This is a genomic window from Paenibacillus sp. GM1FR, assembly GCF_002803315.1.
Classification (GTDB): domain Bacteria; phylum Bacillota; class Bacilli; order Paenibacillales; family Paenibacillaceae; genus Paenibacillus; species Paenibacillus amylolyticus.
Genome location: NZ_MKZL01000059.1, coordinates 230,687 through 346,029, shown reverse-complemented (window position 1 = coordinate 346,029; position 115,343 = coordinate 230,687). Strand labels below are relative to the sequence as shown.

Annotated in this window: 130 protein-coding genes and 1 riboswitch (1 of these 131 cut by a window edge); of the genes, 117 read left to right on the top strand and 13 right to left on the bottom strand. The window is 45.2% G+C overall.

The genetic code is table 11. From position 1 onward, the window contains the following. Positions 1 to 985 carry the 3' portion of a phosphotransferase gene (locus PAEAM_RS27740; protein WP_100529623.1) on the top strand. The gene continues 23 nt to the left of window position 1, outside the view, so the window shows 985 of its 1,008 coding nt (coding positions 24–1,008); the start codon falls outside the window, past its left edge; it ends in the stop codon at positions 983 to 985. 19 nt (positions 986 to 1,004) lie between these two features. Next, on the top strand, positions 1,005 to 1,298 hold the full coding sequence (locus tag PAEAM_RS27735; protein WP_100529622.1) for an RNA polymerase alpha subunit C-terminal domain-containing protein: 294 nt from the start codon (positions 1,005 to 1,007) through the stop codon (positions 1,296 to 1,298). Between the two features lie 19 nt (positions 1,299 to 1,317). Here the strand turns inward: PAEAM_RS27735 and PAEAM_RS27730 are convergent, their stop codons facing one another. Then, positions 1,318 to 2,262 (bottom strand): hypothetical protein, encoded by a 945-nt coding sequence (locus tag PAEAM_RS27730; RefSeq protein WP_100529621.1) that lies wholly within the window; start codon positions 2,260 to 2,262, stop codon positions 1,318 to 1,320. Between the two features lie 358 nt (positions 2,263 to 2,620). Here PAEAM_RS27730 and PAEAM_RS27725 point away from each other — a divergent pair, with 358 nt between their 5' ends. From PAEAM_RS27725 to PAEAM_RS27480, 50 genes are all read left to right on the top strand, one after another. Continuing rightward, positions 2,621 to 3,127, top strand: a complete 507-nt coding sequence (locus PAEAM_RS27725) for a DUF2569 domain-containing protein (RefSeq protein WP_100529620.1) — start codon at positions 2,621 to 2,623, stop codon at positions 3,125 to 3,127. 124 nt (positions 3,128 to 3,251) lie between these two features. Beyond that, entirely contained in the window at positions 3,252 to 3,866 is a 615-nt protein-coding gene (locus tag PAEAM_RS27720) for a histidine phosphatase family protein (RefSeq protein ID WP_100529619.1), read from the top strand. A 41-nt stretch (positions 3,867 to 3,907) separates the two neighbouring features. Next, positions 3,908 to 4,564 (top strand): pyridoxine/pyridoxamine 5'-phosphate oxidase, encoded by a 657-nt coding sequence (locus PAEAM_RS27715; protein WP_100529618.1) that lies wholly within the window; start codon positions 3,908 to 3,910, stop codon positions 4,562 to 4,564. Positions 4,565 to 4,646: 82 nt separating this feature from the next. Further along, positions 4,647 to 5,216: a GNAT family N-acetyltransferase gene (locus tag PAEAM_RS27710; protein ID WP_100529617.1), complete on the top strand. Its 570-nt coding sequence runs from the start codon at positions 4,647 to 4,649 to the stop codon at positions 5,214 to 5,216. A gap of 340 nt (positions 5,217 to 5,556) precedes the next feature. Next, positions 5,557 to 6,513: a radical SAM protein gene (locus PAEAM_RS27705; protein ID WP_100529616.1), complete on the top strand. Its 957-nt coding sequence runs from the start codon at positions 5,557 to 5,559 to the stop codon at positions 6,511 to 6,513. A 391-nt stretch (positions 6,514 to 6,904) separates the two neighbouring features. Further along, on the top strand, positions 6,905 to 7,918 hold the full coding sequence (locus PAEAM_RS27700; RefSeq protein ID WP_100529615.1) for a phosphodiester glycosidase family protein: 1,014 nt from the start codon (positions 6,905 to 6,907) through the stop codon (positions 7,916 to 7,918). After that, the gene (locus tag PAEAM_RS27695) at positions 7,915 to 8,928 is read left to right on the top strand and encodes a bifunctional glycosyltransferase family 2/GtrA family protein (protein ID WP_100529614.1); all 1,014 of its coding nucleotides are present in this window, start codon (positions 7,915 to 7,917) and stop codon (positions 8,926 to 8,928) included. Before PAEAM_RS27700 ends, PAEAM_RS27695 begins: the two co-directional genes overlap by 4 nt. A gap of 127 nt (positions 8,929 to 9,055) precedes the next feature. Then, positions 9,056 to 9,382 carry a DUF962 domain-containing protein gene (locus PAEAM_RS27690; protein WP_243391488.1) on the top strand — a complete coding sequence of 109 codons (327 nt, stop codon included), beginning with the start codon at positions 9,056 to 9,058 and terminating at the stop codon, positions 9,380 to 9,382. Positions 9,383 to 9,473: 91 nt separating this feature from the next. Next, positions 9,474 to 10,184, top strand: a complete 711-nt coding sequence (locus PAEAM_RS27685; RefSeq protein ID WP_100529612.1) for an AAA family ATPase — start codon at positions 9,474 to 9,476, stop codon at positions 10,182 to 10,184. Positions 10,185 to 10,251: 67 nt separating this feature from the next. Further along, positions 10,252 to 10,746 carry a cysteine hydrolase family protein gene (locus PAEAM_RS27680; RefSeq protein WP_100529611.1) on the top strand — a complete coding sequence of 165 codons (495 nt, stop codon included), beginning with the start codon at positions 10,252 to 10,254 and terminating at the stop codon, positions 10,744 to 10,746. Between the two features lie 479 nt (positions 10,747 to 11,225). Beyond that, positions 11,226 to 11,747, top strand: a complete 522-nt coding sequence (locus PAEAM_RS27675; protein ID WP_243391487.1) for a GNAT family N-acetyltransferase — start codon at positions 11,226 to 11,228, stop codon at positions 11,745 to 11,747. A 24-nt stretch (positions 11,748 to 11,771) separates the two neighbouring features. Next, entirely contained in the window at positions 11,772 to 12,182 is a 411-nt protein-coding gene (locus tag PAEAM_RS27670) for a hypothetical protein (RefSeq protein WP_100529610.1), read from the top strand. Positions 12,183 to 12,488: 306 nt separating this feature from the next. After that, a complete protein-coding gene (locus tag PAEAM_RS27660; protein ID WP_165790069.1) occupies positions 12,489 to 15,209 on the top strand; it encodes a YDG domain-containing protein in 2,721 nt (906 codons plus the stop codon). Positions 15,210 to 15,447: 238 nt separating this feature from the next. After that, on the top strand, positions 15,448 to 15,930 hold the full coding sequence (locus PAEAM_RS27655; RefSeq protein ID WP_100529607.1) for a hypothetical protein: 483 nt from the start codon (positions 15,448 to 15,450) through the stop codon (positions 15,928 to 15,930). Between the two features lie 70 nt (positions 15,931 to 16,000). Continuing rightward, positions 16,001 to 16,465 carry an NUDIX domain-containing protein gene (locus tag PAEAM_RS27650; RefSeq protein WP_100529606.1) on the top strand — a complete coding sequence of 155 codons (465 nt, stop codon included), beginning with the start codon at positions 16,001 to 16,003 and terminating at the stop codon, positions 16,463 to 16,465. Positions 16,466 to 16,506: 41 nt separating this feature from the next. After that, a complete protein-coding gene (locus PAEAM_RS27645) occupies positions 16,507 to 16,887 on the top strand; it encodes a hypothetical protein (RefSeq protein ID WP_100529605.1) in 381 nt (126 codons plus the stop codon). Positions 16,888 to 16,937: 50 nt separating this feature from the next. Continuing rightward, positions 16,938 to 17,594, top strand: a complete 657-nt coding sequence (locus PAEAM_RS27640) for a hypothetical protein (protein ID WP_100529604.1) — start codon at positions 16,938 to 16,940, stop codon at positions 17,592 to 17,594. 126 nt (positions 17,595 to 17,720) lie between these two features. Beyond that, on the top strand, positions 17,721 to 18,173 hold the full coding sequence (locus tag PAEAM_RS27635) for a hypothetical protein (protein WP_100529603.1): 453 nt from the start codon (positions 17,721 to 17,723) through the stop codon (positions 18,171 to 18,173). A gap of 33 nt (positions 18,174 to 18,206) precedes the next feature. Beyond that, positions 18,207 to 18,710, top strand: coding sequence for a DUF4188 domain-containing protein (locus tag PAEAM_RS27630; protein WP_076252614.1), 504 nt, complete (start codon positions 18,207 to 18,209; stop codon positions 18,708 to 18,710). Between the two features lie 25 nt (positions 18,711 to 18,735). Next, on the top strand, positions 18,736 to 19,236 hold the full coding sequence (locus PAEAM_RS27625) for a hypothetical protein (RefSeq protein ID WP_100529602.1): 501 nt from the start codon (positions 18,736 to 18,738) through the stop codon (positions 19,234 to 19,236). 176 nt (positions 19,237 to 19,412) lie between these two features. Continuing rightward, entirely contained in the window at positions 19,413 to 19,811 is a 399-nt protein-coding gene (locus PAEAM_RS27620; protein WP_100529601.1) for a hypothetical protein, read from the top strand. Between the two features lie 33 nt (positions 19,812 to 19,844). After that, the gene (locus tag PAEAM_RS27615) at positions 19,845 to 20,237 is read left to right on the top strand and encodes a hypothetical protein (protein WP_100529600.1); all 393 of its coding nucleotides are present in this window, start codon (positions 19,845 to 19,847) and stop codon (positions 20,235 to 20,237) included. Between the two features lie 5 nt (positions 20,238 to 20,242). Continuing rightward, positions 20,243 to 20,590 carry a hypothetical protein gene (locus PAEAM_RS27610; protein WP_100529599.1) on the top strand — a complete coding sequence of 116 codons (348 nt, stop codon included), beginning with the start codon at positions 20,243 to 20,245 and terminating at the stop codon, positions 20,588 to 20,590. A gap of 276 nt (positions 20,591 to 20,866) precedes the next feature. Beyond that, positions 20,867 to 21,376, top strand: a complete 510-nt coding sequence (locus PAEAM_RS27605) for a hypothetical protein (RefSeq protein WP_100529598.1) — start codon at positions 20,867 to 20,869, stop codon at positions 21,374 to 21,376. Between the two features lie 63 nt (positions 21,377 to 21,439). Continuing rightward, positions 21,440 to 22,282, top strand: a complete 843-nt coding sequence (locus PAEAM_RS27600) for a P-loop NTPase family protein (RefSeq protein ID WP_243391486.1) — start codon at positions 21,440 to 21,442, stop codon at positions 22,280 to 22,282. 135 nt (positions 22,283 to 22,417) lie between these two features. Beyond that, entirely contained in the window at positions 22,418 to 22,843 is a 426-nt protein-coding gene (locus PAEAM_RS27595) for a YcxB family protein (protein ID WP_100529596.1), read from the top strand. Between the two features lie 200 nt (positions 22,844 to 23,043). Further along, positions 23,044 to 23,649, top strand: a complete 606-nt coding sequence (locus PAEAM_RS27590; RefSeq protein ID WP_243391485.1) for a histidine phosphatase family protein — start codon at positions 23,044 to 23,046, stop codon at positions 23,647 to 23,649. Between the two features lie 22 nt (positions 23,650 to 23,671). Beyond that, complete coding sequence (locus PAEAM_RS27585) at positions 23,672 to 24,187, top strand: nucleoside deaminase (protein ID WP_100529595.1); 516 nt, start codon at positions 23,672 to 23,674, stop codon at positions 24,185 to 24,187. After that, positions 24,184 to 24,558: a hypothetical protein gene (locus tag PAEAM_RS27580; protein ID WP_100529594.1), complete on the top strand. Its 375-nt coding sequence runs from the start codon at positions 24,184 to 24,186 to the stop codon at positions 24,556 to 24,558. The genes PAEAM_RS27585 and PAEAM_RS27580 overlap by 4 nt, the downstream gene beginning before the upstream one ends. A gap of 41 nt (positions 24,559 to 24,599) precedes the next feature. Beyond that, positions 24,600 to 25,142 carry a GNAT family N-acetyltransferase gene (locus PAEAM_RS27575; RefSeq protein WP_100529593.1) on the top strand — a complete coding sequence of 181 codons (543 nt, stop codon included), beginning with the start codon at positions 24,600 to 24,602 and terminating at the stop codon, positions 25,140 to 25,142. A gap of 102 nt (positions 25,143 to 25,244) precedes the next feature. Next, positions 25,245 to 25,829, top strand: coding sequence for a Type 1 glutamine amidotransferase-like domain-containing protein (locus PAEAM_RS27570; RefSeq protein WP_243391484.1), 585 nt, complete (start codon positions 25,245 to 25,247; stop codon positions 25,827 to 25,829). Continuing rightward, entirely contained in the window at positions 25,822 to 26,715 is an 894-nt protein-coding gene (locus PAEAM_RS27565; protein ID WP_100529592.1) for a PhzF family phenazine biosynthesis protein, read from the top strand. The genes PAEAM_RS27570 and PAEAM_RS27565 overlap by 8 nt, the downstream gene beginning before the upstream one ends. Before the next feature lie 40 nt (positions 26,716 to 26,755). Next, positions 26,756 to 27,208 carry a GNAT family N-acetyltransferase gene (locus tag PAEAM_RS27560; RefSeq protein ID WP_243391483.1) on the top strand — a complete coding sequence of 151 codons (453 nt, stop codon included), beginning with the start codon at positions 26,756 to 26,758 and terminating at the stop codon, positions 27,206 to 27,208. Next, on the top strand, positions 27,171 to 28,190 hold the full coding sequence (locus tag PAEAM_RS27555; protein ID WP_165790068.1) for a phosphotransferase: 1,020 nt from the start codon (positions 27,171 to 27,173) through the stop codon (positions 28,188 to 28,190). Before PAEAM_RS27560 ends, PAEAM_RS27555 begins: the two co-directional genes overlap by 38 nt. A gap of 53 nt (positions 28,191 to 28,243) precedes the next feature. After that, a complete protein-coding gene (locus PAEAM_RS27550; RefSeq protein ID WP_100529589.1) occupies positions 28,244 to 29,083 on the top strand; it encodes a GNAT family N-acetyltransferase in 840 nt (279 codons plus the stop codon). Positions 29,084 to 29,114: 31 nt separating this feature from the next. Next, positions 29,115 to 29,705, top strand: a complete 591-nt coding sequence (locus PAEAM_RS27545; RefSeq protein WP_100529588.1) for an HD domain-containing protein — start codon at positions 29,115 to 29,117, stop codon at positions 29,703 to 29,705. Between the two features lie 58 nt (positions 29,706 to 29,763). Then, positions 29,764 to 30,207 carry an NUDIX hydrolase gene (locus tag PAEAM_RS27540; RefSeq protein ID WP_430207702.1) on the top strand — a complete coding sequence of 148 codons (444 nt, stop codon included), beginning with the start codon at positions 29,764 to 29,766 and terminating at the stop codon, positions 30,205 to 30,207. Between the two features lie 174 nt (positions 30,208 to 30,381). Continuing rightward, on the top strand, positions 30,382 to 30,525 hold the full coding sequence (locus PAEAM_RS32015; RefSeq protein WP_165790066.1) for a hypothetical protein: 144 nt from the start codon (positions 30,382 to 30,384) through the stop codon (positions 30,523 to 30,525). A gap of 108 nt (positions 30,526 to 30,633) precedes the next feature. Continuing rightward, positions 30,634 to 31,413, top strand: a complete 780-nt coding sequence (locus tag PAEAM_RS27535; RefSeq protein WP_100529586.1) for a hypothetical protein — start codon at positions 30,634 to 30,636, stop codon at positions 31,411 to 31,413. 135 nt (positions 31,414 to 31,548) lie between these two features. After that, positions 31,549 to 32,229, top strand: coding sequence for a zinc dependent phospholipase C family protein (locus PAEAM_RS27530; RefSeq protein WP_100529585.1), 681 nt, complete (start codon positions 31,549 to 31,551; stop codon positions 32,227 to 32,229). 103 nt (positions 32,230 to 32,332) lie between these two features. Further along, positions 32,333 to 32,755: a YhfM domain-containing protein gene (locus PAEAM_RS27525; protein ID WP_036669510.1), complete on the top strand. Its 423-nt coding sequence runs from the start codon at positions 32,333 to 32,335 to the stop codon at positions 32,753 to 32,755. Between the two features lie 27 nt (positions 32,756 to 32,782). Beyond that, a complete protein-coding gene (locus PAEAM_RS27520) occupies positions 32,783 to 33,229 on the top strand; it encodes a GNAT family N-acetyltransferase (protein ID WP_243391482.1) in 447 nt (148 codons plus the stop codon). Positions 33,230 to 33,474: 245 nt separating this feature from the next. Continuing rightward, positions 33,475 to 33,972, top strand: coding sequence for a PH domain-containing protein (locus PAEAM_RS27515; RefSeq protein WP_100529584.1), 498 nt, complete (start codon positions 33,475 to 33,477; stop codon positions 33,970 to 33,972). Positions 33,973 to 33,977: 5 nt separating this feature from the next. After that, positions 33,978 to 35,531, top strand: a complete 1,554-nt coding sequence (locus PAEAM_RS27510; RefSeq protein WP_243391481.1) for a PH domain-containing protein — start codon at positions 33,978 to 33,980, stop codon at positions 35,529 to 35,531. Positions 35,532 to 35,613: 82 nt separating this feature from the next. Continuing rightward, complete coding sequence (locus PAEAM_RS27505) at positions 35,614 to 36,390, top strand: Cof-type HAD-IIB family hydrolase (protein ID WP_100529582.1); 777 nt, start codon at positions 35,614 to 35,616, stop codon at positions 36,388 to 36,390. Positions 36,391 to 36,499: 109 nt separating this feature from the next. Then, positions 36,500 to 36,670 carry a YHYH domain-containing protein gene (locus PAEAM_RS27500; RefSeq protein WP_094030640.1) on the top strand — a complete coding sequence of 57 codons (171 nt, stop codon included), beginning with the start codon at positions 36,500 to 36,502 and terminating at the stop codon, positions 36,668 to 36,670. 94 nt (positions 36,671 to 36,764) lie between these two features. Beyond that, positions 36,765 to 37,226 carry a GNAT family N-acetyltransferase gene (locus PAEAM_RS27495; protein WP_100529581.1) on the top strand — a complete coding sequence of 154 codons (462 nt, stop codon included), beginning with the start codon at positions 36,765 to 36,767 and terminating at the stop codon, positions 37,224 to 37,226. Further along, entirely contained in the window at positions 37,213 to 37,875 is a 663-nt protein-coding gene (locus PAEAM_RS27490; protein WP_100529580.1) for an HAD family hydrolase, read from the top strand. The genes PAEAM_RS27495 and PAEAM_RS27490 overlap by 14 nt, the downstream gene beginning before the upstream one ends. Before the next feature lie 16 nt (positions 37,876 to 37,891). Next, positions 37,892 to 38,458, top strand: coding sequence for an NUDIX domain-containing protein (locus tag PAEAM_RS27485; protein ID WP_243391480.1), 567 nt, complete (start codon positions 37,892 to 37,894; stop codon positions 38,456 to 38,458). Continuing rightward, entirely contained in the window at positions 38,458 to 39,129 is a 672-nt protein-coding gene (locus tag PAEAM_RS27480; protein WP_100529578.1) for a DUF3298 and DUF4163 domain-containing protein, read from the top strand. The genes PAEAM_RS27485 and PAEAM_RS27480 overlap by 1 nt, the downstream gene beginning before the upstream one ends. Before the next feature lie 300 nt (positions 39,130 to 39,429). Here the strand turns inward: PAEAM_RS27480 and PAEAM_RS27475 are convergent, their stop codons facing one another. After that, positions 39,430 to 40,617: a glycosyltransferase family 4 protein gene (locus PAEAM_RS27475; RefSeq protein ID WP_243391479.1), complete on the bottom strand. Its 1,188-nt coding sequence runs from the start codon at positions 40,615 to 40,617 to the stop codon at positions 39,430 to 39,432. Between the two features lie 361 nt (positions 40,618 to 40,978). Between PAEAM_RS27475 and PAEAM_RS27470 the strand changes: the two genes are divergently transcribed. The 7 genes from PAEAM_RS27470 (at position 40,979) to PAEAM_RS27440 (ending at position 48,780) form a co-directional block, all read left to right on the top strand. Further along, on the top strand, positions 40,979 to 41,548 hold the full coding sequence (locus tag PAEAM_RS27470) for a DMP19 family protein (protein WP_100529576.1): 570 nt from the start codon (positions 40,979 to 40,981) through the stop codon (positions 41,546 to 41,548). Positions 41,549 to 41,575: 27 nt separating this feature from the next. After that, complete coding sequence (locus PAEAM_RS27465; protein ID WP_133120487.1) at positions 41,576 to 41,860, top strand: hypothetical protein; 285 nt, start codon at positions 41,576 to 41,578, stop codon at positions 41,858 to 41,860. A gap of 226 nt (positions 41,861 to 42,086) precedes the next feature. Then, positions 42,087 to 42,542: a PTS sugar transporter subunit IIA gene (locus PAEAM_RS27460; protein WP_100529574.1), complete on the top strand. Its 456-nt coding sequence runs from the start codon at positions 42,087 to 42,089 to the stop codon at positions 42,540 to 42,542. Beyond that, positions 42,542 to 42,859, top strand: a complete 318-nt coding sequence (locus PAEAM_RS27455; RefSeq protein ID WP_017689749.1) for a PTS fructose transporter subunit IIB — start codon at positions 42,542 to 42,544, stop codon at positions 42,857 to 42,859. Before PAEAM_RS27460 ends, PAEAM_RS27455 begins: the two co-directional genes overlap by 1 nt. 29 nt (positions 42,860 to 42,888) lie before the next feature. Next, positions 42,889 to 44,007, top strand: a complete 1,119-nt coding sequence (locus PAEAM_RS27450; protein ID WP_036610325.1) for a PTS fructose transporter subunit IIC — start codon at positions 42,889 to 42,891, stop codon at positions 44,005 to 44,007. 74 nt (positions 44,008 to 44,081) lie between these two features. After that, positions 44,082 to 46,760, top strand: a complete 2,679-nt coding sequence (mngB, locus tag PAEAM_RS27445; RefSeq protein ID WP_243391478.1) for a mannosylglycerate hydrolase — start codon at positions 44,082 to 44,084, stop codon at positions 46,758 to 46,760. A 52-nt stretch (positions 46,761 to 46,812) separates the two neighbouring features. Continuing rightward, entirely contained in the window at positions 46,813 to 48,780 is a 1,968-nt protein-coding gene (locus PAEAM_RS27440) for a BglG family transcription antiterminator (protein WP_100529572.1), read from the top strand. A gap of 166 nt (positions 48,781 to 48,946) precedes the next feature. On the opposite strand, the gene PAEAM_RS27435 is transcribed toward PAEAM_RS27440, so the two are convergent. Then, on the bottom strand, positions 48,947 to 49,720 hold the full coding sequence (locus tag PAEAM_RS27435) for a sporulation protein (RefSeq protein ID WP_100529571.1): 774 nt from the start codon (positions 49,718 to 49,720) through the stop codon (positions 48,947 to 48,949). A gap of 181 nt (positions 49,721 to 49,901) precedes the next feature. Between PAEAM_RS27435 and PAEAM_RS27430 the strand changes: the two genes are divergently transcribed. The 22 genes from PAEAM_RS27430 (at position 49,902) to PAEAM_RS27330 (ending at position 66,870) form a co-directional block, all read left to right on the top strand. Next, on the top strand, positions 49,902 to 50,579 hold the full coding sequence (locus PAEAM_RS27430) for a class I SAM-dependent methyltransferase (RefSeq protein ID WP_100529570.1): 678 nt from the start codon (positions 49,902 to 49,904) through the stop codon (positions 50,577 to 50,579). Positions 50,580 to 50,585: 6 nt separating this feature from the next. After that, complete coding sequence (locus PAEAM_RS32010; RefSeq protein ID WP_165790065.1) at positions 50,586 to 50,747, top strand: hypothetical protein; 162 nt, start codon at positions 50,586 to 50,588, stop codon at positions 50,745 to 50,747. A 97-nt stretch (positions 50,748 to 50,844) separates the two neighbouring features. Beyond that, on the top strand, positions 50,845 to 51,384 hold the full coding sequence (locus PAEAM_RS27425; protein WP_100529569.1) for a hypothetical protein: 540 nt from the start codon (positions 50,845 to 50,847) through the stop codon (positions 51,382 to 51,384). Positions 51,385 to 51,392: 8 nt separating this feature from the next. Next, positions 51,393 to 51,932, top strand: a complete 540-nt coding sequence (locus PAEAM_RS27420) for a GNAT family N-acetyltransferase (RefSeq protein ID WP_100529661.1) — start codon at positions 51,393 to 51,395, stop codon at positions 51,930 to 51,932. 47 nt (positions 51,933 to 51,979) lie between these two features. Beyond that, a complete protein-coding gene (locus PAEAM_RS27415) occupies positions 51,980 to 52,504 on the top strand; it encodes a YfiT family bacillithiol transferase (protein ID WP_036610311.1) in 525 nt (174 codons plus the stop codon). Positions 52,505 to 52,537: 33 nt separating this feature from the next. After that, a complete protein-coding gene (locus tag PAEAM_RS27410) occupies positions 52,538 to 53,053 on the top strand; it encodes a GNAT family N-acetyltransferase (protein WP_100529568.1) in 516 nt (171 codons plus the stop codon). A gap of 50 nt (positions 53,054 to 53,103) precedes the next feature. Beyond that, positions 53,104 to 53,185, top strand: a riboswitch (ZMP/ZTP riboswitch). Positions 53,186 to 53,245: 60 nt separating this feature from the next. Next, positions 53,246 to 53,854: a DJ-1/PfpI family protein gene (locus tag PAEAM_RS27405; protein WP_100529567.1), complete on the top strand. Its 609-nt coding sequence runs from the start codon at positions 53,246 to 53,248 to the stop codon at positions 53,852 to 53,854. Positions 53,855 to 53,858: 4 nt separating this feature from the next. Beyond that, positions 53,859 to 54,332, top strand: coding sequence for a GNAT family N-acetyltransferase (locus tag PAEAM_RS27400; RefSeq protein ID WP_165790064.1), 474 nt, complete (start codon positions 53,859 to 53,861; stop codon positions 54,330 to 54,332). A 175-nt stretch (positions 54,333 to 54,507) separates the two neighbouring features. Beyond that, a complete protein-coding gene (locus PAEAM_RS27395) occupies positions 54,508 to 54,891 on the top strand; it encodes a VOC family protein (RefSeq protein ID WP_047842200.1) in 384 nt (127 codons plus the stop codon). A 193-nt stretch (positions 54,892 to 55,084) separates the two neighbouring features. After that, the gene (locus tag PAEAM_RS27390; protein ID WP_165790074.1) at positions 55,085 to 55,831 is read left to right on the top strand and encodes a class I SAM-dependent methyltransferase; all 747 of its coding nucleotides are present in this window, start codon (positions 55,085 to 55,087) and stop codon (positions 55,829 to 55,831) included. Positions 55,832 to 55,880: 49 nt separating this feature from the next. Then, on the top strand, positions 55,881 to 56,645 hold the full coding sequence (locus tag PAEAM_RS27385) for an SDR family NAD(P)-dependent oxidoreductase (RefSeq protein ID WP_100529564.1): 765 nt from the start codon (positions 55,881 to 55,883) through the stop codon (positions 56,643 to 56,645). A 190-nt stretch (positions 56,646 to 56,835) separates the two neighbouring features. Then, positions 56,836 to 57,525, top strand: coding sequence for a response regulator transcription factor (locus PAEAM_RS27380; protein WP_100529660.1), 690 nt, complete (start codon positions 56,836 to 56,838; stop codon positions 57,523 to 57,525). After that, positions 57,522 to 58,526: a sensor histidine kinase gene (locus PAEAM_RS27375; RefSeq protein WP_100529563.1), complete on the top strand. Its 1,005-nt coding sequence runs from the start codon at positions 57,522 to 57,524 to the stop codon at positions 58,524 to 58,526. Before PAEAM_RS27380 ends, PAEAM_RS27375 begins: the two co-directional genes overlap by 4 nt. A gap of 116 nt (positions 58,527 to 58,642) precedes the next feature. Continuing rightward, positions 58,643 to 59,398, top strand: a complete 756-nt coding sequence (locus tag PAEAM_RS27370; protein WP_036669625.1) for an ABC transporter ATP-binding protein — start codon at positions 58,643 to 58,645, stop codon at positions 59,396 to 59,398. Next, entirely contained in the window at positions 59,395 to 61,320 is a 1,926-nt protein-coding gene (locus PAEAM_RS27365) for an ABC transporter permease (protein ID WP_100529562.1), read from the top strand. Before PAEAM_RS27370 ends, PAEAM_RS27365 begins: the two co-directional genes overlap by 4 nt. Before the next feature lie 199 nt (positions 61,321 to 61,519). Continuing rightward, positions 61,520 to 62,065 carry a ClbS/DfsB family four-helix bundle protein gene (locus tag PAEAM_RS27360; RefSeq protein ID WP_100529561.1) on the top strand — a complete coding sequence of 182 codons (546 nt, stop codon included), beginning with the start codon at positions 61,520 to 61,522 and terminating at the stop codon, positions 62,063 to 62,065. Then, complete coding sequence (pgsA, locus tag PAEAM_RS27355) at positions 62,065 to 62,595, top strand: CDP-diacylglycerol--glycerol-3-phosphate 3-phosphatidyltransferase (RefSeq protein WP_036610288.1); 531 nt, start codon at positions 62,065 to 62,067, stop codon at positions 62,593 to 62,595. The genes PAEAM_RS27360 and pgsA overlap by 1 nt, the downstream gene beginning before the upstream one ends. A 16-nt stretch (positions 62,596 to 62,611) precedes the next feature. Further along, positions 62,612 to 63,037, top strand: coding sequence for a GNAT family N-acetyltransferase (locus PAEAM_RS27350; protein WP_100529560.1), 426 nt, complete (start codon positions 62,612 to 62,614; stop codon positions 63,035 to 63,037). A 40-nt stretch (positions 63,038 to 63,077) separates the two neighbouring features. Then, positions 63,078 to 63,515, top strand: coding sequence for a GNAT family N-acetyltransferase (locus PAEAM_RS27345; protein WP_243391477.1), 438 nt, complete (start codon positions 63,078 to 63,080; stop codon positions 63,513 to 63,515). Positions 63,516 to 63,623: 108 nt separating this feature from the next. Next, complete coding sequence (locus PAEAM_RS27340) at positions 63,624 to 64,046, top strand: hypothetical protein (protein WP_243391476.1); 423 nt, start codon at positions 63,624 to 63,626, stop codon at positions 64,044 to 64,046. A gap of 176 nt (positions 64,047 to 64,222) precedes the next feature. Continuing rightward, positions 64,223 to 65,443 carry an RtcB family protein gene (locus PAEAM_RS27335; RefSeq protein WP_100529559.1) on the top strand — a complete coding sequence of 407 codons (1,221 nt, stop codon included), beginning with the start codon at positions 64,223 to 64,225 and terminating at the stop codon, positions 65,441 to 65,443. A gap of 248 nt (positions 65,444 to 65,691) precedes the next feature. Further along, complete coding sequence (locus PAEAM_RS27330) at positions 65,692 to 66,870, top strand: DUF4272 domain-containing protein (protein ID WP_100529558.1); 1,179 nt, start codon at positions 65,692 to 65,694, stop codon at positions 66,868 to 66,870. Between the two features lie 119 nt (positions 66,871 to 66,989). Here the strand turns inward: PAEAM_RS27330 and PAEAM_RS27325 are convergent, their stop codons facing one another. Beyond that, entirely contained in the window at positions 66,990 to 68,030 is a 1,041-nt protein-coding gene (locus PAEAM_RS27325) for a LacI family DNA-binding transcriptional regulator (RefSeq protein WP_235193769.1), read from the bottom strand. A gap of 527 nt (positions 68,031 to 68,557) precedes the next feature. Between PAEAM_RS27325 and PAEAM_RS27320 the strand changes: the two genes are divergently transcribed. The 10 genes from PAEAM_RS27320 (at position 68,558) to PAEAM_RS27275 (ending at position 82,448) form a co-directional block, all read left to right on the top strand. After that, entirely contained in the window at positions 68,558 to 69,937 is a 1,380-nt protein-coding gene (locus PAEAM_RS27320) for an ABC transporter substrate-binding protein (RefSeq protein ID WP_100529658.1), read from the top strand. A 125-nt stretch (positions 69,938 to 70,062) separates the two neighbouring features. Next, positions 70,063 to 72,990: an extracellular solute-binding protein gene (locus tag PAEAM_RS27315; RefSeq protein WP_100529557.1), complete on the top strand. Its 2,928-nt coding sequence runs from the start codon at positions 70,063 to 70,065 to the stop codon at positions 72,988 to 72,990. A gap of 75 nt (positions 72,991 to 73,065) precedes the next feature. After that, positions 73,066 to 73,977 (top strand): carbohydrate ABC transporter permease, encoded by a 912-nt coding sequence (locus tag PAEAM_RS27310; protein ID WP_047842211.1) that lies wholly within the window; start codon positions 73,066 to 73,068, stop codon positions 73,975 to 73,977. 2 nt (positions 73,978 to 73,979) lie between these two features. Then, positions 73,980 to 74,843 carry a carbohydrate ABC transporter permease gene (locus tag PAEAM_RS27305; protein ID WP_017689719.1) on the top strand — a complete coding sequence of 288 codons (864 nt, stop codon included), beginning with the start codon at positions 73,980 to 73,982 and terminating at the stop codon, positions 74,841 to 74,843. 11 nt (positions 74,844 to 74,854) lie between these two features. Next, the gene (locus PAEAM_RS27300; RefSeq protein ID WP_100529556.1) at positions 74,855 to 76,321 is read left to right on the top strand and encodes an NHL repeat-containing protein; all 1,467 of its coding nucleotides are present in this window, start codon (positions 74,855 to 74,857) and stop codon (positions 76,319 to 76,321) included. Further along, on the top strand, positions 76,302 to 76,922 hold the full coding sequence (locus tag PAEAM_RS27295) for a YIP1 family protein (RefSeq protein WP_100529555.1): 621 nt from the start codon (positions 76,302 to 76,304) through the stop codon (positions 76,920 to 76,922). The genes PAEAM_RS27300 and PAEAM_RS27295 overlap by 20 nt, the downstream gene beginning before the upstream one ends. A 14-nt stretch (positions 76,923 to 76,936) precedes the next feature. After that, positions 76,937 to 79,522 (top strand): DUF5696 domain-containing protein, encoded by a 2,586-nt coding sequence (locus PAEAM_RS27290; RefSeq protein WP_100529554.1) that lies wholly within the window; start codon positions 76,937 to 76,939, stop codon positions 79,520 to 79,522. Continuing rightward, positions 79,519 to 80,418 (top strand): carbohydrate ABC transporter permease, encoded by a 900-nt coding sequence (locus PAEAM_RS27285; RefSeq protein ID WP_100529553.1) that lies wholly within the window; start codon positions 79,519 to 79,521, stop codon positions 80,416 to 80,418. The genes PAEAM_RS27290 and PAEAM_RS27285 overlap by 4 nt, the downstream gene beginning before the upstream one ends. A gap of 28 nt (positions 80,419 to 80,446) precedes the next feature. Beyond that, positions 80,447 to 81,457 carry a carbohydrate ABC transporter permease gene (locus PAEAM_RS27280; RefSeq protein WP_207765606.1) on the top strand — a complete coding sequence of 337 codons (1,011 nt, stop codon included), beginning with the start codon at positions 80,447 to 80,449 and terminating at the stop codon, positions 81,455 to 81,457. Between the two features lie 28 nt (positions 81,458 to 81,485). Then, positions 81,486 to 82,448, top strand: a complete 963-nt coding sequence (locus PAEAM_RS27275) for a glycosyl hydrolase (protein ID WP_243391475.1) — start codon at positions 81,486 to 81,488, stop codon at positions 82,446 to 82,448. A gap of 146 nt (positions 82,449 to 82,594) precedes the next feature. Here PAEAM_RS27275 and PAEAM_RS27270 read toward each other — a convergent pair whose 3' ends face one another. Further along, complete coding sequence (locus tag PAEAM_RS27270) at positions 82,595 to 82,861, bottom strand: SunI/YnzG family protein (RefSeq protein WP_017689713.1); 267 nt, start codon at positions 82,859 to 82,861, stop codon at positions 82,595 to 82,597. 223 nt (positions 82,862 to 83,084) lie between these two features. Between PAEAM_RS27270 and PAEAM_RS27265 the strand changes: the two genes are divergently transcribed. After that, the gene (locus PAEAM_RS27265) at positions 83,085 to 83,693 is read left to right on the top strand and encodes a DUF1349 domain-containing protein (RefSeq protein ID WP_100529551.1); all 609 of its coding nucleotides are present in this window, start codon (positions 83,085 to 83,087) and stop codon (positions 83,691 to 83,693) included. A 26-nt stretch (positions 83,694 to 83,719) separates the two neighbouring features. Here the strand turns inward: PAEAM_RS27265 and PAEAM_RS27260 are convergent, their stop codons facing one another. Both PAEAM_RS27260 and PAEAM_RS27255 read right to left on the bottom strand, forming a co-directional pair. Continuing rightward, complete coding sequence (locus PAEAM_RS27260; RefSeq protein ID WP_100529550.1) at positions 83,720 to 84,826, bottom strand: MFS transporter; 1,107 nt, start codon at positions 84,824 to 84,826, stop codon at positions 83,720 to 83,722. 88 nt (positions 84,827 to 84,914) lie between these two features. Beyond that, complete coding sequence (locus PAEAM_RS27255; protein WP_036610260.1) at positions 84,915 to 85,445, bottom strand: TetR/AcrR family transcriptional regulator; 531 nt, start codon at positions 85,443 to 85,445, stop codon at positions 84,915 to 84,917. Between the two features lie 234 nt (positions 85,446 to 85,679). Between PAEAM_RS27255 and PAEAM_RS27250 the strand changes: the two genes are divergently transcribed. The 3 genes from PAEAM_RS27250 to PAEAM_RS27240 all read left to right on the top strand — a co-directional run bounded on the left by PAEAM_RS27250 (position 85,680) and on the right by PAEAM_RS27240 (position 88,076). Continuing rightward, positions 85,680 to 86,525: an AraC family transcriptional regulator gene (locus PAEAM_RS27250; protein ID WP_100529549.1), complete on the top strand. Its 846-nt coding sequence runs from the start codon at positions 85,680 to 85,682 to the stop codon at positions 86,523 to 86,525. A gap of 214 nt (positions 86,526 to 86,739) precedes the next feature. After that, positions 86,740 to 87,291 carry a nucleotidyltransferase family protein gene (locus PAEAM_RS27245; RefSeq protein ID WP_100529548.1) on the top strand — a complete coding sequence of 184 codons (552 nt, stop codon included), beginning with the start codon at positions 86,740 to 86,742 and terminating at the stop codon, positions 87,289 to 87,291. Positions 87,292 to 87,341: 50 nt separating this feature from the next. Next, positions 87,342 to 88,076 carry a YdcF family protein gene (locus PAEAM_RS27240; RefSeq protein ID WP_053061498.1) on the top strand — a complete coding sequence of 245 codons (735 nt, stop codon included), beginning with the start codon at positions 87,342 to 87,344 and terminating at the stop codon, positions 88,074 to 88,076. Between the two features lie 100 nt (positions 88,077 to 88,176). Here the strand turns inward: PAEAM_RS27240 and PAEAM_RS27235 are convergent, their stop codons facing one another. Further along, the gene (locus PAEAM_RS27235) at positions 88,177 to 89,508 is read right to left on the bottom strand and encodes a M56 family metallopeptidase (protein ID WP_243391474.1); all 1,332 of its coding nucleotides are present in this window, start codon (positions 89,506 to 89,508) and stop codon (positions 88,177 to 88,179) included. Positions 89,509 to 89,514: 6 nt separating this feature from the next. Next, the gene (locus PAEAM_RS27230) at positions 89,515 to 89,889 is read right to left on the bottom strand and encodes a BlaI/MecI/CopY family transcriptional regulator (RefSeq protein WP_017689706.1); all 375 of its coding nucleotides are present in this window, start codon (positions 89,887 to 89,889) and stop codon (positions 89,515 to 89,517) included. 167 nt (positions 89,890 to 90,056) lie between these two features. On the opposite strand from PAEAM_RS27230, the gene PAEAM_RS27225 reads away from it, so the two are divergent. From PAEAM_RS27225 to PAEAM_RS27145, 17 genes are all read left to right on the top strand, one after another. Continuing rightward, a complete protein-coding gene (locus PAEAM_RS27225) occupies positions 90,057 to 90,578 on the top strand; it encodes a hypothetical protein (RefSeq protein WP_100529546.1) in 522 nt (173 codons plus the stop codon). 116 nt (positions 90,579 to 90,694) lie between these two features. Then, the gene (locus tag PAEAM_RS27220; protein ID WP_100529545.1) at positions 90,695 to 91,585 is read left to right on the top strand and encodes a TIGR01777 family oxidoreductase; all 891 of its coding nucleotides are present in this window, start codon (positions 90,695 to 90,697) and stop codon (positions 91,583 to 91,585) included. Between the two features lie 500 nt (positions 91,586 to 92,085). Then, positions 92,086 to 93,087: a beta-ketoacyl-ACP synthase III gene (locus PAEAM_RS27215; RefSeq protein ID WP_100529544.1), complete on the top strand. Its 1,002-nt coding sequence runs from the start codon at positions 92,086 to 92,088 to the stop codon at positions 93,085 to 93,087. After that, positions 93,077 to 94,369, top strand: coding sequence for an ATP-grasp domain-containing protein (locus tag PAEAM_RS27210; RefSeq protein WP_100529543.1), 1,293 nt, complete (start codon positions 93,077 to 93,079; stop codon positions 94,367 to 94,369). Before PAEAM_RS27215 ends, PAEAM_RS27210 begins: the two co-directional genes overlap by 11 nt. Further along, on the top strand, positions 94,366 to 95,361 hold the full coding sequence (locus tag PAEAM_RS27205; protein ID WP_100529542.1) for an NAD-dependent epimerase/dehydratase family protein: 996 nt from the start codon (positions 94,366 to 94,368) through the stop codon (positions 95,359 to 95,361). The genes PAEAM_RS27210 and PAEAM_RS27205 overlap by 4 nt, the downstream gene beginning before the upstream one ends. Further along, complete coding sequence (locus tag PAEAM_RS27200) at positions 95,355 to 96,215, top strand: MBL fold metallo-hydrolase (protein WP_100529541.1); 861 nt, start codon at positions 95,355 to 95,357, stop codon at positions 96,213 to 96,215. Before PAEAM_RS27205 ends, PAEAM_RS27200 begins: the two co-directional genes overlap by 7 nt. Next, positions 96,212 to 97,540 carry a F390 synthetase-related protein gene (locus PAEAM_RS27195; RefSeq protein ID WP_100529540.1) on the top strand — a complete coding sequence of 443 codons (1,329 nt, stop codon included), beginning with the start codon at positions 96,212 to 96,214 and terminating at the stop codon, positions 97,538 to 97,540. Before PAEAM_RS27200 ends, PAEAM_RS27195 begins: the two co-directional genes overlap by 4 nt. Before the next feature lie 69 nt (positions 97,541 to 97,609). Further along, complete coding sequence (locus tag PAEAM_RS27190; protein WP_243391473.1) at positions 97,610 to 98,530, top strand: SDR family oxidoreductase; 921 nt, start codon at positions 97,610 to 97,612, stop codon at positions 98,528 to 98,530. Positions 98,531 to 98,744: 214 nt separating this feature from the next. Further along, positions 98,745 to 99,326 carry a DJ-1/PfpI family protein gene (locus tag PAEAM_RS27185; RefSeq protein WP_017689696.1) on the top strand — a complete coding sequence of 194 codons (582 nt, stop codon included), beginning with the start codon at positions 98,745 to 98,747 and terminating at the stop codon, positions 99,324 to 99,326. Then, on the top strand, positions 99,323 to 99,901 hold the full coding sequence (locus tag PAEAM_RS27180) for a GNAT family N-acetyltransferase (protein WP_100529539.1): 579 nt from the start codon (positions 99,323 to 99,325) through the stop codon (positions 99,899 to 99,901). Before PAEAM_RS27185 ends, PAEAM_RS27180 begins: the two co-directional genes overlap by 4 nt. Next, the gene (locus PAEAM_RS27175) at positions 99,898 to 100,773 is read left to right on the top strand and encodes a serine/threonine-protein kinase (RefSeq protein ID WP_100529538.1); all 876 of its coding nucleotides are present in this window, start codon (positions 99,898 to 99,900) and stop codon (positions 100,771 to 100,773) included. The genes PAEAM_RS27180 and PAEAM_RS27175 overlap by 4 nt, the downstream gene beginning before the upstream one ends. 97 nt (positions 100,774 to 100,870) lie before the next feature. Next, positions 100,871 to 101,242, top strand: coding sequence for a hypothetical protein (locus tag PAEAM_RS27170; RefSeq protein ID WP_347707920.1), 372 nt, complete (start codon positions 100,871 to 100,873; stop codon positions 101,240 to 101,242). Positions 101,243 to 101,271: 29 nt separating this feature from the next. Further along, positions 101,272 to 101,961 (top strand): GNAT family N-acetyltransferase, encoded by a 690-nt coding sequence (locus PAEAM_RS27165; protein ID WP_165790063.1) that lies wholly within the window; start codon positions 101,272 to 101,274, stop codon positions 101,959 to 101,961. Continuing rightward, positions 101,961 to 102,179 carry a hypothetical protein gene (locus PAEAM_RS27160; protein ID WP_100529535.1) on the top strand — a complete coding sequence of 73 codons (219 nt, stop codon included), beginning with the start codon at positions 101,961 to 101,963 and terminating at the stop codon, positions 102,177 to 102,179. The genes PAEAM_RS27165 and PAEAM_RS27160 overlap by 1 nt, the downstream gene beginning before the upstream one ends. 67 nt (positions 102,180 to 102,246) lie before the next feature. Further along, complete coding sequence (locus tag PAEAM_RS27155) at positions 102,247 to 102,633, top strand: hypothetical protein (RefSeq protein ID WP_100529534.1); 387 nt, start codon at positions 102,247 to 102,249, stop codon at positions 102,631 to 102,633. Positions 102,634 to 102,928: 295 nt separating this feature from the next. Further along, positions 102,929 to 103,711 carry a glutamate racemase gene (gene murI / locus PAEAM_RS27150; RefSeq protein ID WP_100529533.1) on the top strand — a complete coding sequence of 261 codons (783 nt, stop codon included), beginning with the start codon at positions 102,929 to 102,931 and terminating at the stop codon, positions 103,709 to 103,711. Between the two features lie 24 nt (positions 103,712 to 103,735). After that, entirely contained in the window at positions 103,736 to 104,287 is a 552-nt protein-coding gene (locus PAEAM_RS27145; protein WP_100529532.1) for a histidine phosphatase family protein, read from the top strand. 69 nt (positions 104,288 to 104,356) lie between these two features. On the opposite strand, the gene PAEAM_RS27140 is transcribed toward PAEAM_RS27145, so the two are convergent. Beyond that, positions 104,357 to 104,719 (bottom strand): DUF423 domain-containing protein, encoded by a 363-nt coding sequence (locus PAEAM_RS27140; RefSeq protein ID WP_076252477.1) that lies wholly within the window; start codon positions 104,717 to 104,719, stop codon positions 104,357 to 104,359. Positions 104,720 to 104,783: 64 nt separating this feature from the next. Beyond that, the gene (gene coaA, locus PAEAM_RS27135; protein WP_036610217.1) at positions 104,784 to 105,713 is read right to left on the bottom strand and encodes a type I pantothenate kinase; all 930 of its coding nucleotides are present in this window, start codon (positions 105,711 to 105,713) and stop codon (positions 104,784 to 104,786) included. Positions 105,714 to 105,908: 195 nt separating this feature from the next. Here coaA and PAEAM_RS27130 point away from each other — a divergent pair, with 195 nt between their 5' ends. The 5 genes from PAEAM_RS27130 (at position 105,909) to odhB (ending at position 113,066) form a co-directional block, all read left to right on the top strand. After that, positions 105,909 to 106,697, top strand: coding sequence for a DUF3891 family protein (locus PAEAM_RS27130; RefSeq protein WP_100529531.1), 789 nt, complete (start codon positions 105,909 to 105,911; stop codon positions 106,695 to 106,697). A gap of 238 nt (positions 106,698 to 106,935) precedes the next feature. Then, complete coding sequence (locus PAEAM_RS27125) at positions 106,936 to 107,445, top strand: 8-oxo-dGTP diphosphatase (RefSeq protein WP_100529530.1); 510 nt, start codon at positions 106,936 to 106,938, stop codon at positions 107,443 to 107,445. A 360-nt stretch (positions 107,446 to 107,805) separates the two neighbouring features. Then, positions 107,806 to 108,291, top strand: a complete 486-nt coding sequence (locus PAEAM_RS27120; protein ID WP_076209233.1) for a GNAT family N-acetyltransferase — start codon at positions 107,806 to 107,808, stop codon at positions 108,289 to 108,291. Between the two features lie 624 nt (positions 108,292 to 108,915). Then, on the top strand, positions 108,916 to 111,789 hold the full coding sequence (locus PAEAM_RS27115) for a 2-oxoglutarate dehydrogenase E1 component (RefSeq protein ID WP_047842236.1): 2,874 nt from the start codon (positions 108,916 to 108,918) through the stop codon (positions 111,787 to 111,789). A 5-nt stretch (positions 111,790 to 111,794) separates the two neighbouring features. Continuing rightward, on the top strand, positions 111,795 to 113,066 hold the full coding sequence (gene odhB / locus PAEAM_RS27110) for a 2-oxoglutarate dehydrogenase complex dihydrolipoyllysine-residue succinyltransferase (protein WP_100529529.1): 1,272 nt from the start codon (positions 111,795 to 111,797) through the stop codon (positions 113,064 to 113,066). A gap of 126 nt (positions 113,067 to 113,192) precedes the next feature. Here the strand turns inward: odhB and PAEAM_RS27105 are convergent, their stop codons facing one another. After that, positions 113,193 to 114,173 carry an alpha/beta fold hydrolase gene (locus tag PAEAM_RS27105; RefSeq protein ID WP_100529528.1) on the bottom strand — a complete coding sequence of 327 codons (981 nt, stop codon included), beginning with the start codon at positions 114,171 to 114,173 and terminating at the stop codon, positions 113,193 to 113,195. A 41-nt stretch (positions 114,174 to 114,214) separates the two neighbouring features. Then, positions 114,215 to 115,192, bottom strand: a complete 978-nt coding sequence (locus tag PAEAM_RS27100; RefSeq protein ID WP_076327062.1) for a type I phosphomannose isomerase catalytic subunit — start codon at positions 115,190 to 115,192, stop codon at positions 114,215 to 114,217. Between the last annotated feature and the right edge of the window lie 151 nt (positions 115,193 to 115,343).

Here is a 115,343-nt window from a genome sequence, read left to right as displayed (position 1 = left end):
AAATTTTGAGAAACTGTGTAATGAATTACAGCTTGGTGAATTGATCAGTTCGCCCAAACCGATTTCAGGTGGACTTCTTCATCGAATGTACGCCATTGAAACGACGCAAGCTAATTATGCAGTTAAGGCATTGAATCCCCAGATCATGATAAGACCTACTGCTGTGCAAAATTATATTGATTCAGAAAAAATCGCAAGCGTGGCAGCTGAACATATCCATGCTCAACCTGCAAAAAGGTTAAAGGGTGCTTCTATGCATAACATTGATAATCAATTCTATCTAATTTTTGATTGGATTGAGGGGCAACGCTTGGAACAAGATGAAGTTACTATCAATAACAGTTCTCTGATGGGAACGATCCTTGCAGATATCCATAAAACGGATTTTAGACAACTAGAATTGCATAGTTCACAGGTGACTAATTCTAAAAAAATAGATTGGATGTTTTATCTGAACAAAGGAAAAAATGAGAATTCGGAATGGATTGAGATTTTGAATTCCAGTATGGATAAGCTATATGAGTGGAGCATGAAGGCTAAGAAGTCATCTTCAATGTTAGCATCTGAGAATGTTATTAGTCACAGAGATCTGGAGCCTAAGAATGTGATGTGGAGACAAGACATACCTATTATTATCGATTGGGAATCGGCAGGTTATATTAATCCGATGCATGATCTGGTAGAAACAGCTGTGTATTGGTCAGTAGATAGCTCCGGAAGTATAAACAAGGAAAAGTTCTTGGCTTTTATAGCTGGATATGAGAAGCAAGTGGGGAGTCTAACCGCCAATTGGGATGTGGTTCTGGATAATGGTTTTGCTGGAAAGTTGGACTGGCTCGAATATAGTCTTAAACGGTCACTGTGGATTGAATGTACGGACATAGAGGAACAGTTAGTAGGAACATCACAAGTCATTTGGACTTTAGAGGCTCTAAAACAATACGAAAATATGATTTCAGATATTAAGAACTGGTTGAATACTTGATTCAGGAGGGGATGCCCACATGGCAAACGATAAAGGAACACTCAGAACATGCGAACAAGGACATTTGTATTTTAAAAAAAGTGATTGCCCAACCTGTCCGACGTGCGAAGCTGAACGTAAACCGACAGAGGGATTTCTAGCCTTATTGTCAGCTCCCGCCAGACGGGCCTTGGAGAATGAAGGCATCACAACACTACTGCAACTTGCGGAGTACACTGAGAAAGAGATCCTGAAACTTCACGGAATCGGGCCATCTGCCATGCCCAAACTGCGAAGCGCTTTGGAAGAAGAGGGATTGTCTTTTAAGAAATAACCCTCTTCACGCTGTTCCACTAATCCAAACCAGAAGCGGAAGTAATCTCCTCCATCGTTACCCGATACAAGAAGTTACCTTCACTGAGTAGCAGACGATGTTGGCGAAAATCCTGCCGTGCCTGCTTGAAGGGCTGACCATCTTCATTTAGCAAATCAATCTTCTGCCCCTTGCTCAATCTACCGGGTTTCTCCATTTTTTTAAGCACAAACGTACCATGTTTACCGTACCCGGCATCGAACAAGAAATGATAACCATCCGTACTGAAGCCAGAGGAACCGGAGATGTTTGGATTCATCAATGTAACGTTGGGTTCACTGGTGCCACCTGAGATACAACCGAGTTCAAAATCGGTATAGAAGTAGAACCAGACCTGCTTCTCATTCACCACATTGAGTGCGTAACAATCCGCAATGTCAGCTGCGCGGTTTTCGTACACTTTATTACCGTGCTCATCCCAGGCCAGCAGACCGCTTGATCCAATTGGATCGGCCCATCCGTAGTTACCAAATACCCCTTCATCGAAGTAACTGGTCCAGATTGTTCCCTTCTCTGTAACCTGCACATTTTGGATCCCATCTCCCAGCAAAAACTCGCGGATCGTATTTCCTTCCAGATCACACACTTTGGCGTTCAGATCAAACTGTTCATTTCCGTAATTCGCACACCGTGCTCCGACGAGCAGTAGATGATCATGCAATGGTTGTACGTAATGATAATTGAACGTCTGTCCCCAAATGACAACTTCCTCGATATTTTGATCTGTCACAATGAGAACTTTGTACGTATAGCTTTGCTTCAATTTACTTTGGACGAACATACCTCGTTTTCTTTCGGGAATCTGATTCATCAGCAGCACATAGACAAGGCCATCCCCGCCCCACTGGGTGGAAACGATATCGAAGCCCTCGACATAGTTTGAAATGTTGGCAAAAGGCAAAAGTTTTACTTTGGGATTGGGCATATCCATATCCTCCTTCGTAGTCGAATGCAGTGTCACCACCCGCATCTGTATAAGAGGATTATGACGTACGTGTACTTTACTGAACATGGCGGAAGTATAGCGAAGGCCATCTTTGCTTTCACAGTGTATGAGTATGATGTTTTGAAATGGATGCTTTGTCCTTGACACTCGTAGTACAATAAGGAAGTTGTGTAAAATTCTATATGAGAGGAGGACGGAGAGATAGCTATAAGGAGAGTGTGAAAATACATACAACGGACGTGAGTAAAGGGATAGAATCACCCGTAGATTCAATTTGCAATATTAAGATGAAGACTCATCTCAGAAAAAACAAAACTGGCTAAGGAAGTGTTACGAGGTGGAACCACATATTCAAGAGCAAAAGACAGACTACCGTCCCCTAGGCGTATCGGGATTGGGTGGATGGCTGATTCTCGTCCAGATTGGATTATTTCTTACATTGATTTTCCTGGCGCTCCAATTGGTCCTGTATTGTTTGCCCATGCTTACCACAGAGACTTGGGAGTTGCTAACTTCGGAGCAATCTGCATATTATCACCCGCTATGGGGACCGGTCGTTATTTTTGAAACGGTATATAACGCAATGTTTTTAGTGTTTAGCATATATACTATCATTGCTTTGTATAGTAGAAAATCGATCTTTCCTCGTCTTATGATCATATTTTATAGTGTCAGTCTAGCCGTTAGTATCATTGATTATCTATTGTTGCTTCAGATTCCCATGGCGAGAGAACTTGAGGATGGAAACTCGTTAAGAGATATTGGCAAGTCGGTACTTACTTGTGCCATTTGGATTCCTTATTTTATCAAATCCGAGCGAGTTCATAACACATTTGTAAGATAAATGGTAAGCAGGAAATGCCCGATCTTGGATAGAAGCTATCTGAGGTCGGGTTTATTGTATATATGCCGGGCTAGTCATACAGTGTAAAGGTATCTTGTTCATTATGTGAAAAGGAGGAGAGATCTTGAAAATTTATCTGGTAAGGCATGGGATGGACGAGGAAGGGTATCGAGGCGGATGGAGCGATCGTGGACTTACGGAACAGGGGATCAATCAATCCAGGAGACTGGGAGAGCATTTGCATCATCATGCTGAGGAGTACAACATACATACGATTATTAGCAGTGATCTTCCTCGTGCAGTGCAGACTACACGGGAAATTGAGAAACAATTAAACATGCAGGCTAGCTTAATGAAAGATTGGCGGGAGATGAATAACGGAGATTTGGCAGGCATGCTCCATAAGGATGCTGAAGAACATTACCCAGGGGTTTATTTCAACACTCTTGAGATGGACTCCCCGTTTCCGGGAGGAGAAAGCCCGAGTGATTTTTATAACAGGATAAGCATATCTTTCGAGAATCTTCTTAGAGATATAGAGGAACAAACAGTCAAGTCCAATGTTCTGTTAATTACTCACGGCGGAGTGATTAATATTCTGTATTATCTGCTTGAAAATAGGGAGTGGAGCAATAAGTCCAACTTTTACCCCATGGACAACACCAGTATACATATCGTTGAAAAGGGAAGGCATGGTTGGAAATTTAGCAGCGCAAATGTGTTAAGTCATCTAGATTAGTTGTTTTCATGATAGATTAAATAGAAGACGGAGGCGATGACATGAGCGATCAACCAATTGAACTACTGCAACGTTTAAAATCTTTATCCGGCCCATTTCCAACGTGGGATATGGGGCAGTTACCGGATCGGCCGGGGAAGCTGTTTTTGGATTGGTTGAGATTGGCGGTTGAGAACGAAGTGAAGGAACCTCATGCTATGACAATCTCCACCGTGGATCAAGATGGTTATCCTGATGCGCGGGTGTTGATTTTGAAAAACGTAATTGATGAAACGTTCTATTTTGCCTCCAGTTCGGAGAGTCGAAAAGGGCAGCAGTTGAAGGAGAATCCTCATGTCGCTCTGACATTCTACTGGCCTTCCCTTGGAAGACAGATTCGGATAAGGGGAATTGCCGAGGATCGGGGAGATGAAGCGGGCGCTGATGATTTCCGCAAACGTTCAGCTGGAGCAAGAGCAGTTGCCATGACAGGACATCAGAGTGAGGTTTTGGATAGCGAGGAAGTGCTGGATAGTTCCATTGAAGCTCAGAAGGAAAAGATAAGACTTGACCCCAGTGTTGTTACACCTCATTGGCGTCTATATGCCGTGAATGCACAAGAGGTGGAGTTTTGGCAGGGAGATTCGGAGCGCAAGCATGTACGAGTCCAATATGTAAAGCAAGATGGGCAGTGGAAGACACTCAGATTGTGGCCTTGATTTTACAATAGATGAGTTAGGTAACACGGACCGAGCTGCCTGTGAGTTTCTTTTTCATAACAATCTGAGGGAGGATAAATCTATGAAAACGATTGAAAGTTTCTTCGAACCATTTCCCGTGTTGGAAACCGAACGGACGTTACTTCGACCTCTTACTTATGATGATCTGGAGGATATGTACAGTTACTGCGTTGTACCTGCTGTATCGGAGTTCACGACCTGGGACGCGCATCAGAGCAAAGAAGACACCAAAGTTTTTTTAGATTTTGTCATGAGTCGCTATGAGACGGATCTAATTGGCCCATGGGGGATTGAAGATAAACACACCAAGAGGCTGATTGGTAGTTGTAACTATCTAGGGTGTGACAGCGATAACAGGAGAGTTGAACTGGGATATGTGTTATCTGATCAATTTTGGAATCAGGGCTACATGACCGAGGTAGTGAAACGAATCATCCAATTTGGATTTGATGAAGTGGGGCTCGAGCGAATCCAGGCCAGATGTTTAGTGGAAAACACAGGTTCTGCCAAGGTCATGGAGAAGACAGGCATGCAATTCGAAGGTGTGCTGAGGAAATACATGAAGGTAAAAAATGAGCTTCAAGATCTGAAGATGTATGCTATCGTAAAAGAAGACTTCTACTCGTGTTAAATAAAGAACGTGTTATTGAAAAGTTGTGTGTCATTTATCATGCTGGCGAGCCATGGATTTTCCTATAATCCTGAATTTATCAGTGATACACAATAAAAGCAGAAGTAAGAAATAGCTTGAAGTTGCTGCATCAAAAGGTCAAGGTATCGTATTTTATATTGTCTAATCCAATAAACATATGCCAAGCTCTGGCCCATTCCCGATCGTTGAGGAAATGGGTTTTATTTTTGTTTTCAGCAAGCAACGTACATAATGTCATATCGTGAACTGGATGCCTTCCGCTATAATCTTCAAGTTATCCAAATGTGGATTGAATGAAGGAACCAGGAGGTACAACGAATTGATAGGCAAAAACAAATATAAATCACTCGAACTGGAAACCCCCGGCGTATATGAGCTGGAAGGGCTTGAAGTGGGAGTGACATCGAACTGCAATTATAAATGCGACTACTGCTGCGCCTACAATCGGGATGATGGAGAGTGCATCAATAGTCAGGAAGTCATCCGTATTATTAGTGAGCTTCCTCGTCTCAAGCGAGTGCGATTGTCAGGGGGAGAAGTTACTCTGAAATACCAGGATTGCCTGGAGATTGTGACGTACTGTGCAGCACATGGCATTGATACACAATTGAACAGTAATGCCAGTCTGCTGACTGAAGAACGAATCATCGCGTTGCGAGATGCAGGCTTGTCCAACATTCATATCTCGTTTAATTATACGGATGCGGAGGCCTATGCTGCGTACTACCGTGTGCATCCTCGCATGTATGAAAGGTTGGAGCAGAATATCCGTTTGTGTACGGAAGCCGGTCTGGAGACGGTGCTGGAAACGTTACTGTTTGAAGGGAACCAAGCGAACATGCAGGCCATTAGCGATAAGGTGTATGACCTGGGGGTGCGCATCCATGAGATCCAGAACAGTATTAAGATGCCGCATACGGATTGGAGTCAGATTGTATCGAGAGAGTCCCTTGTTCGATCTGTTACGGAATTAATTAAAAATAAAAAGCCAGATACAACGCTCTATTTTACCTGTATGGATCGGTTTGCTGAACAGTTGAATTTGCACGAACAACCTGGTGTGTATTTCTCTAATTGTGTGGATGGCACGAAACAGCTACATTTGCACGGTAACGGGGATATTCTCATCTGTGAGTTATGCCATCCTGTTGTGATTGGCAACATCTACACTGGAACGTCGTTGAAGGATATTTATGCCCAACAGCCACCGGCGTTAACGGAATTTTTGGAAAAGCGGCCTTGTCCCGCGTACGATGCTCTTTTTGCAGACGCATAAGAGGAAGACCTTAATGAAGAAATGTGATATGAATGTTGAACGAATATGTACACGATATTAGTGACCTTTAGGGTTCTATAGAATGAAAATCAAGGTGATCTGGTTTCCTCAATGGGAAAACGGATCACCTTTTTTTTATTGAACTATTCAGTTACACAATAACGGAGAGGACAGAAAAAACCTGAAAAAGCGAAGCGTGCGCCTTTATCCCCGGATTTTCCCCTTTAGAAAAGGGAAGCAAAAAAATCTGGGGGTAACAGCGATTGGAAGGTTGTTCTGTCATCGTAGTGTCAGTGTAATAATCTTTAGTCCAATTCGTGTGGTTTCAGATTCATTTAAGCTACCCGGCCTAATATGGCCTTAAGAACTTAGATGAAGAGGTGAGCTTCACATGATGAAGATTGATGAGAAACCAACCCGGAAAGAACCACATAAACGACCGATCTCTCCAAGAAAGCACAGATGGCTAATCATCACACTTGTCATCGTGCTTGTGGTAGGTGGAATCCTGTACAGCCTGGCTGACCGTTACCTGATCCGGCATGTGCAGGTGGTTGTGGCGGATGAGAACACGGCAACGGCAACAACGAACAACACCAATGATTCCAGCAATACTTCGACCACCACAACTGAAGTGAATGCAACGTCAGATGATTGGAATTATTCGAGTGATCATATGAAAGTCAATATTGAAAAGGTACAGATCGGCTCTGGCTCGGATCAGATTACGTATTATGTCGCCGATGTTCAGCTAACGGATGCAAGTAGCCTGCGAACTGCGCTAGCGGACAACAGTTTTGGAACGAACATCACCGAGAATACGTCAGAGATTGCCGCAGCCAACAATGCGATCTTTGCCATTAATGGTGACTACTACGGATTCCGTGATGATGGCGTCATTATCCGAAATGGAACACTGTACCGAGACAGCCCCACGCGGGATGCACTTGCCCTGTTCAACGACGGTACGATGAAAACATATAACGAGAACGAGATTTCTTCCTCGGAACTGCTGGCCGAAGGTGCAACCGATACACTATCTTTTGGGCCCATTCTGATTCAGGATGGCGAGATTGTCAGTGATTTTAGCAGTGTGAAAATCGATAATAACTTCGGTAATCGTTCCATTCAAGACGCAAATCCAAGAACAGCGATCGGCATGATTGCTCCGAATCATTATGTCTTTGTGGTGGTGGACGGACGGCAGGACAACAGCCGTGGCATGACTCTGGCAGAACTGGCGGATGTCATGAAAGGCCTCGGAGCAACCGAGGCTTACAATCTGGACGGCGGCGGTTCATCCACGATGTATTTTATGGGCAGAGTTGTCAATAACCCGCTGGGGCGTAACCAGGAACGTGGCATAAGTGACATTTTATATCTGACGGAGGGACAAGGATCATGACGATATTAATTCCATCATATGAACCCGATGTACGTTTACTGAATCTCGTTCTGCAACTGCAAACATTTAAACTTGGTCCCATTGTGATTGTGGATGATGGCAGTGGCCCAGGGTACCATGGGATTTTTGAAACGGCAGAAGCCTACGGCTGTACAGTCCTGACACATCCCGTCAATCTGGGTAAGGGCAGGGCCTTGAAGACTGGCTTTCAGTATATTAAGGAGTATGGACCTCAGGGCGGTATAGTGTGCGCAGATAGTGACGGACAGCATCTGCCACATGATATTAAGCGTATCTTCGAAGTGCTACTCGCACAAACCACACCAGGAATTGTACTCGGCAGCCGTCGCTTCAGTGGTAAAATTCCAGCACGTAGCCGGTTTGGCAATACAGTCACAAGGGCGGTCTTTTCCCTCACAACAGGTACCAAAGTATATGACACGCAGACCGGTCTACGCGGTTTTCCCTACTCCATGCTGGACTGGCTGAACCAGATTCCCGGGGATCGGTTTGAATACGAGATGAACATGTTGTTAACGGCACACAAGGAAGGGTATGAGATTACGGAGGAGTTTATTGATACGGTGTATCTGGATCACAATGAGTCCTCCCATTTCCGCCCGCTGGTTGATTCATTCCGAATCTATATGCCAATCCTGATGTTCAGCACATCATCGGTGCTTTCCGCTCTGATTGATTTTGGATTACTATTCGTCATCCAGTATTTGACGCATAATCTGTTTCTGTCGGTTGTCGCAGCAAGACTGTGCAGCTCCATCTTCAACTATACGATTAATCGGAAGTACGTATTTTCCGCTGGACGAACCTCTAAGGTTCGGCAGTCTTTGCCCAAATATTTCTCACTTGTCCTACTGGTGCTGTTATTAAACTACGCTTTATTGTATTTTTATAATGAAAAATTAATTATCCCGCTGCTCACAGCTAAGCTGCTGACCGAGGTATCCATCTTCCTGTTCAGCTATTGGGCACAGCGCAGATTTGTCTATTAACTCTGAAGAGAGAGTAAGCCTATGGCTTGCTCTTTTTTGGTTGAAACGGTTTCATATGTACCCCGAAATAGGTTACGATGGAGTGGGAAATAAGGAGCCTTATTTTAGGTGAAATGGATGCGGGCTGATGTTGAATCGTGTGCGCAAGGACTTGCGTTATTACCTTCAGGAGCATCAGGATCGGAAAAACCGCATTTTGCATTACTTCGCGTTTTTGTCGGCGTTTGTGGCATGGATTCTTTTGTTTATTGATATCAAAGTCACGCTCCTACTCGCTGTCATCCATTACGCTTTATCCTGGACTGGGCACTTCTATTATGAAGGCAATAAACCCGCAGCTTTTCGTTACCCTCATATCGGTTTTTATGCGGGGTTTACCTGGTTTTTCATGAAAACGATGGAGATCATAACCCGCAAGGACATCATTCGTCCATGGCTGGACCAATCAGAGTAAAATTTAATGTTAATTTGAAGATAAGTGTGCGAAGTTCGAGTGTAAATGTTCTTTTGTTGAACTTATATAAAATAAATATGGGAGGATGATTATGTATCTTCGAAGTGTGGAACTCCTGTCGGCCAAGATCGAGAATCGGAACCAATATCCTTTTGACATCCCCGCGATCCGGTCCTTGGAACGATTGGAGCTCACGAATAACGTTACTTTTTTTGTAGGTGAAAATGGTTCTGGGAAATCTACGCTGCTCGAAGGCATCGCTCATCAATGTGGATTCAATACCGCAGGGGGCGGCAGGAATAATACCTATGAGACACATGCTTCGGAATCCTCGCTCGGGAATTATCTCAGGCTGGCCTGGTTACCCAAAATAACGAATGGTTTCTTCATGCGCTCTGAATCGTTCTATCAATTCGCATCACATGTCGATCAGATGCCGGCATCGCTTCAATATTATGGCGGGCGTTCATTACATGAACAATCACATGGGGAGTCTTTTCTCAGTCTGTTTGTCAATCGCTTCAGTTCCAAAGGCATCTATCTGCTTGACGAACCCGAAGCCGCTTTGTCTCCAGCTAGGCAGCTCTCCTTATTGAGTATCCTTCATGATCTGTCAGGCACTTCACAATTCATTATTGCGACGCATTCACCCATTTTGCTGGGATATCCGGGGGCAGAGATTTTAAGTTTTGACGATGGCCATATTCAAGAGATAGCCTATGAGGAGACCGATCACTATCAGATTACTCGCAGCTTTCTGGAGAATCGCGACCGGATGCTGAATGAATTATTTAAAGATTAAGTTCTCAGTTTAACAAGGGAAGTCACTCAACCATGCGACATGAAATTTATTTATGAGGAGAGATTGGATGAAAGTAGGTTTGCTGATTGTTGATATGCAGGAGAGTATTGTGCGTAAAAAGATGGACCAAACTTCGATAGACCATGCCTGTGAGTACATTAACCATGTGGCTAATGTGCTGCGCTCGAATGATCATACGGTCGTTCACGTGCAGGATGTGGAGGGCATGGAGGAGGCAGCGTCAGATGAGTATCGCATCATTCCCGAGGTGGATGTGAATGAGAAGGATCTCACCGTTACCAAGGAAGCCTCCAATGCCTTCTGGCAAACTGACTTGGAGCAGGTGTTGAAGAGTCATGGAGTTGAATTGGTGATTATCGCCGGTTTTGCCGCAGAGGAATGTGTTCTATTCACCTACAACGGAGCGATGGAGCGAGGTTTCCGGCCGGTAATGTTGCAAAATGGAATTCTTAGCACACATCCCGAAGCGGTGAATTCAACGTACAGAGATCGAAATGTAATCTCATATCCTGTGGTTGATTATCTATATAAGTTCAACTAAAGAGGTTTACACTAAGCACTCCAATGACAGAACAACCTTCCGATCGCTGTTATCCCCAGATTTTTTTGATTCCCTTTTTAAAGGGGAAATCCGGTGATAGCGTATGCTTCCGATGCAGCTTTCTTTCAGAAAGCTTTCAGGCGAACGCTCCGCTTCTTCAGGTTATTTCTGTCCTCTCCGTTTTTGTGTAAAAAGTTTAGTTGAACCTATATAATTCGATAATTATTAGCTAAGTGCTAATGGATATTTGGTGAAAAATAAAGACAAGACCAATAATCGGACTCTTTAGGGAGTCTTTTTTTGTCCAAATGTTCATGTCCACTGTGAAAGTAAGGTTACTCCATGGTTTAAACCAAACTTTGCCTATTCTGCTGTGGTTGAAAGAATATATTGAGAACAGGGCACAGCAAACTCGTTGTGGAGATCGGTAATGTCATGTATGGACCACTAGCCAACTCATTAACTAAGGGAGATGTGCAATGAAGATGGATGTACAAATTACGAGTATTTTGGCAGAACAAAAGGAATTGTTCTTCAACCTGTACAACTTGTACTTATATGATCTGTCCGAATTTTCTGGCGAGGATCTACTTGAAGAGGGGAAATATGATCCAACGAACACCTATCTATATCTGGAACGCGATGAATTACATCCGTTTTTGATTCAGTATGAAGGGAAGGTTATTGGATTCGTACTGGTGTGCTCACCTCCATATGTGCCGGAAGAAGTGGATTATACCGTGCAGGAGCTGTTCCTGGTCAAAAAATATCGCGGACAGGGGCTGGCAGCACAAGCGATTGACTTGGTTTTTGCTCAATTTGAGGGTACATTCAAAGTGGAACAGCTTGCTAATAATGCAGCAGCAGTTTCGTTCTGGAAAAAATATTATGAGCAACATCAGATTGAATACACTGAGTCTGAATATAACATTGAGATTGACAACATCGCTGGTAGCCACCGGATTTTGTCCCAGACTTTTGTACGTGGAAGAGAGAAATAATATTTAAATTAGAAGGTGATTAGTTTGATTATTATCGTAGCAACCAAAGGGAGTTCGAAGTGGGTCTCAGGTGTATTCCAGGCAGAAGAGGTAGCTAGGCAGTACATGGATCTCATACCTGATGAGCTTAAGGTGTACCATGAATTCATTCAGATAGAGAACATCACATATCCATTTTATATTATAGAGCGTCAGGATTCTCCATTTATGTTTCTTGGTAAAGATGAAGTGATTTCACTTTTTGATAAAACAGATGTTTCAGAGGATGAAGATGAGGTGCACTTCAATATCTACACGATTGATTCAGATTATAGATCGAACAAACCTGGAACAGATTATATGGGAGCACTGATGCATGATCATGTGACCAATGAATCTATAGAGATGTACCTAGAAGAAGGAACAGCGTTTCTGAGTAGACGAAGGATTTTATGAATGTAAGCATTGAGGAAACTAGCGATTCAGCACTTTAGTTTACTACCTAATTTAATAAAGGAGGATACCTATGGGATGCGACAATGAGGTGTCCTTTTTTTGTTATATTTCAGTTCTGATTGTGTTAGGGAGGAGTAGAAAAAATGTATACTGTATGCACCGAAAGTTGGGCTCTAAACTCTTTAACAGACTGGGTTTTGCAGCCATATTTCATGGTCAGTATTTTATGTATACTATTGCTGATCTTTGTGATAAGTTGAGCGAGTAAGATCCAGTAATCATACTATGAGTGAGAGGACTAATATCATGAATTGTGCTAAAAAGCTTGTGACCACTCTATTGATTACAGTTATGTTGTTTTCATCGTTTAATGTAGTATTGGGTGCCGCCGAATCTTCGGCATCAGACATCGAGGGAAACTGGGCAGAAAGCCAAATTACGAAATGGATCGACAAAGGTTTTATTCATGGTTATGAAGACGGCAGCTTTAAACCGAACAATACTATAACAAGAGCAGAATTTTTCTCATTGGTTAATCGTTCATATGGATTTACTGACACAGCATCTGTATCCTTCAAGTATGTTACTTCATCTAACTGGGCATATGCTGAGGTTTCCAAGGCTGTAAAAGCTGGATACATAAAGGGTTATAGGGACGGTACAATCGGTGCCAATAAACCCATTAGTAGACAAGAAGTTGCAGTTATTATCAATGATCTTCTGGATCTATCGAATGAAGCTAGTACTGGAAATCACTTTACGGATTCTAATACGATAGCCTTATGGGCTAAAAATTCGGTAGATGCTATAGTGGCTAAAGGGATTTTACAGGGCTACGATAATAACTTCAAACCGAATAAACCGATCACTCGTGCTGAAGCAGTCGTTGCGCTGGATCGTTCAGTGAATGCAAGAGCAACGGATTACAGCTTAGCTGGAACATATGGCCCTGAGGCGGGGACGCAGACCATTGATGGGGATGTGCTCATTAGCACGGCTGGGGTTACATTGAAGAATATGATCATCAAAGGAAACCTATTATTTAGTGAAGGTATCCAAGAAGGAGATGTACACCTTACGAATGTTACGATTAAAGGTGTGACACGGGTAGAGGGTGGGGGCGTTAGTACCATCTATTTAAAAAATACCGTAACATCTACCCTTATCGTTGATAAGAAAAAGGGACCCGTTCTCATTATTACAGAAGGTTCAACGACAGTAGGAGAAGTAACCATTCAATCCCCTGCTACGCTACAAGAATCGGATACTACGGGTAATGGTTTCGGCAAGATTACGTTATCTGAGCGATTACCTGTGGGTTCGAAAGTGGGTTTAAAAGGAACATTTGATTCCTTAACCGTTAAAGGCAGCGGGATTCAGGTGCATATTCCTGAAGGCCGTATTAAGGACGTTATCGTAGCAGTTACAGGAACGGGGACGACACTTAACTTAGGCACGGATGCAACGATTGTAAACCTTTTCTTAGATTCAGTCGCTAAGATTCTAGGCACGGGAACTATTGAAAAGGTGACGCTGAGTTCCATTGCTAAAGATGGTACGACATTTGAAACTACAATTCGACTGTTGGATAAAGTCATAACTACAATTCCTCCAACTGCTCCTACAAATGTACCTGTGACTTCACCATCCACTGGTGGAACGGATACAACCGCTCCTACACTGTCCAATGTAACGAGTGGTCATATTGCAGGTGGAGATCCTGTGGTAGGTAGAAGCAATGAAAGTGGATATGTGTATCTGGTTCCTTCCGCAACACCAAAAACAATCACGAGTCTAAACCAATCTGTTGCAGGGTTGTTTGGCAAGAAACAGTCGGTGACAGCAAACGTAGATGCCACACTTAATACAGTGGGATTAGCGTCAGGTACGTATGTCGTATATGCCGTTGATCTCGCGAACAATATATCGATGGCTTCGGCAGAGATCATTATTGGTACAAATCAGTTAATCGTTTCGACTCCAGTACTCTCAACCGAGAAAATGTATGATGGAACGTCCTCGGCTACAGTAATAGCAGATTCACTAACCGGAGTTGCTACTGGAGATCATGTAACCGTGAGTGCAGCAGCCACCTACAATGATGCAATAATAGGCACAGGTAAAACAATAACTGTAGTTTATACGTTGGGCGGAGCAGATGCGGCCAAGTATATTGCGCCTTCAAACTATACAACCCAGACAGGGGCCATTACAGCCGCACAGTTGACGATCGGCGAGCCGATGTTGACTCTTGATGAGATAAATGGAGATTCATCCTTAGCCGTATCTGCCGGTTCATTAGTTGGGGTTGTTCCAGGTGAGGATGTGACCGTGATTGCAGAGGCGGTATATGATACATTATCAACTCAGGAAGTTAGACCATTAACTGTGGTTTATACAATAGCTGGTGTTGATAGTGGCAAATATATTGCTCCAGTTAATAATACGAACTACACTGTTTATGTACAATCTAGTGCAGATACGGGGACGATCATAGACCTAATTACCACCTTCAAAGTGTATGATGGAACCTTTGCAACAACTGCAATAGCAGGTTCTAGAGTAGGATCTTGTGGAGAAAATGAACAAGGTATTTGTCCTGGGGATGACGTAACGGTTAGTGCTTCAGGAGTCTATGATAATGAAAATGTAGGAACAAATAAGAAGATAACTATATCGTATACTCTATTGGGACCACCTGTAGAAGTAAGGAATTATTCTCCACCAAAGGATATTGAAGTAGTTGGTGTGATCACTGCAAAGCAATTGATGATCACGGATCCGACATTAATACTCTCCAAAGTATATGACGGAACTCTTGCAGCAAATGTAACACCAGGAGTATTAACTAACGTGATCTATGGGGATGACGTACAAGTAAATGCTGTAGCGACATACAATAATGCAGCTGTTGGTACCAGTAAAGTAATAACAATTAAGTATACTCTTACAGGGCTTGATGCAGGAAATTATATTGCCCCAGCAACTCAGACGGTTGGTACGGGGGAGATTACTGCTACACCCTGATATTTATGTATGAAGACCATTTTCATTAGTGACTTTTCTGATGAAGGTATAGATGCTAATAGAGTCTCCACTGTCGAATAAGACTGTGGAGGCTTTTTTGATTTTCTGAAAAGAGTAGAATATAAATGGTAGAGTTCAATGCTCAAAATGATTTCGCATTTACCAATACATGGGTTATGATGAATTAAGAGGATTGAACAGATATTGAAGCATGGGGAACTGTAACGGAGGTGCGGGTATGTCGAAGCATCATTTTGTTATTGAAAACAAATCGCAAGTAAACGAAGATATCTATACTTTCTATTCTTGGGACTCTAACGGCGTGATACATGGAAATGGATTAACCACAGAGAATCATGCGACCTTGGAAGACGAATTCATTGCGTACATCTATGATTCCCTTTGCTGGTTGGATACATGGAATCCATCTACCTGTATGAGATGTAGTGGACTGAACAACTATGGAATAACCGTTATTGAAGAGCAGGATGCGTTGTTGAAGTTTCATCAACTGATTCGGGCTTGGATGGATCTATTCAGCCATGCGACGGATCCGATTGTTCTAACAGGGAGTTACTGTGTTGATGGGAAAGAACAGAAGGGCAGTTACGAGAAACTCGTGTACAACAAAGTTGAATTAATCAACGAATTAAACAAGCTTGCGAACATGGCAAAGTACGCTGAGATAAATGGGAAATGTATTGTACATTTTGGAATATGAATCAATAGAAAAGGTTCCTGATTAAAATCGTAAGCTGTTGAAAGCAACCCAACAGAGAGGAGCAAGAGTAATGACTAGTCGTATTGTAGTTACGGGTGGAGCTATTATTCGAGATCATATGGGGAGGGTTCTGCTGCAAAAGAGATCAGATTATGGAGATTGGGGATTACCCGGTGGTGGTATGGAACCAGGTGAACGAATCGAAGAAACCATGATTAGAGAAGTGAAAGAGGAAACAGGGCTTGAGGTGAGTTCTTATGAATTGGCCTCCATCTATACGGGCGAGAGGATGCACTATACGTATCCGGATGGAAATGAAGTAGTATTTGTAATGTTTTTATTTGACGTTATTGCGGAGTTGGAAGGAAAACTCTGTGATGATCAATTAACTCTTTTATTTGAAGATGAACAGAAGGAGTCATTACAGCTTGTTTTTAAAAGTCTGGATGAGATTGATATTTCCACAATTAACAATGTGCAGAAGCCTATATTTGTAGACTTGAAGCAAGGAGAGTCTAAATTGCTACGCGAGTGATAGCGTCAATAGAATAACTCAAAATGAATAGAGGTTAGATCATGATGAAAAACATGGAATTAATTCAACCTTTTATTCCTGCATTTTCTGTTCAAAATTTGGAGTGGGTTGCTGGGTTGAATCTGTATATAAAACAAGACAAATATTATGAAAATATATCGATAGCAGATATTACATTTTTAATAAAATTATTAAATGTTACATATGAATTACTTTTTAGATTCACTAATATTGAAAGTTTTCATTATAAGCCTCATGGTGTTCTAGTTCAGATAAGTGGGTTTAATATTAAAGATCTGAAAGACCACGGATATCATCCGATGAAATATTTCGTTGAGGACTACGAGGACGGAATATTAGGATTTTATTGTGAGGATATTGAATTGATACATGTACAAGAGAGTGAGCACTTAGCTTTGTAAATCATAGAATATCGTAGTTGAGCCTTTTAATAAAGAAAGGAGTTTTTATATTGCCTTGGCCGATGGTTCATTTTGCAATTACATCCGAATTGATATCCAAGCCATCCCCTGAGTTGTTACTGGGGAGCCTTGCTCCTGATTCAATCCATGTAAGAACTAATCTTCGTACAGAAAAGGCAAAAACCCACCTCATGCCAGAGGCAGGAAGATTCGCAACAGACGAAGAACTTAAAGGATTTTTTGAATCCAACAAGAAGTTAGCTTATAGTGATCCCAAATTCCTGCAATATCTGTGCGGTTACATCGCCCATATCTATACGGATCGCGTGTGGACATTCGATATCTATCCTGCATATGAAGTCCATCCCAACGGAAGAAGTGTGTATACACAGGATGTCACAAAGCTGGATTTTATGATTTTACGGAATTGGAACAGGGCCAACGATTGGTTAAATGAGCTGAATGTGGGAAGAGCATTTGATTTAGGCGGATTGCTGGAATCTGAGGTGTACCAGTATAGAGAAGAGAAACTTGAGTTTTTAGTTAACCCTGACAACGAACCTTTGGGTGATTTAAATATGGTATCCATGGAAGCTATGGAAGAGTTCATACATAAAACGGCGTTAGCGCTAAAAGAATTGTATACAAGTTGGAATGTGTATGAAGATTTACGCAGCAATGAAGGCACTGCACAAATGCGTTTGTGAGTTGCATCCCAAGATTAATGAGATTATTTTAGCTGTAAATGAAGGGAATATTGCGGCACAGCGGTTATATCTGAAAATGGGTTTCCAGTTATTCTGCTTCACAGAATTGCATAAAGGAGGATGACTATGGACATCGTTATGACACTTGCACCGCACGGATGGCTGGATATTCTTGTTCAACCCGATCAGGGAGAACAGATTGAGATTCCGGTTTCTTTTTTGTCGGATGCGGTGGATGAGATAACACGTCAATTCGTTGCATTGCACAAAGGAGCGACGGAGGTAACCATGACCATGCAGACCGAACCTGGAGAATATCGCTTCTGGATCAAGAAACGTTCGCAGATAATCGTTCAATTCATGGTGTATGAGATGAGTGATAACTTTAGCACGGAAGCCGTTACAGAGGGGCGATTGCTTATGTCTGAGGAGTTATCCTTGGTCAAGTTGACTAAGCTATTTTACAGAGAACTAAGCAGAATGAAGGAAATGGGACCGGAGGAATATCACAAACGGTGGAGTTTTGAATTTCCCCTGAATGCCTATGAGCGGATAGGCAGGGTCGTCCAGATCCGATGAAATCGAATGTGTTTGACGAGAAGGAGGGGTGACATGGTGAACATACATAAGGGAAGATACTCCGCTCAGATTGAGGGAGAATTTGTTGTTTTTATCATCGGAATGAGGATCAATCGTCTGTGGGCTATACACAAATGGTTGCCTGTCTTTAAGTCCATGGGACCGATGATTAAAGAACTGTATATGAATCCGGAGACTGGATTTCTGAGTACAGAGTATTTTATAAGTTGGCGTGGGGTGACGCTACTACAATACTGGCGCTCTTACGATGAATTGGAGAAATACGCACGAGGCGGATTACACTTGGAAGCTTGGAAAAAATTCAACCGATCCATTGGTACTGACGGAACAGTAGGGATATATCATGAAACATACAAGGCTCAGTCGGGTTCCTTCGAGACCATATACGCCAACATGCCCAAATTCGGATTAGCTAAAGCTTCTGACCATGTGCCTTCGACAGGGAAAATGGAGACATCCAGACGCAGAATGGGCGGAGAGAATGACCCGGCCGTGGAAGTACCAGAGAATCCTTAAATAGGTAAAAAGAAAGGGGCATGTTATGAAGGCTAAACTTCGACCAGAAGATATATATTCAAAGCAACTTAGCTGGCTGTGTATTGAACCAATGCTTGTTTCGGTACGGGGCAGAGATATGGCAGCCAAAACAGAGATATACCGAATGTTACACGAAGGGCAACAAGCTTTATTTCTGTTCTATTCCTATCACAATCACACGAAAAGTCTGGCAGAATTTTATTGGTTTTCGGCATATAACATCATTGAGATCAAGAGTTGGAATGGAATTAAAAATGGGATGCGTTTTTTTCGTATAGATGAGATGGTTAATGTACTTGAACAGATTGAAAGTCTCATTACGGACAAAAATAAAGTGGGTGAAGAGTGGCGTGAGGTGCTGGCAACAGATCTGGAGAAGGACTCAATCCTGCTCCAGAGAACAGAGGCATTATATGCGACCTATCAAATCGTGGCACAAGCAGCTATTACACACATGAACGAGATAATTCTGCAAAATCAGGAGATGTATCTGGAGATTGAGTAAGGTTATATGGATGTATGGATTCGTAAGGGGCTACTCATGAGTGAGTAGTTTTTTTATTATGTACGTGAAGAAAACTTGTGCTGCACGTCATCGCTTTTTATTTTTATGCTAGAATGGATAGCAGGAAAAAAGCGGAAGAGTTAAACAACATTCTCAAGTAGGTAAGGGGAACAAATATGAACGAGGAAGAACTGTTGCAGTTGTACGGGGTGGAACCTGATGAGGTACACCGGGAGGCCATCCGACAGCTGCTTCAGCAAGAGATTGAGAACCGGAAGTCAGAGGATAACGAGGTTCTGAGACTGTTGTGCATCATGTTATTCTGTATTGGAAATGTGGAGGACACCACGCTGATCTGGAAAGCCAAACGAAAGAATCAGGATACGGGCAGTTATATTGATGTGCAGTTATTATGTGGTGCGGGACATGAGCAGACTTTATTTTATCTGGAAAATATGGACGGGGAACAGGTGCACAAGGAGTTGCTTTACCTTAAACAGTGCGAGCCGTATGACTTTGTTGACTTCTCCAACGCGGAATGGGTCTCACACTATAAACAATATTATGGTGTTTGATTCGGATTTATAAGGTATGGAAGGAGGGGGGCTATGCCAAGTTTGCATGACAACATCATATTAAGCTACGAAGTTGATTTAGAGAACAAAAGGATCAGGATGCGTACTCGTTCAAGTCATGATGTGTCGAAAAATATGGATGTTTTATTCTCTGGTGTAATGGCCCATGCGTTTGATACACCGCTGCATGGCAGCATTATTTTGGATCTGGATGAGTGGGAAATAGAGCATTTTATCCCTTATAATCGCGAGTTGTTAGAATCGGGGATGGGTCAGGGGTGGCCTGTCAGTTATGATTCCTATGACGAATTGCAAATCCGGCTGATCGAGGAGAAATACAAGTACATGGTGATCTCATCCTCGTATGGATTGAGTGGTTGGGTTTTGGCGAAAAACGTAGAGATTACTGTTCAAGAAACGGGGTGAACGGGATGAAGGGTGAAAACACACAGCATGGTGGCAAGAAGGGCGCAGGACTAAGAACGGGCATTGTTGTGCTTGTTGTTCTGTTCGTTATTCTACTCATGACCAATCCAAACGAAGAAGATTTTGTCGCATGGCTTGCAACTGAACATAACATCCATTCTTCGTATGATGTGAATGAAGGCAGGACGTTTACGCAGACGATCGACGGTGAAGAAAAGACGCTTCATTATAAAGGTGGACATATACTGCATATGGGAATATTTTCAACATATAGTTACCTTTTCTCGGATAATGAAGAAAAAGAGATCCAGATTGAAGCGGTCGGCATAATAAATATGTTATTTGATAGATAGGTAGATTGATTGTGGACAGTTACAAAAGTTGAGTGAAAGTTCTGCTGTTAACCACGCGCTTTGCATGATGTAACTCGTGCAGAGAAGCGTGGTTTTTTGCGCGAAATGCGATAGAAACAGAGATGGTTTACTTCGTTTATTCGCAAATTCCACATTATGGGTTATGATGTACCTTGAGAGAAAATTTTACATACATAGGAAGTCTCTATTTTAAATAAAAGTCATTTAAGGTCTTTACCAGGGGAGTGTTATCCATGACTAAATGGAGGGCTGATTATGAAAAAGTTAACCGTAGTTTCAGTATTATTTCTACTTCTGGTGGCCTGTCAGAACCAGGAAAACACTGAAGATGCACAACAATCAATAGATTCCTTGGCTCAAAGTGTCACAGCAAAAGAGACACAACAGGATGAAGAAATATTGACATCCCATGAGAAGGAAGACATCCCACCAGAGTATCTCGATGAAACAAACTATACCGGTGACAAATTGGAAATCGTCAAACTTATGAATGCCCGTATACGTTATTTATACGAAAAGGATGAAATAGCATATATGAGTTTGATTGATCCTGAATCTCCTATATTAGGTATGGGAAGATACAAAGTTCTCAAGGTTACTTCCATGAGCGATATCACTATACAGGAGCAAAGGAAACTCTATCAGGCAGTGGTGATAGTTAATGAGATAAATGAGAACGACGAAGAGTATAGCAATACGATGGTGTTTTGGAAAAAGAAAGAAGATGGCGATAACGCGCAATGGATTTTTGCAGACATTGATTAAGCACAGTAGAACACTGTCTTGATCATGGAGCTGAAAATTTTATACAACCTAAAGGATGATGTAATGATGGATAGGCGATTAATACTCATTGAAGGGTTACCGGGTTCAGGCAAATCAACGGTTGCCAAAATGGTATCCGAAATTTTGATAGGACAAGGCAAAGAGGTACAACTATTTCAAGAAGGGAACCTGGATCACCCTGCTGATTACGAGGGCGTATCTTTTTATTATGCAGGAGACTTCGAGGCTTTATTGGGCACGCATGAAGATTACAGAGAGGTTCTGGAAAGCAATGCGATTGCCTATGATCAAGGCTTCCTGATTCCATACCGTAAGATGAAAGAGCAATGGGGAATAGAGCTTCCTGATCACATTGTACAGGATATTTTCAGACGAGATATTTACGAAATTCCTTTTGAGCAAAATGTTAAGCTGATCACCGAGAAGTGGCAAGATTTCGCCCAAAACGTGTTAAGCACGAATGATGACTGCATCACGATATTTGAATGTTGTTTTATCCAGAATCCACTAACCATGGGTCTCGTAAAATGCAATCAATCCAAAGAGCAAAACGTGCAGTATGTATTGGAACTGGGGCGAATCATTCATGCTCTGAACCCGCTTCTCATCTATATCGACCAGAAAGATATATCCTATACATTTGATAAGGCGGTTAGTGAAAGACCAAAAGAATGGTCAGAGGGATTCATTAATTATTATACGAACCAGGGTTTGGGGCAGGCACAGGGTTATCAGGGTGTTGAGGGTACGGTACAAGTTTTGCAGGAAAGAAAGAAGCTGGAGTCCGAAATCTATGGGTTACTTCAAATGGATAAGGTATGGCTGGATAATTCGGAATATGACCGCGAGGTTTGTAAGCGTAAACTAGAAAAGATTCTGGAGTAAGCTTACGAAGCTAAGAACATCGAGAGCAGGTGAACAAAACAACATGGAAATAGGTTATTTGAACTTGTAAACGAAGTCGGAGATGAATGGAAGAATAATTCGATAGATTATAACGAGTGGAGGAAAAAAGAAAACATGATGCATATTAAGCTGACAGAAGAAGATTACTGGGAAATGAACAAATTTGCGATGTTTAAACTTTATGGGAAAGGTATGCTGATTGCTGTATGTGTGCTGCCTGTGGCCATGGCCATCATATTTAGACAACTGGATTTTTCATGGGTACAAGCCATTATTGCTGCGCTGCTCTGCAGTACATTTGTCAATGTTATGACTTACATAAGAACCAAAAGGAAAATTAAGAAATTGGCACGTGAGAGCAAAGGGATACTGGGTGATCATCAGCTTGAAATCTCAGAGCAGGAGATTCGCTGGAGCAATGAAATGACTTCAGGTGCAACGCAGTGGAAAGGTTTGGAGAGCTTTAATGAGACAAAAAATTATTTCTTTATTTTCATTAATAAAGCAAGTGCGCATGTGATTCCGAAAACGATCTTTTGAAACGGAGGCGGAAGCAGTTCAGTTTGCAGAACAGGTCAGAACATATATGAAAACTGCTCATCATAATACATAACGGACTGCAGATAACAATAATATATCGTATTAACCAAATCACAACAAATTTAACTTCCGTGTGGCAGGTATCGAGTAACCTTAATGACGTGAAGTTCATCCAATATTATATTGAGGGATAGGTGCCTATGGACATTACATTTATTCGTCATGGTCATGGCGAACACTTGATGGATTACCCAGGCCAATTAAATTGTCAGCATCCTGGCCTCACTGAATTGGGGAAAAGTCAAGTCATAGCGTTGCGTAAACAAGTGGTTTTTGCGCCTGAAGACGTCATTTTGATTAGTCCAACGAAACGTACTATTGAAACAGCACAACTCCTAACCCCTAACAAAAATCTTGTGTTCTTCAGCCCACTGGTTGGCCCAAGAATGTTTCCTCAGAATCCAGAGTTTGTTCCTTTCGTCTGTGATCAGATCTATTCAAAGGAAGAACTCAGCCATCAGTATACTGACATAAGAATGCTTGATTTGGGTTTGGATTGTTGGGAGGAAAGTATTAATCAGATGGATGCACATCGGTTCAAGATATTAGCTGAACAGCTTCTTGAATGGTGCAGGCAACAGGGCGGCAATACGTTTATCATTTCACATGATGGTACGATATCGAACTACAGGATTTTACTCGGAGAAAAAGGTACACAATCCGGAACGTTTAACGATCTAAGGAGATCCCGTCAAACTCATCTACTACACATTACACAAGGCGTCTGTTTTGTAAGTGGTCTATAGCTGTACTAAGGGGGACTTTCTAATGAATTTATCAGATTATGATTATCTAACTTTGGCTCTGGAAGAAGCAGAACAATCACTTACTGAAGGAACGTATCCGATTGGTGCAATAATCGTGGATGTGGATGGGATTGTCGTGAGTAAAGGCAGGAACCGAGTCTTCTCGGATTGCGACCCCACCGCACATGCTGAGGTGGATGCCATTCGTCGGGCAGGAAAACATTTGCTGGATGTAGACAAGAAGAGATTCACGAAGAAGAAAGAACTGACGCTCTATACTACCTGTGAACCTTGTCCCATGTGTTCGTGCACCATATTAATGTCGGGTATTAAAAAGATTGTATGGGCAGCGGATGATGAAGAGTATGGCGGGCTTCGACGTTTCAAGGAAGGACCTCATTTTATTCATATGTTTGACACGTTATCCTGTGTTGCAGCACCCTACCTTGATCTGGAAAACAGACAGAGAGCTTTGCTCGCCAAATGGAATATTGGTAGAGGTTTGCTTAATACAGAATGGGAGATTCCTAAACAATGAAATCTATTCCGTTCTCTATACTCTTATCCAGTGTCATTTTAGGTATCTCGTTTATTATTGGCTGTATATTGCTAACGACTCAGGAGAGAAATAGTGAACTGACTCAGGCAGCAGAGCAAGAAGTACCTATTGATAAAGCATTAATGACGATTCAAGAAACTGCCGAGTATCTGAGTATGACTGAAGAACAAGTGATGAGTATTATTAAGGCTGAGCAAGGGAGTTTTACTGTGTCAGGTTTCTTTGATGGGAGAATGTTTCCGTTCATTAAGGTTCAGGATGAATTTTTTGTTAGTAGAGTGGAGTTGGATTTGTGGGTTCAGGAAGCATCTGCAAGTCACAGAAGATATATTAATGGGCAAATGCAGTAGTCCTATGGGGACGTTGCGTAATCCAAAGGAGATGAATCCACATGGAATTCTTGGGACAGAAAATTAAAATAACATCAGTCACAGAGCAGGACCTCGACTTCATATGTCAACTTGAATGTGATACAAGCATATGGAGTTTTGAAGAGACCGTTGAGACGGATGAGGAAAAGGTCCGTGAGAAATATCGTAGTCATTTTGCTCTCGCAGATGAGAAACCATATGCCTATGATTTCGTTATACGCCGCATAAATGATCCGGAAGATACCCCCATTGGTATAGTTCAGATGTGGAGTTATGTGGATTACCGAAAAAGCTGGGAACTTGGATACGGTGTGCTTTCAGAATACGCAGGCAACGGATATGGGAGCGAGGCTACACGTCTTTTGTTGCAATTTGCGTTCCAAGAGTTACAAGCTCATAAGGTCGTCGGCATGTGTAATTCACAAAACGTTCGCTCAGCAGCACTGATGCAGCATGTGGGTATGACACGGGAGGCCGTCTACCAGGAAGAACTATGGTGGAACAATCAGTGGACAGATCAGTATTTTTTCTCGATTTTGGATAGAGAGTTTAAATCAGTCTAATAGGTACGGGAGGAAATAAGATGACTACGTTGGTTCTGCTAAGTGATTTGATATTCAAATCTAACGATAAATTGGATCAGAGAATACGAAGCTTATTCAACAGTGAACAGCCTTCCATCGGATATATTCCCTTCGTGCTCCGACCCGGAGCGGAAGTATTTTGAACACACTAGACGTTACTATAATCAAATAGGAATAGATAACATTCAATATTATGATCTTGATCTGGAGTATGAGGAGAGCACATTTGGCGCTATTTTCGAATGTGATGCGATTCATCTATCCGGCGGAAATACGTTTTATTTTCTAAGTTTATTACAGAAGAGAAATGTGCTTGGTTTGCTGCGTTCCTATGTGAAGAGTGGCGGCATTCTGATCGGGGTCAGCGCAGGAAGTATTTTGACGACACCTACGATCGAGATAGCTGGATATGGGGAAGATGCTGATGAAAACAATGTAGATCTGAAAGATATGCAAGCACTGGGACTCGTTGATTTTGAGTTTGCACCTCATTGGGACGGTTCGGAAGATACCCTGAATTTATTAAGAGAGTATACGCGCGTTAATCGTACGGCGGTTTATGCGTGCCAAGATGGTGGTGGGCTTGTAGTGGATGGTGAAAGCGTAGAGTTATATGGACATGTGCGTCTCGTAAATTACAGAGAGAGTGGGTCTGATCATGAGTGAGGTTACTGTCTATCATTATGATGCTTTCTCTACCGTTCCCAGTCAAGGTAACCCGGCAGGAGTGGTTTTTGATGCGGATCATTTAAATGAGACGGAGATGCAGCAGATCGCTTATAAGGTTGGCTTTAATGAAACGGTATTTGTGCTGAACTCTGAAGTAGCTGACGTCAGATTACGTTATTTTACGCCGGGTCATGAGATTAATCTGTGTGGTCATGCGACAATGGCATCACTGTATGGATTGAAGACGCGTGGGATGTTGAGTGACAAAGAGTTAATCACGATTGAAACCAATGTAGGTACATTACCCATACGATTTGAGCGCAATGCCGACACCATTTACATGGAAATGAAACAGGATCAGCCGCAGTTTATACCGTTCCAGGGGGATATCGAGAAGTTGGTAAGCGCCATCAATCTTACTCTGGATGATGTTGACCTTTCTACGCCAATTGTTTATGGAAGTACAGGAGCCTGGACGTTATTAATCCCGATTCGTGAACTGAACTCCTTTATGAAAATGAAACCGGATTCTTCCCTGTTCCCAGGAATTTTAATTGAGAATCCCAAAGCTTCCCTGCATCCCTTTTGTTTCGAAACCCGTGATTTCGATGCGATGATGAATGCCAGACATTTTTCATCACCTTACTCTGGTACTACGGAAGATCCAGTGACTGGAACAGCCTCCGGGGTGATGGGTGCTTATTATTTAACCTATGTGAAACCAGAGATTGATGAGGTACAGTTTGTGGTAGAGCAAGGGCATGAGATTGGTAGAGATGGAAAGGTTCAAGTGAGTGTGATTCGGGATGGTGAGGATATGGATGTCAGAATGAAGGGGACAGCTGTTTTTGTGCGTGAACTGAACGTTGAATTGGACATTTGATCCTATACGGAAGCAAAAAGCGTGAAGGGAGATTAACATTTTGCAAATTTTTGATATCCGGCAGAAGCCGGACGTGCTGCAAGAAGCAGTACAGTATTTCTGGAAACAATGGGGCTCGGAATCAAGCTTCCATTTCTATCGGGATTGTATAGAGCGTTCTGTGGATACAGAGAGTGATGTACCAAGATTTTATGTGATGTTGGACGGAGACCGAATTATCGGTGGGTACGCTTTGTTGCGAAGCGATCTGAATAGCAGGCAGGATCTTTTTCCCTGGTTTGCGTGTCTTCATGTTGATCCAGAATATCGGGGCCAGAATCTGGGTGGACAACTTCAGACCCATGCGATGAATGAGGTGAAAGCAAAAGGGTACGACAAGCTGTATTTGTGTACTGATCTGACTGATTATTATGAAAAAAATAACTGGGCCTATATTGGTAAAGGATATCTGCTTGATGATGAAGAGACGAGAATCTATGAATATAAGATTTGATGAAATCATTTCTAATTATTTCGAAGATATCGAGTATACCTTGAGAGCCGTTCCATTTGGCTTGACGAATACAACCAAAATCCTTGAAATACAAGAACAGAGGTTTATCGTTCGTATCTATAACAGACATCTCAAAACGATCGATGGTATTGAACTGGAATGTAAAGTGACAGCTTTCCTTGAAAACACTCATTCTTCGTTTCAGATCCCGCTCTTTCATAGTGCTATAGATGGCCAACACTTTTTATCATTAGAAGACGGGACGCTTGCGGCTATTACTACCTTCCTAGAAGGTACTGTACCCCAATTGTCTAGCGTAGAAAAATCTAAGAAGTTTGGGCAGCTGGTGGGTGAGTTTTCGACACGAATGCAAGGGTTCCCAATAGGCAAGCAAGTTTACAGGGGAATTTCATTTACTAAAGTGTACGAAATTCATCCGTTAGCTAATCGTCAATCGATTAAAGTTTTTTATAAAAATCTACCTTTTGAATTATCAGTTTCAAAGGTTACCTTTTATCAGAAAATGATCACAGAAATTAAGAGTTCTAATCTGCAGTTAGAGATATTACCACAACAGTTGGTTCATCATGATTTGTTGATTTATAATTTGCTGACTCAGAATGAGGAGATCACTGGTGTACTGGATTTTGATTTTATTGGTATGGATGCTACGTTTATGGAATTCACAATTAGCTTTAACCATGTGGTTCAGGAATCCCAAGGATCAATGGAAATGATTGAGTCCTTTATTCAGGGGTATGGTCGTGAACGCAAGCATTCAGTGCTTGAGTCCGGTTATCTCCCTTTACTTACAAAAATCTATTATATATCAGTACTTCATTTTTATATTGGTCAGTATTATGCCGGAGCAACGATTGAACACAACTTCACATTTATGATTGAACAGTTTGAGAGGAACATGAATTGGCTGGAAAAGCATAATCTTAGGATTCAAGAGTTGCTTAATATATACTTGGTTTGATTACACGCTTGATGTAATAATTCCTGAGCTGTCGTTATAGGAGGAATGAACCTATGATTACCGAGATTAATAAACATGATTTCCACAAAGTAAAACATCTCACGGACTCATGTCAGAATATTGAAGTCAAAGCGGTGGCGTCTGGCTTGAACCCGGGACGGATCTATGTAGATGATGCAGAGAATATCACAGCAGCTCTAATTTGGATACATGGACAATCTGGTTTTCAGTTGATCGGAGATTCTCGAAGTGAACCCTTTCTGAATGAATTGAAAGAGTACATGCGGGAACGTATTGAACCTGAGTTATTGAACTTACATATGCATGCTGTTGAAATTGGTGTGGTGGACGAAGCCTGGGAAGATGTTCTTCAGCACATCTCCGGGAAAAGAGAGATCTCCAGTGATATTCAGCATGTATTCAAGTTGAATCCAAATTCGATAAGTCAGCAAGTACCTCTCGACATATGTGCTTCACAGGACGAGAAAGTCAAAATTCTCAGGATAGATGAAGTACTATTAGGAGAGAAAAGATATAACAATTCTCTATTCCTGAAAGATAAAATCTCTCACTTTTGGACGACAATAGATGATTTTTTACAACATGGCTGTGGCTATATTGCAGTGCATAACGATGATATCGCGAGTGTTTGCCTTTCGGCATTTATCGCAGATCAGACACATGCGGTTGATATTGAAACGGTTGAACTCTACAGAAGAAGAAATTATGGTGCGATGGTGGCAAAAGCTTTTGTAGAAGAATGCAGACGTGTAGGCATACATCCGTATTGGGATTGTTCACCGGACAATACGGGCTCAATTCGTCTGGCACAGGGTGTGGGCATGTCACTGGATTTTAACTATAGAGTTTACTGGTATGATCTATCCACGTAGATGGGTATCGGATAATGAAGGAGGATGTGCTGTGAGCGAATCATTACAGGATCAAATTCAATTTCTCATTGAGATTGATAAACTTAAAACGATTGAACGAAAGACAAGAATTATGCATGGTGAGAGACTTGAAAATGATGCGGAGCATTCCTGGCATCTGGCGATGATGGCTTTGGTTTTACAGAGTCATGCCAACAAGGATGTGGATATCCTCAAAGTCATTAAGATGCTTCTCGTTCATGATCTGGTTGAGATCGATGCGGGAGATACATTTGCCTACGATACGGTGGGGAATACGGATAAATATAATCGTGAACTCCAAGCGGCTCATCGGCTGTTTGGTATGTTGCCTAAGGAACAGGCTGAAGAACTACTCCAATTATGGTTAGAGTTTGAAGCAAAGCAGACTCCTGAAGCACAATTTGCTTCATCTCTAGATCGGTTGCAGCCTCTGATACACAATCATCAGAATGAGGGAGATACGTGGCAGAAATATAACATTACAAGTGAACAGGTGATAAACAGAAACCGTGAGATTGCAAATGGTTCTGAAACATTGTGGGAGTATGCGCAGCAGCTTATTCAGAAATCCGTGGATCAGGGAATCTTGACCAAATCATAAGGATATGTTTTCGCGTATGCACTTTGAAGATGGGGGAGAAGCATCTATGGGATATATCATGGAGCTGAGAAAATTGGTAGGCCCGCGTCCTTTAATTATGACGGGCTCATGTGTACTCGTGTTCAATGAGGAAGGTCACCTACTGCTGCAAAAACGTACAGATAGCTTGGATTGGGGGACACTTGGGGGATCGATGGAACCCGGGGAGTCTTTGGAGGAAGCGGCTGCGAGGGAATTGTATGAAGAAGCCGGACTGAGAGCGGAATCGTACAAACTCATTAGCGTTTTTTCAGGTGAGGACATGTACTATCAGTACCCACATGGTGATGAAGTTTACAACGTCATGGCTGTTTATGAAGCTTCAGGCATCAAGGGCAGCCCAACCATTATGGATAATGAAGGGCTGGAACTCCGATATTTTGATCTGAATCAGCCGATCCCTGAGATCAATCCGTTTACGGAATATGTGTTGAAGAAGGCAGGATATATTAGAACTAACTAGCTGTATCCGGAAAAAAAATCTTCCACCTTTAACATACGGGTCTGGGAGATTTTTTCGTTTTTCAACCAATAAGCACGCTAAGCGACTCTCACATCTACCCAAAAAGTTAACTGAGGAAAAATATGCTAGAATAGGGAGTGGTAGTTTAATAGGTTCATAGGAGGAATAACAATTATGATTACGATATTTCTAATGTTGATTAATGTGTTGTTGTACGGACTGGGTGTGTATGCGCTGATCCTGTTTATTAAACTTGCCCGACGCGGGATTCAGGCACTGGATATCTACCTGTATGAGAAACGCGGAGAGCGCTTCTAACGTTCACCATCTCATACTCGAACAGAATTATCATTTTTCTCTCAGTGTTTTATCTTTCCTATTCTAGTATGATTAACGCATCATTAGAGTAAAGAGAGGGTTAATAACATGGAAGCTTTTTTAGAGCAAATTAACAAGTTAAACGAGCTTCAAAAAGACTTGGTTAGCATACATCCTTTATTTGCAGAACATTATCCAGTGGTTGTAGCCTATGAAGCTTTATTATATATCTATGATTATTCGTCCAAGACACAGCAATATGAGTGGATAAAGACGGTACCGGACGATTTATATATTCCAGATGAATGCCTTGCCGCAATGCCGGTGCATCATATGGATGAACGAATGTGTGCGATCGTAACGGATGCAGCGTTCAAAGATCTGGAGCAGAAAGTTTATCTTTTCCACGAATATGTTCATTGTTATGTATATGAGAAATATGATGAACGGATCGTAAATCGTCTTCAGATTAAACATAAAATGACGCAATTGAAGCGCGTGACATGGGAACTGGATTATGAGTTTCCGTATGAAGATGAAGTCGTTGTGGAACGGATTAACTCATTGTTGTCTGCTTTGAAGAGTAAAGACCTGACAAAAGTACACACAGCTAGAAAGGCGTTATTTACTTCATTAAATGAAGAACAAGCCGAGTACTGGAGCTGGTTGGAGTGGAACGAAGGTTACGCGCGTTATATTGAGAATCTGATTCGGGCAAAATTTGGACAGGAGAGCAATCATATGGGAGACACAGCCCCGTTTAACCGCTTGATGTTCTATGAGTGTGGATCGGAATATATTAGCCTGCTTGTGAAGGAGCACCCGGAGTACCATACGGATCTGGAGCAGCTGTTTGACCGGACGCAAGTGGAGAGAATACAGGGTTAATCACGCATCTACGGTGAAAAAGCTGGAGCAGAGTGAAGTCTTACTAATCTAGCCATCTGTATGTTACCTAGTAGGTTATATCGTTTCTTTTCCTAAGTATAGTAGAATACTTCCCAATAAAAGGAGATCATCTCTATGCCGTTACCTATGGTTCATCTCAATATTGCTAATCGAATTGCAGACTCGCTACAAATGCAGGCTGATCGAGGTTCATTCTATCTGGGGAATATCGCCCCGGATTCCATACATATGCGCGAAGGTACAACTAGAGATGATAAGGAATACACCCATTTTAACCCGAAAGATGATGGAGATCACATTGGTGAACTGAGGGATCTCTACTCATTCTATATGCAACAACTTACCGATGAAGGATGGAAGTGGTTTGTGCGAGGATACTTTATGCATGTGCTGACAGACTATTACTGGTTCCGTAGTGTGCATCCCGAATTCGTGGAACGGGTCAACAAGGTAGATCAACATACAGGCAGTAGCAGATCGAAGGATGAACTAGCGCGTTTATATTATCAGGAGACGGACCAGATCGATTTCAATCTCTATCAAGGTTCAAGGTGGAGCGAAGAGGTATGGCAGGTGCTCAACAGCTCACCGGGTTATGACATGACGGATCGTTTAACTGCTGATGAGATTGTACGCTGGCGGGACCACACGTTTTCTTTTCTTAATGGGGAAGAACCGGGAATTACTCCTGAGTTCATCACGGGTGAGAGAGTTCAAGTATTTGTGGAAGAGACCGTAGAGCGACTGATCTCTATGTTGTCTTCATGGGACCCGGAGTTACGTAACTTGATATGAATATAGATAGTTAGTGCAGTTGAGTTATTCATTATATACTGTATTTATTACTTCTCTACTCATTACTAGTTTATTTAATACTAAGTCAGGGAGGCACGCAGGTATGGTGAGATATGTAGGAGTGTTGCTCATAGTCGTCATTGCCACGTTCATTGCAGGGTGTAGCAAACCGAATGAATCGAACGCGGAAGAAGGGCTTCCTGTACTGATCACTTTAACGTGTAATCCCAACCTTGCCTTGGAACCATGCCAAGATGTTGTGTTTGATCGATCTGACGAGATTCGAATCATGATGGAGGCCATACATAAGGCAGAGCGTATGCCGGGTATTATTGATTATGGTACGCAGTACAAGATGAGCATAACAAATGCGGACAGCTCGATAACACGGTATGATTTTTCACTAGGAATGGATCCCAAGATGCAAGGCTTGTTAGTAAACGAGGAAGACACGCATACTGGATATAGCATTCCTCTTGAGGATGCGAATCAACTAAGAAGACTGATTCAGCGACGTATAGATTAAGAAGGTATATGGGACGGAGAAGAACCTGTGGATGACAAAATTACCATTGAACCTTTGACGCAATCAGATGCAGATGGAGCGTATCAGGTGTTCGAGACAACCATTCCCGCAGCATTTGATCAGGAGGGAATAGGCTCGCTTCTGGATGATATTCAGGATGAGATAACACACAAAAAAGCGATGATTCACAAGGCATTGCAAGCAAAGGACAACATCAAAGCAAGTGTGTTTTTCCTCGCTGCTAAAATGGGGGATGTTATTGTAGGCACAATCTCGTATGGACCGTGTGGTAAGGAGATTCGAGAATGTACAGAGGGCCGGCTGAACCGTATCGGAGAACTGGGTAGCCTGTATGTGTTGCCCGAGGTTCAAGGACAGGGAGTTGGTTCGGCGCTCATTCTTGCACTGGTTACTGAACTGCAACGGCTGGGAATTCAGCAATTCTGTCTGGATAGCGGTTACCAGATCGCATAGAAGAAGTGGCAACGCAAATTCGGTGAACCCTATGTGGTGGCGAACAACTATTGGGGCGAAGGAACAGATCATATGGTTTGGCTGTGTGAAGTACAGGATTTTATAGTAAAATGAATGAACAAAAGAGATGACGACCTGTATTGTATAGGGGTCATCTCTTTATCTTTTTGCATCGATCGTGAACGATTGTTCGTACATTGTATCATGTGTGTTTTTATGTACCCGAGGAAAAAAGGAGTGAACATATGTCAATACAGTGGAATACACCCAAGCAACGGCTGTCCCCTCATGCGGTAAACCTGTGGAGAATTAGCGCCATCATATGGAATGCAATAGGTTTCCTGATCCTTGCCGTACTGTTAATACTCGACTCCATCTATGGATGGAAGACGTGGATTGGTTGGGTTTTGTGGGGCGTTACGGCCATATCGGTGCTTTATGCGGTGTGGGATATTTTCATCCAGCCGTCATGGTTATACAAGCATTGGTACTATGATGTGAATGAGGAGTTCCTGCAACTGAAGCGTGGGGCGCTAACCAAGGTACATCAGATCATCCCCATGGCGAAAGTGCAATCGGTTACAACAAATCAGGGACCTTTAATGCGAAAATATGGACTCTATTCCGTATCGGTTGGCACGATGGGTTCATCGCATGAAATCCCCGCATTGCCAGAGGAAGTCGCGCTTGCACTCCGTCATCAGATTGCGTCCTATGCGCGGATTAATGAGGTGGATGAATGATCGATATGAAGCGACATCATCCATTAACCATGCTGTGGAGCTTGTGGAAACAGGTAAAGAATTGGTTCGCCATCGTCCTTTTTTTGTTTGTTTTCCGTCAGGGCTCGGAGTCCCAATGGATATTCTATGGAAGAATCGCTTTTTATGTAGGTGTCTCCATTAGTATCCTGTCCATTATCCTGAAGTGGTTCACCTCGCGTTATGCAGCAGACGATACAGCCTTTCATATCTATAGTGGTGTGTTTAACCGTACTCGAAGAACGATACCTTATACGAAGGTCCAGAATGTGAATCGTCATACAACGTTGTTTCATCGGTTATTCAGGGTGACGTCGATTCGATTCGAGACCGGAATTAAGGGAGAAGATGCTACCTTTCAGTTACACGTTGTTTCACTTTCCGAAGCGGAACAGCTGGAGAAGATTGTAGCAGGTCATATGGCTGAAGAAGCAGTAACAGTAGGAGCAACAGAGGAACATGATACGTTGGATGCAGTTCAGGTTATGGAAGAGGGAGAGGCGCAATCCGAACCTGTTATAACGGATGAAGTCATGTCTCTACCTGCAAAAGAAAAACAGGAACGGGTTGTTCATTATCATTCCACCCGCAAGGACATATTCAAAGCATCCTTTACCTCGCTCAGCTTTCTCGTACTGATTCCGGTCTTGGCTACGCTCTATTCCTGGGTGAAGGACTTCTTCCCTGATGAAGAAGTAACGGAGAGTTTGTTATTAACCTGGCTTGATTCCTGGTGGATTGCCGGTTTGATGATTTTAGTTTTATTGATTATATCTATTGCTCTGGGCATAGTCAGAACCTTCGTAAAGTATGGCAATTTCCAGATCACCTCGGATGCCAAACGGATCTATATCTCGAAGGGCATGATGGAGCAAACGTCATTTTCAATCCTGAAAGAGCGAGTCCAAGCCGTGAAAATTACACAGTCGCCAATGAAAAGGCTGCTTGGACTGGCGGAAGTAGAACTGACCACTGCAGGTAGTCTGGGAGAATCCGAGCAGGAAGTGAACTCGCTCTATCCCTTCTTGCCTGTGAAGCAAGCCTATACCCTACTTGAGGAAATCCTGCCATCCTATCGGGTTACGCAAGAGATGGAAAAACTTCCACGAATATCACTATGGCTGCGCCTGCTCAAACCAAGTTGGGGATGGATCATAATTACGGGTTTATTGTGGTACTTCAAACCATTGGTGTTTGGGCAGAAACATGCATGGTGGATGATTTCCGCGATTCTGCTCGTGTGGATTGCAACATGCAGAGTGATGGACTTTTTCCATACCCGATACATTCTGCATCAGAATTTCATTCAACTTCGAACCGGTGCGCTCACGTCAACACTTTTCATCTCCAAACGTGAGAAAGTCATCGAAGTGCAGATCACCCGTAATGTGTTACAGCGTTGGTTCGGTGTGGCTTCCATTCATACCGTAAACCGTGCCAAACCAGTACTGCATCATCGGGCACATGACATTTCCCTGGATACGGCGAAATCATTTCAATCGTGGTACATGGGTCGTACCCAAGATGTTCAGACCCGTTAATTGCAAGAGCAAGAGCAGGAAGACCACATCAGGTTATTCTGTGCTTGCTCTTTTTAATTGAAGACAGAGGAGGAAGAACTATTTGATGAAAGCTGTGTTTTTTGATGTGGACGGTACATTGCTGAGCGAAATAGATCGGAGTTTATCACCGCGTACAGCTGAGTCGATCCGGGAGTTGATTCGTAAAGGCGTTCAAGTCGTACTCGTCACAGGCAGGCCCTATAATTTATGCGAAGAATTCAGAAATCTCGGAATCGATACAATCATTTCGGCTAATGGGGCATTGATCAAAGCAGGTGATGAAGTGATACATAAGTCTGTACTTTCAGCACAGATGGTTAGAGCATTCAGTGAGTTTGCCGAGTTGCATGGGCACAGTATTTCATATTTTACAGAGTCATTTGAGACGAACGGGTTGTGTACAACAGATGGTCGTGTTACTGACGCTTTAAGAGATACGCTTGGACTTATGGATTCCCCACAGAAAATCAGCACGTTGGAACAGGACGTATATTGCATTTGCTTATATGCGGATGAAGCGGAGACGGAGAAATTCCAATCCAGATTTCCTTCCTTACGATTCGTGAGATTCCATCCGTATGTAGTGAATGTGCTGGAAGCGAGCGAAGTCAGCAAATCTATAGCCGCAGAGAAAGTTCTCGACTACCTGAAGATATCCAGAGAGGATACAATGGCCTTTGGCGATGGGGAGAATGATGTGGATTTGCTAGTGTATGCGGGAATCGGAATTGCGATGGGAAATGGCGGAGAACGGATTAAACAAAGCGCTGATTATGTCACCCTGGGGGCAAGTGAAGATGGGGTCACCCATGCATTGAAGCAATTTAAGATTTTATGAGAATGGATCGGCTAAAAAGATGAAGTATATCCAAATTGTGGATTTTCATGTAGAATGATATAGCACGTATTAAGCCCTAAAGCATAGGGTGTTTATCAAAGGGTGACTTATGAAAAAGGTTGTTATCGTAATCCTGTCTCTTGTCGTACTTGTTGGTGTATCCTCTTCCGCTTATGCTCATCCAGGCAGACTGGATAAGAACGGTGGACATAACTGTTCAGCCAAATCCAAACAAAAGGGTCTGTGCACGGGTTATCACTATCACAAAAAGAAAAAATGAGAATGAGCTGTACAAGATAAACCCGGCCATCATTCAATGTATGGTTGGGTTTGCATGTGTACCATTGATTTAAAATGATGGAGGCGGTTACACCATGCGGATACAGAAGATATCGGTATGGAATCATGACGATTTAGTGGCGATGCTGGCCGAAAGCTCCAGTGAGGGGTTCAGACATATCGAGCGATTAATCCATGAATATGAGACAGGAATCAATACATTCGAGCAAGAAGATGAAGCGCTTTTTGAATGCAGAATGCACGATAAGGTGGTTGGGATTTGCGGTTTGAACAGAGATCCTTATTCTGAAATGATTGATACCGGAAGAATTCGCAGGCTTTATGTGATGAGAGAGTTTCGAAGACATGGGATTGGGCGCAGGCTGATGGATACGGTTATTCATAAAGCGGAAAAACATTACGCTCGACTGGTTCTGTACACAGATCAACCGGTTGCTGTATTTTTTTATCGCGACTTGGGATTTAGAGAAGTGACGAGTATGGAGAAGATAACGCATGTACTGGAATTGGGGGAGAAGGAAGATGGATCATATTAAAGCCGTTATTTTTGATTTGGACAATACAATTCTGAACAGAACAATGACCTTTGACGGCTTCACGCAGAGTTTGATTAAAACTTATTTTGGTCACCTTGAGTCAACCGAAGATATAAGCAAACGAATTATTGAACTCGACCAGGATGGTTATAAGGACAAACCCTTTCTGTTCAACGAGTTGTTGCATGAACTGCCCTGGGCAGAGCATCCACCACATGCAGAACTGATGGAGTTCTATGGCAGAGAGTATGTGCGAAGTTCAGTTCTGATGGAACAGGCGCGAGAAGTCGTTCAGCATCTTCGGGGGAAATATCGAACCGGGTTAATTACCAATGGGCAGACCGATATTCAGTATGGGAAGATCGATCAACTCGGTATCCGGGAGGATTACGACCATATTATTGTTTCAGAGGAGGCTGGAGTCAAAAAGCCCGATCCACGGATATTTCAGCTTGCGCTCGATCATTTCGGTCTAAGACCAGAGCAATGCATTTACATTGGCGATCATCCCGTGAACGATATTGAGGGAGCAGCAAGCGTAGGTATGAGCACCATCTGGATCAAGGTCAACCAGCCGTGGCAGGACAGCATTACGTCGGGTCCTTTACATACGATTGAGCATCTAAGTGAGCTGAAGAAACTGCTTTAGAAGACGGTTATATAAATTGAATTCCTATAATCACAGTCTGGAAAGCGAGGAACATATGGAGATTAGACAGATGGCTACAGCGTTTTTGAGCAATGGCTCAGACATGCTGATGATGAAGAAGGCGGGTAGCAGATTGTTTGATTTTGAATTCTGGGGTGGGATTGGCGGACATCTGGAACAAGGAGAACTGAACGTACCCATGAGCGCCAGCTATCGGGAGATTGAAGAAGAGACCGGGTTCACGCAAGAGGATGTCGAACACTTTCGGCTTCGGTATATTCTGTTGGAGGTTAACGGTGGTGAAATTTGGCAGCAGTTTGTATATTTCGGAGAGACCACGCATCGACATTTTGTGCCCTCGGATGAAGGCGAGTTATTCTGGATATCACTGGATGAGGTGTTGGACTTACATTCGTCTATTCTGATCAAAGCAACGCTCAGGCACTATTTACAACATCCGGGCGCAGAAGACATCTGGATTGGCAACGTTCAGAGCGGAACAGACCTTAAGGGTACTCCACAGGTAATATGGAACAGAATGCAGGAAACGATATCATTTGAGCCAAAGGGGGTTAATCGATAATGTTGAAATATAGAATGGAAAGAAAAAAATTGAGATGGATAAATTACCTGTTGATCACTGTACTGATTGCTATAATTCTTCCGAGTAGTCATGTAGAGGCAGGCAGCACGATTACAGTGAAAACGAAGGTCCAATATTATAAAGGACAGCCATACATACATCTAACAGGTGGAAATAAATCTGTGACGGATAAACTGAACAAGACATTTAAACTCCACGCAGTGAAAGCAGCTCGCCTGGACAAAGAAGAAAAGAAATCAAACAAAAAATATTTCTACATCACCATGGCCAGTGTAAAATACAATGCAAAAGAAAAGTTATCTGTGGTATATGAAGATCACGTATACACTGGCGGAGCACATGGAATGGATGCGACAAAATCATATAACTATGAACTAAGAACGGGGAAAGAACTGAAGCTAAGCGAGTATGTCAAAGACGATACTCAAATGGAGAAAGTAGAGAAATCAATCTCCAACAGTCTATTAGCCATGTATAATGCAGGAGTTTCTATTTTTGAAGAAAATATTTATGATTTTCAGCTTGATCAAACATCTGAATTCTTTTTATATGACAAAGGAATTGTCATCCGATTCCACCCTTATGAGGTTGCACCCTACGCTAAAGGGTTTGTAGATATCAAAGTCCCATTCAGTAAATTCAACCAATAGAGTTTTTGCAATAAAAGGCATGATCCAGTTCAATGAGGTCATGTCTTTTTCTATTTATACAATCATTCAAAATACTCTAAATAATTTCAATAACTTCGGCTTCTATGTTTCTACATACGGAATAAATAGCTTAACCCATTCCAAGAAGGAGGTTTTGTTATGAAACGTATTGGAAACATGTTTCAGGCTGACCGTAGCAGAGTGTAAATGCTATGGCAGCCTGAACGAGCGAACCGGTTTAATTTAGCATAGGGCAGAGGCGGTGGTTATGGGTTGTTGGAAGAAGATGATTTCATAAAACTACGCTGTAATAATTCGATCTTTCGTTTGTCTATTCCGATGTTCTATAGCCTCCTCATAATCCCCGATCAGTGTATCAAAAATATGCTCCCACGACCGCTGCTCAGCCAGCTTTCTGCCTTCCAGTCCCATCATCCTCAATTGGTTCACGTGATTTCCCCAGAGACATATCTCCCGAATCAGTGCATCAGCCTGACCTGGCTCGAATAACACACCATTGCGGTGAGGGGATATCAGATCCTTTACACCTCCAGCATTGGCAGCCACCACAGGGAGTCCTGAAGCCATCGCTTCCAGTACCACATTGCCAAATGTCTCCGTAGAGGAAGGAAACACAAACAGATCTGCCGAAGCATACATAACAGCAAGTTCTTCGCCATGCATATAGCCTGTAAAGGTGACATTCGGTGGGGATTGCAGACGCATTTTGGGGAGAGATGGGCCGTCGCCAACGATAATCCAGTGAACACGGGACTGCATTTCCGGGGGCAGCTGCTGCATGGTAGTCATGAGTGTAGCGATATCTTTTTCCGGGGCAATGCGTCCAACGTAGAGTAAAATAAGGGGAGCGGTGATGTGGTATCGTTCACGGATATCCGAGCTGCGTTTATCAGGTGAGTACAGGTTGCAATCAATCCCGCGAGACCAAAGTTTCAGACGCTGAATGCCTTGGGTTTGCAGGGTGTTTAACGTTTCCTGCGATGGAGTTAGGGTTGCATCACAGGCACGGTGGAACCACTGGATATATTTCCAGTAGAGAGGAATCATACTTTTCAACCGGTAGTATTCGAGATAACGATCGAAGTGGGTATGGTAGGAGACAACATGCGGAAGACGGTGTTTGAGCGCATACCTCAGACCAAGCAGCCCCATATTAAAAGGCGTGGCGATATGCAGCAGATCGGGTTGAAAGGTTTGTAGCTGCTTGTGCGTGTCTGCTCTGTTGGGTAGAGCAATGCGGCATTCGGGATACAGAAAAAAAGGGATGTTGGCAACCGATCGGACTTGAGTCTCATGGCTTCCTTCAATGACGGAGTTCGGAGTAAACAGCAGATGTTCAATTCTTCTGCGGTTCAGATGGTTACTCAAGCGGTGGAGCGTGCCAGCAACACCATTGGTTTCCGGAAGATAGGTGTCTGTGAACAAGGCCAGGCGCATCATTACCCCTCCCAAGACTCGTGATGCCAAGATCATAACAGCGGAACATTTTCCAGAGGTCAAGTGCACGTTAACTTGACGATATTCCCTGTAAATTTGTTAAAGGGTATACTATACCAACTTCCATAAGTTCAACTTATATAGCGTATTCTGATATGATGTAATAACGTGTCGGCGTAGTTGAACTTGAAATTTACACGAAACGGAGAGGGCAGAAAAAAACTGAAGAAGCGGAGCGTTCGCCTTTATCACCGGATTTTACCCTTTAATAAAGGGATTGAAAAAATCTGGGGATAACAGCGATCGGAAGTTTATTCTGACCGCGTAGTGGTCCAGTGTAAAAAACACGTTCAAACCTATTTAGACAGAGAGATACAGGAGGCAGAGAAAGATGAACAAGTTACAAGAAGAATTGCAGGAGTTGTTACCACTTGATCAGCTTGAAGAGATGTCAGGTGAAGAAGTGGTGGGGAGTGTTGCCATGGACCTTTATCGGGCTGAATTTGCGACGATTCGAGAAAGTGGGCCGGAACTTCCGCAAGTATTGCGAGATATCATTCTAATCATTGATCTGGATACCGAGCTGTCCATGAACGGGATGACCGGTTTCCTTGAGAATGTCAGCGGACAGTATCTCGGTGAGACAATAGAAGCGATGGAGCGGATCGGCAATGATGCAGATGCCGTGATCCTGAAGAAGATAGAGCAGATGTTGTCCGAAAGCGGTGTAACGCACGGGCAATTACGAGATAATGTGAATGGCCTGTCCGAAGATGACATCACGACAAGCCTGCAAACACACGGGGAACAGATTCATGAGGTATTACAGCAGATTGAACTGGAAGCCGCGAATTTGAGCATGCAATCGGATAACGAAGAAAGCTTTGACCTGCTGTATCAATATGTGGACGAAAATAAAGAACGTTTGAAACAGGAGATGCAACACGTTTTGTCTAATTGAGTGGGAAGAGGAGGCAAAATGACAATCATGAACAAACGATTAGCGCTGGAATCCTTTTTGGTTACCTTGTTATTCATCATCGGTTTTGTAGCTTGGAATGTCGTTCAAGGCATGATCATGACCATGAATTATGTACCTGATCTTACGAACACCGCTTCTTCTGTTACCCCATTGCAATCCAAGATTGCTTTTGGAAGCCGTGTTCAATGGGATACAACATCTATGATTATGGCTGTTGCCGGATTTATTTTGCTCACCGCCGCATATTACGGTCTTCGATCAGGAATGCAACGCTGGACACAGCGTTCCTGAAGTGTTGTCTAAATAGAAGACATTTCCTTACACTGCTTTTGCAGCATACCAATTGAATTTCATTTGCAATTGCCCTGAGTCCATTAGACTCAGGGTTTTTGCTATGGCTAATGTTTTTCCGCTTCGAAGGGGAAATTTTCTAGATCCAAGGTCAAGGAAGAATCCGTTACAATGATCTTGTAAGCGCTTATCGTTTTGGATAGAGAGAGGAGGAGAGACAGAGATCATGATTACAACCAATCAGATTTATCTCGATCAGACATTGCATAGCAAAGAGGATGTATTTGATTTTATATCTGCGGAGGCAGAGCGTTACAGCATCACTACAAACCGTGCACAACTTGCGGCTGATCTGTGGGAACGCGAACGTGTCTACTCCACCGGACTTCAGGATCACTTTGCGATTCCCCATACCCAGAGTGAAGTTGTAACACGTCCAGCAGTGATGGTCATTCGATTGCGGGAGCCCATTGATTGGGAATCTCATGACGGCAAGCCGGTAAAATATATTTTTGCCATCCTTGTGCCTAAAGGTCATGTAGACGTATCCCATCTGCAAATTATCTCTTCACTTGCCACCTTATTGCTGGAAGATTCATTCAAAGTGGCCATCGCGGAAGCGGTGCATCCGGAAGATGTATATGCGTTGCTTCATCAATATACGGAAGGACTGGTGTCATAATGAAAATCGTAGGTGTAACGTCATGTATCGCAGGTCTCGCCCATACCCCGATGGCCGCCAAAGCATTGGAGAAAGCAGCTCAGCAACTGGGATATGAGATCAAAGTGGAACAGCAGGGAGCCATGGGACAAGTCAATAAGCTGACGGAAGAAGATATTGCTGCAGCTAATTTTGTACTGATTGCAGCGGATCAAACGGTGAAGGACATGGATCGGTTTGGCGATAAAAAAGTCGTACGTGTCAAAATCGGTCATGCCGTAAGTCAGGCAGAAGCGGTATTAACCAAAGCTGTTGAGGCTGTGAACGCACAAGCTTAACCCCACCTTCCACATGAGGAGAGAGTACGATGAGAAAATGGTTTGGTGAAGCAAAAACACATCTAATGACAGGTATCTCCTATCTGCTGCCGGTCATTATCGCGGGTTCCCTGGTCGTTGCCATCTGTAAAATTATCGCACTATCAATGGGCATTACTGATCTTGATCCGTATAAAGATGGAAGCGGATTCTTGCATATTTTATATCTCGTGCAAAATGTAGGATGGAGCGGCATCGGACTATTGACGATTGTCCTGTCCGGTTACATTGCCTACTCCATTGCTGACAAACCTGCGCTGGCCGCAGGTCTGATCGGCGGGGTGCTGGCACAGCAGACCAACGCTGGTTTCTTGGGCGCATTAATCTCCGGTTTTTTTGCCGGATACATCACCTTGTGGGTCAAAAACAAAGTTAAGATTACAGGTCCGGCCGCTGGCTCGGTACCGTTAATCATTTTACCGCTGATTACCGTAGGTTTAACCGGATTTCTGATGGCAGTCATTCTGGGTGGCCCGCTGGGCGCGCTGAATGAGTATCTCATTGCTTGGGTTCAAAACATGAGCCAGAGCGGAACCAATACCGTTGTGCTTGCCATTATTCTGGGGGCAATGATTGGATTCGATCTCGGCGGACCCGTCAACAAAGCGGCATGGATGGCAGGCAATGCCCTGTTCCTGTCCGGTGTCTATCTGCCGAATATTTTCATTAATATTGCCATCTGCATTCCGCCGCTTGGTTATGGTTTGGCAACATTGCTGATGAAGAAACGTTTTTCCAAAACCTATCAGGAAGCGGGAAAAGGTGCAGTGATTATGGGGGTGATCGGTATCACGGAAGGTGCAATTCCGTTCACACTGCGTAACCCTGCCAAAATGATTCTGGTCAACATGTTTGCCTGTGCAACGGGCGCTGCCTTGACTGCACTCCTGGGAGCACATATCATCATGCCACCAATTGGCGGCTTATATGGAGCTGTGTCAGTAGGTACCCCAATCGCGTACCTTGCCGGAGGCATTGTCGGTGCACTAATCGTGGCGGGGGGTACCATGCTGGTGAACTTCCGTGATGAAGAAGAGAAACAACCTGCCAAGACTCAGGAAGCTTCAGTGAAGAAAAACGGGGAAGAAATCGAACTCGTTTTTGACTAAAAGTACATGTTCAAAAAGATCGGTTTTCAGTATCTTGAACAACCTTTAAAAAGCATCTGGAGGGATATAGAGATATGAGTGAGAGAAATCGTACCAAAGTACATGTGATTCCACATACGCACTGGGACCGGGAATGGTATTTTACGACCTCCCGTTCCAAAATGTATCTCGTCAAACACGTCAAGGAAGTATTGGATGCACTGGAGAATATCGATGGATTCCATTATTACCTGTTGGATGCACAGGGCTCGCTGCTGGATGATTACATCCGCTGGTGTCCCGAAGATGAGGAACGGATCCGCCAACTGGTTTCTGCCAAACGACTGATGACGGGACCCTGGTATACACAGACGGATCAATTGGTTATTTCCAGTGAATCCATGGTCCGAAACCTGTATTATGGTATGAAAACAGCACAAAAGTACGGACATGCGATGAAGGTTGGTTATGTCCCGGATGCATTTGGACAATCGGCACAGATGCCGCAGATCTATCGGGAGTTTGGCATTGAACGTTTCCTGTTCTGGCGTGGTGTCTCGGATAATACGAATCCACATACCGAGTTTACGTGGGAAGGGTCGGATGGTAGTCGTGTATTTGCTGTACAGATGCCATTCGGGTATTACTACGGTGGTAACATTCCGGAAAATGAAGAAGATCTGATCCCTTATTTGGAGAAACAGATTGGTGCGCTGGAACGCAAAGCCTCCACCAAACATATCTATTTCCCTAATGGGTTTGATCAGGCGCCTGTGCGATTGAATCTGCCGGAGTTGATTAAACGGTTCAATGCACTGGATACAGAACGCGAATATGTGATGAATGAACCGGAACGTTTTCTGGCGGAGATCGAAGCGGATAGTCAGGATCTGCCTGTACTTCGGGGTGAATTAATGGAAGCCAAGCACATGCGGATTCACAAGTCCATTTTTTCCACCCGTGCGGATCTCAAGCAACAGAATAACCGAATTGAGAATCTGATTGCTAACACGCTCGAACCTGTACTTGCCATTAGCCATTCTCTCGGGCATGATTACCCGCATCGCATTGTGGAGGACATCTGGAAGCTGTTGTTTGAGAATGCGGCACATGACAGCATCGGTGGCTGTAACAGCGATACAACGAATCAGGACGTTGCGTTCCGTTACAAACAGGCCTATGATATCGCACTGAATTTGCTTGACCTGCATATGCGGATGATTGCTTCAACGATACAGCAGGAGGAGACATTTGCGTTCACCCTGTTCAACACGCTACCGTATGTGCGAGGCGGGGTTACTGAGATTGAAGCTTATATTCCGGAAGAATCCTTTGTGATTCGGGATACGAAGGGGCGCGAGCTGGCCTACACCATTGTGGAAAAAGTAGACCAGACCGATTATGTGCTTGGACAGCACATCGATCTCAATCCAAGCCGCAAAGTGCATCTGCCGGAACGGGTATATCGCGCCAAATTGCTGGTGGAACTGCAAGAGGTCCCGGCGATGGGTTACACCCAGATTGTTTTTGATTTCAGTCAGGGCGCTGCACCTGTCATTGAACGACGTAACGAGGACAAGATTGAAAATGAACATTTCACTATTGCGCTGCAAGCAAACGGCACCTTGCAAATTACAGATAAGCGATCTGGCCAAGTGTATGCGGATCAAATGGTCTTTGAAGATAACGGGGATGACGGAGATTCCTACAATTATTCTCCTCCCGAGCGGGATCTGATTGTTTCTTCGGCAGGTAGCCAGATGAGTGCGACGACCACCCAAACGTCTGTATCTCAGACACTATCCCTGCGTTTCACGTTGGATGTTCCCTACGATCTGGAAGAGCGCGCCGCAGGTATCACGTCGGGAGCATTGCCAATGCAAGTGGAGATATCTCTTCGCAAAGGAGAGAATCTGATCCGTTTCCAGGTTCAGGTGCAGAATGAGGTGTTCAGCCACCGTCTGCGTGTCCTTTTTGATACAGGAATTGCTTCCGCCCTATCCATTGCAGACCAGCCTTTCGGTGTGATTGCTCGTCCAACCTCATTGCCAGAAGTGGAAGTATGGGAGCGCGAACAATGGCAGGAGAAACCGATCACTATTGAAGCGATGCAGAGTTATGCGGGGTTGAACAACGGTACGCGTGGTATGGCTGTGATGACGGAGGGTGTACGTGAGTATGAGATTGTTGGCGAGCAAATGGATACCATTGCCCTGACCTTGTTCCGTACTTTTGGTTTCATGGGTAAGGAAAACCTGTTGTATCGTCCTGGCCGGGCCTCCGGTGAGAAAATTGTGGCTACACCTGATGCGCAATTACTTGGCGAGCTCTCCTTTACCTTTGGCCTGCATATCCAGACTTCCGGGTTCGACGAAGCGAATGTGGCCCGTGCTGCGCGTGAATATTTGACACCGATCAGCAGTTATCAGCTATGCGACTTTTTGAACGGACGACTGATCTTTGCTTTCCGCGATGAGGCACTTGTTCTTGATACAGACTATAGCCTTATGTCGTTCAGCAACGATTCCAACGTGGTGTTAAGCAGTTTCAAGAAAGCAGAGCAGAGTGACGGATACATTGTACGTGTCTTCAATCCGTATTTGTCACAGTCTGCTAACGTGAACATACACTTTAATCAACCTGTACATGCAGAGCGTGTATCCCTTGCTGAACAACCACTGGAGCCTCAGCAGAAGTTAACCGATGGAGAAGAGGTCGTGCGTTTGCCGGAACTCGCACATTGTAAATTGATGACGGTACTTGTATCGATATAAGGTGGGCTTTAGTTTGACACAATCCTGATCAGAAGGGAGGTCGGATATCGGTATGATTTTTCCAACTAAACGGTTGAAAAAGCTGTTCCACCTCATTCATGGTGAAGGACAGGAACAGGCTTGGACGAGCCAAGCACTTGCAGACAGGCTGGAAGTTACTGTACGTACTATTCGGGATGATCTGAAAAAGCTGGATCATATCCTCGCGGGGCATGGCGGGAGCCTGGAATCCAAGCGTGGGCGGGGTTATTCCATTCGTGTGCATGATGCGAAGCGGTATAATGAGCTGTTGGAGGAACGGAAGGATGATGGGCAAAAAGGTGCTCCAGTACCTGGTTCGCCTGATGAGCGTATCCGTTATGAATTGTTCAAGCTGCTTGGTGAACCGGGTCATATCAAGATGGAAGACCTCGCTGATCAGCTGTTTATAAGCCGTGCAACAATGAACAATGATCTGAAAATCATTCGTCAGATTTTGGAGAACTACCAGCTTCAGCTTCAGATCAAGCCAGGACATGGTGTGAAGGTCGTTGGAGACGAGCAAAGGTTTCGCTATTGCCTTGCCGAGTACGCCGATGCGCGAGATGAAGAACTGGGCCCCGAAGGAATGACCGTTGCACAGGAACGTTTGTTGTATCCAATCGAACCCGCACACATCCGCGAGATCGTCATTCGCCATGTAGGCAAACAGAATGTTCGTATTGCAGATGTGGCACTGAAAGATCTGATTACGCATCTGGCTGTCATGGTATTACGTATTAAGCAGGGGCATGAACTAGAGCGATTCGAGAAAGTGGAGGCGAATGTTCAGGATCAGCAACTTGCACAGCAGATTATTCAGGATCTGGAGTTGTTATATTCCATTCACTGTCCAGTTGGAGAGCGAGATTATCTGCTGCTGCACATTGTTAGCAAAAAAATGACCGCTACCGATTGGAATGGACTTCGAAGTGACCCGTTATATCTTGCTGTACAGCAAATGTTGGGTCATATCTATGATCGGTACACCTATGATCTGCGTGATGATGAACGATTGCCGAATGATCTGTATGCCCATCTGAAGCCCATGATTACTCGCCTGGAACATGGCATGAATATGCGGAATCCACTGCTGGGACATATACGTAAATATTATCCACTGGCCTATGAGATTACGATCAGTGCAGTGAAACAGCTACAGACATACGTACCTCATGAAATCAATGACAGCGAGATTGGTTACTTGGCTCTCCACATTGGTGCAGCTTTGGAACGTAAATACCAGATTCCTCATCGCAAACGGAAATCCGTATTGCTGGTCTGTGGGTCAGGATACGGCACAGCCCGTATTCTTGAATCCAGATTGCGTTCTTTATTTGCAGAGCTGGAGGTCTCACGTGTAGTTTCGCTACGGGAGTACGAGGAGATGGGGAGTGTGCCCGAAGATTTGGTCATTTCTACGATCCGGTTACGGGAGTCCAAAGGCAAGCCGTCGGCTGTCATTGCTGCGATTCCATCGGAACGAGACATGGCAACGATCACTCATCTGGTGCGAACCAGTGATGAGCAGGAGGAAATGACATTGCTGCGTTACTTTGATCCAGCGTTGTTTATGTTTCGGTCGGATCAGCCTGACAAAATGACACTTATGGCTGAGATGAGCGGAGCACTGTTGGAGAAGGGAATTGTAACGGAGCAATTCTGGCCAGCTGTGCAGGAGCGGGAAAAGATGGCTTCAACCGCGCTTGGAAGAGGTATGGCGATTCCGCATCCCATGGAGCTGAGTTCAACCCGTACGACCGTATCGGTATGCCTGCTTGAGAAGCCGATTCCGTGGGATGAGGAGAATGAAGTACATGCTGTATTCATGTTATCCATCTGCAAAGAGGATTACGAACAGGCTATGGGGATCTATGATCTGTTTGTAGAGTTGATCCGACAGGAGGAGCAGCTGGAAAGCCTGCGATCCTGCGGCAGCTTCGATGCCTTTGCCCAACTTGTATGCGAAACGTTGAGTCTGAAAAGTACCGAAGCGTATTAATATATAAGTTCACTAAGGATAATTACACGGACACTACGAGTACAGAACAACTTTCCGATCGCTGTTATCCCCAGATTTTTCTGATCCCCTTTTCGAAAGGGAAAAACCGTCCTTCATCAGATTTTTCTGACAGAGGACGGTTTATTTCGTTTACACAAACTATAGATTAAATATGTTTGGAAATGATTTCTTCCAGTCCTTGAGCGACAGAATGCGCACCCCGCTCCAGATGTCTTTCATACAGATGCAGGCGGACAAAGCTCTCATCCGTTCCCATCGCTTCGGAGAATATTCCACTGAGTCCACGAGCGCGGCGGTCGATCTGTAATAGGAGCTCCAGCGAATCGCCCATCGGATAGAACAGCACTTCCAACTCATCCAGATGCCCACGAAACTTGTTTGTTGGTACAAATTCGAATTCCTGCACAAATGGCAGATTACCGCCCAGCTTCGGCGCATAGTCATTGGTTACTTCACGGAGCTTGAAACCAAGGATATCAATTGCATCGAGCACGGTGTTCATGTCTTTGCTAGGTACAACATGCAGTCTGTCCCGGTCTGAGGGGTCTACAGCACTTGAAATATCGAGGCCCGTCTCCACCCATACCTCTGCACGATGCAGTGTAATTGGCAGATTTTCTGGGAGGTCAAATGAAAAGTCTTTCTCCAATTTGGCTCCAGGCTGTAAGGTGAAACCTTCGGTGAGCAGATATTTGGCTATGACGGCTGTTTCTTTTACTTTACGATCATCGTGCTCCCGTATGTAATGGGTTTTGATTGAAAGATAGATTCGATCTACGTTCTGTTCCACATCTCCACCTTCAATGTACACAACCCCCGAGATGATTCCTCCAGGCGTGACCTCTGGTGTATGCAATTCCGTATTTACTTTGGCTGCTCCAACACCTACACTGGCTAACATTTTCTTGAAAAATGACATGCGCTCTACCTCCAGATCAGATGGTTTATTATATGGGATATATACGGCTTCGACCTTAATACGGAAGCTGGAAGAGAAGCGTTTCATATTTTAGCAAAGATATATCGCATATCCAAACAGGAGAATCGACTTACCTATGTCGAATGTTTAAATAAAGGGATTTTTTGTCAGGAGGAACTCTATGAGCATGGAATGGTACGATATGATTGCACAACGTAATGGGGGATACAAGGGTAGAGCTTTGTATACGTTGGAAGGTAACTCTGCTGAAGATATTTTTGAAGAGCGGTTGATTAAGCTTCTGCCTCAGTATACATCCGTGCTCGATGCAGGCTGTGGACATGGGGAGTTTACGTTGAAAATGTCAGAATATACCGATCACATTATGGGGTTTGATAATTCGGAAGAGATGATAAAGATAGCTCGGAACAGTCTTCATTCAAGCAGGATAACAAATGTAGAATTTGTCTGCGTTAGCACAAAAGAAAAGATGCCATTTGAAGATAAGCAATTTGGTCTGATCTATGATCGCAGAGGTCCAACTTCCATTATTGAGCATGGGAGATTGCTGCAAAAGGGTGGAGTTATGATTGGTATTCATACGGATATAACAAAGGTACGTGAGCGTTTGGAAAGAAATGCATTTAAGGAGATCAAGATTGAGGAATATAACGAGGCACTTATGATTTTCTCAGATGAAAAAGAGTTTGCCATCTTTCTCTCCGATATCCCCGGAAACCCGGATTATACACAGCCTGAGTACCGGGAACAGCTGGAAGTTAAGCTGAAGGAGAACCAGGTTGATGGTAGAATTGCTGTAAGAGAATGCAAGTATATTTGGCAGGCCATAAGGAGTTGAAGCCGATTGAACACAGAATTTTCAGAACAGAAATATGGTGAAACGGGTGTCAAAACCAGCTTCGAGCAGATGGCGAACGGGGAACAAAAATATAAAATGATAACAGAAGATGGCAGTTATTATTGTAGCGATACATACCATCAAGCATGGATTGAATACATCCAGTGATTGGACGGCATCCCCTGAGTTGGATAGGTTAACTCAATCTTTAACAGAGAAGGAGCTACTCCAGAAGTATGATTAATTAGACGGGAGGATCAGACAGATGCGTAAAAGTACAATATTTTGGATTACGGGAGTAACGATAATTCTCTTGGTGACTCTGCTCATATACAGCTATGTTATTCCAAGTGTGAGTGCCCAGGATGTTGTGATGGCAGGCACAATCAGGCAGATTGATACGGATGTAGTTGAGGTAGAGTTAGAGATAACGCGAAAAAGAGAAGACAAGGACCAGCATATGGTGTATCCCGTTGTCCCTGGATGGGAAGGGGTCACATTCACTGAAGAACAAGATGATGCGTGGTACATGCCTTCGTCTGTTGGCAGCTCCTATCTTGATCAAGTCATTCTGGAAAAGTATCTGAAGGCGCAGGGGATGACCATGAAATCAGCTGATAATCTGATAGGATTTGCGATACCTGATGAGATAGGGAGCTACAAGTTGCGGTTAACGCTCAGATCTTTGGATGGAACGACTCAGCCTCTTGAGAATCCCGTGGTGTATTATGTTCACAACGAGCATTTGTTAGGGAAGGATCTGAGTTGGGTTACGAGTGAGAATCTGGAGATCAATAAGGAGTAATCAGAATGATGAATGTATATGAATCGAATGAAATCACTGTACGTTTCTTGGACACAGAAGATGAACAACATCTGGTGAAGTGGCTGTCAGACCCGGAAGTTCTTCAATACTATGAAGGGCGTGATCGGCCGCATGATCTGGAACAGGTGAGAGAGCATTTTTACAATCAGAAAGATGGTGCTACTCGTTGTATCGTTGAGTATGGAGGACATCCGATTGGATACATTCAGTTCTATGAGCTTGAGGAAGAAGAGCGAACGGAGTATGGTTATGGAGACACGGATGAGATCATCTATGGAACGGATCAGTTTATTGGTGAGGTAGAATACTGGAATAAAGGCATTGGTACACAGTTGATGCAATCCATGCTGGCTTATCTGATTAATGAAAAACAAGCCCGTAAAGTGGTTATGGACCCTCAATCCTGGAACTTAAGAGCGATATCCTGTTACGAGAAATGTGATTTCCAAAAGATTAAGCTGTTGGAGAAACATGAGCAGCACGAAGGACAGATGCGAGACTGTTGGCTTATGGAATATGCCCTGTAGATCCTGCTTAAAGTTATTTGAATCATGTAAACAAGGAGGAATAATGGATGGATGAAAGATTTCCGATAGGACCATTTGTACACACGGGTGAAGTTACTTTGGCACAACGGGAGAAGTGGATTCAGGACATTGCTGAGTTGCCTGAACGCGCACGAGAAGCGGTAAAGGGATTGAGTGAAGAGCAATTAAGTCTACCGTATCGAGAAGGTGGATGGATGCTCAAACAGGTTATTCACCACATGGCAGACAGCCATATGAACAGTATGATTCGTTTCAAGTTGGCGCTGACAGAGGATACACCAACGATTCGGCCTTATTATGAAGAGCGCTGGGCTGAACTGAGTGATTCAAGAGACCTGGATGTCGAATTCTCGCTTCAGATTCTGGATGCCCTCCATCGTCGTTGGGTGTTTCTGTTAAACGCGCTGACAGATGCAGATTATGCCAAACAATTTTATCATCCCTCATCGGAAGAAACGACAAGACTAGATTACAATCTGGGCATGTATGCTTGGCACGGCAAACACCATGTTGCTCACATCACATCGCTTCGGGATAGATTGGGAATATAGCTATTAGAAATATCTTTTAAGGAGGATTCATCAATGAGTGTACATATCAGACTATTAAATGAGAACGATCCTGTAATCATATCAAAGGCGTTTCAGGAGCAGGGTTGGGGGAGATCCCCTGAGCAGTATCTTCATTACTTGGCTGAACAACAGAATGGGGAACGCGTAACCTTGGTAGCCGAGTTGAATGGAGAATTTGCCGGATACGTGAATGTATTGTGGAATTCCAGCTACCCGTCTTTCATGGAACAAGGCATTCCCGAAATTAACGATTTTAATGTACTAATGAAGTTCCAGCGCCAAGGTATTGGTTCACGGTTGATGGACCGAGCAGAGGAAGTTATTCTGGAACGAACGGATGTAGCAGGCATTGGTGTAGGTGTGTTTTCCGATTATGGCAAAGCGCAAGTTCTATATGCCCATCGCGGGTACATACCAGACGGTCACGGTGTACACAAACATGATCATTACATTCAGCCGGGTGAAGAAACGATTATGGACGACGATGTTGTACTTTATCTTACGAGGAAGTTAAAAGCCACGCAATAATTTCATAATATATACAATATGAAAGATGTCATGTATATTAGTTGTAAATATCTGTTATGTGTGACTGGCGTAAACGTGGAGTGAACCACGAGGGAGCACATATATTATATGCCGTACGCCTGGGCAAAGTGTTTGATCTTTTGATCAAACACTTTATTTATTATTCAGGGAACGAAAGGACTGGTGGCGGCAATGAAAATGGCGTTTGTTTTATTTGATGGAATGACAAGCATGGATTTAGCTGGATTTTATGAAGCTGTGACTTGGCTAGCGATTCTGAAAGCAAAGGAAAACGTATCATGGACATTCTGCGCAGATAAGGAGGAAATTTGGGATGACCGTGGGCTGAAAATGAAATCCGATGCAGTATTACCTCATCTAGGGGATTTTGACCTAGTATTTTTTCCTGGTGGATTATCAACTAGAACGCTTCGATTTGATGAGGATTTTATGCGATGGGTCCGAACGGCAGAAAATGTCACATATAAAATATCTATTTGTACCGGGGCTTTACTGTTGGGGGCAGCAGGTTTCCTGAATGGAAAAAGGGCTACTACCAACTCATCTGCTTATGATTTATTGAATCCTTATTGTGCAGAAGTGATCTCAGCGCGTGTAGTGCGTGATGGTAATACGGTAACGGGTGCGGGGGTTACGGCTTCCATTGACCTGGGACTATACTTGGTCGAAATGTTAACGTCTACGGAGATCGTCCTTCAAGTTCAACAAAAACTAGAGTATCCATATTATGAAGCTGGTAACTTAAAAGATGTCTACATGCACACTAAGGGTAGGGGATAAAAAGATGACTATTCGCCTTTTTCAAGCGATTGATCAGCCAGCAGTGCTGAAAATGATGACGGATCATGATTTTCAATTCCCTTCGTTTATACGCGATCAGTATCCTGCGCGCTGGGATTTATTTTTAAAAATGACGGATGAACGTATCAGTGCTTATTATGTCATGGTTGACGAAGCAGATGTTGTCATAGGTCATGCTGGTTATATCTTTCATCCTACTGTTAACCGATATGAAATCGTTGGCGTTGTTACATGCAAATCACACCTTCGACAGGGAGTAGCACGTGGACTAATTACAAAAATATGTATAAAAATAGCTGAATTCGGCAGTGGTGATGTCATGCTTTACACACTTGATCATGAAGAAAATGAAGCAGCGCTCATATTTTATGAACGAATGAATTTTCAAAAAGAAGGTGTCGATATGAATTATTATACCTCGGGGTTTCATAGACTTTCACTTGTTAAAACATTATAAGGGAACTTCAAAAAACTAATTGTAGTGGAAGCATAAAAGTGTACTTCAGTTTAAGTTGCATGTACTTGCAAAGAAAGATGATAAAAAAGCTGTCTTGCATGTTATACTCTATTGGAATTTGAGGAATGATAAGCAGGATGTTAAGAGATTAGATGATCAGAGGAGTGATTGATCCATGTTTAGCAAAGTCGGCCAAGTTATGTTGTATGTTAACAATCAAGATGAATCACTGGCATTTTGGACGGAAGTTGCAGGATTCCACATTGTGGATGAAGTAAACCTTGACGAGGGTATGAGATGGATTGAGATTGCGCCTACCCCAAATTCGCAGACAAGCATTATTCTCCAAAACAAGGAGTTCGTGGCGCGGATGTCGGCGGGTGTAAATCTGGGCACACCTTCGTTAATGTTCTTCACCGAAAATCTGGATCAGTTATATGCCGACTTGGCTGGTAAACATGTAACGGTCGGAGAGATTGTCGAGATGCCAACGGGGCGTGTCTTCAACTTTGCTGATAACGAAGGAAATTACTTTGCAGTCTTGGAACGGGCGAAGTAAATTACAACTTAAAACCGCTAAGATTGTAAGCGATCGACATCCATGTCGGTCGTTTTTTTGTTGGGAAAAAGCTTATGTTTTGGAGTAGAAAAGCACAAGAAAAATAGAGAACTACTGGGTAAAAATGTTATAATAGAGTGTGGCTGATTTCATGAAAATGACGAGGAATGAATAGTCGGAAATGAAGGTTTGGATGGAGCAGTTAAGGAGGAATGTGGTTGTGGAAAAGACGATTAAAAGTGTACAGGACCTATATGATATGCTCGATGCGGATTTCAGATCTGCCAAGCAGTTTTGGGAACCTTTCTATGAGGATCGGAACAGACCAATCCCCTTTTTCCCAAACAAACCGGATGAGAATCTGGTAGCGCATGTGAACGAAGGTGTGCTGAGCGGCGGTAAGGCACTGGAACTGGGGTGTGGCCCGGGCAGAAATGCGTTGTATTTAACCCGCCAAGGATATCAGGTAGATGCTTATGATCTTTCGGAGACAGCTATTGCTTGGGCTAAAGAGAGGGCGGCAGAGGAGCAACTGGACGTGCATTTTGAATGTCGATCTGTGTTCGAATTGTCCCCAGAGCAAGAATATGATCTTGTCTACGACTCGGGTTGTCTGCACCATCTGTTGCCACATCAGCGCATTCCCTACATAGAGATGATCCACAATGCACTCCGGCCTGGAGGATACTTTGGAATGACTTGTTTTGCTCCTGGTTTTGGCGATATTGGTGGGCCTGAGATCGTTATGAATGATTGGCAGGTGTATCAAGAGAAGTCGATGCGCGGTGGTCTTGCGTTCACGGAGGAGAAGCTTCGCTACATGCTGGAAGATGGCTTTGAATGTGTGGAGTTCCGTGCAATGAAGTCGCTGGAGCAACATGAACCGTATTTTGGTGTACCTTTTCTCTGGGTCACGTTGTGGAGAAAGAAAAACTCGTAAGAATAGTGAAATAAACATGCATTGAAAATAGAGGAGGAGTGGTATCAGAATGGAAACAGAAACAGGAAAAAGACACTTTATCATTACAGGCACATCCAAAGGGATCGGTTTACAACTTGCAGAGTTATTATTGGCTAAGGGGGATTACGTTTACGGTATTTCACGCGGCGGTTCGGATCTGTTGGAATCAAGCGAGGAATGGAGCGGGCGTTACCGCCATGTTCAGTATGATCTTGCCGACCTGAATGGGATCGATGATTTGATTACACGCATATTGGACCAAATACCTTCTCAGGAAGCTGAATTCATTGGACTCATTAATAATGCAGCGATGCTGGAGCCTCTAAAACCTATCGATCAGTGCAGTGCGGCAGAGATAAGTCAAAGTCTCAACATCAGTCTCGCAGCACCAATGATATTAAGTTCCTCTTTTATTCAACAAACAAATCATCTGTCCGCCAGACGTAAAATTGTCAATCTCTCATCGGGTTCGGGAAGTTATCCCGCGCCTTCAATGGCAGTGTACTGTACATCCAAGGCAGGTATGAACATGTTCACCCAATGCGTATCTTTGGAGCAAACGGGTCAACAGAACCCTGTTGAGATTATTGCTTTTGATCCGGGGATGGTCGATACGGAATTGCAGGCTGTTGCACGAGGCAAAAGTGCAGAGGAGTTCGCCCTTGCGGGTATGTTCAATCAAGTATATGAAGCAGGACAATTAAGATCGCCACGAGACGTAGCGATGCAGTTGATCGAGCGGATGGACGAAAATAGTGATTCAAGCCATGTTATACACACTATTGAGAGCTAATATGATATACGTATTTAGGCTTGTTTTCTTTACGAAGCAGGGATACCTTTTGATATAAGCCTAACTTCCCTGTACACTGGAATCAGCGATCGGAAGAACGATTCGTAACGGTAAAGGTGATCCTGCAACAACGGAGTCTAATTACCTTATTCAACCTCAACCTTAGAAGATCAGAAACGTGGTGAATCTCTTGTTTAAAATTATGCTCATTGAAGACGACGAGTCGTTATTCAATGAAATCAAGGAACGTTTGTCCCAATGGTCGTATGACGTGTATGGTGTGCAGGATTTTGGAAAGGTATTGCAGGAGTACAGCGTAATTCAGCCGCAACTGGTCATTATAGATATTCAGTTACCCCAATATGACGGGTTCCATTGGTGCCGGATCATTCGTTCGCACTCCAATGTGCCGATTATCTTTTTGTCCTCACGGGATCATCCTGCGGATATGGTTATGTCCATGCATTTGGGGGCAGACGATTTTATCCAGAAGCCTTTTCATTTCGATGTATTGATTGCCAAGATCCAAGCGACTTTGCGGAGGGTGTATAACTATAATACAGAGCATATTGAACTTCGAACCTGGCGTGGTGCCACTATTGAGTATGTGAAAAATACACTGACCTGCGGGGATGAATCTGTCCTGTTAACGAAAAATGAGATGTTTATCCTTAAAGTGCTGGTGGAGCATAAAAATCAGATTGTTACCCGTGAGGACCTCATACGGAGTCTGTGGGATCATGAGCATTTCGTGAGTGACAATACGCTGACGGTTAACGTTAATCGGTTACGGAAGAAGCTTGAACCCATCGGCTTGGAGCGTTACATTGAAACCAAAGTAGGTCAGGGGTACATGGCAACGGAAGAGGCAGAAGCATGATCGGAAAGTACATACGAGAAAGGGCTAGTTGGTTATGGCTACTGGTAAGCATGCAACTTATTATTTTATTGGTGGCCTACCTGGACTCGTCCATTCCATTCCAATCTGTGGTGTATATCGTAGGACTGAATGTGGTGGTATGCCTTGTTTTTATCTGGGCGAGATACCTGAAAGAGACCCGTTTCTATAAAAAGTTGAGCATCTGGGATCATACCTATGATCTGGGAGAACTTGATATCGCCGAAAGTCCATATGAGCAGATTGTACATGAGGCCGTCAGTTCCCAGACACAGCGGTATCGTAAGGAGTCTTCACATCATTTTATCGCTCTGGAACAGGAGAAGGACGAGATGTTGTCCTGGATTCATGAGGTGAAGACCCCACTGACTGCGTTGCAACTGATGATCGAGCGCTTGCCAGATGACAAGTTACAGAGCCAAATGACATATGAATGGTTACGAATTCATCAGTTGCTGGATCAGCAGCTTCACCAGAAGCGTATTCCGTTTATGCATAATGATCTGTTCATCGAAGAGACGGAACTTGAACCAGTATTGAATAGCGAGATACGAGCACTGAAATCGTGGTGCATTTCCAAAGGCATTGGCTTTGATGTGTCTTTAATGGTATCGCGCGTGCTCACAGACAGCAAATGGTTAGGCTTCATCCTCCGGCAATTGTTGAGCAATGCGGTGAAATATAGCGATTCATCGGACATCCTCATTGAAAGTCGGGAACAGGATGGACACATCATACTCATGATTCAGGATCACGGGCGAGGGATTGAGACTCAAGATCTGCCGCGTATATTTGATAAAGGATTTACGTCCACCCGAGGCAGAATGGATGGGGCGGCTACCGGGATGGGGCTGTATCTGGTTCGTCAGGTGGTCCAGACGCTTCATGTGAACATTCATGTAGAATCTTCTCTTGGCGAGGGAACAACCGTCACACTTACTTTTCCGCGAAAAAACGACATGGTGCTTCTTGCAGGCGTGTGACAACAATGTCACATGCTTTTTGGTTTTGTTCGGTGAATCACACGATAACACTGCACATCCCGATTATGATATAGACACGAGCATTTTGCAGAAGATCTAAGAGGAGTGAGTGGGATATGTGGATACTGGAAGCCAAAAAAATTCATAAAGTTTATGGTAATAAATTAAATAAACAGGAAGTGCTGAAGGGAATAGATCTTGGGGTAAGCAAGGGAGAGTTTGTTGGTATTATGGGGCCTTCGGGTTCGGGTAAAACGACGCTGCTTAATGTACTTTCCTCCATTGATCGGGTGAGCCAGGGCACGATTGATATTGAGGGCAAGGAATTCACCGGAATGAAGGAGAAACAGCTGGCTGAGTTCCGCAAACATCATTTGGGCTTTATTTTTCAGGAATATAATCTGCTGGATACCCTTACGGTGAAGGAAAATGTATTATTACCGCTCTCGATTACGAGCATTCCAAAGCAGGAGGCACACCAGAAGTTTGAACAGATCGCACGTGAACTGGGAATCTACGAGTTGAAAGACAAGTATCCATCTGAGATTTCAGGGGGTCAGAAGCAGCGGACTTCGGCAGCACGAGCATTTGTCCACGAGCCGAGTATCATTTTTGCGGATGAGCCGACAGGAGCGCTGGATTCCAAGTCCGCTTCGGATCTGCTCGGCAAGTTAAGTGATATGAACAGCGCACGAAAAGCGACTATTATTATGGTTACCCATGATCCGGTTGCCGCAAGTTATTGCAGCAGAGTGATCTTTATTCGAGATGGTCAGATCTACACCCAGTTGAATAAAGGAGACGAGTCACGGCAATCGTTCTTCAACGATATTATCAAAACCCAGGGCGTATTGGGTGGTGTACAGCAATGAGCTTGAATTATATTATCTTCCGCAATCTCAGGAAAAATCTGAAGAATTATTATCTCTATGTATTTGCGCTTGTGTTCAGTGTGGCCTTATATTTTTCCTTTGTGACGTTACAATATGATCCTTCCATGGATGAGGTGGCTGCTTCAACGAAAGGTGCGGCGGCTATAGGCGCATCTTCGGTACTGTTAATCGTCATTGTTGGCATCTTTTTGCTCTATGCCAATACGATCTTTATCAAGCGGCGTAGCAAAGAGATTGGATTATTTCAATTGATCGGACTGACAAAAGGCAGAATTTTTGGCATTTTGAGTGCGGAGAATAGTATTCTCTATTTTGGCTCCATGGCTATCGGTGTGTTAATTGGGTTTCTTGCGTCCAAGCTGGTATTGATGATATTGTTCAAAATTCTCGGTGTGGATGCGATTACGAAACTATATTTCTCTCCGATGGCACTGATGCAAACAGTGATTGTCTTTACGATCATGTATCTGCTCATCATGCTGATGAACTACACTTTTATCAAGAGACAGAGTATTCTCTCACTCTTTCGGGTGTCTGCCACTTCGGAGCAGCAGGTGCAAAAGATGTCTGTCGGACAGATGATTATTGGCGTCTTGGGCATTGCTCTGATTGTGTATGGATACTTCATGTCTGCACGGCTGTTCAGCGGTGAGGCAATGGATATGCAACAGTTGATGTATACGATGATCCTGATTCTTTTCTCGGTCATACTGGGGACATACCTGTTCTATAAGGGTTCGGTAAGTTTTATTTTTAATCTGATTCGCAAAAGTAAAAACGGATACCTATCCATTCATGAGGTGTTGTCTTTATCTTCAATCATGTTCCGCATGAAGTCCAATGCATTGCTGCTTACAATTATTACAACCGTATCGGCACTTGCTATTGGCATGCTGTCACTCAGTTACATTTCGTATTATTCGGCAGAGGCTCAAGCGAAGGAAAGCTTGCCGGAGGATTTTTCATTTGCTCAGGTTGAGGTGAAAAATCGCTTTGTAACGGAGTTGGAACATAAACAGATTCCATATGAGGAGAATCATAGACAGCCTATTTATATTGAAATTGATGCTCATGAAGTGATGGACGAGTCCATGACGGAAAAGTACCTGTTCAGTAGTGTGTTGAGTGACAAGATGGTAGATAACATTGATCTGCAACCAGGCGAAGCGGTCTTCATGGGATACGGAAATGCCATTCAGCAGTTGATTTCCATTCAGGAGACAGGTCCAATTGTCTTGCATGGATTGAAGCGAACGCTAGACCAACAACTGATCGGAACCACCCAAAAGGGGGTTCTTCCTGGATACTATTCTGGGGGCACGCCTGTAGCGGTAGTAGATGAAACGGTATACCAGCAGTTGCGGCAGGATCTCGATCCCGAGCTGCAAAAATCCGAGTGGGCGGATTACTATGGTGTACGTATTCTGAATGAGGGGCAGGCTGAAGAGGCATATGCCGTATATAAGGAGCTACAGTTGGAAGCACCGAGCTTCTCCCAGATTGAGTTCAGGAATAACCAACGTAACAATATGGGACTGATTATGTTCATTGTTGGTTTCCTTGGTTTGACGTTCTTGATTACATCGGGATGTATCCTGTACTTTAAACAAATGAATGAGAGTGAAGAGGAGAAGGGCAATTATACCATTCTGCGAAAACTCGGATTTACGCAAAGCAATCTGTTGCGTGGAATTCAGATCAAGCAGTTGTTTAACTTTGGTATTCCACTTATGGTGGGGTTGAGTCATAGTTACTTTGCCGTGAAATCAGGTTGGTTTTTCTTTGGTACGGAGCTGGCGACACCTACGGTCATTGTCATGATAGTTTATACATTGTTATATTCGATCTTTGGTCTGTTGTCTGTGTGGTACTATAAACGGGTGATTAAGGAAGCTTTGTAGAATTGGGATCACGAGTATGCTGATATAGCAAAATAGGTTGAGTAAAGGGCGGCTGTATTGTTTACAGACTGCCCTTTTTTCTTGCAGAAATAAATATAGCTTTATGAAAAAAAGGATGATTATGGAATTGAGTCGAAATGATGATAGAGTCCATGCTTCTGATTCATGTATAACGGTGAAACGAGAGGAGTGGAGTAGCGTGCCTGGAGTTCTATATGCCTCGAAGAAAGAGTTAAGTGAGACGATTCGACGCACCTATGAATTGTTTGAGGGTGAGTTCAATGACATCCATAACAGCGACAAAGATAAGTGGGTTGAAGGTGTGGACAAGACGCCTGCCCAGATGATCGCCTACCAGTTAGGATGGATGAACCTGGTGATGGGTTGGGAGCGAAATGAACAGTTGGGAAATGAATGTCATATGCCGGCCCCAGGATATAAATGGAACCAACTAGGGTCATTAAATGAATCATTTTACAATAAGTATTCAGGTTGTACGCTGGAGGAGCTGCGCTCTTTGTTTCGGGAGATAGAACAACAATGGCAGAACTGGATTGACTCGCTGAGCGAAGAGGAATTATTTGTACAAGGGATAAGACAGTGGACGGGGACCAAGCCCGGATGGGCTATGGTGAAGTGGATCCAGATTAATTCGGTAGCTCCTTTTAAATCCTTTCGGACCCGATTACGTAAATGGAAAAAAGGTCACTTAGCCAACATGGATGAGGGGAGAATGGGTGTCTAATGAATCTGGCAAATAAAATCACGTTGGCTAGAATCGCGTTGATTCCATTGTTTATGATCTGTTTTCTCAATCAGCAAAGCGTGATGATTGCACTAATTATATTTGCAGTAGCAGCTGGTACGGATAAATTGGATGGATATGTGGCGAGGAAATATAACCAAATCACGAATCTGGGAAAGTTGCTTGATCCACTGGCGGATAAACTGTTGATTGCGGTTGCGCTGGTCATGATGGTTCAGGAGAATATGATCAGTTCATGGATTGCTGTAATCATTATAGGACGTGAAATCGTCATTACTGCATTGCGAATGGTAGCGACAGAACAGGGCATTGCTCTTGCAGCGGATCGATATGGTAAGATCAAAATGGTGCTTCAGGTGGCAGCGATCATTGCCATTTTGTTGAATAATGTTCCGTTTAGTTTGTTGACTGATATCAGAGTGGATGTGGCATTACTATGGGTTGCAACAGGCGTTACTCTCTTATCCGGAATGAATTACATTATCGTAAATTATAAACTGTTGAGATAAAAGGAGTAATTAGGAGATGTCCCAAATAAATATTAATCCAAGTACTTCAGAGGATTCAGAGTATGTTCGCCAGCAACTTATCGCATTTAATGCTGCACATGTGAGCGAGGAATTAAGGCATCGGTACGAAGAACTGAATTTCAATATCAAAAATGAGACCGGCGAGATTGTTGCAGGTGTGCTTAGCACACTTTGCTGGAACTGGCTGGAGGTTGATATTCTTTGGGTGGATTCTGAACAACGGCATCGGGGATATGGTTCCCAGTTGTTGCTTGAAGTTGAGCGAATTGCGCGAGAGAAATCTTGTGATTTTGTCATGTTGAACACTTTCTCCTATCAAGCACCGGAATTTTACAAGAAACATGGCTATCAATTGATGACAACGATCGAGAATGCACCGACTGGACACAGTCATTATTATTTTAAGAAGGACCTCACTTAAGACAGACAAAGCATGCGAAATAGGAAAAATCAGGAGGGTTATGATGGTTACCATTAAAGGAATCGAACTTGAAGATTTACCGGCACTAAGCCAGCTATACAATGAGTTGATGGGAATGCCTACCAATGAACAGCAGATGAAAAAGATGTTTCATTACATACAGCAGAATGGCCATTATCATGTGCTTGGGGCATTTTACAATGGCAAACTGGTTGGGTCCGTTATGGGGGTTGAGTGTATGGATCTGGTGGGACCATGCAAACCGTTCATGGTTGTGGAGAATGTGATTGTATCGGATCAGGTACGCAGGCAGGGCATTGGGCAGAGGTTAATGCTCCAGATTGAGCGGATTGCAAAAGATATGGGTTGTGGTTACATGATTCTGGTGTCTGGCGATCAGCGTAAGGAAGCACATATATTTTATGAGAAGTTAGGTTTCAAGGATGAGAAGGTTCAGGGTTATCGGAAGCATCTTTAACAGGCACCTCAAGTGAAAATTTCTTACACAAGTGGAAGGATTACTTAAGGAACACGGCGAATAAGGCATAGTCTTAACAAAAGAAACGAATAAGAGGGAGGCACTCTCGTGTTCAAAAAATGGGCTAATGTTTTCATGGTTCTGAGCCTGGTATTCGCCGTATGTTCCCCAACCTCCTATGCTGCCGCCAAAACGGTTAAGGTAACCGTGACGCTGGTGAGCGCAGAACTTGTCGAGAATAACTCTGTCGGTAATGAGTGGGCCATCGGAGCAAGTGTGAACGGCAAAGATCTGGAGGAGGGTTCGTCAGTCACTTTAAACCTGAAATCCACGGGTACATTGAAACTGGAGGCCATCGCCGAAGAACAGGACAAAATTCCCGATTACGGGAGTAAAAGCACCAACGTCAAACTATCTTCGTTCTCCAAATCAACCAACAAGACACTTTCCGTGGTGGTGACCGAGAACAGAGGCCGATATTCTGGTAACACAGCGACTTGGGCGTTCAAGTTTAAGATTAGCAAGAAGTGAATAGGAACCAACCGTGAGAAAAGGGAGCTGAGCTCTCTTTTTTTATGCGCAGATAATGGTGAACTGAAGGAAGACGACGTTTCGAGTCACGCTGATCTTTGTTAAACTAATGAGAACAACAGTATAGAATTAAAAGATGTATTTTCAAAAAAAGTACATAGGAGGTTAACACAATCATGCGTATCGTAGATAACATTAAAGTCTGGGGGGAGCCGCTGGAGAACGCCGTAAGTCAGGCGGTGACTTGCTCGCAATATGGAGATGTATTAGGTGTGGCTCTGATGGCCGACCATCACAAAGGTTACTCGCAACCCATCGGTGGTGTTGTCGCTTATCGGAATATGATCAGTCCGTCAGGTGTCGGATATGATATTGCCTGTGGCAACAAGGCTGTGCGTACAGATCTGATGTGGGAAGATATTCGGGATCAGATTGTAACGATCATGGATGACATCAATTCGACCATATCTTTCGGCGTGGGTCGTAACAATCCAACACCCGTGGATCATGAACTGTTCGACGACGCGAGCTGGAAGCTGTTTGATACCATTGAACCGGGATTACAACATAAGCTGAAGACACTTGCACGCAACCAACTCGGAACCGTAGGCAGTGGCAATCATTTCGTGGATATTTTTGTAGAAGAGGCAACGGGGAAGGTGTGGATCGCGAATCATTTTGGAAGCCGCGGGTTCGGTCATAAAGTGGCGAGTGGATTCCTTAACCTTGCGGCAGGACGTCAGTTCAGTGGCAAAGCTCCTGGCGAATCGATGGATCAACCGCCTACGTTGTTTGACCTGAACAGCGAAATGGGTGATATGTATTGGGATGGAATGACTTTGGCGGGCCGATACGCCTATGCAGGACGCGACTATGTTATTGAACAGGTGCTCGGTATTCTGGGGGCAAGTGCTGAATACGCCGTACATAACCATCACAACTTTGCCTGGAAGGAACAACACATGGGTGAAGAGGTAGTTGTGGTCCGCAAAGGTGCAACGCCACTTGCACCCGGGCAACTCGGTTTTGTCGGAGGCAGTATGGGTGATATCTCGGTAATTGTGGAAGGGATCCACAGCGAGGAGAATACCGAGTCATTCCGCAGCACCGTACATGGGGCAGGGCGCACGATGAGCCGAACCCAGGCGGCTGGCAAAATGAATTACAAGCTGCGCACACGCATGGGCGGTGAGATTAGCGAAGCACAGATGCATGAGGCGATTCGTGCCTATGGTGTCGAACTGCGGGGAGCGGGCACAGACGAAAGTCCGTTTGTGTACAAGAAACTGCAAGACGTACTGAACGCACATGCGAATACGTTGAAGATCAACCATGTGCTGCGTCCCGTTGGTGTCGCCATGGCCGGAGGTAATGAATTCGATCCATATAAGGATTAGTCATATATGTTCAACTGAACATTTACACGATAACGGAGAGGGCAGAAATAACTTGAAGAAGCGGAGCGTTCGCCTAAAAGCTTTCTAAAAGAAAGCTACATCGGAAGCATACGCTATCACCGGATTTCCCATTTCCAAAAAAAGGAATAAAAAAATCTGGGGATAACAGCGATCGGAAAGTTATTCTGCCATCGGAGTGCCAGTGTAAATATTCATTAGTTGAACTATATATAGAGAGGGTGAACTTCATGAGGAATTGTGCGATATATAGCTCTCAGTTTGACCTGGATCAGCTGTTTGAATTGATTCAATCCATTTATCCTGAGGGGACGATTGAACGCCGGGAAGACAAGACCCATATTCAAGTGACTCAGAAAAAATGGCTCAGTAAGAAAACAAAAGGCTTTAATATCATGACCAGCCAGACACATCCTGAGGAATTTACGACAATGATTCAGGGGATGCTTGGATTTTTGAGTCAGATTGAGGGGCGCAATGCTTCGCTCCAGGAAAAGGTATTGATCAAATGTTCCACATTGAACATGGTGGTTGGTATTGAGACGGAAGAGGATATCTCGGAAGAATTCTTCGGCGAGTTATTACGGTTGGCTGATGCGCTGGATGCTGTTATCTTCTGGGGAGGTGGATCTCTGCTGAATGCACAAGGTCAGCTATTGCTGGATGTGAATGGAGAATCTGAGGTAGAGGATTACACGGTGACAGCGCACACCAGTTTCCTTGACGGTAACAGACCGCAGTCGGAGTCGGGCATTCAACGTAAAGCGCGGTCAGAGCAACTGTTGACTGAACAAGGCATTCCGTATAATGCGAACTTGCCCGTAAGGGCCGGAGACGAGCACACCACGATTCGGAGTAAAGAGGAAGTCGCGCGTCGTGCGGTTGCCCTATGTCTTGCCGCGCTTAAGGGTGAGTGTCTGGGAGCCGGCGAAAGTGCGGATGATACTGCAGCACTGGTTCAGGAAGTGATCGACAAGTATGAGGCTGAATCCTTTTTCTCACCCGCAGAGAAGAGGTTTATCGACCAGCACGGAGCAGAGCAGCAGGAGATCATCTCCTTCTCTTGGGGATATGAAGCGTACCACGTAATGTTGTGGGTGCTTGGTTATGTGAAGGAACTAGGTGCACCAACGGAGTTATGTAACGTAGGGAAGGATGTCGGTTATTTGCAGCAGAAGGATAGTTTTACCGACTTTCTCTCCGATGCATCTCTGCGTAACAAAAGCGAGATTCTGGATGAAGCAGATCTGATCTACCGTTATAACTGGGTGTGCGTGGATAGTCGAGTGAATGACAAAACACCTCCCGCTGGCCTGAATGGTGGAGTGGCTTATGAACGTCACCGTGCATTGAACTGGCTGATCTGTTATCTGGATCTGGCGTGGGATGATGTGCGTACAGATACGTAGAACGGGATGATGTGACGGCCTATTGTAAATAAACAATAAACATAACACAACATACAACAATGCAAATACCCCTTTAGCCGCACAAATACGGTTAAAGGGGTATTTGATATTCTGCCATATTACCCACTATGTCTGCCAAACTGTTCACGAATAATGACATCAGCAAGAATCAACTTTTTCTCGACGTTGCTCTCTGGATTCGCAATGCGCCATAACATCTGATCCACTGCACGCGCACCGAGTAACTCCTTGTTCACATTAACTGTGGCAAGTAATGGGATATTGTCGTATAGATTATCAAATCCCGTGACAACACACTGATCAGGTACACGAATACCCATACTCTCAAGTGCTTCTATGGTGTATAGCCCATAGAAATCATTCGCACATACAAACACTTCAGGCAGGTTATCCTCACTGATCACCGAAGTGAACGTCTGGCGGAACTCATCCAATGCCTGATTACTCAGCTCGGGAATCTGATGTATTTCCATCCCATGACCCATAAGGACAGAAGTATACGCAATCCAGCGTTCATAGAAGCTATGAGCATCCCCGATATTGCCAACGAACTGGAATGTTTTGAAGCCCTTGCGGAGCAAATAGAGCATGATCTCCCGCATGGATGCAAAGTTATCGGTGAATATGCTGTCACTGTGAAAAACAGGGTCCAGATGATCGACCATCACAACCGGAATACTGAGACGCTTGATTTCAAGCAGAATCGGGGTAGATATAGAGCCAACGGTAATGATTCCTCGAATGGCATCCGGGTTGAGCAGGGTAAATAGCTGGTCTGCTGAGGGTTCCGTCAAGGTCAGAATATTAATCCCTTTTTGGTTCAGCTTGGAAGAGATCCCGTTAAAGACGGGGCCCCAGTATACGGAGTCTTGATTTTGGTACCGAACATTGGGGAACAAAATCAAGATCGTTCCGCTTGAACGTGTGTTCTTTGGTTCCTGAAGTTCATGGCTGTTATACAGTTCACCAGACAACATGCTGTTATCTTTGAAATATCCAAGTTTGCCAGCGGCCTTGAGAATGACATCCCTCGTTTGATCGCTAACGCCCGATTTTCCAGACAAAGCTCGTGACACCGCGAATTTCGACAAACCCGTAAAATGTGCAATCTCCTGAATTGTTACCTTTGTCTTCATCATACCATCCTTACACTCGTAGTTCTGCCGTATTCCTTATTTGGAGCGATATCCAACGATTCTAGTATAGCATGATGTATTTCTCTTAATCTAATAACGGACAGAGAATTCAAAATGTTAGTGATGCACAGTATTTTAGGATGAACGTTCAACGTGACGGTAAGCATATTTTCAGATAGTATGACGAAATTTGTCTTCTTAATTATTATTTTGTTATTTTATAAAAATAACAAAATAAACAAAGTTAGAATCATGGTTTAATATGTTTGTACTTAGAGTCCAGGATATTGAATAAGCTGTGATACAGGCGTGTTACAGCTTAATCAGCATTTTATCAGAGAAATTAGAAAATGTTAACAACAAAAATGTTGACGCTTACATTTTGCTGTGTTAAATTTTGTTTGTTAAAAACAAACAAGGAAATAACAAATGGTGGTGGTCGTTTATTTTCGATTGGTTGATGAGTGGGGTTAAGGATTTAGGGTGAACCATGATTGGTATACACATTCGGGGAGGTTGTTAAAATCATGATGAGAAGATGGAATGTTCTACCTCTGATGTTATTGGCCGTGATGCTTTTTGTATCCGCTTGCAGTGGTGGGGGGACAGCGCAGACGGGGACCGAAGCAGAGGGAACAACGAACTCAGGTAACAGCACCGAGGTCGCTGAGACAGAGAAAGAGGGCGAAGCGGAAGAAGCTGTGGTTAATGTGCCTGATCTGGGTGGGCGTGTTATCAAGGTCGCGGCCTGGTGGGACTTGAAACCGGCGGGAGAGACGGCCTCCGATAAGGCCAGACTTGATAAAATTGCAGAGGTCGAGAAGAAATACAACGTAAAACTGGAGTTTGTTAACGTACCTTTTGAAGAATACATGAACAAATTCACAACGTCTGCACTGGCTGGCGAACCGTTCGCCGACATCGTTCAGATGGAGTACAAATCTGCACTACCCGCCATCCTCAAAGGGCAACTATTGCCCATCTCCGAATTCACTACACCTGAGAATAACATCAACCAAGAGGCTAACCTGATTGCAAAATTTCCTGCCATTGCAGGCAACGAATATGCCTTCGAATCTCCAACCAGCATTGGTCTGGGACTTCACTATAACCGTGACTTGTTCAAAAAATTATCTTTGCCTGATCCTCAAGAACTGTATAACCAAGGCAAATGGGATTGGGACAAATTCATGGAACTTGCCAAACAGGCAACCAAAGATACCAATAACGACGGCAAAACTGACGTATACGGATTTTCTGGCTGGGCGCTTGATGTCGTTCGTCATTTTACCGCAGCCAATGGTGGAACGATCGTGGATGATACCAATAGCAAAGAAGGATTGTCCGATCCGAAAACGATTGAAGCTGCCGAATTCGTCAAACGCCTGTATAACGTGGAAAATGTCGTGAAGGTCAAAACCGGCGACAAAACCAATTGGGAGGAAAGCAATACGTTCAAAGATGGAGATGTAGCTCTGTTCACCGCTGCTGAATGGCAGTTGGGCGATCTCACCTTTGCTGTTGGTGTTGTGCCGATTCCGAACGGGCCACAGGGTAGCAAAGAGGTAACGTATGCAAACAATGCAGCATCAGCGAAGTTCATTCCTAAAGGTGTGGAAGATCCAAAGATCGTCTACCAAATCTATGAAGAGACCTTCGACATCCCGCAGATTGAAGAGTATCCAGGTCAAGATTATCTGGAGAGTCGTTATACCGACGAGAAGGATATTGCGATCATTCGCGAGCACATCGCTGGAACCGGCCGCATCTTGCTGGATGATGCCTACACAGGATACCCTTTCGGGGATTATGTGAACGATATCATCAAAAACAATGCTTCCGTGACAGCAACAGCCGAGAAATACAAAGCACAGGCACAAGCTGCCATTGATAAACTCGGCAAACAATAACAACACTTATCACCAGCAAACGATTCAGGCAGGGGGCTCGTGTCGGCAATGTTGCACGGAGCCCCTTTTCCTGAACCACCAAATCGGCATTGCTGGCATCAGCCTTGATGAGGAGGACTCGTAGGATGGCTGGAATTCTACAACGCAAGACATGGATATTGTCCACAGTAATCATCGTGGCGGCAGCCTGCATCATTCTATATGTAACTTCCGGCGCTGATGGAAAGAGTGCAAACATTCCACCTGGCAGTCTGCCTGCCATTGAAGTGGATGCAGTCTTGCAGCAGACCCGGCAGAAAAAGGGATACGAACAGTATCGATCCGGAACGGATCAGGCTACACAGCCGAATGTGGACATCACCATTGAAGCAGGAGATTACATAAAAGCCGAAGGTGAAGACGTCCGCAAACTGACTAATTATGAAGGAATGGATGGTGTATCTCTCCATACCGGAGAGACCGGACAAGTCGATTGGACGATTAATGTGCCGGAGACCGGGCTGTATAACCTGTCCGCAATCTATTTTCCCGTAGAAGGCAAGAGTTCGGCCATTGAGCGTGCATTGTACATTGATGGTGAACTTCCTTTTGCGGAAGCCGCCTATTTGCAGTTTGACCGGGTGTGGGCCAATGAGAAAGATGTTGTTGAGCAGGACAATCAAGGTAATGACCTCCGCCCGAGACAAGTGGAGCAACCACGCTGGATGGAAGAAACGTTTCAGGACTCCGACGGGTACGAACAGAATCCATTCAAGTTTTATTTGGAAAAAGGGGAACACACGCTAACGCTAAAATCATCACGCGAACCCATGGTGATTCGGTCCATTCGTCTTTTCAATGAGAAGACAGCTGTTCCTTACGCGGAAACTGCAGGTGCACAACAGTCGGATTCCTCCGGGCAGCCGAAGGATGTACTTATTCGCATTGAAGGAGAAGCCGCGATTGCCAAATCTTCACCTACGTTATACCCGACCAGCGAAAGGTCAAGTTCTGCTGTATCTCCTTACAGCGCTTCCCAGGTACGCATTAATACGATTGGCGGCTTTAACTGGCGTCTGCCAGGACAATGGATCGAATGGAAAGTGGATGTGCCGGAAAGTGGACTGTATCATATCGGTTTTACCGCTCAGCAGAATTTTGTCAAAGGCATCTATTCTACACGCAAACTGACCATCGATGGTGAAGTTCCGTTTGCAGAGATGGCGAAAGCACCTTTCCGTTATCAAAGTGACTATCGTATTGACGTGATGGGCGGTAAGGAAGCATACAAGTTTCACATGGAAAAAGGAAAACATGTGCTGCGGCTGGAGAACAGCCTCGGGGATTTTGCGCCGCTTATCCGCAATGTGGAGGACAGTCTGTACAACTTGAACTCCATGTACCGACGTATTCTGATGATTACAGGCACCAAGCCTGATGAATTCCGTGATTACCGGGTGGAAAAACAGATTCCGAACCTGCTGGAAGTATTCAGCGGAGAAAGTAAACGTCTCAAGGACGTGGCCGCACAGCTTCGTCTTCTGTCAGGACAGTCCAGCGATCAGGAAGCACTGATTAAGACGATGGCGCTGCAACTGGACGAGATGATTGACAAGCCAGATACCATTCCAAGACGGCTTGCGGCTTATAAAACCAATACAGGCGGTCTCGGCACATGGGTGCAGCAGGCACGAGAGCAGCCCCTTGAAATCGATGCACTGTACGTCACTTCGATTGACCGCGATATTCCTGTAACAGGTATGGGGCCACTTGCCAAGCTTGGTCATGAAGCGAAGATATTCTATCATTCGTTCTTCATTGATTATAACCAGATTGGTAATGTAGCTACATCGGAAGATCAGCGTACGGTAACCGTCTGGATTGGTAGCGGACGTGATCAGGCGAATACGATGAAAGCGATGATTGACAAGACCTTCACACCAGACAGTGGTATCAATGTCAATCTGAAGCTGGTGAATATGGGAACCTTGCTACCAGCGACTTTATCCGGTGAAGGACCGGATGTAGCGATGCAGATCGGCAATGATCTGCCGGTGAACTTTGCGATGCGGAACTCAGCTGTAGATCTGACGCAATTCAGTGATTATAGCACCGTGGAACAGGAGTTCAGGGAAAGTGCAATCGTGCCGTACGCCTATGATTCAGGCGTATATGCCCTGCCGGAAACGCAAACTTTTAACATGCTGTTTTATCGTAAAGACGTGCTCGAAGAACTCGGACTTGAAGTGCCTCAGAACTGGGAAGATGTCGAAGCTCTGCTCGCGATTCTGAGCAAAAATCATATGGAATTTGGTATGCCGATTGTGACTCAAGCGAATATGCAGGGTGTCAATATTCCGCCGAACTCGCAGTATGCCACGATGCTGCTTCAGAACGGCGGCGCCTTCTATCGTAACGATGACAAGGAGTCGGATCTGGATTCAAGGGTCGGAATTGAGACGTTCAAGCAGTGGACGGAGTTCTATACCGATTACAAGTTAGAGCGGGAATATGATTTTGCCAACCGTTTCCGGACAGGACAGATGCCTATCGGACTAACGGATTACACCATGTACAACCAATTGTCCGTATTTGCACCGGAGATTCGCGGACTATGGGGATTCGTTCCTGTCCCGGGAACCGTTCAAGCAGATGGTACCTTGAATCGGGACGTACCGGGTGGAGGTAGCGCAGTCATGATGCTGGAGGGTGCCAAAGATCAGGATGCGGCGTGGGAGTTCATGAAGTGGTGGACCAGTACACCGATTCAAGCTGAATTCGGGCGGGAGATGGAAGGGCTGATGGGTGCCGCTGCCCGGTATCCAACGGCCAACATCAAGGCGCTGGATTCCCTGCCGTGGCCTGCGGAGGATTACGCCAATCTCAAGGCACAATTCGAAACGGTGAAGGGCATTCCTGAAGTACCCGGTGGTTATTTTACAGGCCGCCATCTGTTCAATGCATTTTACAAAACCGTTGTTGGCCAAGTGGAAGCCAGGGAATCCATCATGGATTATACCCAATATATTCAGGACGAGATTCGCGTCAAACGTAATGAATTTGGTCTTCCGTAAGCAGAGGGAGGGTTAATCGTGCCACAAATATCACTCCGAGACGGACAAAACAGTCCTCCTGAGAAAGCGTCAAGGATGGGCATGAAATCGTGGTGGAGCTGGAAGCTCCAGGAAATGAAGGCCAGCAAACATTCCTATGTTCTGCTTGCACCTTATATGCTCCTGTTCCTCATGTTTACCGTGATTCCGGTTGTCATCTCGATCATACTCAGCTTCACCTACTTTAACATGCTGGAATTCCCGCGTTTTATTGGCTGGCAGAACTATACTCGCCTGTTTCTGGAGGATGATGTATTCCTGATTGCAATCAAGAATACGTTGCTGTTTGCCATCATTACCGGGCCGATCAGTTATATTGCCTGTTTTGTCTTCGCGTGGATCATTAATGAGTTAACACCGAAATGGAGAGCGTTCATGACGCTGATCTTCTACGCGCCCTCCATTTCGGGCAATGTGTATTTTATCTGGCTGATGATCTTCTCGGGAGATCGTTATGGTATTGCCAATGGGCTGTTGATCAAATGGGGTTTTCTGCTGGAGCCAATCCAGTGGCTGAAGACGGAAGCCTACATTATGCCTATTCTCATTCTCGTGCAGCTATGGCTGAGTCTCGGAACCGGATTTCTTGCGTTTATCGCTGGTTTGCAGACGGTGGACCGGACATTGTACGAAGCGGGAGCGGTGGATGGGATCAAGAATCGCTGGCAGGAACTATGGTACATTACCCTGCCTTCGATGCGTCCACAGTTGATGTTCGGCGCAGTCATTCAGCTGACAACCTCGTTTGCCGTGGCCGATGTGTCGATCGCGCTGGCCGGGTTCCCAAGTGTGAACTATGCAGCAGAGACTGTGGTGACCCATTTGATCGACTTTGGTACTACGCGGTTTGAGATGGGGTATGCATCAGCAATTGCCACCGTGCTGTTCATGATTATGGTGGGCACCAACTTGCTGGTCCAGAAACTGCTTCGAAGGGTGGGAGAATAGCTATGGCTGCAATTGCGACAGGCAAAAAGCGGGTGAATCGCTCGCTATCGGGAAGCCTCTCCCTGTTTGCCCTTCTGCTCGTATTTGGTGCCTTCATGGTGCTGCCGCTGATCTATGCAATCAACAATGCATTCAAACCATTGGATGAGATTTTCACTTTTCCACCAACGCTATTTGTCAAAAATCCCACGTTCAGCAACTTTACAGATTTGCTGAATCTGCTGAGTGACTCGTGGGTGCCGTTCTCACGTTATATATTCAACACGGTGTTTATTACAGGTATCGGTATCGTAGGCCATGTATTGTTGGCTTCGGCAGCTGCCTACCCGCTTGCCAAACACAAGTTTCCGGGCAAAGTATTCATGTTCCAAGTGGTCGTACTGTCACTGATGTTCACACCTGCGGTAACGGCAATTCCAAACTATATGATCATGTCATGGCTCGGATGGATCGACACGTACTGGGCTGTTATCATTCCGGCATTTGCCTATTCACTCGGGTTGTATCTGATGAAACAGTTCATGGAGCAGATCCCGGATGCACTGCTGGAAGCAGCCAAGATTGACGGTGCCAGTGAATACCGAATCTTCTGGTCCATTGTCATGCCCAATGTGAAGCCAGCCTGGCTTACATTGATCATTCTGCTGTTTCAGATGTTATGGGGCAGTGATGGCAATGGGTACATCTACAGCGAGCAGCTCAAGACCCTGCATTATGCAGCAGGTCAGATTATTCAGGGCGGAATATCCCGGGCAGGAGCGGGTGCTGCGGTAGCACTGATTTTGATGAGTGTGCCGATCACGCTATTTATTTTCTCTCAGAGCCGAATCATTGAGACGATGGCGAGCTCGGGCATGAAGGATTAAGGGGGAACGATATGGCACGCACAGTGAAAAGATGGCTTGTTCTCCTGGCGGCAGTATCTCTGCTGCTGGTGAATGCCGTGCCTGCGGCGGCCTCCCCGGCGCCGTATGAGAGTTATAACTACAACTACTGGAAAGAGGCTGTACCTTCACCGGATGCCTATCTGCCCGAGCGTACCATATCAGGTCGTGACCTCGGCATTAGTGAGTTCAAAGACCCCGGTGATGTGAACGTTTCTCCCTCCGGGTTGATCTACATTTTGGATAGCGGCAACAGCCGAATTGTTGTATTGGCCCCAGACTTTAAGCTGCTGCGCGTCATCGATGGATTCATGATGGATGGCAGCAAGGAGACCTTCAACCTTCCGGGTGGATTGTTTGTAGATGAGCAAGAACGCATATACGTCGCTGATACAGGCAACGGTCGTGTGGTTGTCCTGGATGGAGAAGGGACACTGATTCAAACCATCACGAAGCCCGAGTCGGATATTCTGTCGACCCAATTCCAGTTCCAGCCTTTGAAGCTGACGGTGGACCATGTAGGCCGAGTGTATGTTGTGGCGCAGGGGGTCTACGAAGGGATTATGCAGTTTGACGAGAGTGGGAAATTTATCGGATATGTCGGTACCAACAAAGTGGAGCGGGACTACGGCGAATATATCTGGCGCATGTTATCCACCAAAGCCCAGCGCGCACAGATGGTTCTCTTTGTTCCAACGGAGTTCTCCAATGCGGATATTGACCACAAAGGATTTGTGTATGCAACGAATATTGATCCCGGCTCAAATGAACCGATCAAACGGCTGAATCCGTCTGGTGAAGATGTGCTGAAGCGGTTTGGTTATTACGACGTCAAAGGCGATATCCGGTTCCGCAACAATCCCGGTCCATCCAAACTGATCGATGTCAAAGTGCTGGGCGACGGCATGTACAGTGTATTGGATGCGACACAGAACCGGGTGTTCACGTACGACGATGAAGGTCATCTGCTCTACATATACGGTGGCAAAGGAAATCAGGTGGGTACGTTCAAAACACCTGTTGCGATTGAACAATCGGGTGAGCATCACTTGGTTCTGGATCGGGGCAAGAACAACCTTGTTGTCTATGAGCCAACCCGTTTTGGTGCCCGTGTGAATGAAGCGGTGGTACTCCACTATCGGGGCGAGGACACGGAGGCCGTGAATATATGGAGAGAAGTGCTGAAGCTGAATGCCAACTATGACATCGCTTATATCGGTATCGGCAAGTCCTTATTAATGGAGAAGAAAAACGAGGAAGCGCTAGGTTACTTCGAACTTGGAATGGACCGCAAGAGTTATTCTGTCGCGTTCAAGAGGCATAGGCGGGAGATGATGAAAGAACATTTTGGTACATTCCTGACCGTTGCGATCGCGCTGATTGTCATTCTGATCCTGACCCGGGTGGCGGTTAAATGGAGACGGAGGAGGCAGGTTGATCGTGAAGCAGGATTTCATTAAGTTTCCGCTGCATCTCATTTTTCACCCCATCGATGCATTCTGGGACCTCAAGTCGGATAACCGGGGACGACTGCTTGTTGCTTATGGAGCACTGGCGCTTACTATTGTCATGATGATTTTGCAAAAGCAGTACGCAGGATTTCTCGTTAATTACATCGATCCTCGTACAATTAACAGCATCATCGAGATCGCCACGGTTGCAGTACCTTTCTTTCTATGGTGCATGGCCAACTGGGCAGTAACAACTTTGATGGAAGGGGAAGGCAAGTTCAGGGAAATCGTCCTGGCGACAGGTTACTCGCTCATTCCGGTTATTCTGATCTATGCCCCGATGATCGTGATCAGCCGTTTTATGGTGCAGGAGGAGACTGCTTTTTATTATCTGTTCAATAGTATCGCGTTCTTCTGGTTTGTACTGCTTCTGTTCATTGGCATGATGACGGTACACCAGTACACGGTGATTAGAACAATCATTACGATGGTGCTGACACTCATTGTGATGGGCATTATTGTATTCCTTGGCGCGCTGGTCTTCAGCATGTTGCAACAGCTGTACGAATTCGGTTATAACATTTACCGCGAGTTGATTTTTCGGACCTAAAGGAGGCGGCATCCGTGAACAAAAGGCAACGATTATATACGGTGCTGGCTGGTGGTACAGCTGTAATCATGATTGCAGCCGGGCTGCTGTATATAAACAACAGGGGGGTTCCTGCCGTAGAAGCCGCGGCTTATCTGGATACGACAACCAAAGCCATGCCTGTCACGGAGGAACCGTTGCAGTTCCGTAAGGACTCCTCGCAGGGTGTGCCTGGTATGCAACTGGTCGCCGAAGATCAGAGACTCGCCCTGTACTATAACGAGGAGACAACGGAAATTGCAGTACGTGACGGGAAAAGTGGAGAGATCTGGTACAGCAACCCGAAAGAACGGGCTGAGGACGGTCTTGCTTCCGCATATGAAAAAGAAGTGCTGTCGTCCCAGTTAAATGTGTCTTTCCGGGATTCGATGGGCACACTGGAGAACTTTCCGAATTTCAGTTCGAGTATTAGCAACAAACAATTCACAGTGGGTCAGATCGATCAAGGGATTCGGGTCAACTATACACTTGGTGATACATCACTTGGTATTGATGCACTACCGAAGTTGATCAGCAAGCAGCGACTGGAGGAGAAGGTTCTTTCCAAGTTGGACGCTACTGTCGCAAGGTACACATCTGCCCGTTATTATCCAACCAAGAGCAATCCGGATATTCTGGAACGGCTGGATGGACAGATTTCGAAGCAGCTTGTACTGAACAAGATGTTGGGTGCCTTTGAGACGGCGGGTTATACCGCGGACGATCTGGCTTTTGACAATCAGGAGAATGGAGTCGAAGGCGGAGGTGTATCGGATAAGCCTAGCTTCGTCATTTCTGTGGAATATCGACTTGAGCAGGGGGCACTCGTTGTGACCGTGCCTCTGAGCCAAATAGAAGAAAGTGGGCAATACCGCATTCGGAATATTGATTTGCTCGCTTACTTCGGCGCTGCGGATACAAAGGGTGAGGGTTACATGCTCGTACCTGACGGTTCCGGCAGCCTGATCCACCTGAACAACGGGAAAACCCAGGAAGAGCAGTATGTACAGCGCGTGTACGGCGCAGACCCCAATGATAACTCGCTCAGTCGTCCTCAGGTTAGTGAATCCGCGTATATGCCTGTGTTTGGTCTGAAGAACGGGGAGAATGCTTGGTTTGCAGTCATTGAAAAAGGGGACGGCATTGCCAGTATCTCTGCGGATATTGGAGGCAGGCAGAACAGTTACAACCACGTGCATGCGACCTTCTCCCTGCGCGGGGAGGATGAGCTGGAGATGTACACCTCGCAGAAAATGCAGGAGATCCAGCTGCTTAGCGAAGAGCCTTACCGTGGAGATATTCAGGTCCGTTATCATTTCCTTCATGGAGAAGATGCCAGTTACTCGGGTATGGCCCGCCTGTATCAGCAGCAGTTGATCGAGCAGGATGTATTGAAGCCGCTCGCAGAACAGACGGAGTTGCCGTTTTATGTGGATGTGCTTGGTGCAGTGGACAAAAAGGCTTCGTTCCTGAGTGTACCCTATCGGACCACTTTAGCTATGACGACGTACGAACAGGCTACCGAAATGGCGGCGAAATTACAGCAGGATGGTGTGAACCGCGTACAAATGCGGTATCAGGGATGGTTCGGCGGTGGCATCAGTCATCATACGCCAACCCAGGTGAAGTTGGACAGTGAAGTGGGCAGTCGTTCCGAACTGCAGGCGTTGTCCACCAAGCTGGAGCAGTCGGGTGGAGCTCTGTTCCCGGATGTGGCTTTCCAGCACATTTATCACGATGATATGCGCTTTGCTCCTTCCTCGGATGCAGCGCGGTTTGTAACGAAGGAGACAGCAGAACTGTATCCGTACAATCCTGCACTTAATCGCATGGATCAGAGTAGGGACAGTTATTATTTGCTCTCAGCGGCCAAGCTTCCTTATGTAGTGAGTGAGTTTGCTGACAAATTCAATAAACTGGATCTCGGCGGATTATCCCTTCGTGATCTCGGGCAGGTCCTGACTTCCGATTATCGGGATAGTCGGGTGATTCATCGGGAGACGGCGAAGAACATTGTGAAGGAGCAGCTGGGCAAGCTGGAACAGTCCTATCCGAACCTGATGATATCTGCTGCAAATAGCTACGCTTGGGGAAGTGCGCAACATGTTGTAAATGTGCCCGCAGGATCGAGTCGGTTCAATATTACCGATGAAGAAGTTCCTTTTTATGGGATGGTCATTCATGGATACATGAACTATGCGGCATCTCCGATGAATACGTCGGGGGATCAGGATCTCCGCAAACAGTTGCTGCGCAGTCTGGAACTCGGGGCAGCTCCGTATTTTCAATGGACCTATGAACCATCATCCAGGCTAAAGCTGACGAATTATGATTCGGCCTACGCAACGGAGTATGCATATTGGGTGGATGATGCCGTTGCCTTGTATAAGCAGGCCGATGAAGTGCTGGGAAATCTGGCGAATGAGCAGATTCTCAAGCATGAACGCATTCAGGATGGCGTTGTCCGGATCACCTATACTGGGGGTACATCCATCCTTGTGAATTACAATGCGGATGCAGTAACCGTGGATGGAACAACGGTTGGCGGGACGGACTATGTGGTGGGAGGAGTGAACCGATGAGAACCATTCGATTATCGCTGAAGTCACGGAGAGCGCTGCTTGGACTTGCATTTATATCGCCGTGGCTGATCGGTTTCATCTTCCTCTTTGCCACACCACTCCTGCAATCAATTCGGTTCAGTCTGAGTAATCTGTCCGTTGCTCCGGGCGGGTACGTTCTGGAATACGTTGGATTTAGAAATTTCAAGGATGCGCTTCTGGTTGACGCGACGTTCAACCGGATTCTGGTCGACTCGGTTGGAGCGATGCTACTGAATGTGCCGATGATTTTGTTCTTCAGTCTGTTTACGGCCACACTGCTTAACCAGAAGTTCAGAGGCAGAACGATGGCACGTGCCATCTTTTTCCTGCCGGTTATTCTGGCTTCGAGTGCAGTCGCAGCAGCTGAGTCTGCGGGATTAATCAATCTGATGGGGGATGCAAGTGCGGTGGATGCATCAGCCGATGGCGGTGCTTCGTTCAACGTGGTATCCATTGTGCGGATGCTGGCGGATGTGGGATTACCGATGGCCTATGTGGATTACATTGTAGAAGCCATCATGCGGATCTATGAGATTATTAGTAGCTCAGGTGTTCAGATTCTGATCTTCCTCGCCGCGCTGCAATCGGTACCGGGATCGATGTATGAGGTTGCGAAGATCGAAGGGGCGACAGCTTATGAATCATTCTGGAAAATTACATTTCCCATGGTCAGTCCGTTGATTCTGACAAATGTCATCTATACGATCATTGATTCATTTGCCGGAAGTCCAGTCACCCAGGCCATCTACCAAACCGCATTCAAAACGCAGAACTTTGGCTTAAGCTCGGCGATGTCCTGGCTGTACACACTGGTGATTGGTCTTGTATTGATCGTAGTGGGCTGGGTATTGTCACGGCGGGTTCACTACAACTGACGGTTAACATTAAGGGAGGCTTCAGATTATGGCTGCATCAGGGACAGATCGCATGGTGGTAGTTCCGAAGCAGAATTATCACATGCATCGGGTGCGAAACAAAACATCGGACCTTCTCTATTCCATATTCAGATATGCACTGGTCATCGGCATTTCATTTATTATTTTGTACCCGTTATTTCTCAAAGTGTCAGTTGCGTTTAAGGATAAACAGGATATCTACAATCCAACGATCTATATGATTCCCCAGCACTTTACATTGGATAATATCCGGCTAGCGGCGCAAGTGATGGATTACCTGCCTCTGTTGGCGAACACGTTATTGTTCGTTACCATCACAACGCTTCTGACAGCGATATCCTGTGCACTTGCCGGATACGGCTTCGCCCGGTTTTCGTTTCCGGGTAGTAATGTGCTCTTTGTACTGGTGATTCTCACGATTCTGGTGCCGACAAGCACACTTATGGTGCCAATGTATCTGCATTTCCGCAGCTTTGACTTTATGGGCATCATCCAGTTGTTCTCTGGAAAAAATGGCATCAATCTGCTGAATACGTATTGGCCTTCCATAATCACGGCTGCTACAGCGGGAGGGCTGAAGGCGGGGCTGTTCATCTATATTTTCCGTCAGTTCTTCAAGGGCATGCCAAAGGAAATCGAGGAGGCTGCATTGATTGACGGCGCAGGTGGATTAAAAACGTTTGCTCGAATCATGCTGCCCAATGCAATCTCGCCGCTGATTACGGTCATTTTGTTCTCGTTTGTATGGCAGTATAACGATACCTTTTATTCGGCATTATTCATGAGTGAAAGTCCACTGATCTCGCTGAAAGTGGCTTCCTTACCTGCTCAGGCGAACCAGTTGATTCCGCAGCTGATGGGCTTTGGCTCGAACTCGGGCATCAAGGCCGATCCAAACTATGTGGCGATGATTGTGGATACAGGCATTTTGCTGGCTATTGCACCCCTGATCATTTTGTATCTGTTTGTGCAACGTTATTTCGTGGAGAGTATTGAACGTTCCGGTGTAGTGGGTTAACATGGTAAACCCAATTGGAGGTGTAGAGATGACAGTGCGTGAGATCAGCAGAGTTCCGGTGAATAAAGCAGCGACTCCCGAAGCAAAAGAACTGATGGCGTTCCTGGTAGAGTGTTATCAAAAAGGGATGTTGTCAGGCCAGCAGGATTATAGCAATCTAAACTGGATTAATGAAAATACAGGCCGGAAACCAGCTGTGATTGGCTTTGATCTCATGGAATATTCGCCATCAAGAACAGAGCGCGGTGCGGTCTCCCAAGAGATTCGGGATGCGATTGCATGGCACCAGCAAGGTGGAATCGTGACGCTCTGCTGGCACTGGAATGCACCGACAGATCTGATCGATGAACCAGGTAAAGAGTGGTGGCGGGGGTTCTATACGGATGCGACCAACTATGATATTGCCTCCGCGCTAGCTGATACTGAATCGGAAGCATATCGGTTATTGATTCGGGATATCGATGCGATTGCAGCCCACTTGCAAGAGTTGAAGGATGCGGGTGTACCTGTATTATTCCGACCACTTCATGAAGCAGAAGGTGGCTGGTTCTGGTGGGGAGCGAAAGGTCCTGAACCTGCCAAACAGTTATACCGTTTGTTGTATGATCGATTGGTTCAAGAACATCAGCTGCACAATCTTATCTGGGTCTGGAACTCGGAAAAACCGGAATGGTATCCCGGTGATGATGTCGTGGATATTGTCAGTGTGGATGTATACCCTGAAGCAGGAGATCACAGCCCGTTGGCTGCGCGTTACACCAACCTGCGAGAGCTCGTACAGAACGGCAAAATCATCGCACTGGCCGAGAACGGCTCCATCCCTGACCCTAAGCAGATGAAGGAACAGGATGTACACTGGAGTTGGTTCTGTACCTGGACAGGTGGATTCCTGAGAGACGGGACGCATAATGATGTGGCGTTTTTGAAGGAATTGTACCATAGCAAAGAGGTCATTACGCTCGATCAGTTACCGAAGTGGAGTTGGCTATAAGACCCCACTTCCAACTTGAATTGGAATCAATGAAGCGTTAGTATTCGCTGTAAGAATTCATGCGAATACTAACGCTTCATTTGTTGGTAGCGCACATATGTAAGTGGAATCCATGACCCCTAAAACATTAGAAGTTGAACAACCATTTAGTTTGACGGGTGTAACATAGCTTGGATATTGGTATGTAAAGTCACGCTGGAAGTGAACAAAATATACGATTGATTCACTGTGCGGATCAGAATCCTCTCGCTTGTGCCATTGACTGGACCGATCCGAATGGCGGATGGTTCGCTTCCACCGTACGTATCATCCAGGGTGACCGATGTGATATGTGTGATGGGAATTTCAATTTTGGAAAACTGCCACCGGATGACCAGTTGATCTTCTACTTTTTTCACGTTAACACCAAACATAGGATGACCTCCTGTTGTGATTCAAATTATTGAAGTAATCTCGTATGTCCAGTTTATCATATTTTGGATAAAATTACCTTATTAATAATAAAGAGTGACGATTTCTATCAACTGATATCAGGGATGGGAACTTGATGTAAAACATACAGGATTAACCATGATACATATCGAATACAAATAGAGGAATTAGAGAACTTATACTCCAACACAAAGGGTGTGCCACATGACGAATCTATTCGAACATTGTTCAGGTCAAACATTATCTGCCAACCTGAGATGGCTGAACGAGCCAGCAGATTGGTCCATTGAAGACGGCAAAGTAACGATAACCGTTTCGCCAATCAGTGACTTTTTCATTGATCCGGGTGGTGAGCCGGTGAAAGCTTCAGCTCCATTTTTACATACGATAGTCAAAGGAGATTTCAGCATCGTCACTCAAGTACAGGTGGACATGAAAGAACAGTATGACTCCGGGTGCCTGATGGTGAGGGTGGACGATACGAATTGGGCTAAAGTCTGCTTTGAGTATTTTGAAGAACAGCCGTCTATTCTTAGTGTTGTTACTCGTGGTAACTCGGATGATTGTGTATCCGCACCTGTAGAGGTTAGCAAGCCTTATTTACGTGTAGCCCGGGCAGGCAACAGTTTTGCTTTCCATTATTCTCAGGATGGAGAGAAGTGGAAGCTGGTTCGTTATTTCGGACTCGACTGCCCGGAAGAGATCAAAGTTGGCATTGTGGCCCAATCCCCCATTGGGCAAGGGACCACGGTTACTTTTACAGACGTAGAGCTTCAACATGGGGTGACCGGAAGTGTTCGCCGGGTAAAATAACAGCGATCAGAAGGTTGTTTTGTCATTTATTTCACCCGAATTAACATTCCAAACAGACCGAGTATAGCAAAGGCCAGAAATGCCGTTGTATTGGAAAACACTTCGATCGTATACCCTGCCATGGATGAGCCAAGAAATTGCCCAACACCCAGCGCGAGAAAGGCAAGGCTAATTCCGATGGACACATTTGGACTGAATAGTCTCGTCGCCCAAACGATAAATACACTGGTCAGGAAAATATACGTGCTGCCAAATATGATCGCAGAGATGAGACTGGCAGTCATTGAAGGCAGAAGGATAACCCCGAGCGAAATAGCCAATAAAAGTATGCCCATTCGGTAGGACCACCCAATCTCGAACCGTTCAATAATGCGACCAGCGCATCCACCGAGTATCCCCATAACCCCCATCAAAATCCAGAACAACACGGCTTCCGAATCGGAGGCCCCTTTCTCGTCTGTGAGGAAGTTCCGGGCAAAGGTCCAGTAGATTGCAGAACTGAAACCTGTCAACAGACAAGCCATGAGCAGAGCAGACCCTGGTCTGGTAGGTTTCATACATGTCCAGAGAGACTTGGTACAAGGCAGTGTCTTGGTTGCCGGAATAACACGTCTGTTCCACAAAAGAACCACAACACCGATTACAGCAAACAGGATGTAGGTTAGACGCCAGTAATCCGTGAACAGCCAGTAGAGTGGACCTGATATTACAATTCCGAAGCTGGTCCCTTTGTTAATCCAGCTGTTGCCTCTTGCTTGTAGCTCGGGAGCAAGCTCGGCATTAACCGTGTTACCGAGGGCTGGAGAGGCCCAGCCTGTACTCAAACCTGCTAGAAATATACTAAATGTAAGAACCCATGCATTCTGAGCCAAGGCGATGCCGGTTAATCCGAGCACTACGCTGATCCCTGCCAATTGAATGACATAATGATGTCCCTTGCGATTAATCAACAGTGGTGCAGTTAGAAGGGACAGACAGTAGGCAATATACGTTCCTGAGTTAATCGCGCCAGAGGCTGCATCATTTAATTGTAAGGCTTCCGAAATTTCCGGCATAAACAATCCATAACTGAATCGCCCGAATGCATAACATACAGCGATAAGTGCAATGCCTGGAAAGATAATTTTTTTCATTAAATCCACCGCCTTTTATATAGAACGATCATTATATTTCTTAATAAATAAAAAAGTGAGTTGAAATATTAACTCACCCGGAATAGCTTTATTTGAAACTGGTCTGCGTCATATGGATCAGTTCAAGGCAGACGTCATTTACATTTTCTGTCTCAGCAAGTGCCGTGGAACCCTCCAGCAGCAGGGAGAATCGCAATAGATCTCGATCACTTGCAACAGGCGCCAATGTTTGGATTAAAGTTCGCATATGTCTTTTATGCGCATTCACTGTCTGCACGATGATATGGTCTGCATGACCTCCGAATTCTTCTTTGGCGCGTAGAAATAAGCAACCTCTTGATTCGTGTTCCTTCAACCAAGTTGCATGTCCTTCAGCCAGATTGAGGAACATAGGTTGTGCTTTATTGTCTGCATATTGCCTGAGCTGTTCTAAATAACGCTGTTCGCGTCGCAAGAGTACCTGGACAATGAGATCATCCTTGGACTCAAAGTGATTGTATAGCGTCATAATCGCAATCCCGGCATCCGTGATAATCCGCTTCAAGCCGATGGAATGGAAGCCGTGGAGGTAGAATAATTCTTCAGCCACGTTCAAAAGCATTTCTTTTTTGCTGCTCATATTCAATGATACTCTCCCTTCAAAATAAGATAGAACGATCATTATACTTGTAGGCTATAATAATTCGTTGACATTGTCAAATTTTGTGACTCCCCTTGTCTTTGGTTAGTTCAAAGCCTGGGCAGGGCGTTATATGAACAACTCGTTGCACATTAACCGGACATATAAGAGCACAACATGACAGGTTTTTGGGTGGTTTATCCGTTATATTAGACATCAAGGAGTGATTATTACATGAACTGGATCAACGCATTACAGGTCGCTATTCAATATATGGAAGACCACTTGCTCGAAAATATGACGATGGAGCAGATTGCAGCGCAGGCCCATATCTCTCCTTTTCATTTTCAACGTACCTTTGCCTTATTAACTGATGTTACTGTAGCCGAGTACATAAAACGCAGACGATTGACACTGGCGGCACATGAGCTGCTTCAAAGTGATCACAAAATCATTGATCTGGCGTTTAAATACGGTTACGACACACCGGAATCTTTCTCCAAAGCTTTTCGGAGACAACACGGTATTGCACCCAGTGAAGCACGCAAAAATAGTAACGCTGTCCAATCGTATAATCGTCTGGTGATTCAACTGAGTCTAAAAGGAGCAGAACCGATGAAATATAAAATCGTTGAACATCCCAAATTTACGTTGGTCGGAGTAGAGCAAACTTTCTCATATGCAGATGGAGAACATCTGCAAGGCATCGGAAAGATGTGGCAGGAAGTGTGGACGAGCGGTACAGAGGATCGTTTGTTTGAACTGAACAATGGGGATATTCAAGGATTACTCGGTGTCGTTGTGGATCAGAGCGAAATTCAGGAGAAACAGATGCAATACTGGATTGCTACAACTTACGATGGTGAAGTACCGGAAGGATTATCAAGCTTCACCATGCCTGCTTCCAAATGGAGTGTATTTGAAGTAGAAGGCCCGATGCCGGAGAGTATGCAGCTTCTGTGGAAACGGATTATTTCGGAATGGTTTCCATCCAATCCTTATGAGCACGCATATATGCCGGAGCTGGAAGTATACCCGGGCCCCAATCAACCGCCACAAATCTGGATACCGATTAAATAAATTTTAACCGTTTCAAACTCGATCATTGTCGCCCATAAACATTCGGATAACCGAAGCTGTTTATGGGTTATTTGGTTGTGATTAATCAGAGATTCGAAGTTGTACAGAGGATGTTCAAGCGTTGTTCATTTTATTGCAGCCAGGTAAACATGATATATTGGAACGAAGGTTAACAGCAATAAGAGGACAACGAGGTAAACCGCAGGAGGCAGATATGTTATATGAGAACCCATTCATTCAGACGATCATCAAACACGAGCAATTAATGCATGACCTGCGGAGAGTTCGTAGTCTCCATTTGCCTCAAAGTTACATAGGTGCAGGATATATTCGTAATTATATCTGGGATGTTCTGCATGGATATGATCTTCGTGAACTTCACAGCGATATTGATGTTGTCTATTATGATGCGCAAGACTTGCGTGAGGAGCGAGACATACAGCTCGAACAACAGCTTCGTGAGGAGACGTGCAATTCGAAGTGGTCTGTCAAAAATCAGGCGAGAATGCATCTGCGCAATGGCACAGTTCCTTATCATTCTACTGAAGATGCTCTTCGCTATTGGCCAGAAGTTGTGACTGCTATAGGCGTACAGTTGGATGAAGAGGATCGGGTGAACATCTGTGCTCCGCATGGTTTACATGATCTGTATCACCTTATAGTCCGCAAAAGTCCATTCTTCACGGATGCTGACTATTATAATCAGAGAGTACAGAAGAAGCGCTGGCAGGAACAATGGCCGAAACTAACGATAATAACATCTTGAATAATAAGTGATTTGCGGAATTGCGAGTACAAGAAGGAGTGTCTACGGATTTGATAAAAAAGTTCTTACAAAAAAATGGACTGATCATTGATCTTGTCCTGTTGGCATGTTTTGTGGCATTTCTGGCCTTCTGGGGCCAAAGGTTTGCAGTCATGTTTTTTGGAATGATCACGGTGGCTTTTATCGTACTAAGACGGATTGACTATCAGAAGCATGTTATTCTGAAACGGATTATTCTTACCGGATTTGGCGTGGTTGCTGTCTCTTTTGTCATTATTGAAGCACTTGTATTCACACAGCTCGGTGCGAATGATCCGGATGAGGCAGACTATGTCATTATTCTGGGTTCAGGCATCCGTGGAACGGAATTGTCATTGACCCTAAAACAAAGGTTAGATGCCAGTCTGGACTATATTCGCAGTCACCCTCAGACACCCGTCATTGTATCAGGTGGGCAGGGACCTGGAGAATCGATTCCTGAAGCGCTCGCCATGAAAAACTATCTGATTGAACAGGGGATTAACCCTTCCCAAGTCATTATGGAAGATCGCTCCACAAGCACACAGGAGAATTTGGCCTTTTCCAAAAAAATCATTCTTGAATCTGGGTTAGAGCACCCTGAGATCATGATTGTTACAAGTGACTATCATATGTTTCGCTCCAAGTATATCGCTGCCAAGAACGGTTATGCGGCAGAATATGGCATATCGGCCCCGTCACCGGGTTATTTGAAACCCGTCAACATGATCCGTGAATATTTTGCTACGATCAAAACATTTCTCTAATGCACATGACAGAAAAACGGAAACAGGACGAAGCGGAGATCTATGATCTATGCTTCGTCCTGTTTCCATATAAGGATGGCTATTGCTCCTTAACGATAGGTTATTTTTCTGAAGGAGCAGGTACAGTTACTGAAACCTTATCCCCAGGGAGAGCTACCATTTCAGGAGATTCACCGGTAAAAGGAACAGTGGCTGATTCTACAACTTTAGCCTCAGAAGGTTCAGTAGTAGATGGAACAGTAGTAGAAGGTACAGTAACAGACGGAACTGGCACAGCTTCGGAAACTTCATCCTCAGGGAGAGCCACGATCTCAGGAGTTTCGGAAGTAGAAGGAGCAGTTACAGCTTCGGAAATTCCAACCTTGTTGGGAGAAGTTACGATTTCAGAAGATCCACCCGTAGAAGGAACAGTCACAGCTTCAGAAGCCTCAGCCTCCACTTTAACTGTGTGGTTTGATGCCCATACGGCGGTGGACGTACTTACACCTGTAATAAGCAGGAGGGCTCCCATACTTATTATCCAATGTTTCTTTTTCAGTTTCTTTACATTAAACATAATCATCAATCTCCTTTTTAATTGTTTGCCTTCACCCGATAGGGACGAACAAAATTGAGCAGGCATTTTCTTGGTTCCCGCCATCACATTTAAAATTGTCTCACCATATCGTCTTCGTTCTTCGTGGGACATCTCTTTCACCACATCTTCATCACAGGCCAACTCGCTCCAGGTATGAATGTCCCGGCGAATGATATGAATCAGAGGATTGAACCAGTGCAGGGCACTAACCCCCAAGGTCAAAGCTTTGACCCACAGATCTTTATGTTTTAGATGTACCAACTCATGATGAATTACCATGCTGATGTCCATTTTCACCGTATTTTCGGGTGGCAGATATATCGTTGGTTTAAACAAGCCAACCAGTATAGGGCTTCGTACTAGCGTGCTGTGAGCAAGCGTGATATTACGTTTGAGACCCAAAGCTTCTTTGATTAATGGTAGCTGTACAGCTGCTTCACTATGACAGAGGACTGGGGTACGTGTACGAGATAATTCATTCAAAAATCTTCGATAACAGTACACCTGCCATGCAGAAAAACCAATGACTCCAATGCCCCATACGCATAACAAGAACCAGGCTGTGGTTACAGAAATGGTTTGTTCGGGGATAAATGTTCCTGCAACTACACCCGAAGCTGCTGCATTCTCCGTGCCCGGTATAGTTGATGTCGTTTGGAATGCAATATCCAAAAGCCGCGAAAGGCCAAGAGATACCGGGAACAGATAAAACAAGAGAGCCAGTTTACCGAGTCTGTAGAGCCACTTGGTCGGAAAAACAGATATGGGTATAAGTCGTAGTGCCAAAATACAAACAGAAACGATACTTCCCGCCACGGTCAGGCTGCACAGAATCTCAAAAAAGATATTCATCATCTGCACCTACTTTTCCGAAAGCCATTTTTTCAATTCTGAAATGTCATCGTCTGAAAGCTTGTCACCGTCATACATGGCCGAAACCAAATTTTTAACTGAACCTTGGTAGAGTCCATCAAGAACGTGCTGCGTTTCCTGTAGTTTGTAATCTTCGGGCTTTAGAAGAGGTTCATAATCATTGGTTCGTCCACGTCTCGTGACGGTAAGTGCGCCTTTATCCACCAACCGTGACAGAAAGGTAGACATGGTCTGCGCTTTCCACGCTTTCCCTTTCTCAGCAAATATGTCTAATAGTTCTGTCGAGGTGACCGGTGGGGCGCATGACCATATAACAACCATTAACTCCATTTCTGTTTCGGATAATTTTTGAATCTGGTTCACAGTGAACACTCCTTAACATCGTTATGCGTCCATAACGTACGTATTACTACACTACGTAGTACGTATAAACTACTACAACTTGTAGTGGATAGTCAAGTTATCCTGATAGATGATTGCCAAACCATGTTATAATATAGGTCATTAATAGAAGAACGATGTAGGAGTGAATGATTATTACAGCATATCAATTACCTGCTCTTTATGAGCAGAAGCGAGTTTCAATGCAAGCGATGGAAGAGATTGTACGCCTGTTGGCGCAGGCACCACTATTATATGATGATGGACAGGGCATCCAGGTTCAGGATTACATGGGAGGCTTGGAGGTCGAACTTGAACATGAGGTACGCCGTGCAGTGACCGAGTTGTACGAACTAGCTGTTCAGGCCTGCCGGGTCTTCGCCGATCCATTGGCGTACGAGCAACTTCAGGATGCGCTTGGGTTACAGGCTGAGTTATGGCAGGAGGAAGTGCTTACTCTTGCAAAGTGGATGGACTGGCTGAAGCAGATCAGTGAAGGAAAGAGAACACTGCCCGAGTACAACTTTACAGCCATGCTTGGCAATCTGCCAGATGGATTCATGATCCATGATTTTTATGATGAACTCCGATATCAGCTGGAACAAAACCCTGCAAACGCATGGGCTATCGAAGAGCGGGATCGCTTGTACGCAGCTCTGGGTGCGAAATAAATCAAACCAACGGGTCACCGGCGGTGTTAATCTAATATCTGTATTTTGCATGCATAGAAACATTCCAATCTATATCTTGCGAATTCTTTACCCAGTATGGGAAATGAGGGGATACCGTGAAGAAGGTTGTATTAGCTGGTGGAACGGGATTTGTTGGACAGGATTTTGCCCAAAGGTTCAGAAAGCTGGGGTATGAGGTATTAATTATCTCGCGTCAGCCCGGTCATATTGCCTGGGAGGATCGTGCAGGAATTATAGAGGCACTGGAAGAAGCAGAAATATTGATTAACCTGGCAGGTAAATCGGTGAACTGCCGTTATACGGAAGAGAATCGCAAAGCCATTCTGGAATCCAGAACCCGGACAACGCGCATTCTCGGCGAAGCCGTCCTGGCTTGTAATCATCCTCCTGAACTATGGATTAATTCGAGTACAGCGACCATATACAGACATGCTGAAGATCGTCCCATGACGGAAAAAGAGGGCGAGATAGGCTCCGGATTCTCGGTCGACGTTGCCAAGGAATGGGAACAGGCTTTCTTTGAATTCAGTCTGCCGTCTACGCGTCAGATTGCACTGCGGATCGCGATTGTGCTGGGCGAGGGTGGCGTGATGTTGCCCATGACGAACCTCGTCCGTTTTGGACTCGGAGGATCTCAAGGCGCAGGAACACAGCAGTTCAGCTGGATTCATATCGAGGATCTCTTCCGCATGGTAATTTATCTGCAAGAGCATCCACACTTGAATGGTGTGTTCAATGCGTCCTCTCCGCATCCGGTAACGAATCGGGAGCTAATGGCACGTCTGAGAGAACAGATGGGGGTGCGGATTGGACTACCTTCTCCTCGCTGGATGCTTGAACTGGGCGCACGCTTCATTCAGACCGAGACGGAACTGGTTCTCAAAAGCCGTTGGGTGATTCCCGAGCGAATGGAGAGGGAAGGATTCACGTTCACATACGGTACATTAGATGCCGCTCTTGCCGAGATTTTGAATAAGAAGAAATGACACTTCATACAAAAGAAAACACAACAGGAAGGGCAGAGGCGTCTGCCCTTTTGTTGTATATGTTCAACTAAACATTTACACGATAACGGAGAGGACAGAAATAACTTGAAGAAGCGAAGCGTTCGCCTAAAAGCTTTCTGAAAGAAAGCTGCATCGGAAGCATATGCTTATCCCCGGATTTTCCCTTTTTAAGAAGGGAATCAAAAAAATCTGGGGATAACAGCGATCGGAAAGTTGTTCTGTCATCGCAGTGTCTGTGTAAATACTAATTAGCTGAACTTATAGAGGTTTTTCAAAAAGTCCGCTTTTGATTACGAAGGATGCCTATCGGCATCATCAGCATCGAATATGGAATTCAGCCGAAATGTCCGTTGCTCACGTAGTTTTCCTACGCTCCGCTACTCCATTTCTAGCTTCATCCCATCTTCTCGGTACTGAAAACCGGTCTTTTTGAATACGAACTTATATATCAGTCAGATGAACAGAAAGAGGTTGGGGAAATGCAACTTAGAAGAGTAAGGATCGCAGGGACAGGGAAGTACCTGCCTGAACAGGAAGTCACCGATGAGGAACTGGATCGCCGCTTGGACGTGCCTGCGGGCTGGGTTAGCAAAGCTACAGGCGTAGGTGTACGTCATTATGCTTCGGGTGAAGAAACCTCCTCTTTCATGGGCGCACGGGCTGCGGAAGCTGCACTGGCGGATGCAGGATTACAATTTAGTGATATCGACTGTCTGGTGTGTACCAGTGGCACGAAGGAACAACCGTTGCCAAGTACGGCGGTATTTATCCAGCAGGCCATGGGGCAGCAAGATTCGGGCGTACCTGCCTTTGATATGGATGCAACCTGCCTGAGTTTCCTGAACGGACTCGATGTAATCTCCTATATGGTAGATGCCGGACGTTACCAGCGAGTATTGCTCGTAGCCACCGAGATTGCCTCAGCCGGACTGAATTGGTCTGATAAAGAGAGTGCGGCCCTGTTCGGAGATGGAGCGGCCGCTGTTATTATTGAGCGTTCGCCTGAAGGGTCATCCTCTCAGATTGTACATGCTTCCCTTCAAACCTACAGCCGAGGTGCTCGCTTCTCGGAGATTGCAGGTGGAGGTACACGGCTGCATGCTTCGAATTATAAGGCAGATCACCCTGAACCCTACCTTTTTCATATGGATGGACAGGCGATCTTCCGCATGGCTTCTAGACTTTTGCCTGGCTTCATTGGTGATATGCTGCAGGCGACCGGGAATCGAATGGAGGATTTCCAATTGGTCATTCCCCATCAGGGAAGTGCCATGGCGATGAGACTGATCCGTAAGAAGCTTGGCATTGCTGAAGATCGGTTTATGGACATCACACGAAATCACGGCAATACGATTGCGGCATCGATCCCGATGGGTCTGCATGAAGCGATTAGACAACAGCGTATTCAGCGTGGTGATCGGGTGTTGATGATTGGCACGGCTGCCGGATTATCATTGGGAGGACTCATTTTTGACTACTAGATCTGGGAAAACTGGACATCGTACAGCTGATTCTCTCCGTGTGTTGCTTACAGGCGGAAGGGCTCCCGTAACGCTTGATCTGGCACGCATGCTTCGCCGAGCAGGCCATCGGGTCTATGTTGCGGAGAGTGCCGTACGGCATCTGACCAGATCATCCAGTGCAGTGGAACATTGCGCTGTGGTCCCATCGCCGCGTCATGACACAGCTGCGTATCTGGCGGAGTTGGAACAGTTGGTTCAGGATTGGCAGATTGACCTGCTGATCCCAATGTGTGAAGAAGTCTTCTATGTTGCTCAAGGGGCAGACAGACTACGTGCATTTTGCCGTGTTCTAGTTACAACTCTGGAGCAGCTGCATGAGCTGCATCATAAATATGATTTTATCCAGCTTGCAGGGTCACTCGGTCTTTCGGTTCCGGATACACACCTGATCCACAGTCGGGAGGAATGGATGGAAGCTCAGTCTGTTCTGGGAAAAGTAGGAGATTGGGTGTGGAAACCGGTGTATTCCCGTTTCGCAGCCAAAGTTCGCATGCCAATACTCGTGACCGATGACGCTGGGGCAGGGACGGATCAGCAAGGAAACGTAAGTGAAAAGAAACGTCGACATTCCCGTAACGACCCTCCGGACGAGGTAGCATTATCATCTATTACACCTTGGGTTGCACAGGCCTACATTCCTGGTCAGATGTTATGTACATACAGCATAGCGCATGAAGGGCAACTGGTTGCACATGCCACTTACGACAGTCGCTATCGTACAGGAAGCGTGGGAGCCAGTGTTTTTTTTGAACAGGTGGAACATGAGGGTGCCCTTGCGTGGGTGAGACAATTTGTTGAGGCAACGGGTTTTAGTGGACAGATTGGGTTTGATTTTATAGAAGGTCCGGATGGGCAAGTATACGCAATTGAGTGTAATCCGAGGGCAACGAGTGGGATTCATCTGTTTCACCCCGGAGATGACTTGGTGCGTGCATTGACTGAACCGGAGACGTTGGTCAAGGAAGGAAAAATGATCACTCCCGCACGAGGCAGCAAAGCGATGCTCATGCTCCCCATGCTGGGAACCGGAGTACAGCAGATCTTAGGCAAAGGAAAGCTTCGTGCATGGATAGCAGCATGGCGTGGAGCCAGGGATGTGGTCTATGCACGACAGGATCTTCAACCTTTAATGGAACAATTCGGAGTGGTGCTAGCCGCATGGCGTCTGGCAAGATCGCAGAAGTGCTCGCTGACTGAAGCTTTGACTCATGACATAGAATGGAACGGTGAACAACAATGAATAGAGCATTGGTTACAGGAGCTACGGGATGTCTGGGAAGGCACCTCGCGATGCGGCTTGCCAAAGAGGGATGGGAAGTCACTGGCATGGGCCGACAGCCAAAGGTTGGTGCAGAACTTGAGTTGGCAGGAATCCGATTCCTGAATGGAGATATACGGGATGAGGCTGCAGTGAACAAAGCGTGTACGGGACAGGATGTGGTGTTTCACTGTGCAGCTCTATCCTCGCCATGGGGCCGATATCGTGACTTTTATAGCAGTAATGTAGAAGGCACACAAAACCTCATTGATGGCTGCCTGCATAATGAGGTTCAGCGATTCATACATGTCTCAACTCCGAGTATATATTTTAACTACAACCCGCGGTATAACGTACATGAGAATGATCCGTTGCCATCCAAACCAGCCAATCATTATGCAGCCACGAAGCTTCTCGCTGAGCAGGTTGTAATGGAGGGGCATGCGAAGGGACTTCCATCGATCATGATTCGACCGCGAGCCATTTTTGGTCCGTATGATCAGACGTTATTTCCCAGAATTGTCGCAGCAAACGCAAAATCAGGCGTGCCCATGATCGGTGGTGGACAGGCGTTAATCGATCTGACATGTGTGGATAATGTGGTGGATGCCTTGTTGTTGTGCCGCGATGTCGATGCAGAAGCACTTGGCAGAGCCTACAATATCTCCAATGGCGATCCAAGGGCGTTCAATGAGTTGGTGAGCAGCCTTTTTGGCATGCTGGATATGCCCTTGCGTCGTCGAAACATTCCTTATCGGATGGCATATGGTGTGGCAGCGTTGCTGGAGCGAGTTCATGGCTATATTCCTGCGTTGGGTGAGCCTGCGTTAACAAGGTATACAGTCGGCTCCTTATCCATCCCACAGACGTTGGATATTACGGATGCACGGGAGCAATTGGGATACATCCCTCGGGTGTCCATTGAAGAGGGATTGCAACAATTTGCAGACTGGTGGAGGGCTGAATCATGCTGACAACAACTCCGGTGAAACTATATTTGGGTGCGGCGGGTTACTGTACACATCCAGAGTTTCTGACGCTGCGTGGTGGTCGATTGAGTCCAGTACATTTCCCAGCAGGATTTGCCTGCATCATTCATCCCGTACATGGACCGATCCTGTTGGATACGGGATATAGTTCCCGCTTTTTTGAGGAAACGGCTCATTTGCCTAATGCAATGTATCGTCATATTACACCAGTGGTCTATCGTGAAGAGGATAGTGCCGTTCATTTTTTGGCTCGAATTGGACTGAAAGCTTCGGATATTCGGTATATCATCCTCTCTCATTTTCACGGCGATCATATTGCGGGTGTACGAGATTTCCCAGAGGCACAATTCATTTATCTGCCAAGGGCCTATGATGCTGTGCGCTCACTTGGTCCGATTGCGGCTGTAAAAGCAGGTTTTCTTGCGGGGCTGTTGCCCGAGGATTTTATAGTCAGATCATTGCCAGTTACGTGTGAGCCTGAGCGATGGATAACAGCGGGGGAAGCTTTCCCTTTTGATGAGGTCTACGACATCTTTGGTGATGGCAGTCTGCTTGGGGTGGATGTATCCGGTCATGCGGAAGGCATGATGGGACTCCTGTTGCGTACAGAAGAACATGACTATTTTCTCTGTGCGGACGCGGTATGGTCGAGTCGGGCTTTTCGTGAACAGCGCAGACCAAATATTCTTGCTGGAATCATTATGTCGAATCGACAGGAATACCATCGTAACTTTGACAAGCTGGTTCAGCTGCATCAGCAGTTTCCCCACATTCGGATTGTGCCGAGTCATTGTCGAGATGTACTGGACGCTTGGGGTGCAGGAGGGCTGAAACGATGAGTAATACCCTTCGTATTGTGGTTCATTATGCACTCGCACGTGGGCTGCGAACATGGAAAACACGAGAACAACTTGAGCGCTGGCAAGAGCGCCGGATTATTCGGCATGTTCATCAGATCCGTGCCCGATCTCCGTTTTACCGGAAGTGGTGGGGTGGCGTGGACGCAACCGACTGGAGAAGCTTTCCGTTGATTGACAAATCAACCATGATGGAACATTTTGATACACTGAACACGGTGGGTATTACCAAGGACAAAGCTCTGGCTCTTGCAGGTGAAAGTGAAGAAACACGTGACTTCAAACCTTCCATTCAAGGTGTGACGGTTGGACTGTCTTCGGGCACGTCAGGGAACCGGGGGATATTTCTGGTGAGTGATCGGGAGCAGGATGCGTGGACGGGTACGGTGCTGGCCAAGTTGCTGCCTGGTGGACTGTGGAAACCTGCGAAGATTGCGTTTTTCCTGCGGGCCAATAGTAATCTGTATGAATCCGTGCAACGTGGCAAATTGCAGTTTCAGTACTTTGATCTGCTGGAGCGTGTGGAGACCTTGGTCAATCGGCTGGAAACCTACCAACCTACCGTATGGGTAGCTCCTCCTTCAATGCTGCGTCTGTTGGCGGATGCCTATGTGGCAGGCTATCTGACTGCTGTACCGGATAAAATCATCTCTGTTGCCGAGGTGCTGGACCCCCTGGATCGCAAGGTGTTGGAGAAGATCTTCGGACAGACCGTTCATCAAGTCTATCAGTGTACAGAAGGGTTCCTGGGTGCAACCTGTCGTTATGGCACACTGCATTTGAATGAAGATATCGTGCATATTGAAAAAGAGTTCATTGATCCCGCCACCCGACGGTTCGTGCCCATTATTACGGACTTCTCCAGAACATCACAGCCGATAATCCGGTATCGGCTGAATGATATTCTGACCGAGGCCGCGCTGCCATGTGCCTGTGGTTCCCCGTTTACTGCGATTGAGCGGATTGAAGGCCGCTGTGATGACACGCTTTATTTTTCAAACATGCATACGGGTGAGGCGGTACCGGTCTTTCCGGATTTCGTTACCCGTTCGGTCATTGCGGCTTCGCCGGATATTGAACATTATCGTGTGGTGCAGCAAGGGGACGGAACAATGGAGGTATCCCTTCGACTTGGCGGGAACGCAGTGATGGCTCAGGTTGAGACCAATGTACTGCTGGAACTGATGAAGCTGGGAGAGCGGCTTGAATGCACCTTACCTGAGATCAGATTTGTACCGTATACGTTTGAACCGGGACTTACGAAGCTGCGCAGGGTGGAGAGACGGCATAATGGAGTGGCGGATTAAGCAGCAAGGGCCGTGCGGTATAGGTAGGAACGGGAAGTAAGTAATTTACCGAGGAAAGAAGGTCACGCCGTGACAGTAGAGGAAAACTTAACAGAAGCCGGACAGGGACGGATTAATGCAGGTTCTGATGTAGTGAAAAAGACGAAGGAAGGAACTAACGCTCCGGTGGCCTTAATTACGGGTACATCCAGTGGTTTCGGTATGCTTACCGCGATCACCCTTGCCAAGCAGGGATACCTTGTTGTTGCTACAATGCGTGATCTGAGTCGAAGAGAAGAATTGGTGAAACTGGCTGAACAGGCGGGGTTAGCTGAACGTTTGCAATATGTGCAACTGGACGTGACCGATGCTGAATCCGTGCAGAAAGCTGTGCGGTCCGTACTTCATAATAATGGCCGAATCGACATGCTGGTGAACAATGCAGGATTTGCGGTGGGCGGGTTCATTGAGGAAGTATCAATGGAGGATTGGCGGCGACAGATGGAAACGAATCTGTTTGGATTAATCGCTGTGACACGTGCGGTCCTGCCTGTGATGCGTGAACAGAAGCAGGGGTTAATTATAAATTTGTCCAGCGTCAGTGGGTTGTCCGGTTTTCCAGGGTATGCGCCATATGCTGCCTCCAAATTCGCTGTGGAAGGATTCACGGAAAGTTTGCGGCATGAGATGTCTTCGTTTGGTGTTCGGGTGGTATTAGTTGAGCCTGGCTCTTATCGCACACCGATCTGGAATAAAGGTTTGGGTGAGATTCACCGGAGCGAGGACTCTCCGTATAAGCATAAGCTGGACGCGGTTCTTCGTTATTCCAAACATGCGAGCGAGACGGCACCTGATCCACAGGAGGTAGCCGATCTGATCGGCCGAATTGCACGGATGCGTGCACCAAGACTTCGATATGCGCTCGGAAAAGGTTCGCGTGTGCTCATCATAGGTAAAGCGCTGCTACCGTGGAAGTGGCTGGAGTGGATCATCGCCCGTGGTTTAAAATAGAGATTAGGCAGGAACCAAAATTGTACAGTTTGCAGACGGGAGGGGTTAGCCATATTCGAATTCATCGTCATTATTTTACTTCTTGCGATTGTGGGTCTGCTCTTTCATATCAATAGCAAGCTGCCAGCGCGTGACCGGGTGAAGGAAGCAATGGAACGGGATCGGAATCAGAAACATAATCAGGATGCTCCAAATTAAAACGCGGAGGTTACCAATGAAAATGGCATTCGTTTTGTTTGATGGACTGACTTTCCTTGATTTTGCAGGGTTTTATGATGTGATCAATCGGTTGAATTTCTTTGAACCTACCAAAGGAACGACGTGGGAAACCTGTGCCATGACAGATCAGGTCACGGATGAGTCTGGTCTAACGTTGAAGGTGGATCGAGTGAAGCCTGACCTATCGGAATATGATCTCGTGTTTATCCCCGGAGGCATGGGAACGCGCAAGCTTCGATATGACGAGGCCTTTGTAGGTTGGCTGAAACAGGCTGAGTCTGTGCCTTTGAAGGTTTCGGTGTGCACAGGCTCTCTGCTGCTGGGTGCGGCTGGTTTTTTATCCGGCAAAAAAGCAACAACACATCCCCGTGCATATAATTTGCTTGAGCCGTATGTCACCGAGGTGATTCAGAAGCGGATTGTAAAAGATGGAAATGTAATTACTGCCGGTGGTGTGGCCACGTCCATTGACCTTGGGATTTATGTTGTTGGGTTGCTTGCAGGACAGGAAGCGGCAGCGAATGTAAAACTTCAGATCGATTATCCTTATGAGATGCAGGGAGTGGTCGAAGAATGAATGAAGGCCGAAAGCAAGAGACCTATACCATTCGCAATATTCAGCGGGATGAAGCAGACATCTACTGGCCTTTGCGACTGGAAGCACTGAAAACACATCCTGAAGCCTTCGGGGCTTCGTTCGAGTTGTCCATTCAACTCCCCATGAGTGAAGTGCAGGAGCGCATACATAATGAACCGGATGATTATATTCTGGGAGCATACACAGAAGAAGGAACCTTGGTGGGAATGATGGGTTTCAAAAGGGAACACGGCCTAAAGCTCAGGCACAAAGGTATGATCTGGGGCGTCTATGTAGCTCCGCCATATCGGGGGAGTGGGCTGGCTTCGCGTTTGCTCCGCGAGGTGCTGGATCGGGGAAGACATCTGGAGGGCATCAAGCAGATTAATCTGAGTGTAGTTACAACGAATGAATCAGCCAGACGTCTATACGAACGATATGGATTTGAAGTATACGGCATTGAGCGAAATGCATTGGAAGTCCAAGGTCAGGGATATGATGAGGCGCATATGAATTACTTTTATACGGAGCATTCAACATTGAATGAAGATACCAGCACAGGAGGAGTCCGATGACAGATCAAGTTGAACTTGAGATCGACGGTGTTTCCTTTGTTTTAAAAGAGTCTCATTCTTTCGATTGGTTACGGCCCTTGGGTACGGTCTTTCGCGTATTCGATCAGCAGGATTCAGGGAATATCTCCTTCGGTATTGTGCAAAAGGATGGAAAGAGATTGTTCGTAAAGTATGCGGGAGCACATACAATTCATGCGAATCATACGGGAAGTCCCCCGGAAGCCATTCTTAATCTGAAATCATCTGTTTCCGTTTACGAAGATTTGGCGCATGACACGTTGATTCGACTAACGGATCATTTTGCAACGGATGAGGGGTATGCCTGTGTATTCGATTGGGTGGATGGGGAGTGTTTGCATTCCCACTGGTATTTTCCGCCTCCGGCCAAATATGAAGATCCGCGTTCGCCCTACTATCGGTTCAGACAGCTTCCTGTTGAGACACGCATTCGGGCAATGGAGCAGATTCTGAATTTTCATATCGATGTGGAACGGAGAGGTTATGTGGCTGTTGATTTGTATGATGGCAGTCTGATCTATGATTTTGACAGAAACTTTATGAAAATTTGTGATATCGACTTGTATCGGAAGGGCTCTTTTACCAATACCATGGGGCGCATGTGGGGATCTTCCCGCTTTATGTCCCCTGAGGAATTTGAGTTGGGTGCACCCATAGATGCGGTTACCAATGTATTCAACATGGGGGCAATGGCGTTTGGGTTGCTTGGTGGGGAGAAAGATCGTTCCTATGACAGATGGGATGCCGGAGAAGCATTGTATCAGGTTGTGATACGTGCAGTGAGCGATGATCGGTCCGAGCGGTACGCATCGATTGCGGAACTTGGTGAGGCCTGGAAACAAGCTGCGATTTAAGGTCAATGAGTGAGTGGTGGAATTTTCGCAAATGTGCAAAATCCATTCGTATATGTGTGTGAAATCCCGTATAATGGAAATTATTAAGGGGGTGCAGATGATGTGCAGATATGCCTTGTCAGGACCATATAAAGACATCTATGCATGTTTCATTTGTCGCAAATCATTTAAACAAGTTTCCAAACATGACCTGAGCCCTGAGGTGGTGGCACAACTTGAATATAAATGCCCGCAATGTGCCACATCTATGGTTAGCATGGGACACGATTTCCAGGCGCCCAAGCAAAATGATACCAAACAATGGACCAAAGTAATGATGCTGTACCGTCATGGTTATACCTATCATAATTGCGGGTGCGGGGCTGGATATCGTCCTGCAGAATTACGTCAATTATCCGAATTTCTGGAGCAGCAGGAAGCTGGTAAAGGCAGTGAAGGCAAACGATTATTGCAAAGGTTAACTTCATAGTTATGGTTCCAAAATCCAACCTGTCGTCTATGGGAATGTTGAAAATACAGGTGAGTACTTTATATACGATCAACGAGCAGCAACGTCTATTAAGCATCAACGAGCCGGGTGGTGGGCAGGCTCCAGCCATTTTTATCGGCATGACTTCTGCTGGTTCACTGATCTATTATCATGAGCAGTTACCGCCGAATCTAATCGATGAGTTGGGTAAGGATAGCGAGCTTCCATTGGATATTCCGAAACTGATTCGAAAGGTGGAGAACTTTGAGCCAGTTAACCGTGTGTGGATGGGACCCGCCTATGCTTTTCCTGAGATATCTTACAAGTGGAATCAAAAGGTTCAGTTGATTGGTCAGGAGCAGCGTTATTTGCTGGCAGAGCATTTCCCTGAATTAACAGACTACTTATATGAAAAAAGCCCTGTTGCCGCTTATGTTATTGGGGATTCTGCTGTGGCAGTGTGTTGCTCCGCGAGGCTCTCCAATCATGGGGCGGAAGCGAGCCTATATACGGCACCCGGTTATAGAGGACATGGATATGCAGCGGAGACGGTAAAGTGCTGGCAGTATTATGTCAAGGAGCGTGGGCGCATGCCAATCTACAGTACATCTTGGGATAATCTCGCTTCACAGCAAGTTGCCCGTAAACTCGGATTAATTCAGTTCGGTGTGGATTTCAGTATCACAACTGTGGATTTGAGGAAGGACTGTGATGTCTGATGATTCGCACTTTCGTACAAAAGGATCTGAAGTATGTCATTGAAGCGCATATCCGAATTTATCGAAACGAGTATAATTATGATCATAGCTTTGCTGAATTTATCACCAATGGCGCGCGTAGATTATATCAATTTGTGGGCTTTGAAGTGAAGGAAGTCCGCAAGCAGATGTTGTCAGGTCAGGAGCTTACCGAAGAACAATGGGAACTTGTTCTGTAGTTGGCCGAGGGCTTGAGCATGAAAGTCGAATCTGTTGCGTTAACTCGTTGTTGAAAGGAGTGGTACAGTGAATCGGAGAAGACTGATTCTGGGTTTGTTATCCGTATGCACAGCATTGACGGTAGCAGCATGTTCGATTCGGACAGAAGACCAAGCATTATCAGCATCGATTGAAAGCAACCTGCAGCAGATGGTTAGCGACCCTGTCCTCCTGACCAGTAGCAATCCGAATGATTATATTGCTGGTAACCGGGAGGCATACGACGACATCTTGAATACGGGTGAGGAAGGATTGCATCTGCTACTACAGCAGCTCGAATCCAGTCCGGATAATGGTCTTAAGGAATGGATCATGGCTCAGGCAAGTACTGAACTGCTTGGAGAGCTTAACCCTGTAGAGGCGTGGCATAGTGGCAAGGACTGGCTCAGACAGTATAAAATGAGCGTAGAATAATGGCTTATTTTCTCTATAGTACCTGACTTAGCGGAAGTAATGGAGGGGGCGGAATCGATTCTGAAGAAGCGATAGCGTTCGCCTTTGTCTCCGAATTTATACATCTATAAGGTTATTCAAGAAAATTTGGAGACAACAGCGATCAGAAGAACGATCCGTAACCGGAATGGTTCCCGCAAGCCGTCAAGCACTGTAGTGTGTGATGAGCCGGAAGTACAAACCTCACCTCCAGTCAGCATGAGCAGCATTGAGAGGTTCTTGGAACCCGAAAGAATACATTATAGAGGTGAAATCCTTGAATAAAAAAATTGCTTTTTTTGATTCAGGCATCGGTGGTTTAACCGTTTTGCATAAGGCATTACAACAGTTTCCGGAAGAAAAATTTCTGTATTACGCAGATACTTTGCATGTCCCGTATGGAACCAAATCTGCGGATGAGGTTAGAGGACATATTTTTGATTGTGTGGAAGCCATCGTTCAGGAGGATGTTCAAGCCATCGTGATTGCTTGTAATACAGCAACAAGTCTGGCTGTGAAGGATCTGCGCGCCAAGTATGATATCCCGATCATTGGCATGGAGCCTGCAGTGAAACCAGCCGTGGAGATGAATCGCAACAGTGGGAAGAGGGTGCTTGTATTTGCTACGGCCCTCACCTTGAGCCAAACCAAGTATAACGAACTGGTATCACGTGTTGATGATCACCACAGTGTGGATTCCATTGCGTTGCCGGAACTTGTGGAGTGGTGTGAACAGCTGGATTTTGATCCGGGCAAAATCGCTGATTATTTCCGGTTCAAACTGGCAGATGTTGATCTTCAAGGGTATGGCACAGTGGTGCTTGGCTGCACGCATTATCCATTCTATACGTCCATTCTGCGCACGGTTCTGCCCGATCATATACAGATCATTGATGGCAGTACAGGCACAGTGAACCATCTGAAGCAGCGGCTTGGACTGGTGGCTCAACATGGAGACAGGACAGGGGAACAGGTCACTTTCCTCAGTTCATCAGGCCGACCGGAAGAGCAGGAGAAGATGTACAGTGCACTTCAATATCTTGAGATGAACTCCAAGTAAGTTACACCATAGGAGGTGATAGCTATGCAGTCCATTTATCTTATCCGTCACGCCAAGGCCACAGGGCAGGAACCCCATGCAGAGCTTACAGATGAAGGGATCAGGCAGGCTGAAAAACTTGCAGATATCTTGGCTCATCATTCCATAACGTATATTGTCTCCAGTCCATGGAAAAGGGCCGTTCAGACGGCTATGCCACTGGGCATAGCAACGCTGCAACATATACATACGGATGAACGTCTCCAGGAGAGGGTACTTAGCTCTCTTGATCTGCCTAACTGGATGGATGCACTGAAACGTACATACGATGATGTGGATTGGATGGAAGAAGGCGGGGAATCTTCGAGAAACGCGGCTACAAGGGGGCTGGCACTACTGGAAGAGTTGTGGAGCAGACCGGAACAGCACGCGGCCGTGGTTACACATGGAAACTTGTTATCACTGCTTATTCGTGAGTATGAACCATCCTTTGGTTATGAAGAGTGGAGCAAACTGTCTAACCCGGATGTGTATGTGCTGGAGAGACAACGACCGGATGCAGGGCTGTCCACCATTCGAAGAATGTGGACAGATTAAACAGCAAAAGAGTGCTCCAGCGATATTATATCAGCCAGAACACTCTTTTCGTTTATCCACGGGGCAAGTTTACAATGCGGCAATCATGATCATAACCCATCCAGCCAAAAATGCGACTCCGCCAAGTGGGGTAATGGCTCCCAATTTGCGAACACCCGTAACACTTAAAACGTACAGGCTGCCAGAGAACAGGATGATTCCGGCGAACATCAGCCACCCGGCAAGCATGACGAGCGAAGAGGATTCAAGGCGGTCTGCCAGCAGTCCGATCAGAATGATCCCAAGTCCATGGATGAGGTGATATTGAACACCGGTTTCATAGATTTTGATCATGTCAGCGGATAGTTTGCGCTTGAGCGCGTGTGCGCCAAAAGCGCCCAATGCAACAGCCAGGAACATCATAATACTGCCGAGTATAATCAGGGTTTGCAATGTGTTTTTCTCTCCTTTTAAGGGTAATTAGATATAACATCAAAGTGTACTGCACGAGTGTTGTCTACAGTTTGCGCAATTGAATCTGCCCAATGGAGTGATCGGCTTCCTTTTTCAGAATCAGTCTGGCACGTCCTTTGGTTGGCAAAATGTTTTCATGCAGGTTTTTGGCATTGATATCTTGCCAGATCTGGTTGGCCGTACGTACGGTTTCTTCTTCATCGATATTGGCGAATCGTTGATGGAAAAAGGAATCTGTGTTCTGGAACGCTGTATTGCGGAGTAGCTTGAAACGCTCAACGTACCAGTGTCGTATATGCTCTTCTTCCGCATCAATGTAGATGGAAAAATCGAAGAAATCACTAACCAGCAAAGGCGTTTCCTTTTTGATCTGAAGTACATTGATACCTTCAATAATGAGAATATCCGGTTGACAGATCTGCTTCTCTTCTCCTTGAATGACATCGTAGGCGAGGTGAGAGTAGACGGGTGCTTTCACTTCGGGTTTGCCAGATTTCACATCACCCATGAACTGAATCAGGGATTTGATATCATAACTTTCCGGGAATCCCTTGCGGTTCATGATGCCCTTCTCTTGTAGCACCGCATTGGGATATAAGAAACCGTCGGTTGTGACAAGGTCAACCTTCGGGCTATTCTTACCTCTGGCGAGCAGTGCCTGTAGCAAGCGGGCCGCTGTACTTTTGCCCACGGCAACACTACCCCCGATTCCAATGATGTAGGGGGTGGGGAGGGCTTCTTTTTTCATAAAGGAGGCCGTCAGTTGATTCAGCTCTCGTGAAACTCTTGCATATAGGTCAATAAAGTGGGTAAGAGGCAAATATATATCTTCGACTTCTTGAATCGATACCTCTTCATTCAATCCCTTTAACTGTTCTAATTCGGCTTCCGTCAGTGGAAGAGTGGTCTGATGTTCTTTAAGTTCAGCCCATTCCTTGCGGTTAAACTCGATGTAAGGAGAGTATAAATTCATGAGATCCCGCTTTCTGTATGTAATATAATTGTGGACACAACCTTTAGTGTATCAAATTTCAGGAAACTGACAACACCTTTACATTGTGCCTTTCATAATGCCTTTCGTCAAAATGGAGCGAAAAACAACTTACTAGGAAAGTTTAACCCAATTTATGTTAAAGTCAACGTATACCATGCGGAAGGGTGACAGCACATGATCGTATATGAGAGAGAGCATGATTTTGTTTTGACCGCACAGCATGAGCATGGATTAGTAGCCGGAGAGATGGCTTCCCACTGGAAAAATGAATTATTAGCCGATGCTGCGCATCGGGATGAATTGATTCTAGCGGCCAAGGAACATGACCGTGGCTGGATTGAACTGGATTCGTCTCCGTTCTGGAATGATTACAGTCAATCGCCGTATTCGTTTCGTGACTTTCCATTGCGTCCGCGTTTTGTATTCTACCATAAAGGGATTGAAGAAGTTCGTAAGAAAAACCTCTACGCCGGATTATTGTGTAGCTTGATGTACACGGAACTGTTTCAGAAAAATCTGGGGGCCAATGCTCAGGATGATGATGACATCCGAGATTATCTGCAACAAGAACACGAACGTCAGCTGGATTGGGAGAAACAGCTTGGTGGTGATGCTGAAGCCCTGAAACAGAGGCTGCAAAGTGATGTGGAGATTATGCTTTTCTGTGATCAGCTCAGTCTGTTTCTCTGCATGGAGGAACCTGGAACACCTGCTGCGCGTTATGATTTTTTTGCAGAAGGGCTCAGTTGTACGTTTGATGCCTGTTCCAGACAACCGATTCAAACAGAGTGGTTATCCAATGAAAAAGTAGGCCTGTCTTTTTTCCCGTTTGATGAGGACTTTACGATCGTTTTGCCTTATAAATCAGTGCCGAAGGCAAGTATCCGCAAATTTGGTATGCAACAGGCTTATCGCCGGGCTGAATGGAAGGAACGCCGGGTGTTGATTACGGAATTGAACTGAGGACTGGAAACTCCAGACTTGAGGAAAGAGCAGCATAGAATATCACAAAACAGGCGGGCTTCTGATGTACAGGTGTACAGGGCGTCCGCCTTTCGTATGCATATATATCATCATAGACTATACTGTGAGACCGGTGAAAATACGAATGAATCAGAGTGGGAATAAAGAAGGAAAACACAGGTTATTCCCAGAAATGTTAGTGTACAGCAGAGAAGCGCACGTTAGCAGGAGGACGAATATGGATACTAGAATAGAAATATTAACGATGTGTATGGTATGGGACAAAATGAATGATCAGGTGTTGTTAATGAATCGGCCGGACCGCAAAGGATTTCCGGGATACATCGCTCCTGGGGGGAAGGTAGATTTTCCGGAGAGTATCGTGGATGGTGCCGTGCGGGAGGTCCTGGAGGAGACAGGGCTAGTAGTTAATGAGATTACGTATAAAGGGCTTGATGAGTTCTGTGATCCCGAACAAGGATTGCGGTACATGGTATTTAACTATTTGGCGACTTCATTCGAGGGTCAGTTATTGCAAGATCCGCCCGAAGGCGAACTGTTATGGGTGCCGATGAAGCGGGTTTTTGAGCTGCCTATGCAGGATTGGTTCGCTGAACGTTTCCCACGTTTTTTCCAAAAAGGCACTTTTGAGCGGAGTGTGATCTGGGAGAAGTCATCCGGACGTACGTTGCAAGAAACATTTATGTTGTATAGCGATTCCGTACTTGAACAGAGTGGGACCCGATAAGTTAAACCGTCAGAAGGAGGAAAAATCATGGGATACCAGCATGCCCTGCAAGGATACAGTGCGGCGACGCTTGATGGGGAATGGAAATTAATCCATGAGCATTTAAGCTTGGGTTAGGATAAAAAATAATGCCTCATAATGTATCATCCATATCTATATATTTATATCCAAATATTATGATATAATGAAGTTTACTATCTTTATAGGAGATGACTAGTCTGTGGGTAATAGTGTGTGATTAATAGATTGAGTAAACTAGTTTGTTGAAATGAAGAATGATATATTTGTAGATTTGCCATACATAGGCTTCTGCAAACAGAACGTAAATGAATATTGTACGATGAAAAGGTGGAGATTGGCATGAAATTGTCGTTCCGGATTTTGGACTGGGAAGAAGAGAGACCCTACGAACTTTTGTTGATGGCTGATCCTTCAAAAGCAATTGTGGATGAATACCTGAGTCGGGGTGTTTGTTTTATTGCCGAGTATGAAGGAGAGATGGTTGGGGAGTTCGTATTGTTGAAGACTCGTCCAGAGACTGCGGAGATTGTTAATATTGCCGTACAGGAAGAACTGCAGGGACAAGGTGTAGGCAAACACATGATTAAGGAAGCGATGGAAGCTGCACGTAGATTGGGATGCCGAATTCTCGAGATTGGGACGGGCAACTCCAGCTTTCATCAATTGAAGTTATACCAACGTTGCGGTTTCCGCATTATCGGGGTTGATCGTGACTTCTTTGTGAGGCATTATGAGGAAGAGATTATAGAGGATGGTATCCGCTGTGTGGATATGATCCGTATGGCCATAGATCTGGATGCTGTTACAGAGGATGAAAAGAAATAGGAAGTATTTGCTGGGGTGAAATTTGCTGAATCCAAAGAAGCTGCTCGGATAATTTATGTCTGGGCCAGCTTTTTGCTGTGGGTCTCCTGAAGAAAACCCCAATTATTTGTTGAATGTGACGTCAAATGGTTAATGTTTAACTTGACGGTTTGTTTTTGCACATAATGGACCACAATTCAATTAAGGAGGTAAAATGGGAGATCGTATGCCTATTTTGTTGTAATTAAGCGTTCGTTGTTCTACCCAAATTGATCGATTTATTCGATTCATCTAATTTATGCATCAATTGAACTAAAAATAGGAAATGCTCCTGAGCGTAAAAGTTTATAGAATAGATAGTAGAACATGGACTTCACTTGAAGAAGTGGAGAAAGTGTAACCTTCGAACGGATCAGGACAGTATTCGACATCTGTGCGACGGTATATACAATCATTGTTTTACTTTGATTTTGAAAACGCAGACAAACCTTGACGGGAGCGTCGGACTAACGTTACTACCACCAACAGCACGATTATTGGACTTCATGAAAAATTTCGCTTAAAATGTTGAACGAACGCAAATTACGGCTTAGTCAATGATTTCCGTCAAAAACTTATGACTAAATCAAGACGGAGGGAACGTCGATGACGATCGTGGAAGGCAACAAGAAGCCCTGGGAAAGTTACTATGGCCCCAATATGGGATACGTACAGGAACAATATGAATTATTCACTCAAGACCCTGGTTCGGTTACACCGGCTTATCGTGAACTATTTGAACAATGGGGTGCACCGCCGATGTCTGGCAGGGATGCACGCACAACCTTGAATTCCGGCAACGCCCAATCGGCTTCCGGAAGCGTAGACATTCAACTATTACAGAAAGCGGTTACAGCGGGTAAACTGGTATGGAACATCCGCACCTATGGTCATCTTGCTGCAGATATAGATCCGCTTGGAATCAGTGAAGATACAGACACATCTTTGCTGGAACCTCAGCATTTTGAATTAAACGAAGAAGATCTGAAAGCTTTGCCTGCTTCCCTGATCTGGGAAGGTGCAGATGGGCAGACAGCAACCGGATGGGATGCAATCCAACGTTTGCGTCAGATATACACTGGACCCATGGCATACGAATTCAGTCATGTGCACGAAGTTCAAGAGCGTGAGTGGCTGAATCGTCGTGCGGAATCTCGGACATCACCGGCTCCACTTACGCCGAAAGAACGTAAGGCTTTGCTGGAACGTTTGGTTGAAGTTGAGCAATTTGAAGATTATCTTCACAAAACATTTGTTGGGCAGAAACGTTTCTCCATCGAAGGTAACGATGTGCTTGTGCCGATGCTGGATGAAGCTGTTCGCATTATGGCAGAAGCCGGATCAAGCCACATTCTGATGGGGATGGCCCACCGTGGACGGTTAAATGTACTGGCTCATGTTTTGGGCAAACCGTACAGCAAAATTTTCTCTGAATTTCATCATGCTCCGAACAAAGATTTGGTTCCATCGGAAGGTTCGACTGGAATCAACTACGGTTGGACGGGGGATGTCAAATATCATATGGGTGCCAACCGTTTTGTGAAAGACGGGGAAACTGTGCAGGCACGCCTTACTCTGGCGAATAACCCGAGCCATCTGGAATACGTTAATCCGGTTGTACAAGGGTTTGCTCGTGCGGCTCAGGATGACCGTCGTGACCCTGGATATCCGAAGCAAGACGTGACGAAGGCAGCTACCATTTTGATGCACGGTGATGCAGCATTCCCTGGAGAAGGGATCGTTGCAGAGACGCTTAACTTCAAAGCTCTGCCAGGATATCAGAATGGCGGAACCATCCATATTATCGTCAACAATCGTCTGGGTTTCACTACAGATAGCAGTGATTCCCGTTCAACGTACTACGCAAGTGACCTTGCTAAAGGGTACGAAATTCCGATTGTACACGTGAATGCGGACAATCCGGATGCTTGTATTGCAGCCATTCGTATGGCAGCCGAGTATCGCAATCGCTTCAAAAAGGATTTCCTGATCGACTTGATCGGTTATCGTCGCTACGGCCATAACGAAACCGATGATCCCGAAACAACTCAACCTATCGTTTATGACAAGGTGAAAAACCATCCAACGGTAAGCCACTTGTATCAGGATCAGTTGAAAGAGGAATCGATTATCGATGATGCATCCATTACGAGCATTCGCGATGGAGTAACGAACAAATTAAAAGAAGCTTATGACCAGATGAAGAAAAATGAAGTACATGAATATTATCAGCGGAAAATCAGTGAGCCGGAGGCTGTTACGATTACTCCGACTGCGGTACCGCTTGAGAATCTTCGCAGCATTAATGCCGATCTGCTGAAATGGCCTGAGAACTTCAATGTGTATCCGAAGTTACAGCGAATTTTGCAACGCCGGAGCACTTCCCTGAACGAAGGGGAAAAAGTGGATTGGAGCCTTGCGGAGACACTCGCATTTGCAACCATTCTGGCAGATGGCAAGCCAATTCGGATTAGTGGACAGGATGCCGAGCGTGCTACATTCGCTCATCGGAATCTGGTGTTGCATGATTCGGAGAATGGAGCAAAGTTCTGCCCATTACATCACTTGCCACAGGCAAGAGCATCCTTTGCAATCTATAACAGTCCGTTGTCTGAAGAATCCGTTGTTGGATTCGAATACGGATATAACGTATATTCACCCGATACACTGGTCATCTGGGAAGCTCAATTCGGTGACTTTGCCAACTGTGCACAGGTTATCTTTGATCAGTTTGTATCAGCGGGTCGTGCCAAATGGTCTCAGAAATCCAGTCTGGTCATGTTGCTTCCACATGCGAATGAGGGTCAGGGACCTGAGCATACAAGTGCTCGTCTTGAACGCTTCCTGCAACTTTGTGCAGAAGACAACATGACGGTTGCCAACTTGTCGAGTGCTTCTCAGTACTTCCACTTGTTGCGTCGTCAAGCTTCCTTGACTGAAACGGAAGATGCTCGTCCACTCGTGATGATGTCACCGAAAAGTCTCATTCGGAATCCGCGTGTTGCTTCACCTGCAGTCGAATTCAGTGAAGGCAAGTTTGAGCTTGTGCTGGAGCAAGCCGGACTGGGTACACAGCCGGATCGCGTAGAGCGCATTATTTTGTGCAGTGGCAAGATTGCCATTGACTTGGAAGATGCTTTTGAAAAAGATAAAGCTGATTGGTCATGGCTTCACATCATTCGAGTGGAACAGCTATATCCGTTCCCGGCAGAAGAGATTAAACGCATACTCGCACGTTTCAGCAATGTAAAAGAACTGGTATGGGTACAGGAAGAAAACAAAAACATGGGTGCCTGGACATACATGGAGCCTCGTCTTCGTGAAGTTGCCCCTGAAGGCACAACCGTTAGATACGAAGGTCGCCCGGAACACGCAAGTCCTTCCAGCGGTTATCAGCTTGTGCATAGTATGGAACAGCAACAGATTATTACATCTGCGTTGAAACAAACGACGAAGAATAATATTCCACTGGGGAGGTAACAGCTGTGAGTGAAATTAAAGTACCTGCAATGGGTGAGTCAATAACTGAGGGAACTGTATCCAGATGGATGGTTAAAGAAGGGGATACCGTTAATCAGGGTGATGTGCTTCTTGAACTGGAAACGGATAAAGTAAATATTGAGATCAGCGCAGAAGAAAGTGGCGTGCTGGAGAAGATCATTCGTCAGGAAGGAGAGACGGTCGAGATCGGTGAAACGATCGGTACACTCTCAGCTGGTTCTGGAGGAGGAAGCGGTGCACCCGCTTCCGAACCAGTAGCTGAAGAGAAAAAGGCCGTTACTCCTGCACCTGAAGCTCCAACACCACCATCGGCACCTGTTGCGGCAGCACCGGAGTCATCCGATAGTGCCAAGACGGCTTCACCGTCTGCCCGTAAGCTTGCACGTGAACGTGGTATCGAACTGGATCAGGTTCAGAGCAAAGATCCGATTGGACGGGTATACCAGGATGATGTGAAGAGCCATAACAATCAGGCGCCTGCTCCTGCTGCTCCACCTGCGAGTAAAGCTCCAGCAGCACCAAGTGCTCCGGCAGCTGGAAGTTCTACCTATACCAAACCAGTGGAGCGTCAGCGGATGTCTCGCCGTCGTGCAACCATTGCGAAACGTCTGGTAGAGGCTCAGCAGACAGCAGCCATGTTGACTACGTTTAATGAAGTTGATATGACTGCCATCATGGATGTACGTAAACGCCGTAAGGACAAGTTCAAAGAGAAACATGAGATCAACCTGGGCTTCATGTCCTTCTTCACCAAAGCGGTTGTGGGGGCTCTGAAAAAATTCCCTACAATTAACGCAGAGATTGATGGCGAAGATGTTGTACTCAAAAAGTATTATGATATCGGCATCGCCGTATCTGCGAAGGAAGGACTGGTTGTACCGGTTGTGCGTGATGCAGACCGTCTGGGCTTTGCCGAGATCGAGAAGAGCATTGCGGACCTGGCATCCAAAGCTCGTTCCAACACGCTGGCGTTATCAGATCTGCAAGGTGGAACGTTCACCATCACCAATGGTGGAACATTTGGTTCCTTGTTGTCTACGCCAATTCTGAATACACCTCAAGTGGGTATTCTGGGGATGCATAAGATCCAGCTTCGTCCAGTGGCGATTGATGCAGAACGGATGGAGAACCGTCCAATGATGTACATCGCGTTGTCCTACGATCACCGGATTATCGACGGTAGTGAGGCTGTTCGCTTCCTCGTAACCGTGAAAGAACTGCTTGAAGACCCGGAATCCCTGTTAATTGAAGGTTAATCCATAACGTTTGATTATAGCTATTATTCATATCGCTTAACAAGAAAACCCCTGAACTGGTGCGCAGCGTGAGCTGTACATCCGATTCAGGGGTTTCTTTTTGCTCTTGATATGTCTCCGACTCTATTATATAGAGTCAGCCGTCTCAGTACGGTTCAACGGACTAGAGTGTGTATTCGGGCCAGGGGTATTCCGCTCTAACCAGTTCACAACATGCTGAGCCACTTCTGTTCGGTTGATCTCATGCAGCATTTCATGCCGTCCATCCGGATACAGGCGATACTCAATGTTCTCCAGCCGAAGCTTCTTATACTGCGAGACCAGATTAAGAACGCCTTTGCCATGAAGTCCGACAGGGTCCTTCTCACCTGAGAACAGGTATACGGGTTTGTGTTTGGGTATGCGCTCCATATTGTGTTGAAGATGGACTTCAAGCAGCAATTTGAAGAAGTCGCGGAAAAAGCCTGCTGTACAGACGGCTCCGCACAGGGGGTCATCAATGAATCGCTGAACCTCTTGTGAGTCCCGGGACAACCAATCAAACGGTGTCGTTGCAGGGCGGAAAGAGCGGTTAAATCCACCAAATACAATCGCGTTGAGCAGCATGCTGGGATGGGTAGCCCCCTGAATGCCGCACTGCAAGAAGGCTAGCTTCTCTCCAAATCGGAGCAGACCGCGTCTGCCGTTTGTCCCGGATAAAATAAAGGCATGGTACTGCTCATGACCAGCGTACATGAGATGTTGTACCAAGAATGAGCCCATGCTGTGTCCCATTAGAAATAGGGGCACCCCAGGATTCTCCTTGGCGGCTACTTCGCCCAGATTGATCATATCACTCGCCATCCAGCGGAAGGCATCGATACCAGCATTACCAAGCAACTTGGCATTCTCCACAGTTTTGCCATGACCCCGATGGTCATTTGCATAAACCGCATAGCCATTTTGGGTAAGGATGTCAGCAAATTCGGCGTATCGGGCTGCTGTCTCGCCCATGCCATGTGCAATTTGCACTACACCTTTAACGTTACAATCCGGATCGGGAAGCCAGCGGTACACATGAATACGGGTACCTTCACTAGCGACCAAGGCAAAGGTAGATTCCTGCATCTCGTGTAATTCCTCCTTCACAGGTCACATATAAGCTTGATTTAGGGCAGATAAGAGCGAAGAACAGTGGTATTCCCGTTCAATGTATAAGAACCCAGATTGGCTGGCAAGAGATAACATTGTCCAGCTTTCAATTCAATGCTGTCTGATTCAGCATGTGCCCACTCCAAAGTTCCTTCTCCTTCACAGACAACGAGAATCGTGAAGCTGTCAGGATTAGTGGAGAGTTCCCACCGTTCAGTCACGATCCCTTTTTCCACCACAAAATAAGGGCATTCCGCAAGCTTGAGCCATTCACCAGGAGTAGCGTTATTTGTTTTCATCGTTGAGGCACCTGCGCCCTCATAGGCGGTGACATTTAATGAGTCTTCAACATGCAACTCACGTGGTTTGCCATCCAGCCCTGGACGATTGTAATCGTAGATCCGATACGTCGTATCCGAGTTTTGCTGAATCTCAGCGACAACCACACCTGCACAGAGCGCATGCACTGTTCCAGCAGGGATAAAGAACGTATCACCAGCTTCTACAGGTACCTGACGAAGGGTATCCATCACCGTGCCGTTTTCCAATGCTTCTTTTAATGTTGCCCGATCAACGCCTTCGTTCAAGCCATAGATGATGTGTGCGCCCGGTTTTGCGTCGAGTACATACCACATTTCTGTTTTGCCAAGCTCGCCTGGAGGAAGTGCCTCATAATCGTCTGTTGGATGAACCTGAACGGACAGGTCATCGTTGCAGTCAAGCAGCTTAATCAGAAGGGGGAAACGGCCGCCTTTTTCAGAGACACCTTTGGTTCCAAGCCATTCGGTGCCCAGTTGTTCACGAACTTCATCCAGACCCTTGCCAGCCAGTGCTCCATTTAATACCTTGGTTGTACCGTTGGGATGATCCGCAATCATCCATCCTTCTCCGATATGTCCTTCAGGGGGCGTAAGGCCGAATTGCTCCAGCGCACGACCGCCCCACACACGTTCTTTGAACTCAGGTTGGAATTGTAATGGGTATGGCGTAGACATCAGTAATCTCTCCTCTAGTATATGAAATGGTGGATCGCTTTAATCAGTCATGGGCATGTAGTCGCCATGAGCAAACAAGTGAATACGTTTGCATATGTAGATGTAGAACACAGATCGCAGTAAGAAGAAGCCGTTAATAGCTCGCCCTGCG

Coding starts and splice junctions, on each gene's coding strand:
- PAEAM_RS27685 (WP_100529612.1), top strand. CDS start 9,474: ATGTATCTTCGAAGTGTGGAACTCCTGTCGGCCAAGATCGAGAATCGG.
- PAEAM_RS27530 (WP_100529585.1), top strand. CDS start 31,549: ATGCCGTTACCTATGGTTCATCTCAATATTGCTAATCGAATTGCAGAC.
- PAEAM_RS27690 (WP_243391488.1), top strand. CDS start 9,056: ATGTTGAATCGTGTGCGCAAGGACTTGCGTTATTACCTTCAGGAGCAT.
- PAEAM_RS27580 (WP_100529594.1), top strand. CDS start 24,184: ATGAAATCTATTCCGTTCTCTATACTCTTATCCAGTGTCATTTTAGGT.
- PAEAM_RS27515 (WP_100529584.1), top strand. CDS start 33,475: ATGTCAATACAGTGGAATACACCCAAGCAACGGCTGTCCCCTCATGCG.
- PAEAM_RS27330 (WP_100529558.1), top strand. CDS start 65,692: ATGAGGAATTGTGCGATATATAGCTCTCAGTTTGACCTGGATCAGCTG.
- PAEAM_RS27365 (WP_100529562.1), top strand. CDS start 59,395: ATGAGCTTGAATTATATTATCTTCCGCAATCTCAGGAAAAATCTGAAG.
- PAEAM_RS27680 (WP_100529611.1), top strand. CDS start 10,252: ATGAAAGTAGGTTTGCTGATTGTTGATATGCAGGAGAGTATTGTGCGT.
- PAEAM_RS27585 (WP_100529595.1), top strand. CDS start 23,672: ATGAATTTATCAGATTATGATTATCTAACTTTGGCTCTGGAAGAAGCA.
- PAEAM_RS27345 (WP_243391477.1), top strand. CDS start 63,078: ATGATGGTTACCATTAAAGGAATCGAACTTGAAGATTTACCGGCACTA.
- PAEAM_RS27335 (WP_100529559.1), top strand. CDS start 64,223: ATGCGTATCGTAGATAACATTAAAGTCTGGGGGGAGCCGCTGGAGAAC.
- PAEAM_RS27730 (WP_100529621.1), bottom strand. CDS start 2,262: ATGCCCAATCCCAAAGTAAAACTTTTGCCTTTTGCCAACATTTCAAAC.
- PAEAM_RS27460 (WP_100529574.1), top strand. CDS start 42,087: ATGATTACAACCAATCAGATTTATCTCGATCAGACATTGCATAGCAAA.
- PAEAM_RS27105 (WP_100529528.1), bottom strand. CDS start 114,173: ATGCAGGAATCTACCTTTGCCTTGGTCGCTAGTGAAGGTACCCGTATT.
- PAEAM_RS27225 (WP_100529546.1), top strand. CDS start 90,057: ATGATTATTACAGCATATCAATTACCTGCTCTTTATGAGCAGAAGCGA.
- PAEAM_RS32015 (WP_165790066.1), top strand. CDS start 30,382: ATGATTACGATATTTCTAATGTTGATTAATGTGTTGTTGTACGGACTG.
- PAEAM_RS27595 (WP_100529596.1), top strand. CDS start 22,418: ATGATGCATATTAAGCTGACAGAAGAAGATTACTGGGAAATGAACAAA.
- PAEAM_RS27645 (WP_100529605.1), top strand. CDS start 16,507: ATGATGAAAAACATGGAATTAATTCAACCTTTTATTCCTGCATTTTCT.
- PAEAM_RS27160 (WP_100529535.1), top strand. CDS start 101,961: ATGATTCGCACTTTCGTACAAAAGGATCTGAAGTATGTCATTGAAGCG.
- PAEAM_RS27510 (WP_243391481.1), top strand. CDS start 33,978: ATGAAGCGACATCATCCATTAACCATGCTGTGGAGCTTGTGGAAACAG.
- PAEAM_RS27200 (WP_100529541.1), top strand. CDS start 95,355: ATGCTGACAACAACTCCGGTGAAACTATATTTGGGTGCGGCGGGTTAC.
- PAEAM_RS27130 (WP_100529531.1), top strand. CDS start 105,909: ATGATCGTATATGAGAGAGAGCATGATTTTGTTTTGACCGCACAGCAT.
- PAEAM_RS27450 (WP_036610325.1), top strand. CDS start 42,889: ATGAGAAAATGGTTTGGTGAAGCAAAAACACATCTAATGACAGGTATC.
- PAEAM_RS27415 (WP_036610311.1), top strand. CDS start 51,980: ATGGATGAAAGATTTCCGATAGGACCATTTGTACACACGGGTGAAGTT.
- PAEAM_RS27410 (WP_100529568.1), top strand. CDS start 52,538: ATGAGTGTACATATCAGACTATTAAATGAGAACGATCCTGTAATCATA.
- PAEAM_RS27650 (WP_100529606.1), top strand. CDS start 16,001: ATGACTAGTCGTATTGTAGTTACGGGTGGAGCTATTATTCGAGATCAT.
- PAEAM_RS27310 (WP_047842211.1), top strand. CDS start 73,066: ATGGGCATGAAATCGTGGTGGAGCTGGAAGCTCCAGGAAATGAAGGCC.
- PAEAM_RS27260 (WP_100529550.1), bottom strand. CDS start 84,826: ATGAAAAAAATTATCTTTCCAGGCATTGCACTTATCGCTGTATGTTAT.
- PAEAM_RS27610 (WP_100529599.1), top strand. CDS start 20,243: ATGAAGGGTGAAAACACACAGCATGGTGGCAAGAAGGGCGCAGGACTA.
- PAEAM_RS27245 (WP_100529548.1), top strand. CDS start 86,740: ATGTTATATGAGAACCCATTCATTCAGACGATCATCAAACACGAGCAA.
- PAEAM_RS27695 (WP_100529614.1), top strand. CDS start 7,915: ATGACGATATTAATTCCATCATATGAACCCGATGTACGTTTACTGAAT.
- PAEAM_RS27215 (WP_100529544.1), top strand. CDS start 92,086: ATGCAACTTAGAAGAGTAAGGATCGCAGGGACAGGGAAGTACCTGCCT.
- PAEAM_RS27175 (WP_100529538.1), top strand. CDS start 99,898: ATGACAGATCAAGTTGAACTTGAGATCGACGGTGTTTCCTTTGTTTTA.
- mngB (WP_243391478.1), top strand. CDS start 44,082: ATGAGTGAGAGAAATCGTACCAAAGTACATGTGATTCCACATACGCAC.
- PAEAM_RS27115 (WP_047842236.1), top strand. CDS start 108,916: ATGACGATCGTGGAAGGCAACAAGAAGCCCTGGGAAAGTTACTATGGC.
- PAEAM_RS27465 (WP_133120487.1), top strand. CDS start 41,576: ATGAACAAACGATTAGCGCTGGAATCCTTTTTGGTTACCTTGTTATTC.
- PAEAM_RS27165 (WP_165790063.1), top strand. CDS start 101,272: ATGGGAATGTTGAAAATACAGGTGAGTACTTTATATACGATCAACGAG.
- PAEAM_RS27425 (WP_100529569.1), top strand. CDS start 50,845: ATGCGTAAAAGTACAATATTTTGGATTACGGGAGTAACGATAATTCTC.
- PAEAM_RS27470 (WP_100529576.1), top strand. CDS start 40,979: ATGAACAAGTTACAAGAAGAATTGCAGGAGTTGTTACCACTTGATCAG.
- PAEAM_RS27385 (WP_100529564.1), top strand. CDS start 55,881: ATGGAAACAGAAACAGGAAAAAGACACTTTATCATTACAGGCACATCC.
- PAEAM_RS27525 (WP_036669510.1), top strand. CDS start 32,333: ATGGTGAGATATGTAGGAGTGTTGCTCATAGTCGTCATTGCCACGTTC.
- PAEAM_RS27320 (WP_100529658.1), top strand. CDS start 68,558: ATGAGAAGATGGAATGTTCTACCTCTGATGTTATTGGCCGTGATGCTT.
- PAEAM_RS27195 (WP_100529540.1), top strand. CDS start 96,212: ATGAGTAATACCCTTCGTATTGTGGTTCATTATGCACTCGCACGTGGG.
- PAEAM_RS27500 (WP_094030640.1), top strand. CDS start 36,500: ATGAAAAAGGTTGTTATCGTAATCCTGTCTCTTGTCGTACTTGTTGGT.
- PAEAM_RS27490 (WP_100529580.1), top strand. CDS start 37,213: ATGGATCATATTAAAGCCGTTATTTTTGATTTGGACAATACAATTCTG.
- PAEAM_RS27675 (WP_243391487.1), top strand. CDS start 11,226: ATGAAGATGGATGTACAAATTACGAGTATTTTGGCAGAACAAAAGGAA.
- PAEAM_RS27455 (WP_017689749.1), top strand. CDS start 42,542: ATGAAAATCGTAGGTGTAACGTCATGTATCGCAGGTCTCGCCCATACC.
- PAEAM_RS27300 (WP_100529556.1), top strand. CDS start 74,855: ATGGCACGCACAGTGAAAAGATGGCTTGTTCTCCTGGCGGCAGTATCT.
- PAEAM_RS27635 (WP_100529603.1), top strand. CDS start 17,721: ATGGACATCGTTATGACACTTGCACCGCACGGATGGCTGGATATTCTT.
- PAEAM_RS27710 (WP_100529617.1), top strand. CDS start 4,647: ATGAAAACGATTGAAAGTTTCTTCGAACCATTTCCCGTGTTGGAAACC.
- PAEAM_RS27615 (WP_100529600.1), top strand. CDS start 19,845: ATGCCAAGTTTGCATGACAACATCATATTAAGCTACGAAGTTGATTTA.
- PAEAM_RS27400 (WP_165790064.1), top strand. CDS start 53,859: ATGACTATTCGCCTTTTTCAAGCGATTGATCAGCCAGCAGTGCTGAAA.
- PAEAM_RS27735 (WP_100529622.1), top strand. CDS start 1,005: ATGGCAAACGATAAAGGAACACTCAGAACATGCGAACAAGGACATTTG.
- PAEAM_RS27145 (WP_100529532.1), top strand. CDS start 103,736: ATGCAGTCCATTTATCTTATCCGTCACGCCAAGGCCACAGGGCAGGAA.
- PAEAM_RS27390 (WP_165790074.1), top strand. CDS start 55,085: ATGGAGCAGTTAAGGAGGAATGTGGTTGTGGAAAAGACGATTAAAAGT.
- PAEAM_RS27575 (WP_100529593.1), top strand. CDS start 24,600: ATGGAATTCTTGGGACAGAAAATTAAAATAACATCAGTCACAGAGCAG.
- PAEAM_RS27435 (WP_100529571.1), bottom strand. CDS start 49,720: ATGTCATTTTTCAAGAAAATGTTAGCCAGTGTAGGTGTTGGAGCAGCC.
- PAEAM_RS27600 (WP_243391486.1), top strand. CDS start 21,440: ATGATGGATAGGCGATTAATACTCATTGAAGGGTTACCGGGTTCAGGC.
- PAEAM_RS27620 (WP_100529601.1), top strand. CDS start 19,413: ATGAACGAGGAAGAACTGTTGCAGTTGTACGGGGTGGAACCTGATGAG.
- PAEAM_RS27275 (WP_243391475.1), top strand. CDS start 81,486: ATGACAGTGCGTGAGATCAGCAGAGTTCCGGTGAATAAAGCAGCGACT.
- PAEAM_RS27280 (WP_207765606.1), top strand. CDS start 80,447: ATGGCTGCATCAGGGACAGATCGCATGGTGGTAGTTCCGAAGCAGAAT.
- PAEAM_RS27235 (WP_243391474.1), bottom strand. CDS start 89,508: ATGATGAATATCTTTTTTGAGATTCTGTGCAGCCTGACCGTGGCGGGA.
- PAEAM_RS27370 (WP_036669625.1), top strand. CDS start 58,643: ATGTGGATACTGGAAGCCAAAAAAATTCATAAAGTTTATGGTAATAAA.
- PAEAM_RS27325 (WP_235193769.1), bottom strand. CDS start 68,030: ATGATGAAGACAAAGGTAACAATTCAGGAGATTGCACATTTTACGGGT.
- PAEAM_RS27285 (WP_100529553.1), top strand. CDS start 79,519: ATGAGAACCATTCGATTATCGCTGAAGTCACGGAGAGCGCTGCTTGGA.
- PAEAM_RS27480 (WP_100529578.1), top strand. CDS start 38,458: ATGTTGAAATATAGAATGGAAAGAAAAAAATTGAGATGGATAAATTAC.
- PAEAM_RS27250 (WP_100529549.1), top strand. CDS start 85,680: ATGAACTGGATCAACGCATTACAGGTCGCTATTCAATATATGGAAGAC.
- PAEAM_RS27535 (WP_100529586.1), top strand. CDS start 30,634: ATGGAAGCTTTTTTAGAGCAAATTAACAAGTTAAACGAGCTTCAAAAA.
- PAEAM_RS27265 (WP_100529551.1), top strand. CDS start 83,085: ATGACGAATCTATTCGAACATTGTTCAGGTCAAACATTATCTGCCAAC.
- PAEAM_RS27495 (WP_100529581.1), top strand. CDS start 36,765: ATGCGGATACAGAAGATATCGGTATGGAATCATGACGATTTAGTGGCG.
- PAEAM_RS27395 (WP_047842200.1), top strand. CDS start 54,508: ATGTTTAGCAAAGTCGGCCAAGTTATGTTGTATGTTAACAATCAAGAT.
- PAEAM_RS27660 (WP_165790069.1), top strand. CDS start 12,489: ATGAATTGTGCTAAAAAGCTTGTGACCACTCTATTGATTACAGTTATG.
- PAEAM_RS27655 (WP_100529607.1), top strand. CDS start 15,448: ATGTCGAAGCATCATTTTGTTATTGAAAACAAATCGCAAGTAAACGAA.
- PAEAM_RS27715 (WP_100529618.1), top strand. CDS start 3,908: ATGAGCGATCAACCAATTGAACTACTGCAACGTTTAAAATCTTTATCC.
- PAEAM_RS27605 (WP_100529598.1), top strand. CDS start 20,867: ATGAAAAAGTTAACCGTAGTTTCAGTATTATTTCTACTTCTGGTGGCC.
- PAEAM_RS27350 (WP_100529560.1), top strand. CDS start 62,612: ATGTCCCAAATAAATATTAATCCAAGTACTTCAGAGGATTCAGAGTAT.
- PAEAM_RS27125 (WP_100529530.1), top strand. CDS start 106,936: ATGGATACTAGAATAGAAATATTAACGATGTGTATGGTATGGGACAAA.
- PAEAM_RS27625 (WP_100529602.1), top strand. CDS start 18,736: ATGAAGGCTAAACTTCGACCAGAAGATATATATTCAAAGCAACTTAGC.
- PAEAM_RS27185 (WP_017689696.1), top strand. CDS start 98,745: ATGAAAATGGCATTCGTTTTGTTTGATGGACTGACTTTCCTTGATTTT.
- PAEAM_RS27375 (WP_100529563.1), top strand. CDS start 57,522: ATGATCGGAAAGTACATACGAGAAAGGGCTAGTTGGTTATGGCTACTG.
- PAEAM_RS27315 (WP_100529557.1), top strand. CDS start 70,063: ATGGCTGGAATTCTACAACGCAAGACATGGATATTGTCCACAGTAATC.
- PAEAM_RS27405 (WP_100529567.1), top strand. CDS start 53,246: ATGAAAATGGCGTTTGTTTTATTTGATGGAATGACAAGCATGGATTTA.
- PAEAM_RS27100 (WP_076327062.1), bottom strand. CDS start 115,192: ATGTCTACGCCATACCCATTACAATTCCAACCTGAGTTCAAAGAACGT.
- PAEAM_RS27565 (WP_100529592.1), top strand. CDS start 25,822: ATGAGTGAGGTTACTGTCTATCATTATGATGCTTTCTCTACCGTTCCC.
- PAEAM_RS27430 (WP_100529570.1), top strand. CDS start 49,902: ATGAGCATGGAATGGTACGATATGATTGCACAACGTAATGGGGGATAC.
- PAEAM_RS27440 (WP_100529572.1), top strand. CDS start 46,813: ATGATTTTTCCAACTAAACGGTTGAAAAAGCTGTTCCACCTCATTCAT.
- PAEAM_RS27700 (WP_100529615.1), top strand. CDS start 6,905: ATGATGAAGATTGATGAGAAACCAACCCGGAAAGAACCACATAAACGA.
- PAEAM_RS27255 (WP_036610260.1), bottom strand. CDS start 85,445: ATGAGCAGCAAAAAAGAAATGCTTTTGAACGTGGCTGAAGAATTATTC.
- PAEAM_RS27205 (WP_100529542.1), top strand. CDS start 94,366: ATGAATAGAGCATTGGTTACAGGAGCTACGGGATGTCTGGGAAGGCAC.
- pgsA (WP_036610288.1), top strand. CDS start 62,065: ATGAATCTGGCAAATAAAATCACGTTGGCTAGAATCGCGTTGATTCCA.
- PAEAM_RS27170 (WP_347707920.1), top strand. CDS start 100,871: ATGATGTGCAGATATGCCTTGTCAGGACCATATAAAGACATCTATGCA.
- PAEAM_RS27550 (WP_100529589.1), top strand. CDS start 28,244: ATGATTACCGAGATTAATAAACATGATTTCCACAAAGTAAAACATCTC.
- PAEAM_RS27270 (WP_017689713.1), bottom strand. CDS start 82,861: ATGTTTGGTGTTAACGTGAAAAAAGTAGAAGATCAACTGGTCATCCGG.
- PAEAM_RS27540 (WP_430207702.1), top strand. CDS start 29,764: ATGGAGCTGAGAAAATTGGTAGGCCCGCGTCCTTTAATTATGACGGGC.
- coaA (WP_036610217.1), bottom strand. CDS start 105,713: ATGAATTTATACTCTCCTTACATCGAGTTTAACCGCAAGGAATGGGCT.
- PAEAM_RS27420 (WP_100529661.1), top strand. CDS start 51,393: ATGAATGTATATGAATCGAATGAAATCACTGTACGTTTCTTGGACACA.
- PAEAM_RS27120 (WP_076209233.1), top strand. CDS start 107,806: ATGAAATTGTCGTTCCGGATTTTGGACTGGGAAGAAGAGAGACCCTAC.
- PAEAM_RS27630 (WP_076252614.1), top strand. CDS start 18,207: ATGGTGAACATACATAAGGGAAGATACTCCGCTCAGATTGAGGGAGAA.
- PAEAM_RS27180 (WP_100529539.1), top strand. CDS start 99,323: ATGAATGAAGGCCGAAAGCAAGAGACCTATACCATTCGCAATATTCAG.
- PAEAM_RS27555 (WP_165790068.1), top strand. CDS start 27,171: ATGATGAAGAGACGAGAATCTATGAATATAAGATTTGATGAAATCATT.
- PAEAM_RS27590 (WP_243391485.1), top strand. CDS start 23,044: ATGGACATTACATTTATTCGTCATGGTCATGGCGAACACTTGATGGAT.
- PAEAM_RS27305 (WP_017689719.1), top strand. CDS start 73,980: ATGGCTGCAATTGCGACAGGCAAAAAGCGGGTGAATCGCTCGCTATCG.